The 111,005-nt window shown below is 68.0% G+C and carries 112 protein-coding genes, 1 tRNA gene and 1 pseudogene (2 of these 114 only partly in view); 57 read left to right on the top strand and 57 right to left on the bottom strand.

Going from position 1 to position 111,005, the window contains the following annotated elements; genetic code table 11:
• A protein-coding gene (locus NDI65_RS04915) for a DoxX family protein (RefSeq protein ID WP_089778989.1) crosses the window boundary here: on the bottom strand, nt 1-284 show its 5' portion. It extends 205 nt beyond the left edge of the window; only the first 284 of its 489 coding nucleotides appear in the window; the start codon lies at nt 282-284; its stop codon lies off the left edge, out of view.
• 430 nt (nt 285-714) lie between these two features.
• Here NDI65_RS04915 and NDI65_RS04910 point away from each other — a divergent pair, with 430 nt between their 5' ends.
• Both NDI65_RS04910 and NDI65_RS04905 read left to right on the top strand, forming a co-directional pair.
• Nucleotides 715-1,497 (top strand): luciferase, encoded by a 783-nt coding sequence (locus NDI65_RS04910; protein ID WP_310893435.1) that lies wholly within the window; start codon nt 715-717, stop codon nt 1,495-1,497.
• A 261-nt stretch (nt 1,498-1,758) separates the two neighbouring features.
• The gene (locus tag NDI65_RS04905) at nt 1,759-2,925 is read left to right on the top strand and encodes an FAD-binding oxidoreductase (RefSeq protein ID WP_089778987.1); all 1,167 of its coding nucleotides are present in this window, start codon (nt 1,759-1,761) and stop codon (nt 2,923-2,925) included.
• A gap of 45 nt (nt 2,926-2,970) precedes the next feature.
• Here the strand turns inward: NDI65_RS04905 and NDI65_RS04900 are convergent, their stop codons facing one another.
• Together NDI65_RS04900 and NDI65_RS04895 are read right to left on the bottom strand one after the other, a co-directional pair.
• Nucleotides 2,971-3,456: an Hsp20 family protein gene (locus NDI65_RS04900; RefSeq protein ID WP_089778986.1), complete on the bottom strand. Its 486-nt coding sequence runs from the start codon at nt 3,454-3,456 to the stop codon at nt 2,971-2,973.
• Nucleotides 3,453-3,611: a hypothetical protein gene (locus NDI65_RS04895; protein ID WP_167344130.1), complete on the bottom strand. Its 159-nt coding sequence runs from the start codon at nt 3,609-3,611 to the stop codon at nt 3,453-3,455. Before NDI65_RS04895 ends, NDI65_RS04900 begins: the two co-directional genes overlap by 4 nt.
• A 120-nt stretch (nt 3,612-3,731) precedes the next feature.
• On the opposite strand from NDI65_RS04895, the gene NDI65_RS04890 reads away from it, so the two are divergent.
• Complete coding sequence (locus NDI65_RS04890; protein ID WP_089778984.1) at nt 3,732-5,429, top strand: radical SAM protein; 1,698 nt, start codon at nt 3,732-3,734, stop codon at nt 5,427-5,429.
• A 176-nt stretch (nt 5,430-5,605) separates the two neighbouring features.
• On the opposite strand, the gene NDI65_RS04885 is transcribed toward NDI65_RS04890, so the two are convergent.
• From NDI65_RS04885 to NDI65_RS04865, 5 genes are all read right to left on the bottom strand, one after another.
• Complete coding sequence (locus NDI65_RS04885) at nt 5,606-6,010, bottom strand: TRAM domain-containing protein (RefSeq protein ID WP_089778982.1); 405 nt, start codon at nt 6,008-6,010, stop codon at nt 5,606-5,608.
• A 64-nt stretch (nt 6,011-6,074) separates the two neighbouring features.
• Entirely contained in the window at nt 6,075-6,770 is a 696-nt protein-coding gene (locus tag NDI65_RS04880; RefSeq protein ID WP_089778980.1) for a YkgJ family cysteine cluster protein, read from the bottom strand.
• 96 nt (nt 6,771-6,866) lie between these two features.
• Nucleotides 6,867-7,649: an MBL fold metallo-hydrolase gene (locus NDI65_RS04875; RefSeq protein ID WP_089778978.1), complete on the bottom strand. Its 783-nt coding sequence runs from the start codon at nt 7,647-7,649 to the stop codon at nt 6,867-6,869.
• Nucleotides 7,650-7,761: 112 nt separating this feature from the next.
• Nucleotides 7,762-8,034: a winged helix-turn-helix domain-containing protein gene (locus NDI65_RS04870; protein WP_004971253.1), complete on the bottom strand. Its 273-nt coding sequence runs from the start codon at nt 8,032-8,034 to the stop codon at nt 7,762-7,764.
• A 121-nt stretch (nt 8,035-8,155) separates the two neighbouring features.
• Nucleotides 8,156-8,317, bottom strand: coding sequence for a hypothetical protein (locus tag NDI65_RS04865; protein WP_167344129.1), 162 nt, complete (start codon nt 8,315-8,317; stop codon nt 8,156-8,158).
• Between the two features lie 114 nt (nt 8,318-8,431).
• Here NDI65_RS04865 and NDI65_RS04860 point away from each other — a divergent pair, with 114 nt between their 5' ends.
• Both NDI65_RS04860 and NDI65_RS04855 read left to right on the top strand, forming a co-directional pair.
• Nucleotides 8,432-9,187: a class I SAM-dependent methyltransferase gene (locus NDI65_RS04860; RefSeq protein ID WP_167344128.1), complete on the top strand. Its 756-nt coding sequence runs from the start codon at nt 8,432-8,434 to the stop codon at nt 9,185-9,187.
• A 70-nt stretch (nt 9,188-9,257) separates the two neighbouring features.
• Nucleotides 9,258-10,160, top strand: coding sequence for a glycosyltransferase (locus NDI65_RS04855; RefSeq protein WP_089778974.1), 903 nt, complete (start codon nt 9,258-9,260; stop codon nt 10,158-10,160).
• A 6-nt stretch (nt 10,161-10,166) separates the two neighbouring features.
• Here NDI65_RS04855 and NDI65_RS04850 read toward each other — a convergent pair whose 3' ends face one another.
• On the bottom strand, nt 10,167-10,991 hold the full coding sequence (locus NDI65_RS04850; RefSeq protein WP_148413043.1) for an amidohydrolase family protein: 825 nt from the start codon (nt 10,989-10,991) through the stop codon (nt 10,167-10,169).
• A 174-nt stretch (nt 10,992-11,165) separates the two neighbouring features.
• Here NDI65_RS04850 and NDI65_RS04845 point away from each other — a divergent pair, with 174 nt between their 5' ends.
• The 4 genes from NDI65_RS04845 (at nt 11,166) to NDI65_RS04830 (ending at nt 15,380) form a co-directional block, all read left to right on the top strand.
• Complete coding sequence (locus NDI65_RS04845) at nt 11,166-11,816, top strand: helix-turn-helix domain-containing protein (protein WP_089778970.1); 651 nt, start codon at nt 11,166-11,168, stop codon at nt 11,814-11,816.
• A 54-nt stretch (nt 11,817-11,870) separates the two neighbouring features.
• The gene (locus NDI65_RS04840) at nt 11,871-12,152 is read left to right on the top strand and encodes a HalOD1 output domain-containing protein (protein WP_089778968.1); all 282 of its coding nucleotides are present in this window, start codon (nt 11,871-11,873) and stop codon (nt 12,150-12,152) included.
• A gap of 174 nt (nt 12,153-12,326) precedes the next feature.
• Complete coding sequence (gene thsA / locus NDI65_RS04835) at nt 12,327-13,889, top strand: thermosome subunit alpha (protein WP_089778966.1); 1,563 nt, start codon at nt 12,327-12,329, stop codon at nt 13,887-13,889.
• Nucleotides 13,890-14,060: 171 nt separating this feature from the next.
• Nucleotides 14,061-15,380 (top strand): APC family permease, encoded by a 1,320-nt coding sequence (locus NDI65_RS04830; protein ID WP_089778964.1) that lies wholly within the window; start codon nt 14,061-14,063, stop codon nt 15,378-15,380.
• 34 nt (nt 15,381-15,414) lie between these two features.
• Here NDI65_RS04830 and NDI65_RS04825 read toward each other — a convergent pair whose 3' ends face one another.
• The 3 genes from NDI65_RS04825 to NDI65_RS04815 are packed head-to-tail and all read right to left on the bottom strand — an operon-like array spanning nt 15,415 to nt 17,430.
• Nucleotides 15,415-16,089 (bottom strand): trimeric intracellular cation channel family protein, encoded by a 675-nt coding sequence (locus NDI65_RS04825; protein WP_193310936.1) that lies wholly within the window; start codon nt 16,087-16,089, stop codon nt 15,415-15,417.
• Entirely contained in the window at nt 16,089-16,877 is a 789-nt protein-coding gene (locus NDI65_RS04820) for an SAM-dependent chlorinase/fluorinase (RefSeq protein ID WP_089778962.1), read from the bottom strand. Before NDI65_RS04820 ends, NDI65_RS04825 begins: the two co-directional genes overlap by 1 nt.
• A gap of 1 nt (nt 16,878) precedes the next feature.
• Nucleotides 16,879-17,430, bottom strand: coding sequence for a nicotinamide-nucleotide adenylyltransferase (locus NDI65_RS04815; protein ID WP_148413050.1), 552 nt, complete (start codon nt 17,428-17,430; stop codon nt 16,879-16,881).
• A gap of 169 nt (nt 17,431-17,599) precedes the next feature.
• Between NDI65_RS04815 and lonB the strand changes: the two genes are divergently transcribed.
• The 3 genes from lonB (at nt 17,600) to NDI65_RS04800 (ending at nt 21,154) form a co-directional block, all read left to right on the top strand.
• Nucleotides 17,600-19,684, top strand: coding sequence for an ATP-dependent protease LonB (gene lonB, locus NDI65_RS04810; protein ID WP_148413051.1), 2,085 nt, complete (start codon nt 17,600-17,602; stop codon nt 19,682-19,684).
• A gap of 6 nt (nt 19,685-19,690) precedes the next feature.
• Nucleotides 19,691-20,713, top strand: coding sequence for a CPBP family glutamic-type intramembrane protease (locus NDI65_RS04805; RefSeq protein WP_310893434.1), 1,023 nt, complete (start codon nt 19,691-19,693; stop codon nt 20,711-20,713).
• A 102-nt stretch (nt 20,714-20,815) separates the two neighbouring features.
• Nucleotides 20,816-21,154, top strand: a complete 339-nt coding sequence (locus tag NDI65_RS04800; RefSeq protein ID WP_310893433.1) for a hypothetical protein — start codon at nt 20,816-20,818, stop codon at nt 21,152-21,154.
• Between the two features lie 15 nt (nt 21,155-21,169).
• Here NDI65_RS04800 and NDI65_RS04795 read toward each other — a convergent pair whose 3' ends face one another.
• Nucleotides 21,170-21,625: an MGMT family protein gene (locus NDI65_RS04795; RefSeq protein ID WP_089778954.1), complete on the bottom strand. Its 456-nt coding sequence runs from the start codon at nt 21,623-21,625 to the stop codon at nt 21,170-21,172.
• Between the two features lie 157 nt (nt 21,626-21,782).
• Between NDI65_RS04795 and trpC the strand changes: the two genes are divergently transcribed.
• From trpC to NDI65_RS04765, 6 genes and pseudogenes are all read left to right on the top strand, one after another.
• Entirely contained in the window at nt 21,783-22,538 is a 756-nt protein-coding gene (gene trpC / locus NDI65_RS04790) for an indole-3-glycerol phosphate synthase (protein WP_089778952.1), read from the top strand.
• A complete protein-coding gene (trpB, locus tag NDI65_RS04785) occupies nt 22,535-23,803 on the top strand; it encodes a tryptophan synthase subunit beta (RefSeq protein WP_089778950.1) in 1,269 nt (422 codons plus the stop codon). Before trpC ends, trpB begins: the two co-directional genes overlap by 4 nt.
• Nucleotides 23,803-24,636, top strand: a complete 834-nt coding sequence (gene trpA, locus NDI65_RS04780) for a tryptophan synthase subunit alpha (protein ID WP_089778948.1) — start codon at nt 23,803-23,805, stop codon at nt 24,634-24,636. Before trpB ends, trpA begins: the two co-directional genes overlap by 1 nt.
• Nucleotides 24,637-24,660: 24 nt before the next feature.
• Entirely contained in the window at nt 24,661-25,461 is an 801-nt protein-coding gene (locus NDI65_RS04775) for a 2-amino-3,7-dideoxy-D-threo-hept-6-ulosonate synthase (RefSeq protein ID WP_089778946.1), read from the top strand.
• 80 nt (nt 25,462-25,541) lie between these two features.
• Nucleotides 25,542-25,951, top strand: a pseudogene (locus NDI65_RS04770) (methylated-DNA--[protein]-cysteine S-methyltransferase).
• Between the two features lie 733 nt (nt 25,952-26,684).
• Nucleotides 26,685-27,863, top strand: coding sequence for a 3-dehydroquinate synthase II (locus NDI65_RS04765; protein WP_089778944.1), 1,179 nt, complete (start codon nt 26,685-26,687; stop codon nt 27,861-27,863).
• A gap of 65 nt (nt 27,864-27,928) precedes the next feature.
• Here the strand turns inward: NDI65_RS04765 and NDI65_RS04760 are convergent, their stop codons facing one another.
• The 3 genes from NDI65_RS04760 to NDI65_RS04750 form a co-directional block, all read right to left on the bottom strand.
• Complete coding sequence (locus NDI65_RS04760) at nt 27,929-28,324, bottom strand: hypothetical protein (protein ID WP_089778942.1); 396 nt, start codon at nt 28,322-28,324, stop codon at nt 27,929-27,931.
• Nucleotides 28,325-28,440: 116 nt separating this feature from the next.
• Nucleotides 28,441-29,535: a site-specific DNA-methyltransferase gene (locus NDI65_RS04755; protein WP_089778940.1), complete on the bottom strand. Its 1,095-nt coding sequence runs from the start codon at nt 29,533-29,535 to the stop codon at nt 28,441-28,443.
• A 194-nt stretch (nt 29,536-29,729) separates the two neighbouring features.
• Nucleotides 29,730-30,734 carry a transcription initiation factor IIB gene (locus NDI65_RS04750; RefSeq protein ID WP_187367311.1) on the bottom strand — a complete coding sequence of 335 codons (1,005 nt, stop codon included), beginning with the start codon at nt 30,732-30,734 and terminating at the stop codon, nt 29,730-29,732.
• A 264-nt stretch (nt 30,735-30,998) separates the two neighbouring features.
• Between NDI65_RS04750 and NDI65_RS04745 the strand changes: the two genes are divergently transcribed.
• Together NDI65_RS04745 and yjjX are read left to right on the top strand one after the other, a co-directional pair.
• Complete coding sequence (locus NDI65_RS04745) at nt 30,999-31,784, top strand: helical backbone metal receptor (protein ID WP_310893432.1); 786 nt, start codon at nt 30,999-31,001, stop codon at nt 31,782-31,784.
• Between the two features lie 20 nt (nt 31,785-31,804).
• Nucleotides 31,805-32,326 (top strand): inosine/xanthosine triphosphatase, encoded by a 522-nt coding sequence (yjjX, locus tag NDI65_RS04740; RefSeq protein ID WP_089778939.1) that lies wholly within the window; start codon nt 31,805-31,807, stop codon nt 32,324-32,326.
• Nucleotides 32,327-32,332: 6 nt separating this feature from the next.
• Here the strand turns inward: yjjX and aglD are convergent, their stop codons facing one another.
• Nucleotides 32,333-34,207, bottom strand: coding sequence for a flippase domain-containing glycosyltransferase AglD (aglD, locus tag NDI65_RS04735; protein ID WP_089778937.1), 1,875 nt, complete (start codon nt 34,205-34,207; stop codon nt 32,333-32,335).
• A gap of 312 nt (nt 34,208-34,519) precedes the next feature.
• Here aglD and NDI65_RS04730 point away from each other — a divergent pair, with 312 nt between their 5' ends.
• The gene (locus NDI65_RS04730) at nt 34,520-34,789 is read left to right on the top strand and encodes a hypothetical protein (protein WP_004972643.1); all 270 of its coding nucleotides are present in this window, start codon (nt 34,520-34,522) and stop codon (nt 34,787-34,789) included.
• Nucleotides 34,790-35,035: 246 nt separating this feature from the next.
• Here NDI65_RS04730 and NDI65_RS04725 read toward each other — a convergent pair whose 3' ends face one another.
• From NDI65_RS04725 to NDI65_RS04665, 13 genes are all read right to left on the bottom strand, one after another.
• Nucleotides 35,036-35,659: a MarR family transcriptional regulator gene (locus NDI65_RS04725; protein WP_089778935.1), complete on the bottom strand. Its 624-nt coding sequence runs from the start codon at nt 35,657-35,659 to the stop codon at nt 35,036-35,038.
• Nucleotides 35,660-35,741: 82 nt separating this feature from the next.
• Entirely contained in the window at nt 35,742-37,022 is a 1,281-nt protein-coding gene (locus NDI65_RS04720; RefSeq protein WP_089778933.1) for an SPFH domain-containing protein, read from the bottom strand.
• A 137-nt stretch (nt 37,023-37,159) separates the two neighbouring features.
• Nucleotides 37,160-37,762, bottom strand: a complete 603-nt coding sequence (locus tag NDI65_RS04715) for an NfeD family protein (RefSeq protein ID WP_089778931.1) — start codon at nt 37,760-37,762, stop codon at nt 37,160-37,162.
• 79 nt (nt 37,763-37,841) lie between these two features.
• On the bottom strand, nt 37,842-39,080 hold the full coding sequence (locus NDI65_RS04710) for a restriction endonuclease (protein ID WP_089778929.1): 1,239 nt from the start codon (nt 39,078-39,080) through the stop codon (nt 37,842-37,844).
• Between the two features lie 395 nt (nt 39,081-39,475).
• Entirely contained in the window at nt 39,476-39,712 is a 237-nt protein-coding gene (locus NDI65_RS04705; RefSeq protein WP_089778925.1) for a hypothetical protein, read from the bottom strand.
• 44 nt (nt 39,713-39,756) lie between these two features.
• Nucleotides 39,757-41,514: a pyruvate kinase gene (gene pyk / locus NDI65_RS04700; RefSeq protein ID WP_089778923.1), complete on the bottom strand. Its 1,758-nt coding sequence runs from the start codon at nt 41,512-41,514 to the stop codon at nt 39,757-39,759.
• A 114-nt stretch (nt 41,515-41,628) separates the two neighbouring features.
• Nucleotides 41,629-41,916 carry a hypothetical protein gene (locus NDI65_RS04695; RefSeq protein ID WP_007275122.1) on the bottom strand — a complete coding sequence of 96 codons (288 nt, stop codon included), beginning with the start codon at nt 41,914-41,916 and terminating at the stop codon, nt 41,629-41,631.
• Between the two features lie 71 nt (nt 41,917-41,987).
• Nucleotides 41,988-42,293, bottom strand: coding sequence for a hypothetical protein (locus tag NDI65_RS04690; protein WP_089778921.1), 306 nt, complete (start codon nt 42,291-42,293; stop codon nt 41,988-41,990).
• A gap of 104 nt (nt 42,294-42,397) precedes the next feature.
• Nucleotides 42,398-44,539, bottom strand: coding sequence for a methionine--tRNA ligase (metG, locus tag NDI65_RS04685; RefSeq protein WP_089778919.1), 2,142 nt, complete (start codon nt 44,537-44,539; stop codon nt 42,398-42,400).
• Between the two features lie 343 nt (nt 44,540-44,882).
• The gene (locus NDI65_RS04680) at nt 44,883-45,449 is read right to left on the bottom strand and encodes a VTT domain-containing protein (protein ID WP_089778917.1); all 567 of its coding nucleotides are present in this window, start codon (nt 45,447-45,449) and stop codon (nt 44,883-44,885) included.
• Between the two features lie 49 nt (nt 45,450-45,498).
• A complete protein-coding gene (gene mfnA / locus NDI65_RS04675; protein WP_089778915.1) occupies nt 45,499-46,572 on the bottom strand; it encodes a tyrosine decarboxylase MfnA in 1,074 nt (357 codons plus the stop codon).
• A gap of 128 nt (nt 46,573-46,700) precedes the next feature.
• Nucleotides 46,701-48,980, bottom strand: coding sequence for a phosphoenolpyruvate synthase (gene ppsA, locus NDI65_RS04670; protein ID WP_089778913.1), 2,280 nt, complete (start codon nt 48,978-48,980; stop codon nt 46,701-46,703).
• Between the two features lie 117 nt (nt 48,981-49,097).
• Nucleotides 49,098-49,346 (bottom strand): hypothetical protein, encoded by a 249-nt coding sequence (locus NDI65_RS04665; RefSeq protein WP_089778911.1) that lies wholly within the window; start codon nt 49,344-49,346, stop codon nt 49,098-49,100.
• A gap of 77 nt (nt 49,347-49,423) precedes the next feature.
• Here NDI65_RS04665 and NDI65_RS04660 point away from each other — a divergent pair, with 77 nt between their 5' ends.
• Entirely contained in the window at nt 49,424-50,023 is a 600-nt protein-coding gene (locus NDI65_RS04660; protein WP_089778908.1) for a J domain-containing protein, read from the top strand.
• 39 nt (nt 50,024-50,062) lie between these two features.
• On the opposite strand, the gene NDI65_RS04655 is transcribed toward NDI65_RS04660, so the two are convergent.
• Nucleotides 50,063-50,842 (bottom strand): MarR family transcriptional regulator, encoded by a 780-nt coding sequence (locus tag NDI65_RS04655; protein ID WP_310893431.1) that lies wholly within the window; start codon nt 50,840-50,842, stop codon nt 50,063-50,065.
• A gap of 130 nt (nt 50,843-50,972) precedes the next feature.
• Here NDI65_RS04655 and NDI65_RS04650 point away from each other — a divergent pair, with 130 nt between their 5' ends.
• Nucleotides 50,973-51,665: a metallophosphoesterase gene (locus NDI65_RS04650; protein ID WP_089778904.1), complete on the top strand. Its 693-nt coding sequence runs from the start codon at nt 50,973-50,975 to the stop codon at nt 51,663-51,665.
• 47 nt (nt 51,666-51,712) lie between these two features.
• On the opposite strand, the gene NDI65_RS04645 is transcribed toward NDI65_RS04650, so the two are convergent.
• On the bottom strand, nt 51,713-52,990 hold the full coding sequence (locus NDI65_RS04645; RefSeq protein ID WP_089778902.1) for an NAD(P)/FAD-dependent oxidoreductase: 1,278 nt from the start codon (nt 52,988-52,990) through the stop codon (nt 51,713-51,715).
• Between the two features lie 94 nt (nt 52,991-53,084).
• On the opposite strand from NDI65_RS04645, the gene NDI65_RS04640 reads away from it, so the two are divergent.
• The 4 genes from NDI65_RS04640 (at nt 53,085) to NDI65_RS04625 (ending at nt 56,494) form a co-directional block, all read left to right on the top strand.
• Nucleotides 53,085-54,254: a threonine synthase gene (locus tag NDI65_RS04640; protein ID WP_310893430.1), complete on the top strand. Its 1,170-nt coding sequence runs from the start codon at nt 53,085-53,087 to the stop codon at nt 54,252-54,254.
• 84 nt (nt 54,255-54,338) lie between these two features.
• Nucleotides 54,339-55,034, top strand: a complete 696-nt coding sequence (locus NDI65_RS04635) for a metal-dependent transcriptional regulator (protein ID WP_089778898.1) — start codon at nt 54,339-54,341, stop codon at nt 55,032-55,034.
• Nucleotides 55,031-55,732 (top strand): TMEM165/GDT1 family protein, encoded by a 702-nt coding sequence (locus NDI65_RS04630; protein WP_089778896.1) that lies wholly within the window; start codon nt 55,031-55,033, stop codon nt 55,730-55,732. Before NDI65_RS04635 ends, NDI65_RS04630 begins: the two co-directional genes overlap by 4 nt.
• A 114-nt stretch (nt 55,733-55,846) precedes the next feature.
• Nucleotides 55,847-56,494, top strand: coding sequence for a LysE family transporter (locus NDI65_RS04625; protein WP_089779918.1), 648 nt, complete (start codon nt 55,847-55,849; stop codon nt 56,492-56,494).
• A 27-nt stretch (nt 56,495-56,521) separates the two neighbouring features.
• Here NDI65_RS04625 and NDI65_RS04620 read toward each other — a convergent pair whose 3' ends face one another.
• The gene (locus NDI65_RS04620; RefSeq protein ID WP_089778894.1) at nt 56,522-57,394 is read right to left on the bottom strand and encodes an alpha/beta hydrolase; all 873 of its coding nucleotides are present in this window, start codon (nt 57,392-57,394) and stop codon (nt 56,522-56,524) included.
• A 200-nt stretch (nt 57,395-57,594) separates the two neighbouring features.
• Between NDI65_RS04620 and NDI65_RS04615 the strand changes: the two genes are divergently transcribed.
• The 3 genes from NDI65_RS04615 (at nt 57,595) to NDI65_RS04605 (ending at nt 60,538) form a co-directional block, all read left to right on the top strand.
• Nucleotides 57,595-58,641: an NAD(P)-dependent glycerol-1-phosphate dehydrogenase gene (locus NDI65_RS04615; RefSeq protein ID WP_089778891.1), complete on the top strand. Its 1,047-nt coding sequence runs from the start codon at nt 57,595-57,597 to the stop codon at nt 58,639-58,641.
• Between the two features lie 91 nt (nt 58,642-58,732).
• Complete coding sequence (locus tag NDI65_RS04610) at nt 58,733-59,374, top strand: DUF420 domain-containing protein (RefSeq protein ID WP_089778889.1); 642 nt, start codon at nt 58,733-58,735, stop codon at nt 59,372-59,374.
• Nucleotides 59,375-59,479: 105 nt separating this feature from the next.
• Entirely contained in the window at nt 59,480-60,538 is a 1,059-nt protein-coding gene (locus tag NDI65_RS04605) for a glycosyltransferase family 4 protein (protein WP_089778887.1), read from the top strand.
• Nucleotides 60,539-60,634: 96 nt separating this feature from the next.
• Here the strand turns inward: NDI65_RS04605 and NDI65_RS04600 are convergent, their stop codons facing one another.
• Nucleotides 60,635-61,258 carry a halocyanin domain-containing protein gene (locus tag NDI65_RS04600; RefSeq protein ID WP_089778884.1) on the bottom strand — a complete coding sequence of 208 codons (624 nt, stop codon included), beginning with the start codon at nt 61,256-61,258 and terminating at the stop codon, nt 60,635-60,637.
• A gap of 156 nt (nt 61,259-61,414) precedes the next feature.
• Nucleotides 61,415-62,461, bottom strand: a complete 1,047-nt coding sequence (locus NDI65_RS04595; RefSeq protein ID WP_310893429.1) for a M42 family metallopeptidase — start codon at nt 62,459-62,461, stop codon at nt 61,415-61,417.
• Between the two features lie 152 nt (nt 62,462-62,613).
• Between NDI65_RS04595 and NDI65_RS04590 the strand changes: the two genes are divergently transcribed.
• The 7 genes from NDI65_RS04590 to NDI65_RS04560 all read left to right on the top strand — a co-directional run bounded on the left by NDI65_RS04590 (nt 62,614) and on the right by NDI65_RS04560 (nt 68,312).
• Nucleotides 62,614-62,871, top strand: coding sequence for an MTH865 family protein (locus tag NDI65_RS04590; protein ID WP_004971185.1), 258 nt, complete (start codon nt 62,614-62,616; stop codon nt 62,869-62,871).
• A gap of 13 nt (nt 62,872-62,884) precedes the next feature.
• Nucleotides 62,885-63,607: a hypothetical protein gene (locus NDI65_RS04585; protein WP_089778880.1), complete on the top strand. Its 723-nt coding sequence runs from the start codon at nt 62,885-62,887 to the stop codon at nt 63,605-63,607.
• Nucleotides 63,608-63,646: 39 nt separating this feature from the next.
• Entirely contained in the window at nt 63,647-65,473 is a 1,827-nt protein-coding gene (locus NDI65_RS04580) for a S9 family peptidase (protein ID WP_089778879.1), read from the top strand.
• A gap of 57 nt (nt 65,474-65,530) precedes the next feature.
• Entirely contained in the window at nt 65,531-65,950 is a 420-nt protein-coding gene (locus NDI65_RS04575; protein WP_089778877.1) for a cobalamin B12-binding domain-containing protein, read from the top strand.
• A gap of 2 nt (nt 65,951-65,952) precedes the next feature.
• Complete coding sequence (meaB, locus tag NDI65_RS04570; protein WP_089778875.1) at nt 65,953-67,071, top strand: methylmalonyl Co-A mutase-associated GTPase MeaB; 1,119 nt, start codon at nt 65,953-65,955, stop codon at nt 67,069-67,071.
• A gap of 92 nt (nt 67,072-67,163) precedes the next feature.
• A complete protein-coding gene (locus NDI65_RS04565) occupies nt 67,164-68,090 on the top strand; it encodes an alpha/beta hydrolase (protein ID WP_089778873.1) in 927 nt (308 codons plus the stop codon).
• A 78-nt stretch (nt 68,091-68,168) separates the two neighbouring features.
• Nucleotides 68,169-68,312, top strand: a complete 144-nt coding sequence (locus NDI65_RS04560) for a hypothetical protein (protein ID WP_167344126.1) — start codon at nt 68,169-68,171, stop codon at nt 68,310-68,312.
• A gap of 19 nt (nt 68,313-68,331) precedes the next feature.
• Here the strand turns inward: NDI65_RS04560 and NDI65_RS04555 are convergent, their stop codons facing one another.
• Complete coding sequence (locus NDI65_RS04555; RefSeq protein ID WP_089778872.1) at nt 68,332-68,712, bottom strand: OB-fold domain-containing protein; 381 nt, start codon at nt 68,710-68,712, stop codon at nt 68,332-68,334.
• Entirely contained in the window at nt 68,709-69,875 is a 1,167-nt protein-coding gene (locus NDI65_RS04550; RefSeq protein ID WP_089778870.1) for a thiolase domain-containing protein, read from the bottom strand. Before NDI65_RS04550 ends, NDI65_RS04555 begins: the two co-directional genes overlap by 4 nt.
• Before the next feature lie 201 nt (nt 69,876-70,076).
• Here NDI65_RS04550 and NDI65_RS04545 point away from each other — a divergent pair, with 201 nt between their 5' ends.
• Together NDI65_RS04545 and NDI65_RS04540 are read left to right on the top strand one after the other, a co-directional pair.
• Complete coding sequence (locus tag NDI65_RS04545; protein ID WP_089778868.1) at nt 70,077-71,384, top strand: M28 family peptidase; 1,308 nt, start codon at nt 70,077-70,079, stop codon at nt 71,382-71,384.
• A gap of 126 nt (nt 71,385-71,510) precedes the next feature.
• On the top strand, nt 71,511-72,236 hold the full coding sequence (locus NDI65_RS04540) for an NAD(+)/NADH kinase (protein ID WP_089778866.1): 726 nt from the start codon (nt 71,511-71,513) through the stop codon (nt 72,234-72,236).
• Between the two features lie 111 nt (nt 72,237-72,347).
• Here NDI65_RS04540 and NDI65_RS04535 read toward each other — a convergent pair whose 3' ends face one another.
• The 8 genes from NDI65_RS04535 to NDI65_RS04500 all read right to left on the bottom strand — a co-directional run bounded on the left by NDI65_RS04535 (nt 72,348) and on the right by NDI65_RS04500 (nt 77,141).
• The gene (locus NDI65_RS04535; protein ID WP_089778864.1) at nt 72,348-72,791 is read right to left on the bottom strand and encodes a hypothetical protein; all 444 of its coding nucleotides are present in this window, start codon (nt 72,789-72,791) and stop codon (nt 72,348-72,350) included.
• Between the two features lie 139 nt (nt 72,792-72,930).
• The gene (locus tag NDI65_RS04530; protein ID WP_004971174.1) at nt 72,931-73,212 is read right to left on the bottom strand and encodes a hypothetical protein; all 282 of its coding nucleotides are present in this window, start codon (nt 73,210-73,212) and stop codon (nt 72,931-72,933) included.
• Nucleotides 73,205-73,585 carry a hypothetical protein gene (locus tag NDI65_RS04525; RefSeq protein ID WP_089778862.1) on the bottom strand — a complete coding sequence of 127 codons (381 nt, stop codon included), beginning with the start codon at nt 73,583-73,585 and terminating at the stop codon, nt 73,205-73,207. The genes NDI65_RS04530 and NDI65_RS04525 overlap by 8 nt, the downstream gene beginning before the upstream one ends.
• A gap of 39 nt (nt 73,586-73,624) precedes the next feature.
• On the bottom strand, nt 73,625-74,389 hold the full coding sequence (locus tag NDI65_RS04520; RefSeq protein ID WP_089778860.1) for a cytochrome bc complex cytochrome b subunit: 765 nt from the start codon (nt 74,387-74,389) through the stop codon (nt 73,625-73,627).
• Nucleotides 74,390-74,399: 10 nt separating this feature from the next.
• Complete coding sequence (locus NDI65_RS04515; protein ID WP_089778858.1) at nt 74,400-75,194, bottom strand: cytochrome bc complex cytochrome b subunit; 795 nt, start codon at nt 75,192-75,194, stop codon at nt 74,400-74,402.
• 3 nt (nt 75,195-75,197) lie between these two features.
• Nucleotides 75,198-75,587: a hypothetical protein gene (locus NDI65_RS04510; protein WP_089778856.1), complete on the bottom strand. Its 390-nt coding sequence runs from the start codon at nt 75,585-75,587 to the stop codon at nt 75,198-75,200.
• Nucleotides 75,587-76,225: a halocyanin domain-containing protein gene (locus tag NDI65_RS04505; protein WP_310893428.1), complete on the bottom strand. Its 639-nt coding sequence runs from the start codon at nt 76,223-76,225 to the stop codon at nt 75,587-75,589. The genes NDI65_RS04510 and NDI65_RS04505 overlap by 1 nt, the downstream gene beginning before the upstream one ends.
• A gap of 85 nt (nt 76,226-76,310) precedes the next feature.
• Entirely contained in the window at nt 76,311-77,141 is an 831-nt protein-coding gene (locus tag NDI65_RS04500) for a hypothetical protein (protein ID WP_089778852.1), read from the bottom strand.
• Between the two features lie 243 nt (nt 77,142-77,384).
• Between NDI65_RS04500 and NDI65_RS04495 the strand changes: the two genes are divergently transcribed.
• The gene (locus NDI65_RS04495; RefSeq protein ID WP_089778850.1) at nt 77,385-77,867 is read left to right on the top strand and encodes a hypothetical protein; all 483 of its coding nucleotides are present in this window, start codon (nt 77,385-77,387) and stop codon (nt 77,865-77,867) included.
• A 4-nt stretch (nt 77,868-77,871) separates the two neighbouring features.
• Here the strand turns inward: NDI65_RS04495 and nth are convergent, their stop codons facing one another.
• Nucleotides 77,872-78,555, bottom strand: a complete 684-nt coding sequence (gene nth / locus NDI65_RS04490; RefSeq protein WP_089778848.1) for an endonuclease III — start codon at nt 78,553-78,555, stop codon at nt 77,872-77,874.
• Nucleotides 78,556-78,656: 101 nt separating this feature from the next.
• Here nth and NDI65_RS04485 point away from each other — a divergent pair, with 101 nt between their 5' ends.
• The gene (locus NDI65_RS04485; RefSeq protein WP_256364947.1) at nt 78,657-78,791 is read left to right on the top strand and encodes a hypothetical protein; all 135 of its coding nucleotides are present in this window, start codon (nt 78,657-78,659) and stop codon (nt 78,789-78,791) included.
• A gap of 89 nt (nt 78,792-78,880) precedes the next feature.
• Here NDI65_RS04485 and NDI65_RS04480 read toward each other — a convergent pair whose 3' ends face one another.
• A complete protein-coding gene (locus NDI65_RS04480; protein WP_089779916.1) occupies nt 78,881-80,098 on the bottom strand; it encodes a proteasome-activating nucleotidase in 1,218 nt (405 codons plus the stop codon).
• A gap of 171 nt (nt 80,099-80,269) precedes the next feature.
• Between NDI65_RS04480 and NDI65_RS04475 the strand changes: the two genes are divergently transcribed.
• From NDI65_RS04475 to rad50, 4 genes are read left to right on the top strand one after another with little or no spacing between them, the layout of a single operon-like run.
• On the top strand, nt 80,270-80,539 hold the full coding sequence (locus tag NDI65_RS04475; RefSeq protein ID WP_089778846.1) for a helix-turn-helix domain-containing protein: 270 nt from the start codon (nt 80,270-80,272) through the stop codon (nt 80,537-80,539).
• Between the two features lie 26 nt (nt 80,540-80,565).
• A complete protein-coding gene (locus NDI65_RS04470; protein WP_167344125.1) occupies nt 80,566-80,973 on the top strand; it encodes a hypothetical protein in 408 nt (135 codons plus the stop codon).
• On the top strand, nt 80,970-82,331 hold the full coding sequence (gene mre11, locus NDI65_RS04465; protein WP_089778842.1) for a DNA double-strand break repair protein Mre11: 1,362 nt from the start codon (nt 80,970-80,972) through the stop codon (nt 82,329-82,331). Before NDI65_RS04470 ends, mre11 begins: the two co-directional genes overlap by 4 nt.
• Nucleotides 82,328-85,012 carry a DNA double-strand break repair ATPase Rad50 gene (gene rad50, locus NDI65_RS04460; protein ID WP_310893427.1) on the top strand — a complete coding sequence of 895 codons (2,685 nt, stop codon included), beginning with the start codon at nt 82,328-82,330 and terminating at the stop codon, nt 85,010-85,012. The genes mre11 and rad50 overlap by 4 nt, the downstream gene beginning before the upstream one ends.
• Nucleotides 85,013-85,036: 24 nt before the next feature.
• On the opposite strand, the gene NDI65_RS04455 is transcribed toward rad50, so the two are convergent.
• Genes NDI65_RS04455 through NDI65_RS04445 form a run of 3 tightly spaced genes read right to left on the bottom strand, consistent with a single transcriptional unit; the run spans nt 85,037 to nt 86,296 of the window.
• The gene (locus NDI65_RS04455; RefSeq protein WP_089778837.1) at nt 85,037-85,429 is read right to left on the bottom strand and encodes a hypothetical protein; all 393 of its coding nucleotides are present in this window, start codon (nt 85,427-85,429) and stop codon (nt 85,037-85,039) included.
• A gap of 27 nt (nt 85,430-85,456) precedes the next feature.
• Nucleotides 85,457-86,062: a hypothetical protein gene (locus NDI65_RS04450; RefSeq protein WP_089778835.1), complete on the bottom strand. Its 606-nt coding sequence runs from the start codon at nt 86,060-86,062 to the stop codon at nt 85,457-85,459.
• 48 nt (nt 86,063-86,110) lie between these two features.
• Nucleotides 86,111-86,296 (bottom strand): hypothetical protein, encoded by a 186-nt coding sequence (locus NDI65_RS04445; RefSeq protein WP_089778833.1) that lies wholly within the window; start codon nt 86,294-86,296, stop codon nt 86,111-86,113.
• 105 nt (nt 86,297-86,401) lie between these two features.
• Between NDI65_RS04445 and NDI65_RS04440 the strand changes: the two genes are divergently transcribed.
• The 9 genes from NDI65_RS04440 to NDI65_RS04400 all read left to right on the top strand — a co-directional run bounded on the left by NDI65_RS04440 (nt 86,402) and on the right by NDI65_RS04400 (nt 97,610).
• Nucleotides 86,402-90,409: a DNA polymerase domain-containing protein gene (locus NDI65_RS04440; protein WP_310893426.1), complete on the top strand. Its 4,008-nt coding sequence runs from the start codon at nt 86,402-86,404 to the stop codon at nt 90,407-90,409.
• 218 nt (nt 90,410-90,627) lie between these two features.
• Complete coding sequence (locus tag NDI65_RS04435) at nt 90,628-91,533, top strand: ABC transporter ATP-binding protein (protein WP_089778830.1); 906 nt, start codon at nt 90,628-90,630, stop codon at nt 91,531-91,533.
• Nucleotides 91,534-91,545: 12 nt separating this feature from the next.
• Complete coding sequence (gene sufB, locus NDI65_RS04430; RefSeq protein ID WP_007275079.1) at nt 91,546-92,976, top strand: Fe-S cluster assembly protein SufB; 1,431 nt, start codon at nt 91,546-91,548, stop codon at nt 92,974-92,976.
• Between the two features lie 3 nt (nt 92,977-92,979).
• Nucleotides 92,980-94,188 carry a Fe-S cluster assembly protein SufD gene (sufD, locus tag NDI65_RS04425; protein ID WP_089778828.1) on the top strand — a complete coding sequence of 403 codons (1,209 nt, stop codon included), beginning with the start codon at nt 92,980-92,982 and terminating at the stop codon, nt 94,186-94,188.
• 211 nt (nt 94,189-94,399) lie between these two features.
• Complete coding sequence (locus tag NDI65_RS04420; RefSeq protein ID WP_082256368.1) at nt 94,400-95,551, top strand: succinylglutamate desuccinylase/aspartoacylase family protein; 1,152 nt, start codon at nt 94,400-94,402, stop codon at nt 95,549-95,551.
• Between the two features lie 66 nt (nt 95,552-95,617).
• Nucleotides 95,618-96,109 carry a rubrerythrin gene (locus NDI65_RS04415; protein WP_042663528.1) on the top strand — a complete coding sequence of 164 codons (492 nt, stop codon included), beginning with the start codon at nt 95,618-95,620 and terminating at the stop codon, nt 96,107-96,109.
• Between the two features lie 4 nt (nt 96,110-96,113).
• Complete coding sequence (locus tag NDI65_RS04410; RefSeq protein WP_089778826.1) at nt 96,114-96,566, top strand: metal-dependent transcriptional regulator; 453 nt, start codon at nt 96,114-96,116, stop codon at nt 96,564-96,566.
• 75 nt (nt 96,567-96,641) lie between these two features.
• A tRNA-Gln gene (locus tag NDI65_RS04405) sits at nt 96,642-96,745 on the top strand.
• A 106-nt stretch (nt 96,746-96,851) separates the two neighbouring features.
• On the top strand, nt 96,852-97,610 hold the full coding sequence (locus tag NDI65_RS04400) for an FkbM family methyltransferase (RefSeq protein ID WP_310893457.1): 759 nt from the start codon (nt 96,852-96,854) through the stop codon (nt 97,608-97,610).
• A 25-nt stretch (nt 97,611-97,635) separates the two neighbouring features.
• Here NDI65_RS04400 and NDI65_RS04395 read toward each other — a convergent pair whose 3' ends face one another.
• The gene (locus NDI65_RS04395) at nt 97,636-98,370 is read right to left on the bottom strand and encodes an alanyl-tRNA editing protein (protein WP_089778824.1); all 735 of its coding nucleotides are present in this window, start codon (nt 98,368-98,370) and stop codon (nt 97,636-97,638) included.
• 194 nt (nt 98,371-98,564) lie between these two features.
• Between NDI65_RS04395 and NDI65_RS04390 the strand changes: the two genes are divergently transcribed.
• Nucleotides 98,565-99,257 (top strand): HD domain-containing protein, encoded by a 693-nt coding sequence (locus NDI65_RS04390; RefSeq protein WP_089778822.1) that lies wholly within the window; start codon nt 98,565-98,567, stop codon nt 99,255-99,257.
• 54 nt (nt 99,258-99,311) lie between these two features.
• On the opposite strand, the gene NDI65_RS04385 is transcribed toward NDI65_RS04390, so the two are convergent.
• The 5 genes from NDI65_RS04385 to proS form a co-directional block, all read right to left on the bottom strand.
• Nucleotides 99,312-100,301 (bottom strand): NAD-dependent epimerase/dehydratase family protein, encoded by a 990-nt coding sequence (locus tag NDI65_RS04385; RefSeq protein WP_089778820.1) that lies wholly within the window; start codon nt 100,299-100,301, stop codon nt 99,312-99,314.
• A gap of 81 nt (nt 100,302-100,382) precedes the next feature.
• Nucleotides 100,383-100,694 carry a nucleoside triphosphate pyrophosphohydrolase gene (locus tag NDI65_RS04380; protein WP_089778818.1) on the bottom strand — a complete coding sequence of 104 codons (312 nt, stop codon included), beginning with the start codon at nt 100,692-100,694 and terminating at the stop codon, nt 100,383-100,385.
• Between the two features lie 63 nt (nt 100,695-100,757).
• A complete protein-coding gene (locus tag NDI65_RS04375) occupies nt 100,758-102,512 on the bottom strand; it encodes a PQQ-binding-like beta-propeller repeat protein (RefSeq protein ID WP_089778816.1) in 1,755 nt (584 codons plus the stop codon).
• A gap of 139 nt (nt 102,513-102,651) precedes the next feature.
• Complete coding sequence (gene gltB / locus NDI65_RS04370; protein WP_089778814.1) at nt 102,652-107,187, bottom strand: glutamate synthase large subunit; 4,536 nt, start codon at nt 107,185-107,187, stop codon at nt 102,652-102,654.
• 160 nt (nt 107,188-107,347) lie between these two features.
• Entirely contained in the window at nt 107,348-108,814 is a 1,467-nt protein-coding gene (proS, locus tag NDI65_RS04365) for a proline--tRNA ligase (RefSeq protein WP_089778812.1), read from the bottom strand.
• A 163-nt stretch (nt 108,815-108,977) separates the two neighbouring features.
• Here proS and NDI65_RS04360 point away from each other — a divergent pair, with 163 nt between their 5' ends.
• Nucleotides 108,978-109,469, top strand: a complete 492-nt coding sequence (locus NDI65_RS04360; protein WP_089778810.1) for an HTH domain-containing protein — start codon at nt 108,978-108,980, stop codon at nt 109,467-109,469.
• A 40-nt stretch (nt 109,470-109,509) separates the two neighbouring features.
• Here the strand turns inward: NDI65_RS04360 and NDI65_RS04355 are convergent, their stop codons facing one another.
• On the bottom strand, nt 109,510-109,989 hold the full coding sequence (locus tag NDI65_RS04355; protein ID WP_310893425.1) for a hypothetical protein: 480 nt from the start codon (nt 109,987-109,989) through the stop codon (nt 109,510-109,512).
• A 248-nt stretch (nt 109,990-110,237) separates the two neighbouring features.
• On the opposite strand from NDI65_RS04355, the gene NDI65_RS04350 reads away from it, so the two are divergent.
• Nucleotides 110,238-111,005: the beginning of a beta-CASP ribonuclease aCPSF1 gene (locus NDI65_RS04350; RefSeq protein WP_089778806.1), read on the top strand. It continues 1,155 nt past the right edge of the window; only the first 768 of its 1,923 coding nucleotides appear in the window; its start codon is at nt 110,238-110,240; the stop codon falls past the right edge of the window.

The raw sequence follows: 111,005 nt of genomic DNA, 5'->3' as shown, positions 1-111,005 counted from the left end.
GCGGCGAGCCGAACGAGCGCGCCCACGATGAGCCCGAGACCGATGAGGAACTCGCCCCACGGAACCATGAAGTTCGTGAGGTCGAGGAGCCACGGGGTCGCGGCGGCCCACGCGAAGAAGCCCTGCAGCGGCGAGGCTGCGGGGGCGTTCGCGAGGTAGCCCGCGGCGCTGAACGGCTCACCGGTCAGCTTCCCCCACCCGGCGTGGAGGAACCAGTAGCCGGTGATGATGCGGGTCAACACGAGCACGTAGCCCGTGACGCCCCGCGAGTAGTCGAAGTCCATTCTGTTCCCCAGCATCTCGATTTGTGCGTTAGCGGGCATCTCGGTTCACCTTACATCTGAATCGTCGGCCGCGAACCCCATATAACGGCGACGCGATTTCCGAATCCATAGAACTGGGAATGACCGAAAACGGGCGTTTGAGACTGTCACGATTCGTTTTCGAATACTAATCGGGGTTCAGAATTGCGTCCAGAATACAATCGTGTCGGTGCGCGGGTGAACACGGCGGTCTCTCGCGGTGAGACCGACTGGCACGCGATTCGGAGCCGGTCGCGGCCGGGCCGATAGACGGTATATAAACGCCGCCGCGACGAGCCAGCATCGCCGTCATCGACAGGGTTTTGGCCTCCTCCGCGCTACTCGTTCTCACATGGTCGCACAGACGATGGATCGCGTTCCGCGACGGTACTGAAATTTCTGTGGTGATAGCATGCTGACCGCCGAGCGCGCGGTCTCGAAAGCCGGTCTGGACGCAGTCGCCCTCAAGCCCGCCGAGTGCGACGTGCGCGAGGCGCTGTCGGTCCCGCTCGACGTCGTCGCCATCGACTACGAGGGCCGCGAGCGACTCCCCGACGAGGACGTGCTGCGCGAACTCGCGGCCGAAAAAGAGGTTCGCCTGACCACGCCGGTCCGCGCCGACGGCTTCGACCCGCTCGGCGACGACTCGCTGTACGAGTGGCTCCCCGACGGGATTCGGCAGGTGCTCGTGGCCGGTCACGGCGCGTATCTGACCGACGACGAGGCGGGCCGCGCGGTCGCCCCCCGGCTCCGCGCCGCGAGAGAGCGCGCGCCCGACGCGTGGGTCGGCACCGAGGGCATCGAGCGAATCGCCCTCGCCGCCGGCGGCACGCAGTACGAACTCCTCTCGCGGTCGACCCGCCGGGACGTTCGGGCGCTCCGAGCGGCCGGCTTCGACGGCGAGGTCGCGGTTTACGCCCCGACCGCCCTCACCGACGACGACGACGAGATTCTCGACGCCGTCGGCGCGTACGTCTCCCGCCGGCGGCCCGTCGCTCGCGCGCTCCCCGACGACGCCGCGACCGACGCCTCGGCCGAGGGCCGCGCCCGCGAGGTGCTCCTGAAAGCCTCGCGCGACTACGCGCTCATCGGCTCCGCGGCCGACGTGCGCCGACGTGTCGACGACCTCCGCGACGCCGGCATCGACCTCGTGGTCGGCTACCCCGCCCGCGGCGTCGACGAGTTCGCCGAGTAAGTCGGGCGCGCCGCCCGGGATTCTCCGCGTCTCCGAACTGACCGCCGAGCACCGGAGGCCTTTTAGGCGGTCGGCGGAGAGGACAGGTGACGGCACGGTCGGGTGGCTCCTTTCGGACCCACGTGGTTTCCACGCGGGCCACGGCCGGCCGACCTACCCCGTCTCTCAACACATCCAGAGCGACCGCGCCGCGAAGTTCTCGGCCACTCCCACGACCGGCGAGCAACTGCCATTCAAGTCGGTCGCCGACCCAGACGGGGTATGAACGAATCAGCGCGCGTCGCGGTCGTCGGCGCGGGCGCGGTCGGCCTGACGACCGCCTTCGACCTCGCCGAGCGCGGGGCGCGGGTCACGCTGTTCGAGCGCGACGCGCCCGGCGGCGGGGCGACGGGCCGCGCCGCCGGCATCTGTTACGACGCCTACGCGGAGGACATCGACGTGGCCGTCGCCGACCGCGCGATGGCCCGGTTTCGGAGCCTCTCGGGCGACGGCGGGTTCGCCTTCCACGAGACGCCCTACGTCTTCCTCGCGCGCGAGGGCGACGACGCGGCGGCCGCGGCGCTCGAAGGGGCGGTCGAGCGAATGCGCGTCCACGACCGCGCGGTGTCGCTCGTCGCGCCCGACGAACTGGCCGGCCGGTTCCCGGTTCGGACCGACGACGTGCTCCTCGCGGGCGTCGCCGAGAACGCCGGCTGGACCGACCCCGCGGCCTACGTGGACCTGTTCGTCGAGAAGTGCGAGTCCGCGGGCGTCGAGTTCCGGGTCGGCGACGCGGTGTCACTCCGGGCGGACCCGCCGGGCGTCGCCGTCGACGACGTAGTGACCGCCCGCTTCGACGCCGTCGTCGTCGCGGCCGGCGTCCACTCGCGCCGCCTGCTCGCCGACGCGGGCCACCCCATCGCGCTCAGACCCTACCGGGCGCAGGCGCTCGTCGCCGACTGCGACTACCGCGGGCCGACCGTCTACGACGCGACAGAGGAGTCGTACCTCCGGCCGCACCCCGCGGGCGTCCTCGCGGGCGACGGCGTCGAACCGGTCGAACCCGACCCCGACGACTGGGACCCGACCGCGGACGACTGGTTCGTCGCCGACGCCCTCGACGCGGTTCGACACCGGACGGCGGTCGGCGATATGGGCGAGTCGGAGGCAGACGGGTCGACCGAACCCGAACTCGACCGCGCGTGGGCCGGCCTCTGCGGGGCGACCCCGGACCGGAACCCGCTCGTCGGCGCGGTCGCCGAGGGCGTCTTCGTCGCCGCCGGCTGGCACGGCCACGGCTTCATGTGGGCACCGGCAATCGGCGAGCGACTCGCGGAGGCGGTGCTCGGCGACGGTCAGGAATCGATTCCCGGCGCGTTCGACCCCCGCCGCTTCGACGGCGACGAGGAGTTCGCGGTGGTCGAGGGGATGACGCTCGACGGCGACTAACGAGAAAACGAGGAACGGCGGGCGCGTCGCGCCCAAGACTGCACGTCAGGCGTCTTGGTCGTCCACGTCGCCGAAGTCGACTTCGTCGTCGTCGGACTCGGCGTCGGCGTCCGACTCGTCGTCCTCCTCGGTCACGGCGATGTCGCTCGCGCGCTCGTCCTTGGGAATCCGAATCTGGAGCGTGCCGTTCTTGCCGACCGTGGCGGTCCCCTCGGCGGCCTCGACCGAGGCGTCGGAGGGGATGGTCGCCTTCCCCGAGAGCGTGAGACCGCGGCCGGGGAAGCGCATCTCGTAGCCCTCGTGGAAGTCGCGGAAGCGGTCGATGCGAATCTCGACCTCGCCGTCGAGGAAGCGGACCTGCACGTCCTCGGCGCGAGCGCCGGGCGCGTCGAAGACGACGAGGTAGGCGTCCTCGGATTCGAGCAGGTCGTGGGCCAGCGGCTTGCGCTCCTGCATCTGGCTGACGCCGCGGCCGACCCGTTCGAGGACGGCGTTCGCCGCCGACTCGCCGAACTTCCGCAGGTCGCTCATAGCTGAATCTCCTCCAGCGCGCGGGACTCGCCGCAGTACGGACAGGAGAAGTCCGCCACCGTCACGTCGTCGGGCATATCGTAGGTGTAGTGCATCTCGAACATATCGAGTTCGCAGTCCTCGTTGGCGCACTTGACTTCGAGGGTCGCGGGCATGGCCGTCAGTTACGCTCCCACGCTCATAAACGCGCGGGAGGCGGAAGCGCCCCACGACGCGGCGCGGGGCCGCGAGCGCCGACCGGTTGCGTTTTCCGCGTCGAACCCGAACCGCGACCGATGACCGACCCCGCCGACCTCACCGTGACTATCGTCGACGGGTACGTCGACGAGCCGGCGCACTTCGGCGTGCCGCCGTACATCTCGACGTATCCGAGGTTCACCGCGGGTGCGGTGGTCGACGCGGGCGTCCCCGAGTCCAACGTCGTCTACCACACCATCGACGAACTCCGCGACGACAGACAGAAGTGGCGCGACGTGGCCGACGCCGACCTCATGATTTACATCGGCGGCATGACCGTCCCCGGCAAGTACGTCGGCGGGACGCCCGCCGAGCCAGACGAGGTGCGCGAACTCGCGTGGGTCGCCGAGGGCACCGCCCTGATGGGCGGGCCGATTCGCTTCGGCGTCGGCGACGAGAACGCCGGCGGCCAAGACATGGAGCGCAAGAACCTCGACTACGACTTCGTCGCCAAAGGCGACATCGAGGCGGCCGCCTACGACCTCGTCGACTCCGGCCTCGAAGGCTTCGGCAACCGCATGCGCGACAACGAGGAACTCGACCGCTGGGCCGCCACGGGCGCGTTCGTGGTCGAACAGCACCCGAACCACCCCGACCACCTCATCTGCGAGATGGAGACCTCGCGGGGCTGTGCCTACCGCTGTTCGTTCTGCACCGAACCGCTGTACGGCAACCCCGCGTTCCGCACCGCCGACTCCGTCGTCAAGGAGGTCGAGAACCTCTACGACCGCGGCGCGCGGCACTTCCGACTCGGCCGGCAGGCCGACATCCTCGCGTTCGGCGGCGACGGCGAAGCTCCGAACCCCGACGCGCTCCGCCGGCTCTACGGCGGCATCCGCGAGGTCGCGCCGGACCTCGGCACGCTCCACCTCGACAACGTCAACCCCATCACCATCGTCGGCTGGCCCGAGAAGTCCCGCGAGGCGCTCCGCGTCATCGCCGAGCACAACACGGCGGGCGACACCGCGGCGTTCGGCCTCGAATCCGCCGACCCCGTGGTCCAAGAGGAGAACAACCTCAACGTCTCCGCCGACGAGTGCTTCGAGGCGGTCAAAATCGTCAACGAGGTCGCCGGCTGGCGGCCCGGCGACGACCCCGCGGACGCGCCGACCCACGGTTCCGACGCCGCGAACCGCCTGCCGAAGCTCCTCCCCGGCATCAACCTCCTCCACGGGCTGAAAGGCGAGCGCGAGGAGACGTTCGAGCACAACAAGCGGTTCCTCCACCGCGTCTACGACGAGGGCCTCATGGTCCGCCGCATCAACATCCGGCAGGTGATGGCGTTCGACGGCACCGACATGTCCGACACGGGCGCCGACATCGCCCGCGACCACAAACAGCTGTTCAAGACGTACAAAAAAGAAGTCCGCGAGGAGATCGACCGCCCGATGCTCCGCCGGGTCGCCCCCGCGGGCACGGTCCTCCCGAACGTCCACCTCGAATACCATCAGGACGGCCGGACGTTCGGCCGCCAGCTCGGGACCTACCCGCTTTTGGTCGGGATTCCGGGCGAGCGCGAACTCGGAAAGACAATCGACGTGGCCGTCGTCGACCACGGCTACCGCTCCGTCACCGGCGTTCCCTACCCGCTCGACTTCAACGAGGCGTCGATGGACGAACTCACCGCCATCCCCGGCATCGGCCGGTCGACCGCCGGCGACATCGTGGTGAATCGCCCCTACGCCGACGCGGCCGACGTGGGCGTCGATGCCGACGTGACGAAGTACGTTCAGTAGGCGTCTCGAAACTCGAAACCTGATTCTTCACGTGCAACTACGCTCTCCCTGCGCTCCCGACTCGACCGGCGCGTTCACTCGCAAGCGTGGTGCGTCGTTCACTTGCAGTCGTGGTCTGTCGACCGCGGGAGAACTGTCGGTGAGGCGGACGGCGTCGAACCGAGAAAACAGCGCCGTCAGAAGTCGTCTTCGACGACTTCGCCGACGGCGAAGTTAGACTTGACTTCGGTGATTTCGACTTTCACGCGCTCGCCGACTTCGGTGCCGGGTACGATGATGACGTAGCCGCGCTCGACGCGGGCGATGCCGTCGCCCTGCTTGCCGATGTCCTCGATTTCGACGTAGCGGAGTTCGCCGGCTTCGACGGGCGGTTGCGGTTCGTTCGTGGGCGTCGGCCCGGCGTTCGATTCGGACTCGGCGGGTTCGTTCGACTCGCGGGAGATGAGCGCGACGCGGTAGGTCTCGCCGGGTTCGACGGTCCCGGTCTCGACTTCGCGGCGCGGAATTTCGACGACGTAACGGTCGTCCTCGGTGCGAACGTCAGCATTGAACAGACACAGGAGTTTATCTGAGATTTCCACCGTAAGACCTCCAATATGTGGTCAGGCCGGAGTGTTAAAGATGTACCGCAGTCAGCGGATTCGACTACTGAACCCGCGTCCCGTCGGGCCGTTTCGCGCCCTCCGAGTCGTGAACGACGACCTCGCCCGGGCCGGTCTCGACCGGTTCGTAGGCCTCGGTGACGCCCCGCGCCTCGCGTAGCTCTCGAATCGCCCGCTCTTTCAGCGCCCGCGCCAGTTCCTCCGCGTCCTCCCGGGAGATGTCCCGCCCGAGGCCCTCGCACTCGTGTGCGCGGACGACGCCCTCCTCGTCGACGGCCTCGCCCATCGGCTGGCTCGTCCCGCCGAGGGCGACGCTGAACGGGTAGGTCTCGCAGATGAGCGGGCGGTCCTCGTGGACCTGACAGGCACCCTGTCCCGACCCGTCTTCCTCGTAGAACCGGCAGTCGCCGCAGGCGGTCGTCTGGAGCGCCCACTCGAACGTCTCGCCCTCGGGGCCGTCGTCGCCCTCGACGAGGCCGTAGGGCATCGGGCGGGCCACGTCGCGCCACTCCGTCGGGGGTCCCGACTCGCCGTCCGAGTCGCCTCCGGCGGCGTCCTGCAGGGCGCGCACCTCGTCCGGAAAGACGGTCGCGGTGTGCGGCTCGGGGCCGTCGTCGGCCTCGTAGCCCTTGCAACAGGCCCCGCATCGCGTGCACTCGAAGCCGATGGACTCGATGGCGTCGGCGAGTTCCGACACGTCGAGGTCGCGGGCGCGGGCCAGTTCGGCGTCGAGGTCCATACCCGCGATGCGGGCGCGAGCCCAAAGAGGGGCGCGGTTTTTCGCGGGAGCGCGGCCCCCGACCACCCGCGAATCCGGACGCCGGCGACGCGCGCCCTATCGCGGTTCGACCCGCTCGGCCTCGGGGTCCCACCGGACCCGCCGCTCGGCGGCGAGTTTCTCGATGTGCGCGACGACCGTCGCGCGGGCGAGGTCGCGCACGGCGGAGACGTCCTTGTCGTAGGCGGCGTCGGTCACGGCGTCCGGGGTCGCGTTCCCGGCCAGCACCGCGTCGAGGACGGCCCGCTCGCGGTCGTTTCGGTGCGCGACGAGTCGCGCGAGCGTCGCCCGCGTGTCGGTAATTTCGGGGCCGTGACCGGGAAGCAGTCGCTCGGGACCGCGCGCGTGGAGTCGCCTGAGAGCGACGAGGTAGGCGCGCACGTCGCCCTCGGGCGCGCCCACGACGACGCTCCCCTCAGCCACCGCGAGGTCGCCGCAGAGCACGTCGTCGCCGGCGACGAAGCTCACGTGGTCGCGGGCGTGCCCCGGCGTGTCGAGCACGTTGACGCCCGCACCGACGGGGACGGTCGACCCCTCGGCGAACGTCCGATCGGGTTCGACCCCTGCCGCCGCCGCGAAGGCGCGCTCGCGGCCGCGGCGACACCAGACCGTCGCGTCGGTCTCGCGGGCGTAGGCGGCGACCGCGCCGACGTGGTCCGCGTGGGTGTGGGTGACCGCGAGGTGGTCGACGCCCTCGCGCGCGACGAGATCGTCGAGGTCGTCGGTGCGGGCCGCGGGGTCGACGAGCAGGCTGTCGCCGTCGTCGGCGACGAGGTAGGCGTTCGTCGCGCCGGTCGGCGCGCGGGTGGCGACGGGAACGGAGACGCGCGTGACGTGCATGGCGGCGGCTACGCTCGCCGATTAGTTAGGTAGTTCGAGAGAAGTGGTGGCTTGGTCTGCGGGAGTGCGCCCCCGCGGGCGTGTTCTGTCGCGCTATCGCGGGACCGCGCGCTTACGTGTTGAGGAAGTAGACCTGCTTTCGCGCGTCCTTGAAGGAGTAACGCGAGCCGACGAGGTCAGACTCTTCGAGACGGTTGAGCGCGTAGCGGACGGTGCGGTCCGGCAGCAGCGATTCCTCGGCGAGTTGGCCCTGCGAGAGGGGCGCGTCGCTTTCGAGGACTTTCGCGACGAGCTTCGCGCTCGGGGGAAGCTCGCGGAGGCGCTCTCGGAACTCGGCTTCCGAGAGCAGGTCTTCAGTATCTGGCTCTGCAGAGGTGGTGCTCATACCCGTCACAGTCGGTTGCTCCGTGTTAAGAGTTAGCTACAAGTGTGTGAAAAGAATCCAGACACATAATACACATATTAATATTCCGCGTTTGTTCGAAAATCGGCCGCGGGTAGCCGGCTCACTCCGCGTTTCGTCTCGTATCGACCGCGGGAGTGCCGAGTCGATAGCTTCCCAGCGGCGCGTGACAGTCCGGACAGTGGACGACGAGCCACCCCTCGCTGACGTGCCGTGTTAACGCGTCGGCCTCGCAGGTCGCGCCGCAGTTTTTACATGTTGGCATATGACATGATACGCGCTCAGCGGACGAAAAGCTCACTCCCACCGGTCGCCGGACCCCGCTACCGCACCGCGTATCCAGTACCGTTTTAGGGTCCCCCCCGCGAGTATGCGTAGCGTGAAAGGAAAGGAGTGGTACCAGGCCGACGAGGTCGCCCAGGAGTACGACTCGAAGCGGTTCTCCAAGGGCGGTCGCCTCATCGACCGGCGAGAGAAGGAGGCGGTCCTCGCGGCGCTCGGCCCCGTCGAGGACAAGAACATCCTCGAAATCGCCTGCGGGACCGGCCGGTTCACCGTGATGCTCGCCCAGGAGGGGGCGAACGTCGTCGGACTGGACATCTCGCGGGCGATGATGGTACAGGGGCGGGAGAAGGCCCGCAGGGCGGGCGTCGCCGACCGCATCGAGTTCCTCCGCGGCGACGCGGCGCGGCTGCCGTTCCCGGACGACCACTTCGACGCGGTGTTCGCGATGCGCTTTTTCCACCTCGCGGACACCCCGGCGAAGTTCCTCGCCGAGATGGCCCGCGTCTCGAAACGGCAGGTGTTCTTCGACACCTTCAACGACGGGAGCCTCCGGGTGGCCTACAACTGGCTGCTCCCGATGGGGTCGCGGCTCTACTCGGAAGGCGACGTGCGGCGACTGCTCGGCGACGCGGGACTCGACCTCGCGGGCGCGAACCACGACTTCGTCATCCCGTTCGGCTTCTACCGGAAGGTCCCCAACGGAATCGCACAGCCGTTCCGTTCGCTCGACCTCGCCGTCGGCGACTCGCCGCTCGGCGACGACCTCGCATCGGTGTCGTACTGGGACGCGCGGGTCGAGTCCGCCGACGAGCCGTCCCGACCGGCGACGCGGGCGAGCGACGCCGAGTGAGGCGTTCTCACGGCAGATTTTAACACGGCTCTCGATTCACATTTAAGTACGTCCACCGCAACTGTCGGGTATGGACCTCTCGGTTGTGCTCCCGACGCTCAACGGTCGGGACCGGCTCGCCACCAGCCTCGACGCGCTGGCCGAGCACGCCCCCGACGCGGAAGTCGTCGTCGTCAACGGTCCCTCCGCCGACGGCACGACCGGGATGGTGAGAGAGCGCGACGACGTGGACGTGCTGGTCGAAATCTCCGACCGCAACCTCAACGTCGCCCGCAACGCCGGCCTCGAAGTCGCCGACGGCGACGTGGTCGCACTCCTTCGATACGACCTCTCCGTCGAGTCGTCGTGGCTGTCGGCGCTCGAAGCCGGCATCGCCGACGCCGACGTGGTCACCGGGCCGATGCACCAGACGCTCCGCAACGGCATGACGACCGAGTCCCCCGAACGAAGCGCTATCAGCGGCCGCACGGTGACGTACTTCAACGGCGGGAACGTCGCGTTCCGCCGCGGGGCCATCGACGCCCTCGACGGCTTCGACGAGTACCTCCAGACGGGCGGCGCGCGCGACGCGGCCCACCGCCTCGCCGGCTTCGACCGCTCCGTCGCGTGGGCGCCCGAGATGTGCGTCCGCCGCGAGTTCGAGGCCGACGGCGGCGTCTCCGAGCGCGACTGGGGCTGGAAGTACCGCTCTCTGACCTATCGACTCGTGAAGAACTACGGCGTCAGACCGGGGACCGTCACGCGGACGGCGAAACACGCGATTTCGGACGGCGTCGACGCCGCCCTCGGCGTCGCGAAAGGAGAGGTGACGCCCTCGGGGTGGGCCGGAACCGGCCGCGACGTGGTCGGCGGCATCGCCACGGGCGTCTCCGACGGGTTGGTCGCCCGCGCCCGAGACCGGACCCGCACGCGGAACCCCCACGGTCGGTCGAAGCGCGCCGACCGCGCCGTCGCCCGCTACGACTGGCGCTGACTCGCGTTACTGTTCTCCGGGGCCGAGCGCCTCGATGACCCGCGCCGCGTTCTTCGAGAACGCCTTCGCCAGCGCGTCTTCCGACACGTCGAGCGTCAGAATCTCCATGACGCCCACGTTCGGATGGGTCTCGGGCGCGCCGCTGCCGAACAGCACGCGGTCCGGGTGTTCGAGCAGCGCGCGTTCGAGCACGCTCCGGTAGCGGACGAAACTCGTGTCGAGATAGAGGTCGTCGTGGTCGTCGAGGAGGTCGATGGCCTCGTCCATCAGCCCGCGGTCGAGCGGGAAGCCGCCGAAACTCGACAGGATGACCGGGAACCGACCGAGCAGCGACTCGGCGACGGCGCTCGGTTTGAAGACCCGTCCGCCCTCGACGAAGACGGGAAGCCCCACGTCTTCCAGCATCGCGAGCGTCTCGTCGTCGGGGAGTCCGTCGACCGCCGGCGCGAGCGAAAAGCCGTGGAAGCGGTCGTCGTAGGCGTACTGCTCGATGTCGTCGGGGTCGGCGTGGTGGTCCGCCCGCGACGACCTGAAGTTCCGGAGTCGCGCCGAGGCCCGGCCGCTCGGGTCGCGCGGGCCGTTGATGCGAGCGAACGCCAGAAACGGGCGGTCGACGCTCATCCGCGCGACCGCGTTGTTCGGGCGGAGGTAGCTCCCCTCGACCCGCTGTGCGCCCGGCGAGACGACGGCGCGGACGACGCCCGCCTGATGCAGTTCGCGCTCCAGTCGCTCGGGGCTTATCTCCCGCCCGCGCGTCGCGACCGATCGCTCGTCTGGGTCGAGACGGGCGTTCACGTCCACGACCCTGAACCCGTGTTCCAACTCCAGCATTGTGGTGTCACTCTCCGGTGGCCGCCAAATAGGTTGTAGAATCCGCCGCGGTCGTTTCACCGAGCTCACAGTACCGGGTCGTTCGTTCGCCGACGCGTGACGTTCATTCTTTCACGACAGTGCTGAGAGTGCCTGAAACGCAACTTTTTGACCTGCTATTGCCATCGTTCACGCGTGTGCCTCATCGCCGAGGTCGTCGCGCCGCTGTCCGCGCTCCCGTTCGGTTCCGCGGTCGAGGACCACGACGTGGAGCTCGAACTGGAACGCTCCGTCCCGCCCGCCTCGCGGGCGATGTCGTTCGTCTGGGTTCGCGGTCCCGACGCGGCGTCGTTCGGGGAGGCGGTGCGGTCGCTCCCGGGCGTCGACGACCTCACGCTCGTCGGTTCCGTCTCGGACCGGTCGCTCTACGGCGTCACGTGGGACGTCTCTCAGATTCCGGTCTTCGACGCGTTAGTCGAGCGCGACGCGGTTCTCTTGGAGTGTCTCTCGACCGCCGACTCGTGGTGGCTCAAGCTCCGGGTCTCGTCACACCGCGTGCTGACCGACCTCAGGCGCGAGTGGGCGGCGCACGGCATCGACACCGAGTTCGACCGCATCAGCTCGGTCGCGGCCGAGGAAGAGCCGATGAGCGGGCGGCTGACCGACACGCAGCTCGAAGCCCTGCTTCTCGCGCTCGACCGCGGCTACTTCGACGAGCGTCGGGACACCTCGCTGGACGAACTCGGCGCGGAGCTCGGCATCTCTCGGCAGGCGGTCGCCGCCCGCCTCAAACGCGCCTACCGGACGCTCGCAGAGCGGATTCGAGACGAGCGATCGCCGCGATAGCGGGTTACATAGTCAACCCACACCAATAGGTAGCCGACTACCCATTCGGACTGTATGGACGACCCGCTCGAAGATGGAGCAGGGTCCGTGGTGGTCACCTCGGTCGACCGGTACGACGAGGTGGCGGTCGCCATCGCCTCGGCGGTCGCGACAGCCACGGAACTCAATCCACTCGAACTCCCGCCCCTCTCGGATATCGGCGTCGACCCCGAAGCGCTCGACGTTCTCTTTCGCCTTTCTCACGACCCGTCCCGTCGGTTCTCGTTCAAGTACGCGGGCTATCTCGTCTCGCTGTTCGGCGACGGGACGCTCACCGTCGACACCCTCGACGAGTAGCGACGCGCCCGTCTCGGCGGTGCCTCGCTCGACCGCCGATTCGGGTCGTGGCCGCCTCCTCCGGATTCGAAAAACCGTCGCCCTGTCGTGCGATTTCGTAGCTCACTCCGGGCGAAACGTATTTATAGAACTGCAATCGTTGATAGCGGTTGAGGTTTCAACATGGCTTCACGAATGCAGCAACCGTTATACATTCTCGCAGAGGGGACGAACCGAACGCACGGCCGCTCCGCGCAGGACTCCAACATCCGCGCCGGGAAGGCGGTCGCCGAAGCCGTACGGACCACGCTCGGCCCGCGCGGCATGGACAAGATGCTCGTCGACTCCTCGGGCGAGGTCGTCATCACGAACGACGGCGCGACCATCCTCCAAAAGATGGACATCGAGCACCCCGCCGCGCAGATGATCGTCGAGGTCTCCCAGACCCAAGAGGAGGAAGTCGGCGACGGCACGACCACCGCGGCCGTCCTCACCGGCGAACTCCTCGCGCACGCCGAAGACCTCCTCGACGACGACCTCCACCCGACGGTCATCGTCGAGGGCTACACCGAGGCCGCCCGCATCGCGCAGGACGCCATCGACGAGATGGTCCTCGACGTGGCCCTCGACGACGACCTGCTCCGGAAGGTCGCCGAGTCGTCGATGACCGGCAAAGGCACCGGCGACGTGACCGCCGACGTGCTCGCCAAACACGTCGTCAAGGCGGTCCAGATGGTCCACGGCGACGGCGACGGAACCTTCCACCGCGACGACGTCCGCGTGCTCACCCGCACGGGCGCGTCCTCCTCGGCGACCGAACTCGTCGAGGGCGTCGTCCTCGACAAGGAGCCCGTCAACGAGAACATGCCCCGGTCCGTCGCCGACGCGACCGTCGCGGTCCTCGACATGAAACTCGACGTGCGCAAGAGCGAGGTCGACACCGAGTACAACATCACGTCCGTCGACCAGCTCACCGCGGCCATCGACGCCGAGGACAGCGAACTCCGCGGCTACGCGAAGGCCCTCTCGGACGCCGGCGTCGACGTGGTGTTCTGCACCAAGTCCATCGACGACCGCGTCGCGGGCTTCCTCGCCGACGCGGGCATCCTCGCGTTCAAGAGCGTCAAGAAGTCCGACGCTCGCGCCCTCGCCCGCGCGACCGGCGCGAAGCGCCTCGGCTCGCTTTCCGACCTCGACGAGTCCGACCTCGGCCGCGTCGACTCCGTGAGCATCCGCAGCTTCGGCGACGACGACCTCGCGTTCGTCGAGGGCGGCGCGGCGGCCAAGGCCGTCACGCTGTTCCTCCGCGGCGGCACCGAACACGTCGTCGACGAACTCGAACGAGCCATCGAAGACGCCGTCGACGTGGTCGTCGCCGCGATCGACAAGGGCGGCGTCGTCCCCGGCGCGGGCGCGACCGAAATCGCCATCGCCGACCGCATCCGCTCGGAGGCCGCCGGCATCGAGGGCCGCAAGCAACTGGCCGTCGAGGCGTACGCCGACGCCGTCGAGGCGCTCCCGCGCACCCTCGCCGAGAACACCGGCATGGACCCCATCGACGCGCTCGTCGACCTCCGCGCCCGCTACGAGAACGAGGGCATCGCCGGCATCATCTCCTCGGGCCGCACCGGCGAAATCGGCGACCCCGTCGAACTCGGCGTCATCGACCCCGTCGCGGTCAAGCGCGAAGCCATCGAGTCCGCGACCGAGGCCGCGACGATGATCGTCCGCATCGACGACGTCATCGCCGCCAAGTAACCGAGCCGCCCGCAGAACACACTCCCCACCGGCGGTGCGTCCCGCCGCCGGGCCACTTCGTGTCGCTTTTCGCGGTTTTGTTCTCGTAGTCGCTCCAGAGCCGCGCCGCCGAGGGATTCCTATCACGCGGGCCGCTACGTTCTTCCGTGGCGAGCGCCGAACTATCACCCAATGTCCGACGAAGTCGGGCTTCCGGAAGCCGTGTCGATGGCGATTGGAGGGATGGTCGGCGGCGGTATCTTCGCCGTGCTCGGCGTCGTCGCCGGCGCGGCCGGGACGCTCGCGTGGGCGGCGTTCGTCGTCGCCGGCGTCCTCGCGGCCTGCGCCGGCTACTCGCTGCTCCGACTGAACGGGCTGTGCGAGTCGCCGCGGTCGCCCGTCGGCTACGTCGAGCGGTTCACCGACGACAACACCACGCTCGCGGGCGTCGTGGGTTGGACGTTCGTCTTCGGCTACGTCGGGACGATGGCGATGTACGCCTACGCCTTCGGCGGTTACTTCGTCGAACTCACCGGCGTCTCGACGGTCGCCTCGGTCTCGATACAGCCGTTCGTCTCCGCGCTCACCGTCGCCGCGTTCGTGAGCCTCAACGTCTTCGGGGCGCACGCCTCGGGGCGGGCCGAAGACCTGCTTGTCGGCCTCAAGGTCGCCATCCTGCTCGTGTTCGGCGTCGGCGGCGTCGCCTACGGCGTGACCCACGGCGGCCTCGGCTTCGGCCTGTCGAACCTCGGCATCGGCCCGCTCGTCGCCGCCGCCGTCTCCTTCGTCGCCTTCGAGGGCTGGGAGCTTCTGCTGTTCGACCAGGAGAACATCGCCGACCCCCGCGAGACCGTCAGAAAAGCGGTTTACATCTCCATCGCGGGCGCGACCGGCCTGTACATCCTCGTCGCGCTCGTCACGACCAACCTCGCCGGCATCGACGCCATCCAGCAACACGCAGAGACCGCGCTCGCGGTCGCGGCCCGGCCGTTTCTCGGGCAGGCCGGGTTCGTCCTCATCTCGGTCGCGGCGCTGTTCTCGACCGGGAGCGCCATCAACGCCACGCTGTTCAGCTCCGCGCGGCTCTCGAAGCGCCTCGTCGCCGACGACCTGCTCCCGAGTCGCCTCCGCGACGAGTCCGCCGACGAGCCGATTCGCCCGCTCGTGACGCTCGGCGCGCTCGCGGCCGGGTTCGCCTTCCTCGGGAGCCTCGACGCCATCAGTTCGTTCGCGTCGCTCGCGTTCATCTGCATCTTCGGCGGCCTCTCGTTCCTCGCGTTCCGAGAGCGCGAGGACCTCGAAACCGCCGTGATTCCCGCCGTCGGGACCGTCGGCGGAATTAGCTCGGCGGCCGCGCTCCTGTGGCACCTGTTCGACGCCGAGCGCGGGACGTTCTGGACGGTCCTCGCGCTCGCGGTGGTCGTCGTCGGCGTCGAGGTGCTCTACTTCGAGCGCGAGGCCATCGCGGACGAGGTCCGCTCGGCCGAGCGGCGCGTCGAAAACGAGCTGTAGGGGTTCCGCTCTCGGCGCTCTCCCCGCCTCGGCCTCAGACTCGCGGGAGCCGCCAGTCGTAGCGGAGCGCGAGCACCCGCACCGAGAAGACGACCGCGGCGCACAGCCCCGAGGGGACGCCGGTCGGCGCGCCGACCGCGCGGGCGGCGAGGAAGGCGAGACCGCCGACGACCGCGGGCGTCGCGTAGAAGTCGTCGCGGAGGACGACCGGCACGCGCCCGATGAGGATGTCGGCGATTGAGCCGCCGCCGACGGCCGTGATGGTGGCGAGGATGACGACGCCGAACGACGTGACGCCGGCGTCGACGCCGACGAGCGCGCCGGTCGCCGCGAACGCCGACAGCCCGACCGCGTCAGTCGTCAGGAACGCCGGGTGGTCGCGCACGCGGCCCTCTATCGAGTGGATGAGGACGATGGCGACGCCGACGCCGACGAGCGCGACGCTCATGTCTCCCGTCCCCGCCAGCGACGCGGGCAGTCGGTCCACGAGCACGTCGCGGGTCGTCCCGCCGCCGAGGGCGGTCACGATGCCGAGCACCGAGACGCCGAACACGTCGAGGCCGGCCTCGGCGGCCTTGAGCGCGCCGGCGACCGCGAACGCGAGGAGGCCGACGACGTTCATCACCGCGAAGGGGTCGATGTCGGGGACGGCGACGGCGGCGGGAGCGGCGGCGAAGGCGAAAACGGGGGCGGAGACGAGGACGCCCATCAGTCGACCCGGAGTTCGACGCGGTCGCCGGGCGCGAGGCCGAACGCCTCGTCGCCGCGGCCGCGGTTCACGTCGCACTCGACGTTGCCGTGACTGCCGACGGTGAGCAGTTTCGCGCCGCGGGGGACGGCCTCGAAGGTGCGACCGACCGGCACCGACTCGCCGTTCACGGTCGCGCGGTCGCCGGCCGCCTCGCGGACGAACGCGCCCGGTACGTTGGTGATGCAGTTGCCGAAGTCGTCGACGACGAGCACCTCGCCGGTCGCCTCGCGGCCGTCGGCCGAGACGGTCGCCTCGGGGAAGCGGCGCTCGGCGAGCGAGTCGACGGGAACCGGCTCGAAGCGGTCGACCGACTCCAGCGCCGACGCGCCCGCGACGTGGGCGTCGGCGGCCGCGGGCGCGAACACGTCCCGACCGTGGAAGGTCGTCGACGCGGGGTTCGGAACGTCGATTTCGTAGGCTTCGACGGGCGCGTCGTCGGCGAGTTCGGAGGCGACGCGTCGCGCCGGCGGGCGGAGGACGCCGTTGTCGGGGCCGACGAAGACGTGGTCACCGACCCGGAGGACGACCGCGCGGCGGTCGGTGCCGACGCCGGGGTCGACCACGACGAGGTGGACCGCCGGCGGGAAGTACGGAAGCGTCTCGCGGAGCCAGAAGGCGGCCGCGCGAACGTCCTGTCGCGGGAGGTCGTGGGCCACGTCCACGAGTCGCGCGTCGGTCCGCGAGAGGACGACGCCCTTCATCGCGGCCGGGTACGCGAGCCCGAAGTCGGACGCGAGGGTAATCATCTCAACAGGGGTTGGGGTCGCGGTCCTCTCCGTCGGCGACGCGCTCTGCCCCGTCGGTGGCCGTGACGCGCTGGAGGCGCTCGATACCGTCGATTTCGCGGACCACGTCGGCCACCTCGTCGGGGACGAGCGACTCCCAGTCGCGGTCCTCTATCATGCGCTGGCGGACCTCCGTGCCCTCCAGCACCTCGCGGTTGAACATGGGCGATTGGTGGACCTCGACGCCCGCCTCCTTGAACAGTTGGATGACGAGCGGGTTGTTGGAGTACGCCACCTCGAACGCGGGGGACATCGACTGGACGTGGCTGACCCACACCGAGTTGCGGTCGAGGTCCTCGATGGGGACGGCGTAGGTCGTGATGTCGAAGTCGGTGACGGCCTTGTTGACCATCATGATTCGCTCGCCCGCGGTGAAAGGGTTCCGCGGCGAGTGCGAGTCGCCCGCGGACCCGATACCGAGGACGAGTTCGTCGACCTCGGCGGCAATCTCTTCGACCATTCGATGGTGGCCGTTGTGGTACGGCTGGAAGCGACCGATGTAGAACCCCCGCATGCGTCGGGCGTTGGTCCGGATCACTTATAAATACGCCGAGTTACGAAAATTCCGGTATTCCAGTGGTAGGGCGGTCGAAACGCGAGGTTACGGCAAGGTACGCCGGACGCATCCGGGGAGAAAGTATATCAGTCGCAGGGCCCACGTTAGAAGTAGCGACGACAGTTCTATGAGCAACGATACGAACACCGACGACAGCCTCCACGAGCGGGAGGATTCACCCGACGACGCGCCCTCCGACGAGGGCGTCGACGACGGGGGGACGCTCCAGCACGACGAGGCCGAAGAGGTCGACAAGAGGACGATCGACGACCTCGGGAGCGATGTCGAAATCGACGCCGACGTGGCCGAGAACGTGGACGAAGACGACCTCCTCGGTGGTCTCCAGATAGAGACGACCGACGAGATTCCCGTCCCGGACCGCCTCGTCGACCAAGTTATCGGGCAGGAGCACGCCCGCGACGTCATCATGAAGGCGGCCAAACAGCGCCGCCACGTCATGATGATCGGCTCCCCGGGGACGGGGAAGTCGATGCTCGCCAAGGCGATGTCCGAGCTTCTCCCCCGCGAGGAGCTCCAGGACGTGCTCGTCTACCACAACCCCGACGACGGCAATCGCCCCAAGGTCCGCACGGTCCCCGCGGGCAAAGGTGACCAGATCGTCGAGGCGCACAAAGAAGAGGCACGCAAGCGCAACCAGATGCGCTCGTTCCTCATGTGGATCATCATCGCGGTCGTGCTGGGCTACTCGCTCATCATCGCCCGGCAGGTGCTGCTCGGCATCCTCGCCGCGGGTATCATCTATCTCGCGTTCCGCTACGGCTCGCGCGGCGGCGACGCGATGATTCCGAACCTCATCGTGAACAACGCCGACCAGAAGTCCGCGCCGTTCCAGGACGCGACGGGCGCCCACGCGGGTGCGCTCCTCGGCGACGTCCGCCACGACCCGTTCCAGTCCGGCGGCATGGAGACGCCCAGCCACGACCGCGTCGAACCCGGCGCGATTCACAAGTCGAACAAGGGCGTCCTGTTCATCGACGAGATAAACACCCTCGACGTGCGCAGCCAGCAGCACCTGATGACGGCCATTCAGGAGGGCGAGTTCTCCATCACGGGCCAGTCCGAGCGCTCCTCGGGCGCGATGGTCCAGACCGAACCCGTCCCGACGGACTTCATCATGATCGCCGCGGGTAACCTCGACGCGATGGAGAACATGCACCCCGCGCTCCGCTCCCGTATCAAGGGATACGGGTACGAGGTGTACATGGACGACACCATCCAGGACACGCCCGAGATGCGCCGCAAGTACGCGCGCTTCGTGGCCCAGGAGGTCACCAACGACGGGCGGCTCCCGCACTTCACCGAGCAGGCGGTCGAGGAGATCATCCTCGAAGCCCGTCGCCGCGCCGGCCGCAAGGGCCACCTCACCCTCGAATTCCGTAACCTCGGCGGCCTCGTCCGCGTCGCGGGCGACATCGCTCGCGGCGAGAACGCCGAGCTGACCACCCGCGACCACGTGCTGCAGGCCAAGCGCCGCGCGCGCTCCATCGAGCAGCAGATCGCGGACCAGTACATCGAGCGCCGCAAGGACTACGAGCTGTCGGTCAACGACGGCTTCGTCACCGGCCGCGTCAACGGCCTCGCCGTCATGGGCGAGGACTCGGGCATCATGCTCCCCGTGATGGCCGAAGTCACGCCCTCGCAGGGCCCCGGTCAGGTCATCGCGACCGGCCAGCTCAAGGAGATGGCCGAAGAGTCCGTCCAGAACGTCTCGGCCATCATCAAGAAGTTCTCCAACCAGGACCTCTCGGAGATGGACGTGCACGTGCAGTTCGTCCAGACCGGCCAGCAGGGCGTCGACGGCGACTCCGCGTCCATCACGGTCGCCACCGCCGTCATCTCCGCGCTGGAGGACATCCCCATCGACCAGTCGGTCGCCATGACCGGCTCGCTGTCGGTGCGCGGCGACGTGCTCCCGGTCGGCGGCGTCACCCACAAGATCGAAGCCGCCGCCAAGGCCGGCTGTTCGACGGTCATCATCCCCGCCGCCAACGAGCAGGACGTGATGATCGAAGACGAGTACAAGGAGATGGTCGACATCATCCCCGTCTCGCACATCAGCGAAGTCCTCGACGTCGCCCTCGAAGGCGAACCCGAGAAGGACTCGCTCGTGGACCGCCTCAAGAGCATCACCGGCTCCGCCCTCAACAAGGGCCAGGGCGTCAAAGGGCCCTCCAGCCCCAGCCCGCAGTAACACCGGATGACCGACTGGGCGGCGTTCGCGGGCTTCACCGGCCTCGTCCTCGCCGTCTTACTCTCTCTCGCACACTTTTCTCGCGGCGTCCCGCACGCTGAGGGGACCGGCTCCGACTCCGATTCCGACGCGCCCGGCGCTCCCGATACTGACGCCGAGTCCGACGCCGATTTCGACTCCCGAGCGACTGCCGTGGCCGCCCCCGAATCGCCCCCCGCCGAACCGGCCGAGGCCGACGGGTCAGCCGACCCCGACACCGTCTCGCTGGCCTCCTTCTCGGGCGATTCGACCGACGCGTCCCCGCGGCCCGAGTCGCCGACGCTCGCGGATGGAGACGTTGGGGACGACGCTCACGCTGACGTCACCACCGCTTCCGAGTCCGACCGGACACCCCCCGGCGTCACCGCGGCCCCCGTCTCGGCCGTCTCGGAGCGCTCCGCGTCCGCCGGGGACCTCCCGCCGCACCTCCTGCTCGCCAACGTCGCGCTCTCGCAGGCGTTCCTCGGCGGCTTCCTCGGTCTCGGCGCGTGGTACGCCGGCGTGCCGGCCGCGGCGCTCGGCCTCTCCGTCACCGCCCTCCCGACGAAACTCGCCGTCGGCGTCGGACTCGGTATCGCGCTCTACGGGGCCAACCGAGTCGGCTCGTCGGTCAGCGAGCGGTTCGGCATCGCGCCCGACGAGGCGGTCCGCGAGTCGCTGACGCCGCGGACCCCCGCGGGCTGGGTGTTCCTGTTCGCGGTCGCGCTTCCCCTCATCGCCGGCTTCGAGGAACTGCTGTTTCGCGGTGCGCTCGTGGGAGCGGTCGCCGCCGGCTTCGACGTGTCGCCGTGGCTCATGGCGGCCGTGTCGTCGGCCGCCTTCGGCGCGGGCCACGGCGCGCAGGGTCGGCTCGGCATCGTCGTCACCGGCCTCCTCGGGTTCGTCCTCGCGGCGGCGTTCGTCCTCACGGGGAGCCTGCTGGTCGTGGTCGTCGCCCACTACCTCGTGAACGCGCTGGAGTTCGCGGGCCACGAGCTGTTCGGCTGGTAGCGGCGTCTCGCCGCGTCGGCGTCGGCGACGACCGCCGAATCGCTCGCCGTCGCGGCCCCGTGTCGGGGATGCGTTCAAGTGTCCGCATCACGCGTAGCCGGTATGGACATCGACACGCGGCAGTTGACGCAGGCGGGGCTCATCGGCTATCTGGCGCTCGTCGTCGCGGCGTTCGCCACGGGGAACCCGACGCTCCGACTCGCGGCCGACGCCGCATTCGGGCTGACGGCGGTGCTCCTCGGCGTCGTTACGCTCCGAATTCCCATCGAGAGCCGGCTCAAATACGTCGCCGGCGGCGGCTTCGTCCTCGCGGGCCTCTCGCAGTTCGCCGAGCTCGCGACCGGCGTCCAGTCGGTCGGACTCGCCAGCACGCTGTTCCTCCTGGGCGGCCTGCTCGGCTATCTCGCGCTCCGCCGCGAAACCAACGCGACGCCGTTCTGAGGGAGTCCGCAGAAATTAGATTCCTTCCGACTTTCGGAGCGCCTCGACCACGTCGTCGGGGGCGGCGCTCGGGCCGTCTTTCACCCGGTGGTCGGGGACGACGACCGGGACCGGGTTCGCCGCGAGCGCCTCGCGGACGACGCGCTCGGAGTCGTCGTCCTCGGGGTCGAGGCCGGCCATGCGGACGAGCAGGGCCACGTCGACCGTGTCGCCCCGCGGGACGTTCCGCAGGGACTCCAGCACGCTCCGCTGGTCGGTCGGGACGGTCAGGCCGATTGGGACCGACGAGAGGTCCGTCTCGCCCCGGTCGATGGCGGCCAACACGGCGTCGAGGTGTTCGTGGTCCGACTCGGCGTCCGCCGGCAGCGACTCCGGAAACGAGACGTTGATGACCTTTCCGCTGACCACGCCGACCTGCACCGGGCGGCCGAGCGTCGACGATTCGCGCGCGTAGATTCCCGAGACGGGCATACGTTCGGCTCCCGTCGCCGGAGGCTTGACCCTTCCGGCGACGGCGTGGGGGCTCGCACCCTTCGACGACTCGCGCTCGCCCGCGAGCGTGCGGGAGACGGTGAGTGTCCCCGCCGACGCAAGTCTTATGTACAGATACGTGCGTTAGTGTACATTAATGAACGCCAGTGGAGACGAATTAGCTCCCGACGTGCGCGCCATCCTGGAGGCCGCGCGGGAGCGACCCGGCGGGGAGACGCGCGTGTCGGTCGACGCGCGGTCGTTCCCGGAGGCCGTGGCCGAAACTGAGGCCGCGGGGCGGGTTCCCGTCATCGCCGAGGTGAAGCCCACGAGTCCGACGACCGAGGGCGTCCGCGAGGACGACCCGGTCGAACTGGCCCGCGAGATGGTCGCCGGCGGCGCGACGGCGCTGTCGGTCCTCACCGAACCCGAGCACTTCGGCGGCTCCGCCGAGTCGCTTCGGCGCACCCGCGAGGCCGTCGACGTGCCCGTCCTCCGCAAGGACTTCATCATGCACGAGGCCCAACTGGACGTCGTCGAGTCCGACCTCGTGCTCCTCATCGCGCGGTTCGTCGGTGACGACCTTCCGGACCTCGTCGAGGCGGCCCGCGACCGCGGCTTCCAGCCGCTCGTGGAGGTCCACACGCGCGAGGAACTCACGGCGGCGCTCGCGGCCGGAGCCGACATCGTCGGCATCAACAACCGCGACCTCGGGCAACTCGAAGTCGACCTCGGCACGTTCGAGGGACTCGCGCCGGAAGCGCCCGAGGACGTGCTCCTCGTGGCCGAAAGCGGCGTGAAGACGGTCGAAGACGCGCGGCGGATGCGCGAGGCCGGTGCCGACGCCCTCCTCGTCGGGACGGCCATCATGGACGGCGACGTGCGACAGAACACGGAGACACTCACACAATGAGCGCAGACGGCAAATTCGGCGACTACGGCGGACAGTACGTTCCCGAGGCCCTCATGCCGGCAATCGAGGAACTGACCGACGCGTACGAGCGGTACGTCCTCGACAACGAAGACGGCTTCATGGACGACTTCCGCGCGCGACTGCGGGACTTCGGCGGGCGGCCGACGCCCCTCCAGCGCGCGGACCGGCTCTCCGAGCGCTACGACCGCGAGGTGTACCTCAAGCGCGAGGACCTCGTCCACGGCGGCGCGCACAAACTCAACAACGCGCTCGGGCAGGTCCTACTGGCGAAGTACATGGGCAAAGAGCGCATCATCGCCGAGACCGGCGCGGGCCAGCACGGCACCGCCACGGCGATGGCCTGCGCGCACCTCGATATGCCCTGCGAGATTTACATGGGCGAGCGCGACATCAACCGCCAGCGCCCCAACGTCTTCCGGATGAAGCTCAACGGCTCCGAGGTGAACCCCGTCACCGTCGGCCGCGGCACGCTCAAGGAGGCCATCTCCGAGACGATGCGCGACTGGGCGACCAACGTCGAAGACACCCACTACGTCATCGGCTCCGTCGTCGGCCCACATCCCTTCCCGAGCATGGTCCGGGACTTCCAGTCGGTCATCTCCGAGGAGGCCCGCACGCAGGCCAGAGAGAAACTGGGTCGGCTCCCCGACGCCGTCGTCGCCTGCGCGGGCGGCGGCTCGAACACGATGGGCGCGTTCGCCGAGTTCGTCGACGACGAGGAGACCGCGCTCTACGCCGTCGAGGCCGGCGGCTCGACGCTCGAAGTCGACGAGGAAGCCGGCGTCGCGCCCAACTCGGCGTCGCTCACGACCGGCACGGAGGGCATCCTTCACGGCGCTCGCACCCGGCTCCTACAGGACCGCGACGGCCAGATTATGGAGTCGCACTCGGTGTCGTCCGGCCTCGACTACGCCGGCGTCGGCCCCGAGCTCGCGTACCTCGTCGACACCGGTCGCGTCACCGCCGTCAACGTCGACGACGACGAGGCGCTGACCGCGTTCCACCGGCTCTCCCAGATGGAGGGCATCATCCCCGCGCTGGAGTCGGCCCACGCGTTCGGCTACCTCGAATCGGTCGTCGGTCCCGACGCGCCCGACCCCGAGGAAGCGGACGACCTCGGCGAGTACGTCGTGGTCAACGTCTCCGGTCGCGGCGACAAGGACCTCGAATCGGCCATCGAGGAGACCTACGAGCGCGACATCGACATCGCGCCGAACATGGACGAGTTCACGGGGGGCCTGTGATGTCGCTCGAAGACGCCTTCGCCGACGGCCCGGCGTTCGTCCCCTACCTCGCCGCCGGCGACCCGGACTACGAGTCCTCGCTTCAGTACGTCGAGGCGCTCGAACGCGGCGGCGCGGACGTCATCGAACTCGGCCTTCCGTTCTCGGAACCCATCGCCGAGGGGCCGACCATCCAGAACGCGGTGGTCCGGTCGCTCGAAGGCGGCATGACGCCGACTCGGTTCTTCGAGTTCGTCGAGGACCTCGACGTGTCGGTGCCGCTGGTCTGTATGACCTACTACAACCTCATCTACCGCTACGGCGATGAACCCGGTCCGCGGCCGTTCGTCGAGAAGGCGGCCGAGGTCGGCATCGAGGGCTTCGTCGTCCCCGACCTGCCGGCAGAAGAGGCCGACCCACTGCGCGAGGCCTGCGACGAGTTCGGCCTCGACCTCGTCTTCATCGTCGCGCCGACGACCCGCGGCGACCGCCTCGACCGCATCATGGAACGGGTCTCGGGCTACGTCTACGTGCAGGCGCGCCTCGGCACGACGGGCGCGCAGTCGAGCGTCTCCGACCAGACCGGCTCGTCGCTCGAACGACTCGCCGACTACGACGTGCCCAAGGCGGTCGGCTTCGGCATCAGTAGCGGCGACCACGCCGAGCGCATCGTCGCCAGCGGCGCTGACGGTATCATCGTCGGCAGCGCGCTCGTGGACATCGTGGCCGAGGGCCACGAGAACGGCGACGACGCCGAAACGGTCGCCGACCGCCTCGAAACGCTCGCCCGCGAGCTGAAAGACGGCGCGGTCGCAGGCGCGTCGCAACGCCCACCGCATCCGGAACGCACATAACTGCTCTGCCACCCTTTCTCATACATGAACACAGACATCGGACTCTCCGCACGACTCGACCGCATCTCCACAGACGGGCGATACCTCATCGTCCCGATGGACCACGGCATCACCCTCGGCCCGGTCACGGGCCTCGTCGACATCGAATCCACCATCGACGGCATCACGCGCGGCGGCGCCGACGCCGTCCTCACGCACAAGGGCACCGCGCCGCGCGTCCACCCGAACAAGAACGGCAAAGGCTACATCGTCCACGTAAACGGCTCGACGGTCATCGGCCCGGACGAAAACGACAAGCGACTCACCGGCACCGTCGAAGACGCCCTCCGCGTCGGTGCCGACGCCGTCTCCTTCCACATCAACGTCGGCTCGGACTACGAGCCCGACCAGATGACGCAACTCGCCGACCTCTGTTCCCGCGCCGCCGACTTCGGCGTGCCCGTCCTCGCGATGTCCTACGCCCGCGGCCCCGGCATCGACGAACAGGACCCCGAGGCGCTCGCCCACGCCGTCCGCCTCGCCGAGGAAGTCGGTGCCGACGTGGTGAAGACCGCCTACAGCGGCGACGCCGACTCCTTCGGTCGCGTCGTCGAGGCCACGCGCCTGCCGGTCGTCATCGCCGGCGGCAGTCGCGGCACCGACCGCGAGACGGTCGAGATGGTCCGCGGCACGATGGACGCCGGCGCGGCCGGCGTCTCCATGGGTCGCTCCATCTTCCAGCACGAGAACCCCGAGGCCATCACCCGCGCCGTCAGCGCCGTCATCCACGACGACGCAGACGTGGACACCGCGCTCGAACGCGCCGGGCTCGGCATCGAGGCGTAACGCGGCCGCGGCGTTCCGACGCTTTTCGGCTTTTTCGACCCGGCCTACAGATAGATACCCGCCGAGCGCGAACTCCGAGCATGCGCGTCACGATGTGGGGGTTCGCGGTCGATATCGACGACCGACTCGTCGGCTGTTCTGCCGACTCGCTCCGAAACCAACTCGCCGAGTACGAAGACGGCGAGCGCCGCGAGTTCGACGTAGACGTTCGGTTTCCCGACTCCTTCACGGCGAGGTGATGCGCGTCATGGCGTCGATTCCGCACGGCGAGACGCGCACCTACGGCGAGGTCGCGGCCGAACTCGACAGCCACGCGGTCGCCGTCGGCCAGGCCTGCGGGCGGAATCCGGTCCCGCTCGTCGTCCCGTGTCACCGCGTCGTCGGCGCGGACTCCCTCGGCGGCTTCTCCGCGGCCGGCGGCGTCGACCTGAAGCGCGCGCTCCTCGACCACGAGCGCGGCGCGGTCCAGACGGGGCTGGACGCGTTCTGACCGATTTCATATCGCCGTAATTGATTTATTCTGCGGTCGAAGGAGTCGAGCGACGCCACGCGCACTGGAGAGGTGCTTCCACCGATTCGATTGAATTCGCACTCTCCGTCCTCCTCGGTTCGAATTCGGTTGCGGACTCGAACGATGGGGTCGTCGCGACTGAGTGCCCCCCGACCTTGCCGCGTGCACGACTCGAACACCTCCCGCTTCGATGCCGAGGTGCGTCGTTCCGGCCTCGACCCCGGGGTTTTTGTTCGGCATATCGGGTCGCGTGCGCTCCGAACCCGTGGGGTGCAACCGCGGCCAGTCGGCCCGAATCCCGGTCGACCCGCTTCCAACTATTCCAACGTCGGCAGTCGACCGACCTCGAATCGGTGTCCGTTGGCTGGCTTCCGGAACCGAGTGGTGATATCTCGACTCGACCGCGAGAGACTGAACGTCGATTCGTGGTGTCGGCCAGCCAACGCGCTGGTCGTTCTCGATTTACACGCCCACCCTCGTGTTCGGCACAGTCTGCCGTCGCGTCCTGATACGCTCGCTTACCGAACTTCGACTCGCATCACTGCGCCGAGTGGTGCTGAATCGTCGTTGTTCACCCACCATCTCACCCCATATATACCACATAATGCGATACAGAATTCCCAAAGCGCGTCCGCATCGTCTCGACGCGACCCGTTCGCCGTCCGTTGATTCATTCGCCACGTTCAAGCCCGCCCACCGAGTGAAGTCGATAATGACACGAAGCGTCTGGCTCAAGGCCGACGACGCAGTCGGCGACTGGGAGACGCGGAAGCGACGCATCACGGCCGGACTGGAAGCCGGCGTCGACTGGGTTCTCGTCGACGAGGGCGACGTCGAACGGGTGCGCGAACTCGGCGACGTCAACGTCGCCGCGTTCCGAACCGACGCGGACGTCCACGTGATGGAAGCAGAGGAAGACGACACCGAGCCCGAGGCGCTCGCCGACGCCTACATCGTCGGCAAGGGCGGCGAGGGCGACGCGACCGTCGAACTCCCCTCGGACTTCTCCGGGTCTGCCGACCTGACGACGCTCCGCCGCGGCGACGACCTCGCAAACGGGTCGTACGTCCGCATCCTGAGCAAGGACTACGAGGCGTTCGCCGAGGAGGCCGCCCGCGACGGCGACTACACCATCGTCATCGGCGAGGACTGGACCATCATCCCGCTCGAAAACCTCATCGCCCGCATCGGCGAGGAGACCGACCTCATCGCGGGCGTCACGACCGCCGAAGAGGCCAAGACGGCCTTCGAGACGCTCGAACTCGGCTCCGACGGCGTCCTCCTCGACAGCGACGACCCCGACGAGATACGCAAGACCGTCGAGGTCCGCGACGAGGCCGAACGCGAGTCGCTCGACCTCGTCTGGGCCGAGGTCACGGAGGTCGAACGCACGGGGATGGCCGACCGCGTCTGCGTCGACACCGGCACCATCATGGACCACGACGAGGGGATGCTCGTCGGCTCGATGGCCCGCGGCCTGTTCTTTGTCCACGCCGAGACGGCGGAGTCCCCGTACGTCGCGTCTCGGCCGTTCAGAGTCAACGCCGGCGCGGTCCACGCCTACGCGCGGACTCCCGACGGCGGCACGGTCTACCTCTCCGAACTCGAAAGCGGTGACGAGGTTCAGCTCATCGACACGAACGGACGCACCCGCGAGGCCATCGTCGGGCGCGTGAAGATAGAAAAGCGACCGATGTTCCGCATCTCCGCCGACTACGAGGGCGACCGCGTCACCACGCTCCTCCAGAACGCCGAGACCATCAAGGTCGAGACCCGCGAGGGGCGGACGGCCGTCACCGACCTCGAACCCGGCGACGAGATGCTCATCTACTACGAGGACACGGCTCGCCACTTCGGCGAGGCCGTCGAAGAGAGCATCATCGAGAAGTAGTTCCGGAGGGCCGTTTTTTCGAAGCCGAGGGCGAGGACGGCGGTCGGTGTCCGTCGTCCGTCTCTCTATCCCTCGACCGTGTACCATTCGAGTTCCGTCGCACACCACGGACAGAAGTCGAGGTTCCGGTCGAGTTCGCCGCCGCAGACCGGGCAGGTCGGCTCGCCGTTCGCGTTGCGACCGCGCGGTCGACGCCCGACGCGGTAGGCGTCGAGCGCGCTCAGAAACAGCAGTCCGAGGACGGGGAACAGCACCTCTCTGGGGAGCGAGTCCACCGTCACGGTCGCCGGGTCGGCGAACGTCGAGAGCAACACCAGCGCCGCGCCGAAGACGAAGGTGAACCACGCGATCGCGCGTCGCCACTCGCGGAGGTAGACGTGGCCGGCCCCGGCGATTCCGAGCGAGGCACCAACCACGCCGACGAGGGCGGCGACGACCGCGCGACGACGAGCATCGGGCATTGTTCGTTGGCGTCGTCGTCCGCGCTCTTAAACGTCTGGATTGTCGGACAGTCGACCAACCAGTACCGAAGCACGCCGATGAGTGCCTGATACCCGCGAATTCGAGCCTTCCGAACTCAGTCGGTCGTCGTCGCGTCTTCCGAGAGTTCGGGCCGCTCCGACGCCTCGGCCGCCTCTGCCCCGTCGAACGGCTCGTGTTCGACGACGAACTCGCGGTCCGCCCCGTCGGCCGACGCCTCGACCGACGACGCGCGGTACAGTCGGATGCGACGCTCCTGTTTCGTCACGACCGGGAAGTCGTAGTGTTCGGCGTCGTGACCCGGGCGGTCGTCGCGGTCGGCGACGAACTCTCTGTGTGCGTCCAGTCGGCGTTCGACCTCCGCGCGCGAGCGTTCTGGGAGGTCGTCGAGTCGGCGTTCGAACCCCGAGACGAGGTCGGCGTCGAGGTCGTAGCCGACGGAGTCCCGGCCGGCGAACATGGCCGCGAGCGTCGTGGTCCCGGTGCCGACGAAGGGGTCGAAGACGGTGTCGCCGTAGACGGAGTACATCCGAATCAGGCGCAGCGGCAGTTCGACGGGGAACGCCGCCGAGCGCTCTCTGGTCCCCGAATCGAGGCGCTGGTCGGTCCCGCCGAACTCCCAGAGGTCGGAGAACCAGCGGTTGCGCTCCTCCCAGAAGAAGGCGCTCTCGTAGCGCCGCTCGTCGCCCGGCGGGAACGACCGCGGGGCACCCTTGCGGACCACGAGGACGTACTCGTGTTCGAGCGTGACGTAGGCGTTCGGCGGGAGCGTCCCCGACCCCATGAACTTCGTCAGACTGTTGGTCGGTTTGCGCCAGATGGCGTCCGGGAGCGGCGTCAGCCCGCGTTCGGCGAGCGCGGTGAGCACGCGGGCGTGGTTGGCGTACTGGCGGAACGACCCGTCGAGGCTCCGCGTCGCGTCGCCGACGTTCACGCAGGCCATCCCGCCGGGCGCGAGCACGCGGGCCACCTCGTCCCAGACGGCGTCGAGCTGTTCGTGCATCGCCTCGAAGGCGGCGTCCCCGTCGCCCGCGTCGAGCGCCGCGTCGACGGCGTCGTCGCGCGCCGAAAAGAGGTCGTCCCACATCTCTATCATGGGGTAGGGCGGCGACGTGACGACGAGGTTCACGCTCTCGTCGGCGAGTCCGGTGTCGGCGGCGTCGCCCACCGCGAGGGCGTGCGTCGTGCGCATCGTCCGGACGTGTTCGCCCCGAAACAAAACCCTTCGCCTCGGCGCGGGGGCGGTCGGCGCCGCGACGGGCGACCGCGACCCGCGACTCGCCGGTGGCGCGTCGCGTCGAGCGCCGCCGCTGGCGGGCGAATAACCGAAAATCGAGTCGTTTCGTCCGGTCGAACCGTCGCTCGGCGCGGGCGTCTGGCGCGCGCTCAGACGAGACCGAGGTTCTCCTCGGCTTCGAGGAGTTCGTGGTAGCGGTTGCGGATGGTGACCTCGGAGATGTCGGCCACGTCGCTGACGGCGGCCTGCGTCGTCTTCTCGTTGGTGAGGAGGGCGGCGGCGTAGACGGCGGCGGCGGCGAGGCCGACCGGCGACTTGCCGGAGTGGACGCCCTTCTCCTTGGCGTTCTTCAGGAGCTGGCGCGCGCGCATCTTCGACTCGTCGGAGAGGCCGAGTTCGCTGGCGAACCGCGGGACGTACTGCTCGGGGTCCGCGGGCTTGACCTCAAGCGAGAGTTCGCGCGCGATGTAGCGGTAGGTGCGGGCGACCTCGCTCTTCTCGACGCGCGAGACCTCCGCGATTTCGTCGAGCGAGCGGGGGACGCCGGCCATGCGGGCGGCGGCGTAGGTACACGACGTGGCGACGCCCTCGATGGAACGACCCGGCAGGAGGTCGTCGTCGAGCGCGCGGCGGTAGATGACCGATGCCGTCTCGCGGACGTTCTCGGGGAGGCCGAGCGCGGAGGCCATGCGGTCGATTTCGCCGAGCGCCTGCTTGAGGTTGCGCTCCTTGGAGTCGCGGGTGCGGAACCGCTCGTTCCACTTGCGGAGCCGCTGCATCTTCTGGCGCTGCCGCGCGCCGAGGGAGTTGCCGTACGCGTCGCGGTCGCGCCAGTCGATGTTGGTCGACAGCCCCTTGTCGTGCATCGTGTTGGTCGTCGGCGCGCCGACGCGGGACTTCTCGTCTTTCTCGCGGGCGTCGAACGCGCGCCACTCGGGGCCGCGGTCGACGGAGTCCGCGGTCACGACGAGGCCGCAGTCGTTACAGACGGTCTCGCCGTGTTCGTCGTCGGTGACGACGTGACCGCCGCACTCGGGACACTGCAGCGTGTCGCCCTTCGTCTCTTCCTGTTCCTCGGCCTCCTGTCGGCCGTTCTGCGTGTTTCGTTCCTGCTCCTGTGCGCCGGGGTTTCGGGTCCAGATTCGTTCACTCATGGATACGACGGCGGGTGCTCCGGGAATGGGTGGTTAGAGGCGGATAGAACCCGGATGCTGTCCGTAACACCAGCAACCGCAGACGACCGCATAAATGGTTTGGTATCGCTTTCGGCGAGCGGCGGCGTTTACCTGTGTGAGGCCGTCGCACGGGTAATTGAGGTTCGTGATGGATTCGGGGACGCATCGGCATTCATCGACGATTCGCCGGCGACCGCCGACGCGACACATACTTTTTCCGAAGGGTCGTTGCCACGACTACCCATGGCCGCGAATCCCCGCGTCGTCTCGCTCGCGCCGAGCGCGACAGCGATTCTCACCGCCGCCGGTCTCGACGCCCACGTCGTCGGGGCGACCGTCCACTCGCCGACCGACAAGCCGGTCGTCGGCGGCTGGTTGAACCCCGATTTCGACCGGGTCGCCGAACTCGCCGCCGACGCCGTCTGCACCTGCGACGACCTCCAGTCGGACGTCGCGGCGGCGGCCCGCGACCGCGGCTACGACGTGGTCCACGTCGCGCCCGCGACGCTCGACGAGGTGTTCGATTCGTTCCCCGTCGTCTGCGACGCCGCGGGCGACGCCGGCGCGGGGGCGACGCTCGCCGAGGACTGCCGCGACCACCTCGCCCGCGTCGCCGACGCGGTCGCCGGCCGCGACCGCCCGACCGTCTACTGCGAGGAGTGGGCCGACCCGCCGATGGCCGCCGGCAACTGGGTCCCCGACCTCGTCCGCACCGCCGGCGGCTCCGCCCCGCTCGTCGCGCCGGGCGAGCGGTCCGCCGAGGTCGACTCCGAGGCCGTCGCGGCCGTCGCCCCCGACCACGTGATTCTCCACCCCTGCGGGAAAGGCGAGCGCGGCGACCCCGAGGCGTTCGCGGCCCGCGGGTGGAACGTCGACGCCGCGGTCCACGCCGTCGACGACTCGCTTCTCAATCAGCCGAGTCCGGCCGTCGTTTCCGGCGTCGACCGACTCGCGCGACTGTTGCACCCCGACGCCGACCTCCCCGAGCCGTGGGTTCCCTCGGCGACCGAATCCGACGAAGGGAAATAACCGGGCGACGCGCTTCCGACATGGACATCGCGGTCGGAAGCGGCAACCCGGTGAAGCGGCGCGCGGTCGAACGAACCTGTCCCGACGCCTCCGTGGCGGCGGTCGCCGTCGACTCCGGCGTCTCCGAACAGCCGACGGGCCACGACGAGACCATCGCGGGCGCTGTCACCCGCGCGGAGCGGGCGCTCGACGCGGGCGACTACGACCTCGGCGTCGGCATCGAGGGCGGCGTGGCGACCTTCTCGGCCGGCGACGGCACAGACGAGACCGACCTGTACCTCGTGATGTGGGCGGCCGTGACCGACGGCGAGCGCGTCGGCCGCGCGGCGGGGCCGAGCCTCCCGCTTCCCGCCCGCATCGCGGACCGAATCGACGCGGGCGAAGAACTCGGGCCGGTGATGGACGACGTGCTCGGCACCGACGACATCGCGAAAAACGAGGGCGCGGCGGGCGTGTTCACCGGCGGTCGACTCACCCGAACCGACGCGCTCGAATCGGCCGTGACGGGCGCGTTCGCGCCGTTCCGTTGCGAGCTGTACTGACTCCCGTTACTCCGACTCGGCGAGTTCGCGCTCGTGGTCGCGCACGTCCGCGCTCTCTTCGACCGCGGTCGTCAGCGAGACGTTGAGCGACAGCATCGAGGCGACGCCGCCGACGACGGTGACGGCGTTTTTGACGGCGTGGTCGAGGACCGCCGCGGCGAGCGCGGCGGCGGGCGTGACCGGCGCGAGCGCGGCCATGAACACCGTGAAGGCGATTTCGTAGAGGCCGACGCCGCCGGGCGAGAGGGGAAGCACCTTCGCGAGGTTGCCGACGCTCACGGCGAAAAACGAGACGCCGACGAGGACGACGGGGTCGATATCGACGCCGAGCGCGAGCAGGACGACGACCGCGGTCACCACGTCGACGGTCCAGATGGCGAGGCTCGTCAGGCCGACGCGGGTGAAGGCGGCGCGGTTGCCGGCGACCGCCTGCAGGTCGGAGACGAACTGCTCGATGACGCCCGCGACGAGGTCGACGTAGGAGTCCGATGAGAACCGGCCGACGAACGCCCGGACGACGTTCCGGTCCGCGCGGGCCGACAGCGCGATGCCGAGGACGCCGAGGATGGCGACGACGCCGACGCCCGTGGCGACGTAGGCGACGGTGCGCACGTCGTCGGCGGACACGTCGACCGAGCCGCCGCTCACGCCGGTCGCCAGCACCGTGGCGATGTCGTCGAGGCCGCCGGTCGCCGCGAGGCCGACGAGGACGACGCCCGCGAGCCCCGCGATGGTGAGCAGGTCGAAGACGCGCTCGACCGCGAGCGACGCGAAGCCCGAGGGGTACGGGATGTTCCGGCGCGCCTTCACGACGTAGGCGCGCACGGCGTCGCCCGCGCGGGCGGGAAACACGAGGTTCCCGGTCTGACTGATGAATATCGCCCCCGTGAGGAAGCTCGCCTTCTCGCGGTAGCCGAGCTCGCCGAGGATGTCGCGGTAGCGAATCCCCCGGAGCGGCCACGAGACGACGTAGATAACCGCGGCGGCGGCGACGAGCGCGGGGTCGGCGTCGCCGAGCACCGAGATGACCTCCGAGGGGTCGATGTACAGCGTCATCAGCGCGAGCGCGAAGACGGTCAAAAGCAGACCGGCGACGATTGTCACCCGGCGGGTGATGCGCGGCCGGACCGACAGTTGCCACCACGTCCGGAGAATCTGGCTCCCCATCCCGAGGACGTCGCGGACGAGGTCGACTTTCGTGTCGCCTTTCGGCTCCCAGTCGACGGGGAACTCGGCGACCCGCAAGCCCGCGCGCTGGGCGCGGACGAGCATCTCCGTGTCCCAAAACCAGTGGTTGTCCTCCACGTCGTCGCGGAGCACCTCGAACGTCTCGCGGCTGAACGCCTTGAAGCCGCACTGGTGGTCGCGGAGGTCAGACCGGAGGAACAGCCGGACCAGCCCGTTGTAGACGCGGCTCGGCACGCCGCGTTTCCGCGGTCGGTCGGCGACGCGGTCGGGCATCCAGCGCGACCCGGTCGCGGCGTCGTACTCGCCGGAGCGGACGCGCTCGACCAGTTCTTCGAGGTGGCGCATGTCCGTGGCGAGGTCCGTGTCGAAGTAGACGAGCGTGTCGCCGTCGGCGGCCTCGAAGGCGCGTTCGAGCGCGCCGCCGCGGCCGAGGCGCTCGTCGCTGTGGTAGTGGCGAATCCGGTCGTCCTCGGCGGCCAACCGGTCGGCTATCTCCGGCGTCTCGTCGTCGCAGCCGTCTTCGGCCACGATGACTTCGAAGGCGTCGGCGGGGAGGAACGATTCGAGCGTCTCGACGGTGACGCGGACCGTGTTTTCGATGGTCCGCGCCTCGTTGTAGGCGGGGAGGACGACGCTCACTTCGACGCCGGCCGCGGTCGCGGCGGTCGGGCGTCGTTCTGTCGGGCGACCCATTGTCGTCGTATGGCCGCTATCCGCGTATGAATTTTCTGTCTTGGGACAGGTACGGTCCGTGAGACGGACAGTTCGGAACGTTCGGGTGTTCGGCGACCGCTTCGATGCGCCCCGGCGCGGCCCGACGCGCTCCGATGCGTCCGGCCTGTTCCCTCGTTGGTGTGTCCGCGTCGCGTGGGTGTTAGGCGACTGTACCTGCGACGGCTCGGTGGAGCCCTCCCGGCGGCTCGTTTTCGGTAAAAATCGCAAGACAGCGCCGTGTTAAGTTCCCGTACCAAACCCCTGATAGGCGTCTCGTCTCTCTGTGTAGGTATGAGCACGACCGCCTCCGCGACCGCAGTCGAGGGCGAGGTCCTCGACGCCAACCGCAGTCTCTCGGAGAAACAGCGCCGCATCCTCGACTACCTCCGCTCCAACGCCGGGGCGAAGACGTACTTCAAGTCCCGCCTCATCGCCGACGACCTCGACCTCTCGGCGAAGGAGGTCGGCGCGAACATGCGCCCCATCCTCGACGGCGACTTCGACGTGAGCGTCGAGAAGTGGGGCTACTCCTCGGGCACCACGTGGAAGGTGACCGTCTGAGCCCCCGCTGACGTTTCACTCAGGCCCCGCCGCACGCCGTCCTCGGCGTGCACCCCGGCGCGTCCTCCCTCGCGCCGCTCCCACCCGGAACGCCGTCGTCTCCCACCCACGCGTCGTTCCATCCCCGTTTTTCGGGTTTTCTCGCGTCCCAGCCCCGCCGCTGGGAGTCGGTATGGACACGGAACCGTCACACGGTACAGCGTCAGTCGCCCGTCTCGACCGCCGGCCTCGACTCGTCCGACCTCGTCAGGGGTCGAACCGGATGAGTTCGGCCGCGTCGTCGGCGAACGCCGCGGCGTCGGAGCCGAAGGAGTCGGCGTAGCGAATCAGGAGCGTGATGACCGTCTCGGGGTTGCGGACCGCGTAGCCGTCCTCGCGCGAGAGGAGGCCCACGGCGTCGAGTTTCTTCGCGTACGTGCTCACCGTCGCCCGCGAGACGCCGAGGCGGTCGGCGAGTTCGCTTCCCGTCGCGTCGGGGTCGCGAAGCAGGTGGACGAGCATCCCGCGCGGCGTGTCGCGGCGGAGATAGCCGAGCGCGACCTGCTCGAACTCGGAGAACCGACTCGCGGGGAAAAACCGCTTGTAGTCGCCGTCGCGGCGCACTTCGAGCGTGTCGTCGTCGACGAGGTTCCGGAGGTGGTACTGCGTCTCGCCGGTTCCCAACTGGAGGTCGTCGCGGACCTTCGAGAAGTGCGCGCCGGGCGTCGACGCGACGTAGCCGACGATGGCGTCCCGCGCGTCGCTCGACCCGGACGAGTCGTCGTCGCCGTCGTCGCCGCCCCCGAGGCCCACGAGCGGCGTCGCGGCCCCGAGCGCGGCGAACCGACGGAGGGTCGCGCGCTTGTCTTCGTCTACCCGGCGGTTCGACATCTACACCCACATACGAGACGGCGCGAAGAAAAGGGCTTCGGCATTCACACCCGTCCGAACCCGGGACGGTCGGTCGATGCGACTATTCGAGGTCCTTCTCGAAGGACATCTCGCTTTCGTCGTCGCCGTCGTCCTCGTCGCCGGCGTCTGTGGCCGGTTGGCCGTTGCCCGCGGAGTTCGCGTCCGCCGACTCGTCGGCCGCGGCGTCCGCGCCCTCGCTTTCCGCGACGACCTCGTCGGACGACTTGATGGGGGTCTCGTTCTCGTCGGCCTCGGCGATGACCTCGTCGGGCGACTTGATGTCGTTGACCTCCGCGCCGGCCTTGATGGCCTCCGCCTCCTGTTCGAGCTGTTCGACGTTCATCTCCGCGGCCTCGTCTATCTGTCCGAGAATCTCCTCGATGTCGTCGAGGCCGATGAGCTCGCGGGTCTCCTCGTCGAACTGCTTGCTGGAGAGGCCCTCCGTGTCCTGTACGTCGGAGCCGGTGAGCTGTTTGCCGTAGCGACCCACGAGCGACGTGAGCTCCTGCGGGAGGACGAACGTCGTCGACTCGCCCTGTCCGATGCGTTCGAGCGTCTCCATCCCCTTGTCGATGATGGCGCGTTCGCCCATCGACTCGGCGGACTTCGCGCGGAGAACCGTCGAGATGGCGTCGCCCTGCGCTTCGAGAATCTGCGACTGCTTTTCGCCCTGCGCGCGGATGATGTTCGACTGCTTTTCACCCTCGGCCTGTTCGACGGCGGAGCGGCGCTCACCCTGCGCTTCGAGAATCATGGCGCGGCGGCGGCGCTCGGCGGAGGTCTGCTGTTCCATCGCCTGCTGGACGTCGGCGCTGGGGTTGACCTCGCGGACCTCGACGGACTCCACGCGGACGCCCCACTCGTCGGTCGGCTCGTCGAGTTCCTTGCGGATGCGGGCGTTGATTTCCTGGCGCTTGTTGAGCGTGTCGTCGAGCTCCATGTCGCCGAGGACGGCCCGGAGCGTCGTCTGGGCGAGGTTGGAGACGGCGCGCTTGTAGTCGTCGACTTCGAGGAACGCTTTCTTCGCGTCCATCACCTTGATGTAGACGACCGCGTCGGCCGTGACCGGCGAGTTGTCGCGCGTGATGGCTTCCTGCCGGGGCACGTCGAGCGTCTGGGTCCGCATATCGAACGCGTAGGTCCGAGAGACGAACGGCGGGATGAAGTTGATACCCGGTTCGAGGAGCCGGCGGAACTCCCCGAACACCGTGAGCGCCTTCTTCTCGTAGGCGTCCACGATTTCGACCATCTGATACACCGTCACGATGGCGAGGACGAGCACGAGGAGGCCGGCGACGACGCCTCCGATACCCAGCCCCGCCTGGAGGGCAAGTAGGTCCATAAGCCCGCCTTGGGTTGGCAGAATGATAAGTATTCGTGTGGTTCGGCCGTCACGTCGGACGGTTTCGGGGTGACGGGGCGGCCAACGGCGGTTCGGGTCGATGCGGTTCGGGCCGACCGCGGCGTCGCGGACGCCGGTCAGACGCCTTCCGTACCCTCGCGTTCGAGTTCTTCGTCTCGCTCCGCGGACTCCTCGCGCCGTCGTCGCGCCCGCTCGCGGGCGAGTTCGCGGTCGATTTCGTCCTCGCCGGGGCCGACTGCCTCGACGGTCACGACGTTGCCGCCGCCGGGGTCGACGACGATGACCTCGGTTCCGACTTCCAACTCGCCGTGGACCGACCGGGCGGCGTAGTAAGGGTTGAACCCGCCCTCGTCGAGTTTGACCTCGCCGCTGGTCGGCGTGACGCGCTCCGTGACGCGCCCCATCTTCCCCGTCAGCGCGTCCGAGTCGCTCGTCTTCCCCTCTCCCTTGCCGCCGTAGATGTCGAGCTCTCGGTAGCCGTAGAGCGCGAGCGCGCCGAAGACCAACACGAGCAGGCCGAGGGCTATCGGGCCTGCGAGCGGCGCGATAAAGAGGCCGACCAGCCCCGCCGCGAGGAGGGCGACGCCGAGGACGACGAAGTGCGCGCCGGGGGCGATGGCCTCCGCGAGCGACAGGCCGAGCCCCGCGAGCACGAGCAAAAGCGGGAGCGTCTCGGGACTGACGAGACCGGTCTGTAACGGGAGCGGCGGGTGTGCCATACCGGGTCTAGGGCCGTCGCCCGATTAAGGATTGAGGGTCGAACGCGGCGCGGGTTCAGCGGGGGCGGCCGCTCCCCGCTCAGTCCTCGTCGTTCGGGTCGGTCGAGACCGACCGGTCGTGGACGAACGCCACGGAGTCCTCGTTCGTCGGCCGGACGAAGACGGTCCCGGTGGTCGCGTTCGTCGGCACGGAGAAGACGGTCCAGACGTGCGCGCGCTCGTCGGGGGCGAACAGCCCGCCGTTGCGGAAGCCGGTCGCGTTCGACAGCGGTTGGTAGCCGTAGCTGACGCCGTCGGACTCGAACACGAGCGCCGACTGTGGGAGCGACCCCGGCGCGTCGCCTCCGGCCGTGGCGTTGAGTCCGACGACGACGAACCGCTCTCCCTCCGGCGCGGCGTACGTTCGGTTGCCCACCCGAAGCGTGTCGGCGGTCCGGGCGTTCCACCGGGCGACTACGTCGGCGGAGTCGGCGCTCGCACCCGAGAGGGCGGAGACGGAGACGCCGCCTTCGTCTCCGCCGCCGTCGCCGGTCGGTCCGCCGAGTCCGTCAACCATCGGGCCGAGCACGGCGACGAAGCCGAGCGCGAGCACGAGCAACAGGACGGCGACGACGACGACGCGGACGCTCGGCGGCGACCCCGATTTCAGGTCGCCGACCGACGACGGGAGTCCGTCGCGGAGGGTGTTCCCAACGGATTTCCAGCCGCCGCTTCCGCCGTCACCGTCACCGCTACTTCCGCCTCCGCTTCCGTCTCCGCCGTCACCTCCGCCGTCGCCGTCACCGTCACCACCGCCGACGCCGATGCCGCTGGCGAGTCCGGCGAGTCGTTCGCGCGCGGCGGCTATCGGGAGCGACGCGAGCGCCTCTTCCAACGGTTCGGGCAGGTCGAACGGCAGGCCGAACTCGACTTCCGCCGTCTCGAACACCTCGCCGTCGGTGTACTGCTTGACGGTCTGTTCGAGGCCCTCGTCGGCGACGGTCCGGCCGAGTTCGTCGCGGTCGAACAGCGTCACGTCGTGGCTCGTGGCGAACCCGCGGACCGCGTCGGCGAACTCGCCCTGCGTGGCGACGACGACGGTGTCGATATCGCGCTTTTTCGCGTGCGCGACGAAGCCCTTGACGTGCTGTTTCTCGACCGTCGTCTCGACGGCCGGGAGCGCGAGCATGAGTCCCTTCGTGCCGTCGCCGCGCTGGCCCTGTACGAGGTATCTCCCCTCGCCGCGGGGCTGGACGTTCGTCTGCCAGTTCCGCTGGGTCCAGAGGTCCGCGAGGAACCGGACGAACTTCGCCGGGTCGAGTTCGACGAGTCTCGTCACTGTTCGCGTCCCTCCGGCTCGGTTGGGGCGGGTCGTCGGTCGTGTCCGCGTCGTCGGTCGTGTGTCATCTTGTCGTCTCGGTGTTCGTCCCGGCGGCGGCCGGCTCCGGCGGCCGCGAGACGACTGGGAGGGGGGTCGTCGCCGCGGCCGCGTCCGTCCCGGTTCGGGACCGTCGGCGTCGGAGCGCGGAGCGCCGCGGGGAGAATCGACGCGGCGACCGACGCGGAGGGTGCGCTTTGTCGGTCATTCCGTCCGTCCCGGTCGGGTGGTTGGCGGTGGTTTCCCTCGGGGTCACATAAATCAACAGTCCCGATTATCAAAACGGAAAGTCGGAGGCGAGACGGCGGCCGAACTCGGCGCTCGAAACAGGTCGCGGTCGGCGTCCGGCGGGTCGCTCAGAACGCGCCCGGGAACACGGTGACGACGATGAGTCCGACCGCGAGGAGGACGCCGAGCAGGACGAACGCGACGTTTTCGGCCCGCGGCGACTCCGGCTCGATGGGGAGCTGTTCGACCTCGGGTTCGTCGTCGATGATGCCGTCGGGACCGACGTCGTCGACGCCGAAGCGCCACTCGCCGTCGCCGTCAGCGTCGCGGTCGTCGTCGGCCTCGGGAGAGGGTGCGCGGGACATCGATTCGTGCGTAGGCGTCGCGTCGGGAAAGGGCTACCGCACTCCTACCGGCTGTCGCGGTCGTGGTTGATGACGTCGCCCTCGTAGACGATGCCGCGCTCGGCGTGGAGCGTGACGGTCGCGCCCTGCGCGATGGTTTTCGGAAGCGGCGCGCCCGACACCATCGGGATGTCGAGTTCGCGCGCGACGAGCGCCGGGTAGCCGGTCATGCCCGCGCGGGCGTCGACGATGCCGGCGAGCTTGTCGGCGTCGCCGTTGAACTCGCCGTCGAACTCGGCCGACAGCGCGAGAATCGCGCCCTCGGGGACGTCCGTGAGGTCGCCGTCCTCGGTGCGGTAGAGTGGGCCGGCGACGCGGCCGCCGACGATTTTCCGGCCCGTGGCGACGGGTTCGGCGGCGACGTGGACCTTGAGCATGTTCGTCGTGTTCGTCCCTTCGAGCTCCGTCATCATGCCGGAGAGGACGACGATGGTGTCGCCTGACTCCGCGACGCCGGCGTCGAGCGCGGCGGTGACCGCGTCGTCCATGACGCCCTCGACGCTCGGGCTGTAGTCGGCGTACTGCGCCGAGACGCCCCACGAGACGGCGAGTTGGCGGCGCGTCCGGTCGTTCGGCGTGACGGCGACGACGGGGACGCCGGGGCGGAACTTCGCGGTCTTCCGGGCGGTGTAGCCGGACTCGGAGACGGCGACGACGGCCGCGGCGTTCACGTCGCGGGCGAGGTAGCGCGCCGAGCGGGCCAGCGCCTCCGTGCGGGACCCCTCGTCGGCGGTCGGGACGCGCTGTTCTTGGCTCTCGTCGTACTCGGGGCTGGCTTCGACCTCCTCGACGATGCGGGACATCGTCTCGACGACGCGGACGGGGTGGTCGCCGACGGCGGTCTCACCCGAGAGCATCACGGCGTCGGTGCCGTCGAGGACGGCGTTGGCGACGTCAGACGCCTCCGCGCGGGTCGGGCGGCGCGAGCGGACCATCGAGTCGAGCATCTCGGTCGCGGTGATGACCGGCGCGCCCGCGGCCTGCGCTTTGCGGATGGTGCGCTTCTGGATGATGGGAACTTCTTCGAGGGGGCACTCGACGCCGAGGTCGCCGCGGGCGACCATCACGCCGTGGGCCGCCTGGATGATTTCGTCGAGGTTCTCGACCGCGCCGGCGCGCTCGATTTTGGCGATGATGGGAATCTCCGCGCCGAGGGTTTCGAGGGTGTCGCTGATGGTGTAGACGTCCTCCGCGTCGCGGATGAACGAGGCGGCGACGTAGTCGACTTCCTTCTCCGCGGCGAGCTTCAGGTTCTCGTAGTCGGAGTCGGTGATGAGGTCGATGTCGAGGTCGACGCCGGGGACGTTCACGCCCTTGCGCGAACTGAGCTTCCCGCCGGAGACGATGGTCGCGTGGACCGAGTCGTCCTCGACGTACTCGACGGTGGCCTCGATGCGGCCGTCGTCGAGGAGGATGGTGTCGCCGGCCTCGGCGGCGGTGATGGAGTACGACAGGCCGACGGCCTCGGGGGTGGCGTCGTCGCCCTCGTAGAAGCGGACCTCGCTTCCGGTTTCGAGGTAGATGTCCTCGTCGATTTCGGCGGTTCGCACTTCGGGGCCCTGCAGGTCGAGCATGGCCGCGAGCGGTTCGTCGGTCGCGTCGTCGACGGCGCGGATGCTGTCGATGACGTCGGACCGGTGTTCGACGTTGCCGTGGCTCGCGTTCATCCGGGCGACGCTCATGCCGGCGTCGGCGAGCCCGCGAATCGTCTCCCGGTCGAAGGACGCGGGACCGAGGGTGCAGACGATTTTTGCGTTTCTCATGGCATCGCCTACGAGTGACTGATAAAAAAGCCCGATGATGAACTCGGTGCCGAGTAACGGGTTCGCATACGTACTCTCTATAGTTCGCCCACCGAACTGACCGCTCGGTCGACCTCACGCAACTATAATGGTCGTTTGGTAAATTTCTCCGTCGTATCTGACGTAGCCGGGGTCGCGGAACTCGTTTCTGTCCGTTCCCTTCCGGAGCGTCACGGTCTCGCCCCCGAGCGCCTGCCGGAACGCCGACTGTTGGTCGGGCGCGAGGTTCTGATACGAGACGGCTCCCTCGCCCTGCGGGAGGTCGTCGACTCGGGTGACGCTCAGCCTCGCCGTCCCGCTTCCGCCGCCGAGACAGCCCGTCGAGAGGACGAGCGCCGCGGCGAGCAACACGCTGATTCGCATAGCCGGCGCTCCAGCGTCATCGCTCAAATCGGCTCCGGTCTCGGCGCGGGATTCGAGCGCCGAACGCCTGCTCAGGAGGAGACGGTCGTCCGGTAGACACCGCCGTCGTACCGGACGTAGCCGGGGTCGACGAACTCGTTTCGCGCCGCCTCGTTCGGTAGCGCCGCCGGTTCGCCGGTCGAGACCGCCTCCTCGAACGCCTCGCGCTGGTCGGGGTCGAGGTTGCCGAAGGCGACCGCGCCCTGTCCCTGCGGGAGTTCGTCCACGCGCTCGACGGTCAGCGTGCCCGCGCCGCCGCCCGTGACCGCGGCGACGACGCCCGCGAACACCGCGAGCGCGACGACGATTCCGACCGCTTCCCGTCTTCCGATTCGCATGGGCGACGCTCGGGAGTCGGCGCAGTTAGGCGCTGTGGTCCGCGTCTGGAACGGGGCGGCGTCGGAAAAAACGGCGCGTCGAAACGTCGCTCGCGGGCGGTCGCTTACTGGACTTTCGTGCCGGGGACGGCGTCGCCGTGGGTCGTCAGGAGGTCGGCCTCGTCGCCCGCGGCCAACAGCATCCCGTTGGACTCGACGCCGAACAGTTCGGCCTGTTCGAGGTTGGCGACGATGATGACCTTCGACCCGGAAAGCGAGTCGAGGTCGTGGAGCTGTTTGATGCCGGCGACGATTTGGCGCTCTTCGACGCCGATGTCGACGGTGAGCTTGGCGAGTTTGTCCGCGCCGTCGATGCCCTCGGCGGCGACGATTTCGCCCACGCGCAGGTCGAGGTCTTGGAACTCCTCGAAGGAGATGCGGTCGTCCGCGATGGGTTCGAAGTCGATGTCGGCGTCGGAGTCGGTGTCAGCGTCCATGTTCTCCTCCGCGTCCTCGTCGGACTCGTCGCTTTCGGATTCCGTCTCGGCCACGCGCGCTTCGAGCTTCTCGTTGAGCTCCTCGACGCGCTCGGCTTCGATTTTCTCGAACAGCGCCTCGGGCTCGCCGAAGGTCGCCGGCGGGGCCTCGAAGGCGTCGTCGACGCCGGTGTCGGTCACGGAGCCGTCCTCGCCGAGCTGTTCCCAGAGCGCCTGCATCTTGCCCGGCGCGACGGGGAAGAACAGCACGGCGATGGCCTTCGCGATCTGGACGCAGTCGCGGATGACCTGCGCCGCGGCCTCGGGGTCCTCGTCGGTGAGCTTCCACGGCTCGTTGCGCTGGATGTACTCGTTGCCGAACTGCGCGAGGCGGACGGCGGCGTTGCCGGACTTCCGGACCGAGTAGTCGTTGATGCCGGCTTCGAACTCGTCGATGGCCTCCTCGATGCGGGTTTCGACTTCCTCGGACACCTCCGCGTCCGGCGTCCCCTCGAAGTTGCGGTACGCGAAGAGCATCGACCGGTAGAGGAAGTTGCCGACCGTGCCGACGAGTTCGCTGTTCACGCGGTCTCTGAACTTCGACCACGAGAAGTCAACGTCCTGCTGGAACCCGCCGTTGGTGGCGAGGTAGTACCGCAGCAGGTCGGGGTGGAAGCCCTCGTCGAGGTACTCGTCGGCCCAGACGGCGCGGTTGCGCGAGGTGGAAAAGCCCTTGCCGTTGAGCGTGATGAAGCCGGAGGCCATGACCGCGCGCGGCTCGACGTAGCCCGCGCCGCGGAGCATCGCCGGCCAGAAGACGGTGTGGTGCTGGATGATGTCGCGGCCGATGATGTGGACGATGTCACCGCCGGACTCCGTCCGGCGAGCCTCCGAACCCGCGTCGGATTCGGAGACGCCCGCGTCCTTCCACGCGGCCTCCCAGTCGAACGTGTCGGCACCGACGCGTTCGGTGTACTGCTTGGTCGAGGAGACGTACTCGATTGGCGCGTCGACCCAGACGTACAGCACGAGGTCGTCGCCCTCCTCCCCGGGGTAGTCGATGCCCCAGTCCATGTCGCGGGTGATACACCAGTCCTGCAGTTCGCCCTCGATCCACTCGCGGGGCTGGTTCCGGGCGTTCGAGGTGCCTTCGAGGCGGTCGATGAACTCCTGGAGGTAGTCTTGGAGGTCGGAGACCGCGAAGAACTTGTGTTTGCGCTCGCGGTACTCCGCGGGGTTGCCGGTGAGCGTCGAGGTCGGGTCTTCGATTTCGCCGGGTTCGAGGTGGCGGCCGCAGCCCTCGTCGCACTCGTCGCCGCGGGCGTGCGCGCCGCAGTAGGGACAGGCCCCCTCGACGAAGCGGTCGGGGAGCCACTGGTCCGCGTCGGGGTCGTAGGCGACCGGAATCTCCTTCTCGTAGACGTAGCCCTCGTCTTCGAGCGTCCGAACGATTTCCTGGGTCAGTTCGGTGTTCGTCTCGTCGTGGGTGTGGCCGTAGTTGTCGAACTCGATGTTGAAGCGGGGGAACGTCGCCTCGTACTTCTCGTGGTGGCGGAGCGCGAACTCCTCGGGCGTGACGCCCTCCTTCTCGGCGTTGACGGCGACGGGCGTGCCGTGCATGTCAGACCCGCTGACGAAGGCCGTCTTTTGGCCGAGTGTTCGCAGCGAGCGACTGTAGATGTCGCCGCCGACGTACGTTCTGAGGTGGCCGATGTGGAGGTCGCCGTTCGCGTACGGCAGTCCACACGTCACCACTGCTGGCTTCTCCGTGGGGAAGTCCTCGTGACTCATATGTGTCGTGTATCTCGGAAGCGGGCCTAAAGCCCGCCGCTTCGGATGCGTCCGGCTGGCGGTGCGATTCCGCCCCGAGGTTCGCCGGGTCCGACCGTCGACTCACGTTACCGAGGCGACGGCCGGAGGCGGGTCCACCCGCGGCTAAAAGGAAGCGCGCATACGCATGTTGTCGGGGAGACCCGTCGCGGTCACACCGGTACTGAAGCCGAGCGCGCGTATAAATCATCGGGACCGCCGCAGTCGACCGACCGCGACGGGCTTCGAAGCAAGTGGCTGACAGCGGTACTGACGGCGACGCGACAACGACGGCGGGGTGAGTCGACCCGCGCGTTCGCCCCGCTCAGAGGAACGCCAGCGCGGCCTCGATACCGATGACCGTCACGACGAGGCGGCCGCAGGAGCCGACGAACGTCGCGGCGGCGAACCTGAGGTAGTCGTCTTCGAGGACCGAAAACGCGTAAATCGACAGCGTGTCGGGGAACCCCGGCACGCAGAGCGCGGCCGCGAGCCCGGCGAAGCCCCAGTTCTGTGCGATTTGGACGGCCGTGCGCTCGGTCCAGCCCATCACGTCGACCGGGAGCCGTTCGAGCGCCCGCTCGACGTAGCCCGACTCCGTCGTCTGGCGGCCGATATAGAACGCGAAGACGCTCCCGGCGGCCTTGCCCGCGCCGCTGACGAGGATGATGACCGCGAGTTTCGCGCTGTAGGGGAGCCCGAGGTCGAGCGGCGCGGCGAGAACGATTTCGCTCACGCCGGGGAGGGCGAAGGCGATGAGAAACGAGTACGCGAAGATGATGACTAACCCGACCCAGCCGGTGGCCGTCTCGACGAGCGACGAGAGCCACGAGAAGTCGGGGTACAGCCCGAGCGTCAGGTCTGCGAGCGATGCGAACGCGGTGAGGGACACACGAGAGGGTCGAAGCCAGTCGGTTGTAAGTTTTCAGGTTCGGACCGGCTCAGTTGCGCGCCGGTCCCGACCGGAGGTCGTCGAGGTCCGAGAGGAACGCCCGGAGCGACTCGCGGGAGACGTGCGGCATGCAGACGATGCGGAGCTCGCCGCTCGCGGTCCGCGAGATGCGCCAGCCGAGGTCGCGGAGCGACTCGAACTGCCCGTCGGGGACGCTCGCGGCGACCAGCGGGAGTTCGGGCTCGACGGCGTCGTAGCCGCGGGCGCGGAGTTCGTCGTAGAGCCAGTCGGCGTTGGCCTGCTGGCGCTCGTAGACGTCGCGGTAGCCGTCGGGCCAGAGTTCGCGCATCGCGGCGGCCGCGGAGGCGACGCCCGCGCCGCTTCGCGTTCCGGTGAGGCTCGCCTGCGACGCGGATTCGAGGTACGGCGTGTCGACCGCCAGCGAGTCGACGACCGACTTGTCGCGGAACAGCAGGCCGCCGGCGGGGACGACCGCCTGCCCGTACTTGTGGGGGTCGATGGTCATCGAGTCGACCGGGGCGTGGGCGAACGACCACTCGTGGTCGGTGAAGGGGAGGACGAAGCCGCCCCACGCGGCGTCGACGTGCATCAGCGCGCCGGCGTCGTGGGCGACCGCAGTCAACTCGGGAATCGGGTCGACGCGGCCGAACTCGGTCGTGCCGGCGACGCCGGCGACGAGGACGGTGCGCTCGTCGACGGCCTCGCGGACGGCCGCGACGTTCGCGCGGTAGTCGTCGTCCACGGGCACGATTCGGAGTTCCACGTCGAGCACGTCGGCGGCCTTCTGGAAGCTGAAGTGGATGCTCTCGGGGGCGACGACGTTCGGGTCGTCGTCGCGGGCGTGGTTTCGCGCGGCGCGAATGGCCTGGATGTTGGCCTCGGTCCCGCCGCTCGTCACGTAGCCGTGGGGGGCCGAGAGGCCGGTGATATCGCCGAGGTACGAGAGTGCGTCTTCTTCGAGGGCGGCGACGGCCTGATAGGTCGCCGGGTCGCCGGGGTTTGTGGCAAAGAACCGCTCTGCGGCCTTCCGGGCGGCCGGGTGCGGTCGGGTGCACATCGAAGAGAGGACGCGGTCGAACTCCTGCGGTGCCGCGCGCTGCATGCATCCCATTATAACCACACCCAGTATATCGGTTCCGCTCCGTTGCGCCGCGTCGCCCAGCCGACAGCCGCCGCTACGCGGACGTGAAACGGCGGAAACGCGGGGGGTCGGCGGGCTCTCGTCGGGCCTCAGCGGACCGAGTCGAGGAGGAGCCGCTGTTCGACGCGCTTGACCTCGTGTTGCACGTCGCGGACGGCGTCGATGTTGGCCGAGATGGAGCTGACGCCCTTGTCGACGAGGAACTGGACCATCTTGGGCTTCGAGCCGGCCTGCCCGCAGATGCTCGTCTTCACGCCCACCTCGCGGCACGTCTCGATGGTGTCGCCGATGAGCTTGAGCACCGCCGGGTGCAGCTCGTCGTAGATGTCGGCGACGTGCTCGTTGTTGCGGTCCACCGCGAGGGTGTACTGCGTCAGGTCGTTCGTGCCGAACGAGGCGAAGTCGATGCCGGCGTCGGCGAGCTCCTCGATGCAGAGCGCCGCCGCGGGCGTCTCTATCATGACGCCCCACTCGCGCTTTTCGGGGTCGATGCCGGCCTCGCGCATGTGCTCTTTCGCCCGGAGCACGTCCTCGGCGTCGTTGACGAGCGGGAACATGACTTCGAGGTTGTCGTAGCCCATGTCGAACAGGCGGCGGAACGCCTGCAGTTCGAGCCGGAAGACGCTCGGGTTGTCGAGGCCGCGGCGGATGCCGCGGTAGCCGAGCATCGGGTTGTGCTCGCGCGGCTCGTTCTCGCCGCCCTCCAGCTGTCGGAACTCGTCGGTCGGCGCGTCGAGGGTGCGGACGCGCACCGGCCGCGGGTAGAACTCCTCTGCGACCTCGCGGACGCCCGAGACGATTTCGTCGACGTAGGCGCGCTCGCCGTTCTGCTCGATGAACCGCTCGGGCGTCTTGCCGAGCGTCAGGACCATGTGCTCGATGCGGAGCAGGCCGACGCCGTCCGCGCCCGTGGCGGCGGCGCGCTCGCCGGCCTCGGGGATGGAGACGTTGACCTTGACCTCGGTCGCGGTCATCGGCTTGACGGGCGTCTTGGGGCGGGCCTCCTCGACGGGCTGGCGCTGTTTCTCCTCGGGTTCCTCGCCCTCGCGGATGGTCCCCTTGTCGCCGTCGATGGTGATGATCTCGCCGTCTTCGAGCGTCTTCGTCCCGTCGCCGGTGCCGACGACCGCGGGCACGCCGAGTTCGCGCGAGACGATGGCCGCGTGGGAGGTCATGCCGCCCTCGTCGGTGACGATGCCGGCGGCGCGCTTCATCGCGGGGACCATGTCCGGCATGGTCATCTCGGTGACGATGATGTCGCCCTCGGCCACCTGGTCGAGGTGGTCGAGCTTGGTGACGATGCGGGCGCGGCCGGAGGCGATGCCGGGGCTCGCGCCGAGGCCGCGGATGAGCACGTCGTCGCCGGTCGCGGTCGCCCGCGAACTCCCGCCGCTGTCGCTTTCGCCTTCCTCGCCGTCGTCGCCCTCGGCGATGGTCGTAATCGGGCGCGACTGGAGCATGTACACCTCGCCGTCGTAGACGGCCCACTCCACGTCCTGCGGCGTCTCGTAGTGGTCTTCGACCAGTTCGCCGAGTTCGAGGAGGCGGGACACCTCGTCGTCGGTGAGGACGCGCTCGTGGCGTCGGTCGTTCGGCACGTCGCGCATGACGGTCTCGCCGCTTTCCTCGTCGCGGACGCACATCGTCTTCTTGTCCGCGATGGTCGCGGTCTCGACCTCGCCGGTCTCGCGGCTGACGACGTAGTTGTCGGGCGAGACGGTGCCGGAGACGACGGCTTCGCCCAGACCCCACGCCGCCTCGATGATAATCTCCTTCTTGCCGGTCGAGGGGTGGCGGGTGAACATCACGCCGGACTTCTCGGCGTCGACCATCTGCTGGACGACCACCGCGATGTCGACCTTGTCGTGGGGGAAGCCCTTGCGGTTGCGGTAGTAGATGGCGCGCTCGGAGAACAGCGAGGCCCAACACTCCTTGACGCGGTCGAGGAGGTCCTCCTCGGTGACGTTGAGGAACGTCTCCTGTTGGCCCGCGAAGGAGGCGTCAGGCAGGTCCTCGGCCGTCGCGGACGACCGGACGGCGACGAAGGCGTCGCCCTCGCCGACGCTCCGGTAGGCGTCGAGAATCTCCTCCCGCACGTCGTCCGGCATCGGCGTCTCCATGATGAGGTCGTGCGCCGTCTCGTGGGCCGCCTGCAGCGCCGCGGAGTCCTCGTGGTCGACCTCGACCGCGGCGAACAGCTCGTCGTCGATGCCCGCGTCCTCGATGAACGCGCGGTACGTGCTCGCCGTCACGACGAATCCCGGCGGGACGGGAAGCCCCGCACCGGTTAGTTCGCCCAGCGACGCGCCTTTCCCGCCGACCAGGTCGAGGTCGTCGGCCCGTACGTCGTCCAGCCAGACTACAGCCATGTGATGTTCGTATGGTCCCGCACCCCGATAAAGAAGTTTGCGAACGAAACAAGTATGAATGAAAACTCACTCGAAGGCGAGTATGAAATTGCGGCGTCAGCGGGGAGACGGCCGCTCTCAGCCCTCTCGGCGTTTCCGGCCGTGTTCCTCGCACAGGACGTCGCCGGCGTCGGGGTCGAGGTAGAACGGCGACCCGGCTTCGACCGGCCTCCCGCAGACCGCACAGCCGTCGTCGTGCCGCAGGAAGTACTTCCCCTCCGCGCGGCCCGTCTCCAGCCGTCCGGCGGCGACGGCCGGTCGCGTCAGTCCCTCCCCGATTTGGGTGCGCTCCGCGCTGTCGGCCTCCTCGAAGCGAATCGGTCGCATACCGGCGCTTGGTGCTCCCGCGGCAAATCGCTACGGGCAGCGAGGGGTTCATAATCGCTCGCCACGTGACTTCTAGCGTGCTTCCGGAGTGGGTCTTTCTGCTCCCGCCGTGGCTCGTCGTCGGCCTCGCGGCGGGTGCGGTCGCCTCCGTCGTCGTCGCCGGCGTCTTCGTCGTCGGCAGTCGCGTGTTTCCGGAGCGGCGGGTCTCCCGCGGCCCCCGCGTCGACGGGACGGGTCGCCGCCGCGTCGAAATCCGCGACTACCTCACCGCCATCGGCGAGCGGTTCGTCGAGGACCGCCCGGTCCGCGGCGAGACCGTGGCGTTCTTCCTCCCCGACCGCGGCGTCGCCATCACGTTCGACGCGCAGGCGTTCTTCCGCCTCGAACGCGCCGGCGTCTACGCCGTCCTCTGCGAACACGAGATGCCCGGCGGCCAACTCGGCCGCCGCCTCCCCTTCGACGTGCCGGACATCGAACCCGAACTGGCCGACCTCGACGACCCCGTGTCGGCCGCCTTCGACCGCCTCGACCTCCCCGCGAACGCCTCCTCTGAGGCCGTTCAGGACGCCTACCGAGCGCGGGTGAAAGACGTGCACCCCGACCACGGCGGGGACCGAGAGCGGTTCCGCGAGCTACGGGAGGCGTACACGATGGCGCGGGAACACGCCGAGGGCTGAGTGGCGAGTTCGACTTGAAAAATCGAGACCGGCGCGGAGCTACGGCTCCGTCACTTCGAACAGCACGCCCGCGTCGCGGAGCGCGTCGGTCACGCGCCCGGCGGCGTCCGTGCTGGCGACGACCGCGGCGTCGAGGCCGCGGGCCGCGGCGTCGGCGGCGACCTCGCCCGGCGCGAACCACGTTTTGACCTCGACCTCCGCGTGGCGGCAGGCGACGACGGCCTCGACGCCCGCGGCGACGACGATGTCCGCCTCGTCGCACGCCGCGGCGAGCGCGTCCGAATCGACCGCGTCGTCCTCGGCGACCCGTGCGGGCGGCACCTGCAGGACGCGGACCGAGCCGGGTTCCATCTCGATGACGCCCTCGAAGCCGGTGACGCTGGCCGCGTCGCCCGCCTCGGCGTCGGTGGTGGCGACGCCGATGGCCGGCCCGTCGTCGCCGGGCGTGGCGTGGAGCAGCCCCTCGCGGAGCGATAGCGTCACGGTGTCGCCGGCCGCCACGTCGTCGGTGACGATTGCGGCGTCCTCGTTGACGCTCTCCAGCACGTCGTCGGTGACGTGTTCGGCGAACCGCTGGAGGGCGCGCGCCTCCTGAAACAGCCAGTCGACGCCCTCTTTCGTCACGCGGTAGCGCGACCGGCCCTGCTTGTCGACGAGCCCGTCTTCGACGAGGTCGCGGATGTACTCGGAGACCGCCTGACTCGTCACCCCGACCGCCTCGGCAATCTCGCCCTGACTCACCGCCGGCTGTCGGTCGGCTATCTCGGCGAGGATGCGAAAGCGGGTCGCGGTGCGCTTGTCCTCCAGTGCGCCGCTCATGTGCCGAACGTGGGACGCACCGATTAAAAAGGCCCCTGCTCCACCACGGAGTTCGACCGCCCTCTCGGGAGCCTTCGGTGCGACGCGCGCCTTCGGTGGAGACTTGTCTTCGACGCCCCTCCCCTCGGTCGTGACACGCGTCTCCGTCCGCGAGCGCGCCGTCTTCCTCCCCGACGCCGACGCGCTCGTCCTCGCGGACCTGCACGTCGGCCGAGCGGACGCCTCGGCGGTCGACTTCCCGCTCGGCGAGGGGACCGACCTCGCCGAGCGCCTGCGAGCCTCCTGCGCCGAGTTCGCCCCCCGCGAGGTCGTCTTCGCCGGCGACGTGCTCCACCGGTTCGACCGCGTCTCCGAGCGCCACGTCGCGGCCCTCGAAACCCTCGCGGAGACGTGCGACGACGCCGGTGCCGACCCGGTGTTCGTCGCCGGCAACCACGACACGATGCTCGCCGAGGTCTGGTCGGGCGACGTGCACGACGAGTACCGCCTCGCCGACGGGACGCTCGTCTGCCACGGCCACCGTGAACCGGACGGCGACGCCGACCGCTACGTCGTCGGCCACGACCACCCGACGCTCGCCGTCGAGGGTCGGCGGCGGCCCTGCGTCCTCTACGGTCCCGACGCCTACCGCGGCGGCGACGTGCTGATGCTCCCGGCGTTCACCCGCCTCGCCGCGGGCGTCGAAATCAACGGGATGCGGACGACCGACTTCGACTCGCCGCTGGTCACCGACGCGGGTCGTTTCCGACCGCTCGTCCGCGACGCTGAGGCGGGCGAGACCCTCACGTTCCCGCCGCTGGGGAAGCTTCGACGGTTGCTCTGAGGAGCCGAGGCGGGCGGCGAGTGGAAAAACGTCGGCGAAGCGCGCAGTTACGAGAGGTCGTCGCGGACGGCGTCGGCCGCCTCTTTCCCGCTCCGCATCGCGCCCTGAATCGACGACCACGCGGTGTAGTCGCCGGCGAGGTACGTCCGGCCGGGCGCGTCGCGGGCGTCGGGCAGGGACTCGTGGACGCCCGGCGGTTGCGCGAACTGCGCGAAGGAGATGTAGTCGGTGTGGAGCAGTTCGAGGTCGTCGAAGTAGCGCTCTGGGTACCACGCTTCGAGCGTCCGGCGGGTCTTCTCGAACAGTTCCTCTTCGGACTCGTCCTGTGCGGCCGCGCCGAGGAACGTGGCGTTCAGGAGTTCCGTCCCCGGCGGGGCGTACTCCGGCGCGACGGTCGACAGCGGGACGACCGTGTTGGGGTCGGGGCTCGGCGCGTTGAGCATGATGCGCTTGCCCGCGTCGAGGCCGCTCCCGCTCGGGAGCGTGTAGTACTGGGTGACACAGCCGTGGGCCTCGGTCGGGATGGACCCGACGCCCGTCAGCCGGCGCGCCTCCTTGGGGTCGGTGGCGACGACGACCGCGTCGGCTTCGAGCGATTCGTCGCCGGTGGTGACGACCGCGCCGTCGCCGTCGGACTGGACCGACTCGACGCGCTCGCCGAGGCGGAGGGTCGCGCCCTCGTCGCGGGCGGCGTCGGCGAGTTGCTCGGGGACCGCCCGCATGCCCGCCGCGGGGACCGCGGTGCTCCCCGTCGAGAGCATCTTGAAGGTGTACTCGAACACCCGCTTCGACGACGAGAGCGAGCGGTCGAGCGTGATGCCGCCGTAGAAGGGCGCGACGAAGTGCTCGATGTAGTCCTCCGAAAAGCCCCAGTCGCGGAGGTACGACCGGATGCTCCGGTCCGCCGAGGCGAAGATGTCCGCCTCGCCGCGGGTGCTCACGTCCTGTCTGAGCGCCAGCGTCCGGAGCTTGTCGCTCGTCGTCACCTCGGGGTTGCGGACAGACTCGAACAGGCCGCCGATGTCGCGGAGGGGGTCCGACAGCACCGCCCGTCGGCTCGGCCGGCAGATGGTCGCGCCGGGCGTGAACCGCCGGAGGTCCAGCGCGTCGAGGTCGAGTTCCCGCCGGACGGCGGGGTAGTCGGTGAAGAGGACCTGAAACCCGCGGTCGAGCGTGAAGCCGTCTTTCGTCCGGGTTCGGACCCGCCCGCCGACGCCGTCGCGCCGCTCCACGACGGTCACGTCGGCCCCGTCGGCGGCGAGGTGTCGCGCGGCGACGAGGCCCGCGAGGCCCGCGCCGACGACCGCGATGTGGCTATCGTCCATACCTCGTCTCTCGGACGGGCGACACAAAGCCGCTACGGGTGGCGGCCATCGACCGACGGGAAGGGCTTAGTCCCTCCCCCCGTAACCCCCGGCCATGCAGACGTCCGACAGCTTCTCCGGGCTGGTGTGCACCGAGACCGGCGACGAGTACGACGCGGACGCGACCGGCGCGAGCGACGCCGACGCGCCGCTCGACCCCGCCTACGACCTCGACGCGGTCGAGTGGGACGCCGAGACGCTCGCCGAGCGCCCCTTCGACACGATGTGGCGCTACCGCGAACTGCTCCCCTTCGCGGAGCCGGTGACGGCCAATGAGGGCGCGACGCCGCTCGTCTCGGCCGACGCGCTCGGCGAGGAGGCGGAAGTCGGGTCGCTTCTCATCAAAGACGAGGGTCGCAACCCGACCGGGACGTTCCTCGACCGCGGCTTCTCGCTCGCCGTCACCGCGGCGCGCGAGGCCGACGCCGAGGTCGTCGCGCACGCCTCGCCCGGCAACGGCGCGCAGTCGGCGGCCTCCTACGCGGGCCTCGTGGACGCCCGCTCCTACGGCTTCGTCCCCTCGCGGACGCCGTTCCCGAACAAGGCCATGGTGAACGTCCACGGCGGCCAGATGAAGGTCGTCGGCGGGCGCTACCCCGACGCGCTCTCGGCGCTCCACGAACAGCTCAAAAGCGACTGGTACACGCTCCAGGAGTTCGACAACCCCTACCGCCACGACGGCGCGAAGACCGTCGCCTACGAGGTGGCGGAGCGACTCGACTGGTCGGTCCCCGACTGGGTCGTCGTCCCCGTCTCGACCGGCGAACTCGCCTACGGCGTCTACAAGGGCTTTTCCGACCTCGTCGAACTCGGATTAGTCGAGTCGGTTCCCAAGCTCGTCGCGGCGCAGTCGGTCGGCTGTTCGCCGGTCGCCACCGCGTGGGAGGCCGACAGCGACGCCCACGAGGCGTGGAACCAGCCGGACACCATCGTCGGCGAACTGGAGATTCCCGACCCCGCCGGCGGGTCGCTCGCGCTCCGCGCCGTCCGCGAGTCCGGCGGCGCGGCCGTCGCCGTCAGCGACGACGACGCGCTCGAATCCGCCGTCACCGCCGCCCAGACCGCCGGCGTCGAGGTCGGCCCCGCGGGCGGCGTCGCGCTCGCCGGCGCGTGGGAACTCGCCGACGAGTTCGACGAGGACGACACGGTCGTCGTCGTCAACACCGAGTCCGGGACGAAGAACGCCGACATCCTCCGCAGCCACCTGATGGGACAGGGCGTCTGAGCCCGCGTCGGCCGACTGGTTCCCCGTTCGAACGTCCACGTTACCTCCATCAGACTTTTCCTTTAGACGCATCTAATCCGTGGTATGTTGAGCGACGTGATGGAGGACTATCTGAAGGCAATCTACACGCTCCAGATGGAGCAGGGACCGCCGGTTTCGACCTCCGACATCGCGGAGTATCTCGGAAAGACGCCGCCGACCGTGACGAGCATGGTCGGCAAGCTCGAAGAGCGCGGGCTGGTCGACCGCGAGAAGTACAAGGGCGTCGAGCTGACCACCGAGGGCGAGACCGTCGCGCTCGAAGTGCTCCGACACCACCGCCTCCTTGAGGCGTACCTCACGGAACACCTCGACTACTCGTGGAGCGAGGTCCACGACGAGGCCGACGCGCTCGAACACCACATCAGCGAGGAGTTCGAAAAGCGGGTCGCGGCCGCCCTCGGCGAGCCGGAGGTCGACCCCCACGGCGACCCCATCCCGAGCGCCGACCTCACGCCGCCGGACTCCTCGGAGCTGTCGGCGCTGTCGGACTGCGAGGTGGGCGACCGCCTCGTCGTCGCCCGCGTCAGCGACCGCGACCCCGCGGAGTTGGAGTATCTCTCCGAGGCGGGCGTCACGCCCGGCACGACCATCGAGGTGACCGACGTCGCCCCGTTCGGGATGGTGACCGTGCGCGTCGGCGACGGCGGCCGCGAGCAGAGCCTCCCGGAGTCGGTGGCCCGAACGATTCGCGTCCGACCGCCCGACGAGCCGAGTAACGAGGAGGTGTCGCCCGCGTGACCGGCTGGTGGGAGATTCTCGTCGTCGCCCTCGTCTCCCAACTCGCGGTCCTGCCGGGCGAGAAGGTCCAGTTCATCATCGCGGGCCTGTCGACCCGCTTCGACCCGAAGGTCGTCGTCGCGGCCGCGGGCTCGGCGTTCGCCATCTGGACGGCCCTCGAAATCGTGCTCGGGCAGGCGCTCAAGAGCGCGCTCCCGCCGGCCGCGCTCGACGCCATCACGGCCGTCCTGTTCGCCACGTTCGCGGTGTTGCTCTACCGATCTGCGCCCGACGCGGCCGCGGGGAGCGAGGCCGCGACCACCGACGGCGGCGTCTCCGCGTTCGACGACGCGCCGACCGTGCTCGGCCGCGAACTGTCGACGCAGGGCTTCGGCGGCTTCCTGCCCATCTTCGCCATGATGGCCGTGGGCGAGTTCGGCGACAAGACCCAGCTCGTCACCATCGGGCTGGCCGTGCAGTACGGCGCGACCTCGGCCATCTGGGCGGGCGAGATGCTCGCCATCATCCCGGTGAGCATCGCCAACGCGTACTTCTTCCACCGCTTTTCGGGCCGGTTCGACACGCGAAAAGCGTACCTCGGGGCGGCCGCCCTGTTCGCCTTCTTCGCCGCCGACACCCTCCTCTACATCGCCACCGACTTTTCGGTCTGGGAGACGCTCGTCGGCGCTGTCAGCGACGCGGTCCTCGGGCTGTTCTGACGCGGCCTCTGGGCGGTCTACTCCCCCACGCCGTCGCTTCCGCGCCATTTTTCACGGCATCGCGCCCAAGAGAGAGCCATGTCTACCCTTCTGCCGTCCCTGGGTGCCGGGTTGGTGTTCGGCCTGGCGCTCGCCGCGCCGCCCGGCCCGATGAACGCCGTCATCGCCGAGGAGAGCGTCATCCGCGGGTGGACCGCGGGCGCTCGCGCCGGCCTCGGCGCGATGAGCGCCGACGCGCTCTTCTTCGTCCTCGCGGCGCTCGGCCTCGTCGCGTTCGTCAAGCAGTTCCCGACGGTGCAGGCCGTCATGGTCGGCGCGGGCGGCGTCCTCATGCTCTACTTCGCCTACGGCGCGGCACAGGAGATGGACACCACGTTCCGCGAGGCCGCCGACCCCGACGAGGACAGCGCCGGCTTCACGAAGGCGTTCGTGCTCGCGCTGACGAACCCCTACCAGATTCTGTTCTGGCTCACCATCGGCGTCGGCCTGCTGGAGACCGGGACCGTCGACGTGCTCGCCCACACGCCGTATCTCGGGGCGTCGCTGGCGAACCTCCTCGTCGTGGAGACGGGAAGCCCGGCGCTCATCCTCGGCTTCTTCGGCGGCATCGCGGTCTGGGTGACCGGCTTCCCCGCGGCGCTCGTCGCGGCCGAACAGCGCGTCGACTCCTTCGCGCCGGCCGTCGCCGCCGTCAGCGCCGTCGTCCTCGGGGGCTTCGGCGTCGTCTTCATCTGGGACGCGGTGCGGTCGCTCGTGCTCTGACGCACGAAAAAATGAGTTTCTGAGTCGCTACATGTCGCCGACGATGTCGTCGGCAATCGTGTTCAGGTAGTTGCTGTGGTCGTCGCCGACCTGCCCCTCCACGTCGTGGTCGGTGTAGTTCGCCGGCGGCGTGTCGCCGTCTTCGAGTCCCGTCTCGCCGAGCGCCTGATCGAACTCGATGGCGTTGTACACCCACTGGAGCACGTCGTCGGCCTCGTTGTAGTAGTTGTGAACGCGGCCGGTCCGGTCGCGGATGGCCTCGTAGGTCGCGCGTCCCTCTTCCTCACCGGGGACCTCGTTGTCGGTCGCGGCCCCGAACGAGTGAACGGTGGCCACCTCGTAGCCCGGGTCGGTCCAGTCGCTTCGGCCGTCGAGGCTGCGGAGCGCGCTGAAGACCACCTGCGCGCCGAGCGAGTGGCTGGCGAACCGGAGGGTCGCGTCCGGGCAGGCCGCCTTGAGGTCGACGGCGAACTGCGCGAGCTTGCGGCCGTTCCCTTGGGCGATGTCCTGCGATTCGCCCCAGCCGAAGTCCAGGCCACCGCCCTTGCCGTTGTCCCACGTGTAGCCGACGAGCGTCCCGCCGTAGCCGGCGTCGGCGAGTTCGGCGTCGGCCAACGCTATCTTGTCGAGGGCGGCCGCCTCGGGGTCGTCGCCGTCCTTGTCCCAGCCGTGGACGAACACGGTCAGGTCTGCGGCGCACCCGGCGTCGACACCGGGCACGTCGCCGGAGGTGTCGTAGCCGCGGGCGGCGTGGCCGGACGCGAGCGAGCCGTCGTCGTCGAAGTGGTCGCGCGTCGAGACGTGGGGGACCGACGCGGCGGCCGCGGGGCCGCTTCCGACGACCGCGAGTCCGGAGAGCGCTGCTGCTGTCGTCGCGAGAAACTGCCGTCTGTGTGCCATGGATTTCCTACCCGAACGCCTTCGGGCACCTTTTGTGCGGGCCGGAATGTGATAAATCAAACTACGGTTCGATACGTTGAGATACTGTCTCACTGGGTTCCGAAACCGCCGCACAGCATCCCCGTCGTGGCGGGCGAGACGGTTCAGTTTCGTCCGCCGAGACGAGAAACACTATGAACCGCCGTGGCCGATTTCCGGGTATGTTCGATAAATCGACGTGGATTAAGCTCCCGAGGAACGTGCTTCAGGGCCACGGCGTGCTTGACGACCTCTCGGCCGCGGTCGACGAGCTGTACCTCTCTGGCGACCCGTTTCTCGTCACGAGTCCGTCGCCCGACCGAATCGCCGGCGACCGGGTCCGCGAGCAGTTCGACGGTATCTCCTCGGTCTCCCTCGACCGCGCGAGCTTCGAGTCGGTCGAGCGCGTCGTCGACGCGGCCCGCGAGGCCGACGCGGGCTACCTCATCGCCCTCGGCGGCGGCAAGCCCATCGACGTGGCGAAGATGGCCTCCGACCGCCTCGACTGCGGCTTCATCTCGGTCCCGACGGCGGCGAGCCACGACGGCATCGTCTCCGGGCGGTCGTCGATACCCGAGGGCGACACCCGCCACTCGGTCGCCGCGGACCCGCCGCTCGCGGTCGTCGCCGACACGGAACTGCTCGCGGAGGCCCCGTGGGAGCTCACGACCGCCGGCTGCGCCGACATCATCTCGAACTACACCGCGGTCAAAGACTGGGAGCTCGCCCACCGCCTGAAGAACGTCGAGTACTCCGAGTACGCGGGCGCGCTCTCGCAGATGACCGCCGAGATGCTCGTCGGCAGCGCCGACTCCATCAAACCGGGGCTCGAAGAGTCCGCCTGGATAGTGACGAAGGCGCTCGTCTCCTCGGGGGTCGCCATGTCAATCGCCGGCTCCTCGCGGCCCGCCTCGGGCGCGGAGCATCTCTTTTCGCACCAGCTCGACCGAATCGCCCCCGGCCGCGCCCTCCACGGCCACCAGGTCGGCGTCGGCTCCATCATGACCGAGTACTTCCACAGCGGCGCGCGCGGCGAGTGGACCGACATCCGCGACGCCCTGTCGACGATGGGCGCGCCGACGACCGCCGACGAACTCGGCATCGACGGCGAGACGATTATCGAGGCGCTCACGACCGCCCACGAGATACGCGACCGCTACACCATTCTCGGCAACGGCGTCAGCGAGGAGGCGGCCATCGAGGCCGCGACCATCACGGGCGTCATCTGACTCGGTCGGTCGCTCCGCGAGCGGGGGGTCCGCCCCTCGAAGCCCGTCCGGAACCCGAAGACGGAATACGCCGTCTTCCCAACCCCCGGCCATGGCAACTGCGAGCGCAGACAACCCCCTGAAGGAACACCCCGCGGCCGCGACCGCCGTCCTCTCGGTCGTCGGGTACGCCCTCGTCATCGGGACGTTCCTCGGCGTCGTCCCCGGGAGGGTCTTTCCCGACCTGTCGCTCCCACAGGTGAACCTCCTCTCGGACGCCATCGCCGTCGTGAACACGGTGAACGTCCTCGTCATCGCGGCGGGCTGGCGCTGGATTCGCCGCAACGAGGTCCGCAAGCACGCGGCCGCGATGGTCACGTCGTTCGGCCTCATCCTCGTCTTCCTCGTGATGTACCTCGCGAAAATCGGCGGCGGCGGCACCAAGGAGTTCGTCGGCCCCGCGTTCGCGTACTACCCGTACCTGGCGATGCTGGCGATTCACATCATCCTCTCTATCGTCTCGGTGCCGGTCGTCCTCTACGCGCTCATCCTCGGGATAACCCACTCCGAGCGCGAACTGCGGACCGAGACGCCCCACCGCAAAGTCGGCCGCATCGCGGCGAGCGCGTGGCTCGTGTCCCTCGCGCTCGGCGTCGTGACGTACCTGCTTCTCAACCACGTCTATAGCTGGGAGTACACGGTCACCGCCGTCGAGTCCGCGGGCGCGCTCCTCGCGCCCGTCGTCGGGGTCTGAGGCGCGTCGCAGCGTCTCGCTTCCCCCCCGCGGCGCTCCGGCTCCCGGTCGCGTCGCGTCCTCGAAAACTGTGGATTTTTATTGCGCGGCGTAGTGGCGGCGAATATGCGAGTCGCGCTCGTCTCGATGTACACGACGCACCACGAGGAGACGGGAGCGACCAGACGGCTCCGACGGACGGCCGAACTCCTCGCCGAGCGCGACCACGAGGTCACGGTGCTCTGTGCGAGGTGGTGGGACGGCGAGGTCGTCGAGTTCAAGCAGGACGGGGTGACCTATCACCGCGTGACCGACGCGCCCTCCGTCGGCGGCTTCGCCTCCCGCGTCCCCTTCGCCCTCCGCGAAGTCTCCCCCGACGTGATTCAGGTCGCGAGCTACCCGCCGTCGCACGTCACGGCGGTCAGGACCGCGGCGCGGTTCCTCCGGACGCCGGTCGTCGCCGACTGGTGGGCCCGCGACGACCGCGGCGGCTCGCGGGCCTACCGGCGGGCGGCGAAGGCCCCGAACGCCGTCTTGGTCCCCTCGGAGATGGTCCGCACGGAGGTCCGCGAACTCGGCGCGGCGGTCGACTCCACCCACCTCGTCCCCGAACCCATCAGCATGGACCTCGTCCGGAGCGCCGACGCCGAGGAGCGCGCGGACGTGGTGTACGCCCGCGACCTCGACGAGCACGCGAACGTCGAGAGCTTCCTCCTCGCGCTCGCGGAGCTCCGCGACAAGGACTGGTCCGCCGTCGTCATCGGCGACGGTCCCGAGCGCTCGACGGCCGAACAGACCGCCCGCGACCTCCGCATCGACGACCGCGTCGAGTTCCTCGGCGAACTCCCCGCGGACGAGGCGGTGCCCATCATGAAGGGCGCGCACGTCTTCGCGCAGACCGCGACGGTCGAGCCGTTCGCGACGAACCTGCTGTGGGCGCTCGCCTGCGGCTGTGTCTCCATCGTCGAGTATCAGGCCCGGTCGTCGGCCCACGAACTCGTCGAGGGGCGCGAGCGCGGGTCGCTCGTCACGAGCCCCCAAGAGCTGGCGGACGAAATCGTCGCCGCCCGCAGGTACGACCACGAGACGGTCGACGACGACTTCGCCGCCTACGACTTCCGGCGGGTCATCGAGCAGTACGTGTCGGTCTACGAGACCGAGCGCGACGACTACGGCTTCTTCTGAGTCGGCCATCGCGCCGGCGGCTGTCGCGGCGGCGACCGAACTCGGGCGAGCGCGGCCGCTCGCAACTGGTGAAAATCGAGAGGCGCGACGGCCGCGTCAGTCCTGGACGTCGTAGTCGCCGCCGTACTTCATGAAGAAGTACGCGAGGCCGAGCGTCGCGACCATCGCGAACGTCGTGGCCACGCCGAGGGACTTCGCGCTGTCGGGGACCTGCGGGAGGCTCGACCCGCCGCCGCCGCCGGTGCTGACGGTCGGCACGTCGCTGCCGACGGCGACCGCGCCGAGCATGCCGAGCGCCTCGTGGGGCACGCAGTGGTACTTCGTGATGCCCGCGTCGCCCTCTTCGAAGGTGTATTCGTAAGTGCTCCCGGCCTCGGAGACGGCCGCGCCGGAGTCGAGCGACGCGCCCTCGCTCGCGACGACGTTGTGGCCGCCGCCCTCGCCGGTCCACTCCCACGTCACGGTCGTTCCGGTGTCTATCCAGACGCCGGCGGGGGAGAACGCGAGGTTCCCGCCGTTACCTTCCGCGCCCACTTCGATGGTGACCTCGCTTTGGCCGCGGAGGTCTTCGTAGCCTCCGTCGATACCGTCGATGTGGCCGCCGAAATCTGGTTCTTCCGTCTGCGCCGCGGCCGTTCCGGAAGTGGCGGCGACCGCCGCGCCGCCAGCGGCCGCCCCGAGGAACGCCCGCCGAGACATATCCACGTTGCCGTCGGTCATGTCCGCCGCTTGGTGTGGGCCTGTAGTGAATACTTTGGTTCTCGTCCGACGGTCGGGGGTGCCGCGCCTCGATATAGGGGGATATCTCCCCGATGTCGGCCGCGCCGCCGTCGGCGTCGTTCGCGTCTGCGCCGGGAGGTCGCCGACAGGGACCGCCTACAGCGTGTAGTCGAACTCGCCCGTCTCGCTCTCCAAGAACGCCGTCAGGAGGTCGATGTAGGCGACCACGTCGTCCTCGTGGACGCTCTCGGTGACGGTGTGGAGATAGCGCGTCGGCATCGAAATCGCGCCGACGGGCTTCGCGCCGTAGGTGTTCTGGAAGCCGCCGGTGTCGGTGCCGCCCGCGGGGAGCAGTTCCATCTGGTAGGCGATGTCGTTGTCCTCGGCCACGCGCCGGAGGCGGCGGTGGACCTTCGGGTTGGCGATGGCGCTTGAGTCCTTGAGCTTGATGCCCGCGCCCTCGCCGAGTTTCGTGACGTGGTCGGCGGGGTCGAAGCCGGGCACGTCGTTGGCGACGGTGGTGTCGAGGCCGAGCGCGAGGTCGGGGTCGAGGTCGACGCCGAGCGCCTGCGCGCCGCGGAGGCCGACTTCCTCCTGGACCGTCGCGGCGAAGTGAATCGTCACCTCGGGGTTCTCGACCCGCCGGGCGGCCTCCAGCATGGCGAACAGGCAGACGCGGTCGTCGATGGCCTTGCCCGTCACGTGGTTGCTCATGCGGACGGTCGTCTGTTCCATCGTCACGAGGTCGCCGACGGAGACGGTCTCCTCGACGGTCTCGGCGGGCAGGCCGAGGTCGACGTACACGTCCTCGACTTTCGGCTCCTTCTTTTTCTGTTCTTCAGTCAGCGTGTGCGGGGGGACCGAGCCGATGACGCCGGTGAGGTCCTCGTCTTCGGCGTGGACGGTCACGCGCTGGGCCTTCAGGACGCGGGGGTCCCAGCCGCCGAGGGCGTCGAGCTGCAGGAAGCCCTCGTCGTTGACGTGGCGGACCATGAAGCCGATTTCGTCCATGTGGGCGGCGACGGCGACCTCGTAGTCTCCCTCGCCCTCGATGGTGCCGACGACGTTACCCATCGCGTCGACCCGGACGGAGTCGGTCGTCGATTCGAGGTCCTCGCGGACGAGCGCGCGGATTCGGTCCTCGTAGCCCGGGACGCCGCTGGTCTCGGTGAGCTGTTTCAGGCGGTCGAAGTCGAAGTCCATGCGAGTGCATGAATTGCCGGTGTAGATAAGTCCACCAGTCCCGGGCGGTCGTGCCGACACCGCGACCGCCCGCCGCGCCGTCTCGTAAGAACTATAAATATGATCTTTGTTTTTCCGGAACCCTTTTCCACTTCTCTCCGAAGGTACACAGTATGTCCGACACCGAATCTCAGCTCCGCGAGCAGTTCATGGACGCGTTCGAAAACGCCGATTTCCCCGTGAAGAACCAGATGTCGCTCGTCCCCGCGCTCCCGAACGGTCCGGGCACGAAGTTCAAGACGGACGAGGTGACCGTCACGGCGATGGAGCTGGCCGCGAAGCTCGGCAAGCATCAGGACTTCCCGTACGAGGACGCCGAGAGCCTCGTCGACGACATCATCGCCGGCCTCAAGGCCGAAGGCGTCATCTGAGTTCGGCCGTCGCGTGACCGAGACCAAACGCGCGCTCTGGGACCGCTTCGTCGACCGCTTCGTCGACGCCGCGGACCCGATTTCACTTTTCGAGACGACCGCCGACGGGACCGTCGAGACCATCGCGTACGGTCGCTCCGGCCGGCGGACGCTCCGCCGCGGCGAACGCATGGAGCGCCGGCTCCGCGAGGCCGGCGGCCGCGTCGTCGCCGACTACGACCGCCGCGAGGGTCGCTACGAGGGCCTCGTCTACATGATGTACACCCTCGACGGCGACGAGGTCGTCCCCCGGTACCTCGGCAAGTGCGGGAAGTTCGGCGCGTCCGGCACCGACCTCAACAGCAACCTGAAGAACGTCGACACCAACGACGGCAAGCTCGCGCGCTGGGGCTACGGGAACTACTACCACTTCGGCGATCTCTCGTCGGCCGCCTTCCGCGACGACGGGTCGGGGAAGTACGACCGCTGGCTGGACGCGCTGTTCGCTTCGACCGACCCGCCGCGGCTCCGCGAGCCGGTGTACTTCTGGGTCGAACCGTGGGCGGTCGGCACCGAGGGGCCGTACCCCGACACGCGGCCGTACCTCGAAGAACTGGAGTACCAGCTCATCGGCATCGCCTTCGAACTGTACCCCGAGCGCCTGCTCAACACCGAGGGCGTGCCGACGAACCCCGAGGCCTACGCGAAGATGCGCGGCTGGACCGACCGCGAGGACGCGCGGCTTTCGGACTTCTGACACCCAAACCGATTTCTCGTCGCCGGGGCAATTCGAGGTATGCGAACGTACGACATCGAGCGCTACCTGAACATCAGGAGCGCCTACGGCGCGTCCTTCTCGGCCGACGGCGAGCGCCTGTCGTTCCTCATGGACACGACGGGCGTCCCGCAGGTCTGGACGGTCGATTCGCCCGGCGCGTGGCCCGAACAGCGGACGTTCTACGAGGAGCGCGTCACCTTCGCCTCGTGGTCGCCCGAGCGCCCCGAAGTCGCCTTCGGCATGGACAACGGCGGCAACGAGCGCGCGCAGCTGTTCCGACTCGAACCCGACACCGGCGTCATCGAGAACCTGACCGAACACCCCGACGCCAAGCACCTCTGGGGCGGCTGGAGCCGCGACGGCGAGCGGTTCGCGTTCACCTCGAACCGCCGCGACAACGCCGTCTTCGACGTGTACGTGCAGGCTCGGGACGGGACCGGCACCGACGCCGAACTCGTCCACGAGGGCGACGGCTGGCTCACCGTCGGCGGCTTCTCGCCCGACGACTCGAAGCTCATCGTCCAGGAGGCGTACTCGAACTTCGACCAGGACGTGTCCGTTCTCGACCTCGCGACGGGCGAGCTGACCCACCTCACGCCGCATCAGGGGACGGTTCGCTTCCAGAGCCCCGAGTGGGGCCCCGACGGCGAGAACGTCTACATGGTGACCGACCGCGGGAGCGACACGCTCGAACTCGTCCGCTACGAGCTCGCCTCCGGCGAGTTCACGACCGTCGAGACCGGCGGCGACCACGAACTGGAGGGAATCAGCATCGACCACGATTCGCGTCGACTCGTCTACTCGCGGAACGTCGAGGGCTACACGGAACTCACCTTCGGCGAACTCACCGCCCCCGACCGCATCGACGCGCTCCCCCAGCCCGACCTGCCGAACGGCGTCGCCGGCGGCGTCTCGTTCTCGCCGGACGGCGAGCGCGCCGCGGTCACCGTCACCGCCAGCGCCGACACCGCCAACGTCTACGTGGTCGAGTTGGCCACGGGCGACGCCGAGCGGTGGACGCTCGCGGCGACGGCGGGCATCCCCCGCGACACGTTCGTCCCGCCCGAACTCGTCCGCTACCCGACGTTCGACGGCCGCGACATCCCGGCGTTCTTCACGCTCCCCGAGGAGTCGCCGGAGGGCGAGACGCCCGTCATCGTGGACATCCACGGCGGCCCCGAGTCCCAGCGCCGGCCGTCGTTCTCGTCGGTCAAGCAGTACTTCCTCTCGCGGGGCTACGCCTACTTCGAGCCGAACGTCCGCGGGTCGGCGGGCTACGGGAAGGCCTACGGCCACCTCGACGACGTGGAAAAGCGGATGGACTCCGTCGCGGACATCGAGGCCGCCGTCGAGTGGCTCCACGACCACCCGGCGGTCGACCCGGACGAAATCGTCGCCATGGGCGGTTCGTACGGCGGGTTCATGGTGCTCGCGGCGCTGACCGAGTACCCCGACCTCTGGGCCGCCGGCGTCGACATCGTCGGCATCGCCAACTTCGTGACGTTCCTCGAAAACACGGGCGACTGGCGGCGCGAACTCCGCGAGGCCGAGTACGGCTCGCTCGAAGACGACCGCGAGTTCCTCGAATCCATCTCGCCGCTCAACAACGTCGAGAAGATTCGCGCGCCGCTTTTCGTTCTCCACGGCGAGAACGACCCGCGGGTGCCGGTCAGCGAGGCCCACCAACTCGTCGAGGAGGCGAGAGAACACGCCCACGTCCGCGAACTCATCTTCGACGACGAGGGCCACGGCTTTACCAAACTGGAGAACCGCATCGAGGCGTACTCTCAGATAGCCGATTTCCTCGACGAGTACGTCCGGAGCGCGCCCGCCGCGGACGACTGAGCCGGACCTGCCTTATTTTCCGTTAGAGTCAAAGCGCGGGACGCCGAACCCCCGTCTATGAGCGCGGACTCCGAACAGCGAACGATCCGGTGTCTCATCGCCAAGGTGGGACTGGACGGCCACGACCGCGGTGCACACGTCATCTCTCGCGCCTTCCGCGACGCGGGATTCGAAGTCATCTACTCGGGGCTGCACCGCGCCCCGGACGAGATTATCCAGGCGACGGTCCAAGAGGACGTCGACGTGCTCGGCATCTCCATCCTCTCCGGCGCGCACAACACGCTCGTCCCGAAGGTGATGGCGGGTCTCGAAGAGTACGGCGCGCTCGACGACACGCTCGTCATCGTCGGCGGCATCATCCCCGAAGAAGACCGACCGGGACTCCTCGACGAGGGCGTCGACGCCATCTTCGGCCCCGGCACGCCGATGCAGGAGACCATCGACTTCGTGAAGGAACACGCGCCCGAGCGAGCGTGACGATGAGTCGGGCGGTCGAATCCGACCTCGTCGAGCGCCTCCTCGACGGCGAGCACCGGGCGCTCGCGCGGGCCATCACGAAAATCGAGTCGCAGTCGCCCGGCTACCGGGACATCGTCTCGGAACTCCACGCGCACACGGGCGGGGCGTCCGTCGTCGGCATCACGGGCAGTCCGGGAGCCGGCAAATCGACCCTCGTCGACAAGCTGGCGAAGCACTACCGCGACCAGGGCGAGACGGTCGGCGTCATCGCGGTCGACCCCTCCTCGCCGTACACCGGCGGGGCCGTCCTCGGCGACCGCATCCGCATGGCCTCGAACGTCGGCGACATGGACGTGTTCTTCCGGTCGATGAGCGCCCGCGGCCAGCTCGGCGGCCTCTCGACCGCCACCGCGGACGCCGTGAAGGCGCTCGACGCCTTCGGGAAAGACCGCATCATCATCGAGACGGTCGGCGCGGGGCAAAACGAGGTGGACGTGGTGAAGACCGCGGACACGGTCGTCGTCCTCGTCCAACCCGGCAGCGGCGACGACGTGCAGATGCTCAAGGCGGGCATCCTCGAAATCGGCGACCTGTTCGTCGTCAACAAGGCCGACATGGAGGGCGCGTCGCGCACCGTCGCCGAGCTACAGGAGATGATTCACCTCCGCGACGACCCGCGGGCGAACCTCGATACGGGCCACCACGGGGCCGAGGCGTTCGACGACGCCGGGCACGGGGGCGGCCACGGCGGGCACGCAGATACGGGCGATACCGGCGATACCGAGACCGACGACGCCCTTGACGAACCGCTCGTCTGGACGCCGCAGGTCCTCGAAACCGTCGCCACGACCGGCGAGGGAATCGACGAGTTGGTCGAGACGCTGGACGACCACCGCGACTACCTCGACGCCTCCGGCGAGTTGGCAGAGAAGGCCCGCAAGCGCGCCGGCGAGGAGATTCGACAGCTCCTCCGAAGCGACGTGAACCGGCTCCTCGAAGCCGAACTCGACCGTCGCGGCGGGGTCGAGGAGTTCGCCGACGCGGTCGTCGAAAAGGAGACCGACCCCTACGCGGTCGCAGAAGACGTGCTCGAACCGTTCCGGGAGTGTCTGGACGACCGGGACGACCGGGACGACTGACGCCGAGACGACCCGGGTGCGGGCGGGACGCCCCCGCCCGCCACCCCACCACGGGCGGGCGAATTAAGGCCACCGCGCGCCATCTACGTGACATGAAACTCCGACGAGCCATCGGACTGGCCGCCGCGGGCGTCGGTCTCACCGCCGCGACCAACGCGGCCCTCTCGAAACGCGTTGGACCCCTCGAACCGCCGCTCTCCGGAAATCACGGGACGTACCGCTGGCGCGGTATGGACGTGTCGTACGTCGAAGCCGGAAACGAGGACGACCCGACGCTCGTCCTCCTCCACGGTATCAACGCCGCGGGCTCGGCCGGCGAGTTCCGCGAGGTGTTCTCGGACCTCGCCGAGGACTACCACGTCGTCGCGCCGGACCTGCCCGGCTTCGGCCTGTCGGACCGCCCGGCTTTGTACTACTCGCCCGCGCTCTACGAGGACTTCGTCGGCGACTTCCTCGCCGAGTACGACGACCCCGCGGTCCTCGCCTCGTCGCTCACCGCGGCCTACGCCGTCGCCGCCGCGGCGCGGGACGACGTGTCGGTCTCGCGGTTCGTCCTCGTCTGTCCCACGTCGCGCGGCGGCCCCGACCCCAAGGAGTGGCTCCGCGAACTCGTCCGCGCGCCGGTCGTCGGCGAGGCGCTTTTCAACGTCGTCGCCTCCCGGCCGTCGATTCGCTACTTCAACGCCGACCACGGCTACTACGACCCCGAGAAGGCGGGCGAGGAGTGGCAGGAGTACGAGTGGCGCACCGCCCATCAGGAGGGCGCGCGCTTCGCGCCGGCGTCGTTCATCTCCGGCTACCTCAACACCGACATCGACCTCGCGGAGGCGCTGTCGTCCCTCGACGTGCCGACGACGCTCGTCTGGGGCCGCGAGAGCGACATCACGCCGCTGAAGCGGGGTCGGGACCTCGCGGACGCCGCGGACTGCAGGCTCGTCGTCTTCGACGACGCGATGTTGCTCCCGCACGTCGAGTTCCCGAACGCCTTCGTCGACACCGTCCGCAACGCCCTCGACTGAGCGGGACCGAAGCCGCGGCCGCGGCCACGAGCCGGCCTGACCCGACCCCAACCCGAACCAACCACCCGAACTGAACCGATGCTCGACTCCCTCTCGCTGTTCTCGCTGTTCCTGTACGGAGCCATCGCGCTCCTCGCGGCCGGCTTCTGGGCGTGGCTCCTCGGCTCGTACGTCTTCGGCTGGCGCTCGCCGCTGGAGGCGGTCGAGGCGCGCGAGGAATAACCCCGCGACGAGTGTGGGGCTACTCGCTCGCGGGCCGGAACACGAGCAACTGCTCGCCGGTGGTCGCGTTCGTGCCCGCGCCGACCGAGACGGCCGTGCCGAGGTCGACCCCGTCGGCGGGCAGGTCGCGGACGACGCCCGTGAGTTTGACCGGGCCGAACGACGCGATGGCCGTCACGTAGGGCGCGTCGTCGGCGAACTCCGGCGCGGGGACGTGCACCTCGGTGAAGGTGAGTATCTCGCCCGTCCCGGGGAGCGGTTCCTCGGTCAACTCGGCCGCGCCGCAGTGCGGGCAGGAGCGCCGCGGCGGGAGCGAGCCGTGACCGTCGGGACACGCGAGGTAGTAGCCCTCGCCGTCCGCGACTGCGGCCAGCCACTCGTCGTAGCCGGTGTCGGTCATCGGTCCACCTCCAAGACGTGGACGACCGCGCTGGCGACGGTCCCGCCCGCGTTGTGGGTGACGCCGACCCGAGCGTCCGGGACGGCGTCGCTGTTGCCGTGGTCGCCGCGGAGGAGTTTCGTCATCTCGACGACTTGGGCGGTTCCCGTCGCGCCGACCGGGTGACCCTTCGCCTTGAGGCCGCCCGAGAGGTTCACCGGGAGGTCGCCGTCGCGGGTCGTCTCGCCGCGGGCGGCCGCGCCGACTCCCTCGCCGTGGTCGTAGAGTCCGAGCGATTCGAGCGCGAGCACCTCGGCGATGGTGAAGCAGTCGTGGACCTCGGCCACGTCAACGTCCTCGGGGCCGATGCCGGCGTCGGCGTAGGCGGCGTCGGCGGCTTTCGTCGCGGCGGGCGTCCGCGCGAGGTGGGGTCTGTCCTGAAGTGCGGCCTTGTCGCCGCCCTGTCCCGACCCGGTGACGGAGACGGGCGCGTCGAGGTCGTGTCGCTCGGCGTAGTCGCCGCTGACGAGGACGACCGCGCTCGCGCCGTCGGTGATGGGACAGGCGTCGTAGAGCGAAAGCGGGTCGGCGACGACCGGGCTTTCGAGCGCGTCGTCGACCGTGATTTCGCGGTGGAACTGCGCGTAGTCGTTCTGCATCGCGTTGGCGTGGTTCTTCACCGCGACGTGCGCGAGGTCCTCGCTGTCGCCGCCGAAGGCGTCGAAGTACGCGCGGGCCATGAGCGCGTACGCGCCGGGGAACGTGACTCCCGCGCGGACCTCGAACAGCTCGTCCGCGGCGATGGCGAGCGACTGGGTCACCTCGGCGGTGCCGAGGTTGTTCATGCGCTCCATGCCGCCGGCGAGGACCACGTCGGCCGCGCCGCTCCGAATCGTCGCGACCGCCTGCCGGAAGGCGACGCCCGCGGAGGCGCAGGCCTGCTCGTAGCGGGTCGCGGGGCAGTCGAGGCCGGCGGCCTCGGCCATAATCGGCCCCTGATGGCCCTGCTTTTCGGCGAGTTCTCCCATGAAGTTGCCGTAGAAGAGTTCCTCGTAGTCGTCGCGGGAGACGCCGGCGTCCTCGCGGGCGGCGAGGGCGGCCTCCGCGAACAGGTCGCGGCCGGTTCGCTCGGGGTGACTGCCGAACTTCGTCAGTCCGACCCCGGCGATTCGCACGTCAGTCATGAATGAACGTACGTGATAGATGGTCCTTGAACCTGCCGCTCGCCCTCGGTCCGCCCCGCGCCTCGTCCCTCTCTTTCCCGCGCTCGCGGCCGCGACGCGGCGGGCCGCGGTCCCCATCGACGTCGGTCGATTTTCGCCCTCGATTGACGCTCGTTTTCGACCCATCGCAACGGTTACCACGGCCCCGCGAGACGGTCCACTATGAGTGACTGGATAGGCGACACGTTCACGAGCGAGGTCGGCTGGAACCACTTGGAGCGACTCGTCGACATCGGCAACCGGATGGCCGGCTCGCCCGGCGAGCGAGAGGCGATGGAGGCGACCCGAGACGCCCTCGACCGCGTCGGCGCGCGGAACGTCCGCATCGACCCCTTCGAGATTCAGGGCTGGGAGCGCGGCGACAGCGCAGTCTACGCCGCCGACACCACGCAGGACTGCATCGCGCTCCCGCGCAGTCCCGCGGGCACCGCGAGCGGCGAACTGGTCGACCTCGGCTACGGCCTGCCCGAGGACTTCGACCGCGACCTCTCGGGGAAGGTCGTCGTCGTCTCCACGACGGTCCCCGACCACTACGACCGCTTCATCCACCGCCGCGAGAAGTACTACTACGCCGTCGAGGCCGGCGCGGCCGCGTTCGTCTTCGCCAACCACGTCCCCGGCCAACTCCCGCCCACGGGGAGCGTCGGCACCGCAGAGGCTCCCATCGGTGACATCCCCGCGGTCGGCGTCAGCAAGGAGGTCGGCGCGCGCCTCCGCCGTCGGTTCGACGGCGACGAGGTGACCGTCGACGTGACCTGCGAGACGCCCGCGGCCGAAAGCGGGAACGTCCACGCCGAACTCGGCCCCGACACCGACGATGAGGTGCTCGTCACGAGCCACCTCGACGCTCACGACATCGCCGAGGGGGCGATGGACAACGGCGCGGGCACCGCGATGGTGGTCGAAGTCGCCCGCGCGCTCGCCGCCCGCGAGGACGAACTCGACACGCGCGTCCGCTTCGTCTGCTTCGGGGCGGAGGAAGTCGGCCTCGTCGGCTCCGAGTACGAGGCCGACCGCCTCGGCGACGCTCGGAGCGACGTGAAGGCCATCGTCAACAACGACGGCGTCGTCGCCGGGCGGACGCTCAAGCTCACCACCCACGGCTTCGACGAGCTCGAAGCCGCTGCCGACGCCGTCGCCGAGCGGTTCGACCACGACGTCTCGACGCTCCCCGAACAGCTCCCCCACAGCGACCACTGGCCGTTCGTCGCCCGCGGCGTCCCGGCGTACATGGTCGGCAGTGAAAAGGAGGGCCGCGGCCGCGGCTGGGGCCACACCCACGCCGACACCATCGAGAAACTGGAGTCGCGGACGCTCCGCGAGCAGGCGATTCTCCTCACGGAACTGACCGTCGAACTCGCCGACGCCGACCGCGAGATTCCCCACGCCGACCCCGCGGACATCGCGGCGGCGCTCGAAGCCGAAGACCAGGCCGAGGGCATGAAAGTCACCGGCGACTGGCCGTTCTGAGGCGTCGGCGACGCGGACGGTCCGCGGAATCTCTCTTTCCCACCGCCGGACCGAACCACGAGGGCTTTTATTCGCGGCGGCGTAGCACGGGACGATGCTACGGGGGCTCGCCGCGGGTGGACGACGATGAGATTCGGTATCGTCGGTGACGACTCGGTCGCCACCGCCGTCAGAGCGGCCGGTGCGTCGGTCGAGCCGGAGCCCGCCGACGCGGACGCCGTCGTCGCGGTCGGCGAGTCGGCGCTCTCGGCGGTCGCGCTCGGTGCCGAGTGGTCGTGTCCGGTCGTCCCCGTCGACTGCGCCGCGCCGTGGTCGCCAAAGCGGCACGAACTGGAGTCGCGGCTGTCCGCGTTCGTCGCCGGCGGCGGCCGCGTCGTCGACCACCCGACGCTCTCGGTCGGCGAGGACTCGTCGGCGCGCGCGCTCTTCGACGCGATGCTCGTCACGAGCGAGCCGGCGCACATCTCCGAGTACGGCGTCGCCCACGCGGAGACGGCGGTCCCCTTCTCGACGGACCCGACCGACGAGTCGCGCGCGGCGGCGCGCTGGACGCCGGTCGACGAGTTCCGCGCCGACGGCGTCGTCGTCGCCACCCCGCTCGGGAGCTCCGGCTACGCGCGCGCCGCGGGCGGCGCGGTCGTCGGTCCCGCCGCCGGGCTGGCCGTCGTTCCCGTCTCGCCCTACGCGACCCAGACGAACTCGTGGGTCCTCCAACCCCCGGTTAGACTGTCGGTCGAACGCGACGACGCGCCCGTCTCGCTCGTCGCCGACGACGAAGTCGTCCGGGAGATACGCCCGTTCGAGTCGGTGGTCATCGACCGCGACGGGAGCGTCCCGGTTCTCGTCGAGTGAGCGCGGGGCGGTTCGCCGCCGCCGCCGAGCGGCGACGCTCGACGCGGCGAAAATACGTGTTCCTCGTGAGCGATGCGAGCGCGGCGACGCGGAGAAGACTGCGTCGCGTGCTTAGACGATGAGATTCCAGTAGTCCGAGACGACGAAAAAGAGGCTCTGGAACGCGGCGTACAACAGCACGAGCGTGGCGGCGACGAGCGAGCCGTTCGGGCGTTCGAGCGGCTTGTCCGTCCGAGCCTCGACTTTGCGCGCTTCGAACTCGAAGAAGTCGGTGACGAACATCCCGACGACCAGCACGGTCAGCACCATGCCGCCGTGCGGTTCGACGAGCAGATAGAGGAACGAGGCCAACACGACCGCGCCCGACGTGATCGAGTGCGGGAGGTACCGAGAGACGGCCTCCTCGCCACCCTCCTCGGCCTGCCGGACGTGCGACCGGTGGGCGAGAAAGCGCGTCGCGAAGTTAGCGAGCACGAGCGCGAGCGCCAGGTGCGGGACGATCGGCTCGACCGCCGTCAACTGATCGAGCGGGACGAGGAACTGTAGTGGGTGCATACAGGACCGTCGGGGCGAGACTCATTAGAGTTTTTCCAATCCGACGCGGTAGGTCGACCGGAGCGCGACCGCTATCGTGAGGGGGTTCTTCCGCGACTCGAATCGAGATGAGAGGAGAACTGACTGCGCCTCGGCCGGCTTACTGCGCGTTGCGGCGCTCTTCGAGCGCGGACATGATCTGGTGGCCCGCGGGGATGAGCACCCAGAAGGTGAGCGCGCCGAGGAGCGCGAACCAGAGGAACACGTCCATCAGCGTGACGCCGATGATGTTGAACAGTCCCTCGGTCGCGCCGGACGACAGCGGCTCGATGAGCTGTTTGCTGCTCTCGAAACTGCTCGTCCGGTACCACGACGCGAGCACCAACCACGCGAGTCCGGACCCGGTCAGGATACCCAGTCCCTTGATGAATTCGTCAGCCATTGTTCGAGTCTTCGCCGGAGTCCTCTTGAGACTTTCCCATTCCTCGGGCGCGGAATCGGGTCCCGAGCGTGTAGACGACCGCGCCGAACGCGATGACGCTCAGCCCGACGACCGCGAGCGCCGTGCTGAGGAGGCCGTCGGCGACGCCGATGCCGAGCGCGCCGAGCGCGGCGGCGACAACCGCGCGGAGGGCGCTCACTTGGAGCGTCGCGGCGTCGAGGAAGACGAATCCGAGGACCACGCTGACGACCGCGATGAGCGTCGAAAAGACGGTGATCGTCTTGTAGAGCCGCATGGGAACGACGATATCGCGGCGGCCGCGCCGCGTCTCGTCGCTCTCGTGGAGTCGGTCGGTCGCGTCGCTGTCTGTCATTGGTGGCGCTAAGAGGGGACAGGTGGTAGTGGTTCCGCTCTATTTCGGCGGACGAAGCCGGTAGTAGCGGCGGTTGAGGTTGTACATGTACCCCTCGCGCATCGTCTTCAGCACCGCGTAGGTGATGGTCCCGAAGACGAACGGAAGCAGGAACGTCAGGTCGAACAGCAGGTCGACGTTCATGGGCATGAGGTTCTTGATGGCCAGAAGCGAGATGGTCAGCGCGAACACCACGCCGAAGACGCCGACCGCCGACCAGAACGGCTGCTCGACGGGGCGTCGGGCCGAGCCCTTGTTCAGGAAGGGCACGATGGCGATGAAGCCCACGACGACGACGTTCGCCAGCACGCCGTACGTGCGGTCGGCCATCAGCATCTGATCGCCCAGAATGGCGATCTCGGGGTTGAGGGGGCCGAGTTTGAGCAGGCCGAACGACCAGTAGAGATACCAGTCGGGCAGGATGACCGCCGGCGTGCTCGACGGGTTCGCCGGGGCCCCGATGTGCGGCGGCATCGTCGCCGAGAGGAACAGGATCATCCCGACGAAGAACGACGCGATAGAGAGGTTGCGGACGGTCTCGTGGGGCCACGTGGGGAACGCGAGCACGTCGCGTTCGACGTAGTCGGACTCCGTGCGGAGGTCCTGGTCTTCGCGGCGTGCGCGCTCGAAGTACTCGTAGGTAAGCCGAGAGAGGCCGGTCTTGCGAGCCTTGCGCTCGCTCCACGTCGGCGTCTCGTCGTCCGGGGCCACGATGCCCGCGCCGTCGGATCGAATCTCCTCGTTTTCGGGTTCGTTGTCGCTCATAGTTGTCACCTCAGTGCGGCTCCGCGATGCCCTGCACCCACACGATACCGATGTGAATCGCGATGAGCGTCGTCACGACGAACGGGAGCAGGAACACGTGAATGATGTACATGCGCTGTAGCGTCGACTGGCCCAGCGAGAAGCCGCCGAACAGGAGCTGTGCGACCCACTCGCCGGCGAGCGGAACCGACAGCGCCATCTCGACGCCGATCTGACCGGCCCAGAACGCGAGCTGGTCCCACGGCAGGAGGTATCCGGTGTACCCGAACACCATCGTCAGGCTGATCAGGACGATGCCGAGGAGCCAGTTCAGCTCGCGGGGTTCCTTGTACGACCCCGTGAAGTAGACACGGAGCATGTGTAGGAACACGGCCGCGACCATGACCTGCGCCGACCAGCGGTGGACGGAGCGGAGCATGAAGCCGAACTGCAGGTCGCGCATGATGAACTCGATACTGTTGTAGGCCGTGGTCGGGTCGCCGGTCGTCGCGGGCGAGTAGTAGAACCCGAGAAGGGCCCCGCTAATCGCCGCGACGACGTACGCGAGCGTCGAGAACAACCCGAGCGTGTACAGCGGATACCAGTACCAGAACTTGTTGTCGAGGTTGTACTGCTCGGTGTGGCTCTTCGGCATCTGGAGGTTGACTCGGTAGTAGAGCGTCTCCAGAAGTTCCAGATAATCGACGATGCGGAGTCGCTTATCCAGCCAGATGAGCGTGGTGAGGAAGGTGGCCTCGACCGGGGTGAGGTCCTTCTTTTTCATCCAGGCCTTGTGGTCGTAGTCGTCTTTGCGTTCGAGACTCATTGTTTATCGCTTGTAGTAGGGGTACACCGCGCGCTTGACCTGTTCCCACGCGTCGTCGCTGCTGAGGGCGACACCGTCGACGTCCTCCTCGCGGACGTAGAGGTCTTCCCACTTGCGACGCCGCTTTTTGACGATCATCACGTCGGGGAGGAACTCCTTGCGGTACAGCGCGAGGATGAACGCGAGGTCCACGAAGACGACGGCGAGGATGCCGCCGAGGAACATGTTCCCCGTGTCCGTCAGTCCCCAACCGGAGACGAAGCCGTAGGTAAAGAGGAACACGAACACGACCTCGATAATCGTCAGGAGGACGATAGCGATGGCCGCCGCGGTGCTCTCTCGCGCCGGTTCGTACCGGTGGATGTCGCCGTACGTGCTGCCGGTCGAAGACATTACTCGCCACCTCCGGTGTTACCCGTATTTGGGGACTCGCCGTACTTCAAGATGAAGAACGTGTAGATGATGGTGACGATGATGCCGAGAATCGTCGCCGAGCCGACCCAGTGTGCCTGAATCGGGACGCCGAGTTCGTATAGTTCCTTCCGGCCGCCACCGCCGGTGCTCACAGTCGCCACGTCGTCGCCGACGGCGACCGCGCCGAGCATGCCGAGCGCCTCGTGGGGCACGCAGTGGTACTTCGTGATACCACCGCTCTCGAAGGTGAACTCGTAGGTACTTCCGGCCTCGGAGACGGCCGCGCCGGAGTCGAGCGACGCGCCCTCGCTCGCGACGACGTTGTGGCCGCCGCCCTCGCCGGTCCACTCCCACGTCACGGTCGTACCGGTGTCGATCCAGATGCCAGCCGGTGCGAACGCAAGGTTCCCGCCGTTGCCGGACGCGCCGACTTCGATGGTGACCTCGCTTTGGCCGCGGAGGTCTTCGTAGCCTCCGTCGACGCCGTCGAGGTGGCCATCGAAGTCGGGTTGAACCTGCGCTCCACCGCCGCCTTCCTGCGCAGCAGCGGTCCCGGCGGCAGCGGTCGCGGCGGCTGTCGCACCGCCAGCCGTTCGGAGAAACTCCCGCCTTTTCATACGGTCGTTCGTCAGGATGGGATGCGCTTAAACCCACCGACTATGCCGTCACGGAGGGTGTTTGCGAGGCGGGTTCGCGTCGGCCTCAGCCCTCAGAACTGAGGGCGTCTCTCTCGGGACCCTCGACCAAGGGCGAGGCGGTTTCGTCCCCGTCGAACGCGGGCACGAACTCGGGCCGCGAGTCGCCTTCGAGGCCTATGACGCGGAGCCTGTCCCGGTACTCCTCGGCGCGGAAGCGGTCGGACAAGCGAGCGTTTGCGACGACGACGAAGAGGAAGATGCCGACGAGTAGGAAGCCGAAGCCAGCAATCGGCGCGGCGATTGTCTTCGGGCTTGGAAGCCACGGCCACGACGCGATGAGTGCGAGTCCGCCGATTACCTGGCCGAACGCGACGATTTGGAGCATCCGATTCCCGAAGTCGCCGGTCCCCTGTGCGACCTCGTCGGGTTCGGGGAGCCTGACGGTCTCCGGCGCGTCGTTCACCTCGAAGTCCTCCATCGAGCAGAGCGCGACGGTCGGTTTCACGTCGCGGAGGACGGTCCCCTCGCCCTCGACGCTCCCGTCGGGGTAGACGACGGCGTAGCCCTCGTCGGAGTACGCGAGAATCCGCGGTTCGCCGTCTTCGGTCACGCGTTCGAGGACGGCGAACACCTCGCGAATCGCGACGCGGTAGCGGAGCTCCTGTTCGACGCGGTCGAGCAGCTCCTCGCCGACAATCCACGAGTCGGGGTCGAACGCGGCGTCCCACTCCTCGGGGGTCATCTTCGCCATGTCGGCCGGGCCGAAGTTCTCGAAGTCGTACTTGGCTTCGACCTCCTCGCGGAGGGCCGCGAGCTCCGCGTCGGACATCGCGGCGTCGGCGTCCGCGTCCGGCGACGTGCCGTCGTCGGCCGGGGCGGAAGACGAGTCTGACATCGCCCCGGAGTAGGGTCCACGCCGGTAAACGTGTTCCGACCCCGAACAGCGCCTCGTCGCGTGTGGCTCGCCGTGCGACGCTCCGAAACGTGGCGTCCAGTTGGTCCGGCGCTCGAAAGACGTGGGTCGAAACTCGAACCCGGGGCGTCGGCCCCGGCGCTCGGAGTTCGCCGAGTGGTCTAGCGCTCGAACGGAGCGCCGCGCATCGGTCCCTTTAGGCCGACCGGGTCCGAACGCCGTGCGATGGCAGACGAGACGACCCTCGCCACGCTCGCCGCGATCACCGTCACGGCCAGCTTTCCGTTTTACATCTACGGCGCGTGGATAATGATCGACGCCGAGACGGTCTCGTGGGACGTGCTCGTCTACCACCTCAAAATCATCTTCCCCGGGCTCGTGTTGAACACGGTTCCGGTCGTCGCGTGGATGCTCCCGCGGCTCTTTCAGCAGCTCAACGGGCTCAGCGCCCTCCACGCGATTCTCGGCCTACAAGCGTACGCGATGCTCGTCTTCGCGCTCACGGGAATCGTCCGTATCTTCCAGGCCAAGTGGGAGGCCGACCTCTACCGCGACCCGGACCCGGACGTGTCGCTCGACGACCTCCACGAGAACATGGGGGCGTGGCGCGGCCGCCTCCGCGTCGGCGTCTTCGGTTACGTCATCTTCTGGATTCTCGCGTGGCTGCTCGGCATCTACCGCTACCTGAGCGGCTACGTGTTGGGCTGAGCGCTCACCACGCCTCGCCGCTGGCGAGGTCGACGTCGTGGTCGCGCTTCGAGGAGGGACAGATGCCTTCGAGCACGCACGCGTCGCAGTCGGGGTTGCGCGCGTCGCAGACGGCTCGCCCGTGGCTGATGAACAGGTGGGTGAACTGCTGCCAGTCGCGCTCGGGGACGACCGGCATCAGGTCCTCCTCGATTCGCTCGGGGTACTCCTCTTCGGTCAGCCCGAGGCGGCGCGAGAGCCGCTGGACGTGGGTGTCGACGACGATTCCCTCGACGATGTCGTGGCCGTGCTGGAGGACGACGTTCGCGGTCTTCCGGCCGACGCCGGCGAGGTCGGTCAGCGCGGACATGGTGTCCGGGACCTCGCCGTCGTGCTTTTCGATGATGTCCGCGCACGCGGAGCGGATGTACTTCGCCTTGTTGTTGTAGTAGGTGATGGAGCTGATGTCGTCGGCCAGCTCTTCTTGGTCGGCGGCGGCGTAGTCCGCCGCGTCGTCGTACTTCTCGAACAGCTCCGCGGTGACCTTGTTGACGCGCTCGTCGGTACACTGCGCCGAGAGCATGACGGCGATGAGCAGTTCGAGGCGGTTCGAGTAGGAAAGCGAGATGGTGGTGTCGGGGTACTCCTCGTACAGTCGGTCGAGGACCTCCTCGGCCTGCGCCTCGCGGCTTTCGAGTGGCGTGCCCATACCCGTGGGTTCGACCCGGTCGGTTTCAGTCGTTCGGGTTGGGCCGGTCGCCGGTGCCGAAATACCGACGATTTATGATTCACGACCGCGACCGACCGGGTATGTCCGCGCTCGAACTCCCCGGCCGACGCGAATCGTGGCTGACCGCGGCCGCGACGCTCGGCGGCTACGGTCTCATCCTCACTGCGATGTTCCTCGCGCTGTTCGTCCTCCCGTACTTCGCGTTCGCCGCGTAGCCACTCGGCGGTCGGCGTCGCGCGAAAAGTGAATCCGAACGGAGTCGAAACCCGAACTCGGGCGGAACGAAACGTGGCTCGCGCGTCGGTTACGCGAACGCGCGCGAGACTTCCGCCTCGTCCGAGGATTCCTGCTGAATCTTCTCCCAGGCGTCGAGGAAGTCCTGCATGTATATCTCCGTGCGGTCGTCGCGGATGGCGAACATGCCGGCTTCCGTACAGACGGCCTTGATGTCGGCACCGGAGGCGTTGTCGGCCATCTCGGCGAGTTCGACGAAGTCCACGTCGTCGGAGACGTTCATCTTCCGGGTGTGAATCTGGAAGATTATCTCGCGGCCGTCCTCGTTCGGCTTGGGCACCTCGATGAGGCGGTCGAACCGACCGGGGCGGAGAATCGCGGGGTCGAGCATGTCGAAGCGGTTGGTCGCCGCGATGATGCGGATGTTGCCGCGCTCGTCGAAGCCGTCCATCTCGGCGAGGAGTTGCATCATCGTGCGCTGGACCTCGGCGTCGCCGGAGGTCTTCGAGTCCGTGCGCTTCGAGGCGATGGCGTCGATCTCGTCGATGAAGATGACGGCGGGCTCGTTCTCGCGGGCGACCTCGAACAGGTCGCGGACGAGCTTCGCGCCCTCGCCGATGAACTTGTGCACCAGTTCGGAGCCGGCCATCTTGATGAACGAGGCGTTCGTCTGGTTGGCGACGGCCTTGGCGAGCATCGTCTTCCCGGTGCCCGGCGGGCCGTACAGGAGCACGCCGGACGGCGGGTCGATGCCCACCTTCTCGAACATCTCGGGGCGGTCGAGCGGCATCTCGACCGTCTCGCGGACCTCCTGCATCTGCTCTTCGAGTCCGCCGATGTCCTCGTAGGTCACGTCGGGGCTGTGTTCGACCTGCATCACGCGCGCCCGGACGTCCGTCTCCTTGTCGAGCCGCTTGACGATGGAGAGAGAGTTGTTCACGGCGACGCGCGCGTCGGGTTCGAGCTCCTCGCGCATCTCGTCTGTCACTTCGGTGAGGGCCTCTTGGTTGTTACCGTGCTGCTTGATGATGACCCCCTCGTCGGTGATTTCCTGAACCGTCGCAACGAAGAGCGGCGACTGCTTGAGCTTCTTGTTCTCGTGGGTGAGTCGCTCAAGCTTCTGTTGATACTTGTTGTTCTCGGCGTTCGTGTCGAGGAGCTTGTCGCGCATCTCCTCGTTCTGCGTTTCGAGAACTTCGAGCCGCTCTTGAAGGGCGGTGATCTTCTCCTGCTGCGACGCCGAGTCCTTATCGTAGGGAAGGTCGACGTCGTCCACAGTATCGGTCATCATCCGGCATAGGGTGCAGGTTCATAAGAGGCTTCGGGTGTGTGAGGGATTCGCCGCCTAGGGCGCGTCTCCCGCCCGGATGACGAGTCTGACGTGCGTCACATAAATTCCTAGCGGTAATAATTCTGGATAGCAAATATTATCTAATAGCATCGCTTGGTGTCTCGTACGATGAGCACTACGGAAGCAGCCGAACGCGAGTCCGAACCCGACGCAGACGACCGCTGGGCGTCGGTTCGGGACATGCCCCCGAGCGCGAAGTTGGTGGCGAAGATTCTCGACTACGAGGACACGCTCACCCAGAGTCAGATCGCCGAGGAATCGCTTCTACCACCGCGCACCGTCCGCTACGCGCTCTCCCGGCTGGAAGACGAGGGCGCGGTCGACTCCCGGTTTTCCTTTTCCGACGCGCGCAAGCGGCTCTACACGCTCAACATTTAAGTCCGAACGCGCGGCCACGTCGTCGCATGTCTTCGCCCGCTCCCGACGACGTCGGCCGCGCGCTCTCCGCGCTCGCCGACGCCGACGCCGATATCGACGACCGGCCCGGCGCCCGTCCGCCCGCCGAGGTCGTCGCCGACGCGCGTGACGCCTTCCAATCGCTTTCTTCCGCCGCCCGCTTTCTCTCCGACGGCGGCGAACTGACGCTCCGCCGAGCGGTCGGCGAGGCCGCCCGACGCGGGAACCACGACTGCGCGCGTTCCGGGCGGGCGCTCCTCGCCGACCTCGACCGGCTCCACGTCGCGCTCGCCGACGCGGCCGACGGGTCGAATCGGGACTCCCGTGCCGCTGAGGGACGACCGCGGGACCCCGACCACTTCCGCTCCGGTCGCACAACCGTTTTCAGCGGCGGTGTCGAACCGAGTGATAGATGACACGGGTGATACACACCGGCGACACCCACATCGGGTATCAGCAGTACCACTCGCCGGAGCGCCGACAGGACTTCCTCGACGCCTTCGAGCGGGTCGTCGCGGACGCGCTCGACGGGGACGTGGACGCCGTCGTCCACGCGGGCGACCTCTACCACGACCGCCGTCCCGAACTCCCCGACCTCCTCGGGACGCTCGCCGCGCTCCGTCGCCTCGACGACGCCGGGATTCCCTTCCTCGCCATCGTCGGCAACCACGAGTCGACCCGCGGGGGCCAGTGGCTCGACCTCTTCGAGCGCCTCGGACTGGCGACGAGACTGGGGCGCGACCCCCACGTCGTCGGCGACGTTGCGTTCTACGGCCTCGACCACGTGCCGCGCTCCCGCCGAGACGAACTCGACTACCGGTTCGAACCCGCCGACGCCGGCCGCGCGGTGCTCGTCGCCCACGGCCTCTTTACGCCCTTCGCGCACGCCGACTGGGAGACGGAAACCGTCCTCGACGAGTCGAACGTCGACTTCGACGCGGTCCTCCTCGGCGACAACCACGTCCCCGACACGGCCGACCTCGACGGGACGTGGGTGACCTACTGCGGGTCCACCGAGCGCGCGAGCGCGAGCGAGCGCGACCCCCGCGGGTACAACCTCGTCGAGTTCACGCCCGACGCGGTCGACATCCGCCGGCGGACCCTCGAAACGCGCCCGTTCGCGTTCGTCGAGGTCGACCTCGCCGGCGACGAGGGCATCGAGCGCGTCCGCCAGCGCGTCCGCGAGTTCGACGTCGAAGACGCGGTCGTCATCGTCGAACTGCGGGGCGAGGGCGACGCCGTCACGCCCGCGGCGGTCGAATCGTTCGCCGTCGAGGAGGGCGCGCTCGTCGCCCGCGTCAACGACAAACGCGACATCGACGACGACGCCGAACTGGCGGCGGACGTGACGTTCGCCGACCCCGACGACGCGGTGCGCGAGCGGGTCCGCGAGATGGGGCTGTCGAGCGCCGCCCTCGACGTGGACGAGACGGTCCGCGCGAGCAAGGTCGCCGACTCGAACGTCCGCGACGAGGTGCGCGAGCGCGTCGAATCGCTCCTCTCGGAGGACCCCGACGCCTTCGTCGCCGCCGAGAGCGAGGGCGAAGGCGAGAGCGGGGACTCGGCGGATACGGCGGTCGCTGAAGACGTTGAAGCCGCCGAAGACGCGGCTGAGACCGAACCCGAGCCGGAGGCGACGACCGACACCGACTCGGAACTGGCTGACGCCGACGCGACGACCGACACCGACTCGGAAACGACCGCCGAACCCGATTCGGAGTCCGCCGCGGACCCGGTGGCGAGCCGCGACAGCTCGCTGGGTGATTTCGCGTGAGGTTCACCCACATCGCCATCCGGAACTTCAAGCCCTACGAGGACGCCGAACTCGACCTCCGAGACGGCGTCACGGTCATCCACGGCGTCAACGGCAGCGGCAAGTCGTCGCTCCTCGAAGCGTGTTTCTTCGCGCTCTACGGCTCGAAGGCGCTCGCGGGGACGCTCGAAGACGTGGTGACGACGGGCGCGGACGACGCCGAAATCGCGCTCGAATTCGTCCACGACGGCGGCGAGTACCGCATCGACCGCCGGATTCGCGTCTCCGGCGACCGCGCGACCACCGCGAAGTGCGTCCTCGACGGCCCCGGTGGGACCGTCGAGGGTGCGCGCGACGTTCGCCGGCACGTCGCGTCGCTCCTGCGGATGGACGCCGAGGCGTTCGTGAACTGCGCGTACGTCCAGCAAGGCGAGGTCAACAAGCTCATCAACGCGACGCCGAGCCAGCGGCAGGACATGATAGACGACCTCCTCCAGCTCGGGAAGCTCGAAGCCTACCGCGAGCGCGCCGGCAACGCCCGGCTCGGGGTCGAGGACGTGCTGACGAAAAAGCGGAGCATCCTCGAAGACGTCGAGTCGCAAATCGAAGCCAAGGAGGACGCGGACCTCCACGCGACGCTCAACGCGCTCGAATCCGAACTCGACTCCCTCGACGAGGAGATTTCGAACTACGAGGCCCAGCGCGACAAGGCGAAGTCGGCGCTCGACGCCGCCGAGGCGACGCTCGACGAACACGCCGAAAAGCGGGAGCGACTGGACGAAATCGAGTCGGCCATCGAGGACCTGACCGCGAAAATCTCCGCGGACGAGACGAAGCGCGACGACCTCTCGGAGCGAATCCGCGACCTCGACGCCGCCGCCGACGACCTCGAATCGGACATCGACGACGCCCTCGCTCGGGCCGACCTCGACGACGCGAGCGACGGGGCGATAGCCGACGCGCGAGAGGCGCTTTCGGAGCGCGAGGCGGAGCTTCGCGACGACCTCTCGGATGCGCGGACGCGGGCGCAGGCGTTCGAGACGCAGGCCGAGCGGCTCGCGGAGCGCGCCGACGACCTCGAATCGCGCGCCGCGGAGAAACGCGAGGCCGCCGAGGCCGACGCGGAGACCGCCGCCGAGGCCGAGCGGGAACTCGAATCGTTCCGCGAGACGCGCGCCGAGCTTCGGTCGGCGCTCGACGACGCCGAAGCGCGGTTCGAAGACGCCCCCGTCGAACTCGGCGAGGCCGCGGACCTCCTCGAAGAACGACGCGAGGCGCGCTCCGAGGCCCGCGAGTCGCTCGCGGAGACGGAGACCGAACTGAAGAACGCGCGCGAGCGGCTCGCCGAGGCCGAGCACCTCCGCGACGCGGGCAAGTGCCCCGAGTGCGGACAGCCGGTCGAGGGGTCGCCCCACGTCGACGCCATCAGCGAGCGCGAGGCCGCGGTCGAGTCGCTGGAGGGCGACCGCGAATCGCTCGAATCGGCGGTCGAGTCGCGCTCGGCGGCCGTCGAAGCGGCCGAGGCGCTGGTCGAAGTCGAGACCCGCGCGAGTTCCCAGCGCGACAAACTCGACCTCGTGGAGGAACGCATCGCGGACCGCGAGGAGACGGTCGAGAGCCGCCGCGAGGCCGCCGAGGAGAAACGCGAGGCGGCCGCGGAACTCGAAGCCGAGTCCGAGGAGAAACGAGAGGCGGCGACGACGCAGGCCGAGCGGGCCGAGGAGGTCGCGGAGACGGTCGACTCGCTCGAATCAGACCTCGACGCGCTCGACGAGCGGCGCGACCGCCTCGACCGCGTCGAATCGCTGGTCGACGCGCGGGCCGAGAAAACCGACGCGCGGGACCGACTCCGCGAGAAGCGCGAGACGCTCGCCGAGGTGAACCGCGAGCGCCGCGAACACCTCCGAGAGCGCCGCGAGCGCCGCGACGAACTCCGCGAGACGGTCGACGAGGAGGCCGTCGAGGGGGCGAAACAGCGCAAAAAGAACGCCGCGGAGTACCTCGAACGGGTCGAAGACGAGGTGTTGCCGGAGTTGCGCGACGACCGCGACGAACTCCAGAGCCGGGTCGGCGGCGTCGAGGCCGAACTCGAACAGTTGGACGCCCTCCGGGAGCGCCGCGACCACCTCGCCGAGCGCGTAGACGCCCTCGAATCGGTCCACGAGGAGGTCTCGACGCTCGAATCGACCTACGGCGACCTCCGGGCGGAGCTTCGCCAGCGCAACGTCGAGGTGCTCGAACGGATGCTCAACGAGACGTTCGACCTCGTCTACGCCAACGACGCCTACTCGCGCATCCGACTCGACGGCGAGTACGGGCTGACGGTGTTCCAGAAAGACGGCACCACGCTCGAACCCGAACAGCTCTCGGGCGGCGAGCGCGCCCTGTTCAACCTCAGCCTCCGCTGTGCAATCTACCGGCTCCTCGCCGAGGGAATCGACGGCGCGGCCCCGCTTCCGCCGCTCATCCTCGACGAGCCGACGGTCTTCCTCGACGACGGCCACGTCTCGCGGTTGGTCGACCTCGTCGAGGACATGCAGAGCCGCGGCGTCAAGCAGATTCTCATCGTCAGCCACGACGACGAACTGGTCGGCGCGGCCGACGACCTCGTCCGGGTAGAGAAGAACCCGACGACGAACCGCTCGACGGTCGAGCGGACCGACGCGCCGACGCTCTCGGCGAGCGCCCTCGGGGACGACTGAGCCGTTCGATTCCGCCGCGCTAGCCTACTCGCGGCCGCCGTTCGCCCGCAGCAGTTCGACACCCTCTCTCGCGGCGTCGGTCGCCTCGTAGCCGCGCTCCCCGTAGACCGTGGTCTCGGCGACGAGGCCGGCGACCCGGAACTCGGTCAGGAGGCCGTGGAGGTCGCTCTCGCAGAGGTCGTAGGCCCCGAGGAGGTCGACCACGGGGAGCGGCCCGCGGTCGACGAGGTCGACGAGCAGGCCGAGGCCGCGCTCGGTCGGGACCGCGACGAGGATTCGCCGGACCGATTCGGGGACGGCGCGCGCGGCGGTTTCGAGCGGGGACTCGCCGGTCTCCGGGTCGCGGACGCGACTGGCGTCGCTCGACTGCTTGACGAGGAGGTACGTCCGTCCGTCAGGTCCGCGGACGGTTCGCATATGTGTCGGCGAAGGGCGCGACGACTGTTAGCGATTGCGCTCGGCGGCGTCTCCGGCGGGTTCGCGTGCCTCGTCTTCTCCCTCGGCGAGTCCGTCGTCGTTCGTTCCGTCGTCGTTCGTTCCGTCGTCGCTCGGGTCTTCGTCGCTTTCGTCCCCGTCGCTCTCGTCGTCCTTCCACGTCCCCCGCTTGAACTCCCGGTAGATGGAGTAGACGCGGACGAGCGCGACCGCGCCGAACAGAAAGATGCCGCCGCCGAGGAGCGTTTCGCCGCGGAAGTAGACGAGCATCGGGCCGATAGTGATGCCCGCGAGGCCCACGTTCGCGAGCACGACGCTCGCCCAGAACAGGCGTGCGACGGCGGGGTTCACGTCGGCCGAGAACTCCGGTGCGTCGTCGAAGCCGTCGCCAGTGCTGGCGTCTTCGCCGGGGATGCGGACGCGGGGTATCGTCGGGAGGTCCCGTTCTGGATCGCCCCAGCGAGATTCCGGGTCGGCCCAGTGGGCCCTGCGGTCGCCCCGCCGTTTTTTCGGGTCGAACGTCGAGGCCGTGTCCTCCGACGGACGCTCCGCGTCGTCGTCACCGTCGGCCGCGTCGGTGGGGGGCGTCCCCTCGCGTCGCTCGTCGTCCGTCACGCTCGCGTCGAGACGCCGTGCCGAGAAAAAGTGTCCGTTTCGGCCGGGTCAGGCGCAGTCGTCGAGGCGCATCGAGCGCGTGGCCTCGACCCACGCGAGTGGGTTCTCCGCGTCGTAGAACACCACGCCACCGTCGATATCGTAGGATTCGACCGTCTCGGCTCCCGTCGGACCAGCCGGTCCGTCGCCGTCGATCGTGCCATCCCACCGCTCCGGAGTTGCGTGGTCGGTCATATCGTGTGACAAGGAATGTCATACATGGGTAAATGTCTTTCCGTGATTCTCGGTGCGGTTCGCGGAAACGCCGGGGTTTTTAGCCGCGCCGCCGAAGCGACTGGCATGACGCAGACGGGTCTGACCGACTTCGGGGGGAACGACGCCGACGGCGCGGGCGACGCGCGGCCTGACGAGGAGGCCGCCATCGTCGCCGGCGACGCCGGCCAGCACGTCTCCGACGTCGTCGACACGGACGAGGTGCGGTTTCCCGACCCGGACGGGACGGTCGAACTGGCCGTCACGCAGGTCGACTACACCATCGAGGGCGCGGGCCGGGACGAGTACCCGGTGATTCACATCTTCGGTCGGACGGCGGACGACGAGACCGAACACGTCCGCGTGCTCGGGTTCCGGCCGTACTTCTACGCGCCCACGGACAGCCTCGACGACGACGCCCTCGACAAAGACGTAATCACCGGTACCGAGGACGGTTTCGAGAGTATTCGCGGCGAGGAACTGACGAAGATATTCGGTCGCACCCCCCGCGACGTCGGCCAGATTCGCGACGAGTTCGACCACTACGAGGCGGACATCCTCTTCCCGAACCGCCTGCTCATCGACAAGGACATCAAAAGCGGCGTCCGCGTCCCGGAGCGCCGCCTCGAAGACGGGACGATTCAGATTCCCCACCAGGAAGTCGCGCCCGCGGACGTCGACGCGAACCTCCGGGTGAACACCTTCGACATCGAGGTCAACGACCGGAACGGCTTCCCCGAGGAGGGAGAAGAGCCGATTATCTGTCTGACCAGCCACGACTCCTACCGCGACGAGTACGTCGTCTGGCACGCCGTCGCCGAAGACGGCCTCGGCAAGCGCCCCGATTCGTTGCCGAACTACGACTTTCTCGGGGAGGACGCGGACGTGGAGGTCAGGACGTTCGACGAGGAGGCCGAGATGCTCGACGCCTTCCTTACCTACATCGAGGAGACCGACCCGGACATCCTCACCGGGTGGAACTTCGAGGACTTCGACGCGCCGTACTTCCTCGACCGGTTGGAGGAGGTCGACCCGACGACCGACCTGAACCTCGACTACAACCGCATGTCGCGGCTCGGCGAGGTCTGGCGCGGCGGCTGGGGCGGCCCGGACATCAAGGGCCGCGTCGTCTTCGACCTGCTGTACGCCTACAAGCGCACCCAGTTCACCGAACTCGAATCCTACCGCCTCGACGCGGTCGGCGAACTCGAACTCGACGCGGGCAAGGAGCGCTACTCGGGCGACATCGGCGACCTCTGGGAGGAAGACCCCGAGCGCCTGCTCGAATACAACCTCCGCGACGTGGAGCTGTGCGTCGAAATCGACCGGAAACAGGACATCATCGCCTTCTGGGACGAGGTGCGGACGTTCGTCGGCTGTAAGCTCGAAGACGCGCCGACGCCCGGCGACACCGTCGACATCTACGTGCTCCACAAGGTCCACGGCGAGTTCGCGCTCCCCTCGAAGGGCAAACAGGAGTCGGAGGACTACGAGGGCGGAGCCGTCTTCGACCCCATCACCGGCGTCAAGGAGAACGTCACGGTGCTCGACCTGAAGTCGCTGTACCCGATGTGCATGGTGACCATCAACGCGTCGCCGGAGACGAAGGTCGACCCCGAGAGCTACGACGGGGAGATGTTCCGAGCGCCCAACGGGACGCATTTCCAGCAGGAACCGGACGGCATGATTCGGGAGATGGTCGACGAACTCCTCACCGAGCGGGAGGACAAGAAGTCGCTGCGGAACTCCCACGACCCCGGCTCGTCGGAGTACGAGCAGTTCGACCGCCAGCAGGCCGCGGTGAAGGTCATCATGAACTCGCTGTACGGCGTGCTGGGCTGGGACCGCTTCCGCCTCTACGACAAGGAGATGGGCGCGGCGGTGACGGCGACCGGCCGGAAGGTCATCGAGTTCACGGAGCAGGCCGCGAACCAAATCGGCTACGACGTGGCCTACGGCGACAGCGTGACGGGAGATCGCCCGGTCGTCGCCAGAGACCCCGGTGGGACTGTTCGAATCCTTCCTATCGAGGACTTGTTTGCCCGCGGAACGACTGAATCTGAGGTGCTCATCGCTGCCGACGGGGACGTCGTCGCAAGTGCCACTCCCGGGAAGACTCGCCGAGCGCTCGACGGGTGGGACGCCCTCTCTGTGAACGAAGATGGAGAGGCGGAGTGGCAACCGATTGCGCAGGCGATTCGCCATAAAACGGACAAACCGGTGGTGAACCTCCAACACAAGTTCGGTGAGTCGACGACGACGAGAGACCACTCGTACGTCGTCCCCGGTGAAGACGGCCTCACAACTGTCTCTCCGGACGACGTGGCGGAGCCGTATCGCGTCTCCGGGGTGCCCGACGTCGAGCCTGTCGAGCGGGTCGACGTCTACGAGGTCCTTCGTGGGTACGAACGCGAGTACGAGGACGGACGGAGCGTCGGGAGCGATAATTCGATAACGAAGCGGAAACAAATCCACGCGGACGACGAGTATGTCTGGTTCGGCCACGAGCACCACCGAGACGTCGACTCGACCGTCAAAGTCAAACGATTCGTCGATATCGACAGTGAAGATGGTGCAGCACTCATTCGGCTCCTCGGTGCGTACGTCCCTGAAGGAAGCGCATCCACTGGCGAGACGGCGACGTCGAAATTCGGGGCAAGTATCGCTGAATCCGACCGTGAGTGGCTAGCCCAACTCCAGCGAGATTACTCTCGACTGTTCGAGAACACGACCGCCGGTATCATTACGAGCGACCGACGAGCGGAGCGAACCGCCGAGTATCAAACGGACACAGGCGGTGCGTCGGTCACGTACAATGACGAGACGCTGAAACTGCAGATGATGAACGAACTCGCTGCTGTGTTCTTCCGCGAGTTCGCAGGGCAGACGTCGCGTGGTAAACGGATTCCTTCATTCGTCTTCCACCTTCCTGAGGAGAAGCAAGACCTGTTCCTGACGTTGCTCGTCGAAGGCGACGGGTCCCGCGAATTCCCACGATACACCGAAGCGTACGCACAGCGGAACTTCGACTTCGAGACGACGAGCCGAGAACTTGCTGCCGGTCTCTCGATGTTGCTCACGCAACGGGGGCAAAAACACTCGCTCAAGTATCGCAACAGCAAAGACTCGTACACTATTCGGACGTGTGGCACCTACCGGAAAGGCCGAGACCCCGTGCTGACCGAAGTCGACCACGACGGCTATGTGTACGACCTGAGCGTCGAAGAAAACGAAAACTTCGTCGACGGTGTTGGAGGTATTGTCCTTCACAACACCGACAGCGTCATGCTCGAACTCGGCCCCGACGTGTCGAAACAGGAGGCCATCGAGCAGTCGTTCGACATCGAGGAGCACATCAACGCCGCCTACGACGACTTCGCGCGCGACGAACTGGGCGCGGACGACCACCGCTTCCAAATCGAGTTCGAGAAGCTCTACCGGCGGTTCTTCCAGGCGGGGAAAAAGAAGCGCTACGCCGGTCACATCGTCTGGAAGGAGGGCAAGGACGTCGACGACATCGATATCACGGGCTTCGAGTACAAGCGCTCGGACATCGCGCAGATAACCAAGGAGGTCCAGAAGAACGTCATCGACATGATCGTCCACGGCGAGGACACCGAGGTCATCAAGGACTACCTCCACGACATCATCACCGACTTCGAGTCGGGGAACCTGCCGCTCGAACAGGTCGGCATCCCCGGCGGCATCGGCAAGCGCCTCTCGGCGTACGAGACGCCAACCGCGCACGTCCGCGGGGCGCAGTACGCGAACGCCTTCCTCGGCACGAACTTCGGCCGCGGGTCGAAGCCGAAGCGGGTCTACCTCAAGAAGGTCCACCCGTCGTGGTTCCGCGAGATGGAGTCCGGCGGGTTCGACCCGCAGGTCGACGACCGCTACCGCGAGTTCAAGCGCGACCCCGACGTCATCTGCTTCGAGTACGCAGACCAGATTCCGGAAGAGTTCGAAGTCGACTGGGAGACGATGCTCACCAAGACGCTCGAAGGGCCCATCTCCCGCGTCATCGAGGCGCTCGGCATGTCGTGGGACGAGGTGAAAAGCGGGCAGGAACAGACCGGCCTCGGAAGTTTCATGTGAGCGGTCGCATCGGCGACTAATGAAACTATATTTGGTTACATAGGTGGACGGCTCGTAACGTTGTTCGGCTGTCCGAAACCCGGACGCCCGTCGCGAATCGGCGCAATTCTTTTTGGATTTGAAAACAAATTTTCTTTCTACAAAAGGTGGCGGGGGTGAATGCGCAAGCATTATGGGCGATACTCCCCACCGTTCGAGTACGAGGCAACGAACCAACGATGGCAACTCTCGAGATCAAGAACCTCCACGCACGAGTCGCGGAGGAAGACGGTGAGCAGATTCTGCGAGGTGTCGACCTGGAAGTCAAATCCGGCGAGATCCACGCGCTGATGGGTCCCAACGGGTCCGGCAAGTCTACGACTTCTAAAATCATCGCCGGGCACCCCGCCTACGAAGTAACCGACGGCGAAATCCTCCTTCACCTGGAGGACGACGACTTCGGCGACCTCGAAATCCCGGACGACGCCCGCACGTGGAACCTTCTGGAACTGGAGCCGAACGAGCGCGCCGCGCTCGGCATCTTCCTCGGCTTCCAGTACCCCGCGGAAATCGAGGGCGTCACCATGACGAACTTCCTCCGCACCGCGCTCAACGCGAAGATCGACGAGCGCGAGGAGCTCCTGTTCGGCGAGGACGACGACGAGGAAGAAGAGGAAGCCGGCTACGACACCTCCCCGATGGAGGGTAACGTCGATGACGGCGAAGTCGGCGTCGCCGAGTTCCAGAAGCTCCTCAAAGAGAAGATGGAGCTTCTCGACATGGACGAGAAGTTCATGCAACGCTACCTCAACGCCGGCTTCTCCGGCGGCGAGAAGAAACAAAACGAGGTCCTTCAGGCCGCGATTCTCGAACCGTCGATTGCGGTTCTCGACGAGATCGACTCCGGTCTCGACATCGACCGCCTGCAGGACGTCTCGAAGGGTATCAACGCGCTGCGCGACGAGCAGGGCACGGGTATCCTCCAGATCACTCACTACCAGCGTATCCTCGAATACGTCGAGCCGGACCACGTCCACATCATGCTGGACGGCAAGGTCGTCAAGAGCGGCGACGCCTCGCTCGCGTCCGAACTCGAAGACAAGGGCTACGACTGGGTCCGTGAGGAAGTGTACGAAGCCGCGTAATCCCCCAACATCATGAGTTCCGACCAAGACCACCTCAAAGAGACAGATACGGAAGCTCGCTTCGAGTTCAAGAAGGAGCAGAAGGCCGCGTTCGTGGCCGAGAAGGGTCTCACCGAAGAGACCATCCGCGTCATCTCGGAGGACAAAGACGAGCCCGAATGGATGCTTGAGCGCCGCCTTCGCGCGCTCAAGCAGTACCAGAAGATGCCGATGCCGACCGACTGGCCCGGCCAGCCGGACCTCTCCGAGGTCAACGTGGACGAAATCGTCCCGTACATCCGCCCGGACGTGGAAGTCCGCGGCGGCGTCGACGACTGGCGCGACCTGCCGGACGACATCAAGGACACCTTCGACAAGCTGGGCATCCCGGAAGCCGAGAAGAACGCCCTCTCGGGCGTCGGCGCCCAGTACGAGTCCGAAGTCGTCTACCAGAACATGCAGGAGCGCTGGGAGGAGAAAGGCGTCGTCTTCATGAACATGGACCAGGCGGTCCAGGAGCACGAAGACATCGTCAAGGAGTACTTCATGACGAAGTGCGTCCCCCCGAGCGACAACAAGTTCGCCGCGCTTCACGGCGCAATCTGGTCCGGCGGCTCGTTCGTCTACGTCCCCGAGGACGTGACGGTCGAGATGCCGGTGCAGGCGTACTTCCGCATGAACTCCGAGGGCATGGGCCAGTTCGAGCACACGCTCATCGTCGCGGAGAAGGGCTCCGAAGTCCACTACATCGAGGGCTGTTCGGCCCCGAAGTACTCCGCGTTCAACCTCCACTCCGGCGGCGTCGAAGTGTTCGTCGGCGAGGACGCCCACGTCCAGTACTCGACCGTCCAGAACTGGTCGAAGAACACCTACAACCTCAACACCAAGCGCGCCATCGTCGAGAAGGGCGGCCGCATGGAGTGGATTTCGGGCTCGATGGGCTCGAAGGCAACCATGCTCTACCCGGCCTCGATTCTGAAGGGCCGCGGCGCTTCCGACAACCACATCACCATCGCCTTCGCGGGCGAGGGTCAGAACATCGACACCGGCGCGAAGGTGTACCACAACGCCCCCGAGACGAAGTCGACCATCGAGTCGAAGTCCATCTCGAAGGACGGCGGCCGCACGAACTACCGCGGTCTCGTCCACATCGCCAACGGCGCGAAGAACTCCTCGACCGCGGTCGAGTGTGACGCGCTCATGTTCGACAACGAGTCCACCTCGGACACGATGCCGTACATGGAGATTAACGAGTCGCAGGTCGACGTCGCCCACGAGGCGACCGTCGGCAAGATCGGCGACGAGGACATCTTCTACCTCCAGTCGCGCGGTCTCGACGACGACGACGCGAAGCAGATGATCGTCTCCGGGTTCATCGAACCCATCACGGAGGAACTGCCCATCGAGTACGCGGTCGAACTCAACCGACTCGTCGAACTCGAAATGGAGGGTAGCCTCGGATAACCAATGAGCGCGCAACTTCCCGCAAACCTGTCCGCAGAGACGGTACGAGAGATTTCGGACGCACGGGACGAGCCGGAGTGGCTCCTTGAGGCCCGCCTCGAAGCGCTCGAAGCACTCGACGAGCTCGAACTGCCGGACGTCATCCAGACGCCCGGTCGCCGCTGGACGAACCTCGAAGCCCTCGACTTCGAGTCGCTCGTCGACCCGCTGAATCAGGCCGACGAGACGACCCGCGAGTCGCCCGAGGGCGTCGTCGTCCTCCCCTTCACGGAGGCGCTCGACGAGTACGGCGACCTCATCGAGGAGCGCTTCGGCTCGGTCGTCGACCCCGAGACGAACTACCTCACCGCCCTCTCGGCGGCGCTGTTCACGACGGGCACGTTCATCTACGCCCCCGAGGGCGTCGACGCCGAGGACGTGAAGATTCGCGCCGAGATGAACTCTCGGTCGCTGTTCAGCCACACGCTCGTCGTCACCGAGCAGTCCTCGTCGGTCACCATCCTGGAGGCCATCGAGTCCGGCGACAGCATCGACGACGCGCGGTACTTCTCGAACCTCGTCGAAATCGACGCGGGCGAGAACTCGTACGTCCAGTACGGCTCCCTGCAGAACCTCGACGAGGAGACGTACACGTACTCGCTCAAGCGCGCCGACGCCGACACCTACTCGACGGTCAACTGGATCGAGGGGAACCTCGGCTCGCGGCTCACCCGCAGCGACGTCGAGACCGAACTCAACGGCGAGGCGTCGGAGACGAAAATCGTCGGCGCGTTCTTCGGTCACGACGACCAGCACCTCGACGTCAACGCCCGCGTCTGGCACAAAGCCGAGAACACGACGGCCGACCTCGTGACCCGCGGCGTCCTCGACGACGAGGCGCGCTCGGTGTACGAGGGCGTTCAGGACGTCGGCCGCGACGCGTGGAGCACGAACTCCTACCAGCGCGAGAACACGCTGATGCTCTCGGACCAGTCCGAGGCCGACGCGTCGCCGAAGCTCATCATCAACAACCACGACACCGAGGCGTCCCACGCCGCCTCCGTCGGGCAGGTCGACGCCGAGGACCTCTTCTATATGGTCTCTCGGTCCGTTCCCGAAGAACAGGCCCGTAACATGCTCGTGGAGGGCTTCTTCGTGCCCGTCCTCGAAGAGATTGCAGTCGACGAGTTCCGCGACGACCTCGAAGAGCTCATCGCCGCGCGGCTGCGCTGAGACGCGCCCGATAGCTCGCTGCTTTATTCTCAGATTTTATATATCCTGTCTTCCGCAGGAGCGGCAGATAGTCGGAAAACAGTCGTTTCGGCGTGATACTCCCGGATGGCGGTCCGTCACGAAAATGTCTATCTACCAATGTTTTTGCTTGCGCTCGACGTATTCTCTCCCGTCCGGGGTGGAGTACAACCGTCCAACCGGAGGGAGTACAATGTCAAGCAACAACGACGGAGAGTCATTCCGATACGACGCCGAGGTTCGCCCCGGTGAGAAACGACACATCATGTACGAGGTGGGAGAGTCCTTCCTCGGTGACCCGATAGAGATTCCGGTCACAATCATCAACGGTGTGAACAAGGGACCGCGGGTGTTCGTGAGTGCGGCGATGCACGGTGACGAGGTCAACGGCGTAAAAGTCGTCCAGGAGGTGGCAGACCGCTACGATCCACAGGAACTGTCCGGAACTATCGTCTGCCTGCACGTCCTCAACGTGCCGGGCTACCGCGCGCACCTGCGGTACCTGCCCATCTACGACCGCGACCTGAACCGGTCGTTCCCCGGGTCCGAGAACGGAAACGAAGGAAAACGCATCGCCAAGGTCATCTACGACCGATTCGTCTCCAACTGCGACATCGGTGTGGACTTCCACACGTCGACGCGGAACAAAGTGACCATCTTCCACACGCGCGCGGACATGAGCGACCCCGCAGTGGCCGAGGTTGCGAACGCCTTCCTCTCGACTATCGTCCTCGACGGGGCCGGTGCCGAGGGGATGATGCGGCGTGTCGCGTCGGAAGACGGGATTCCAACCATCACCGTCGAGATGGGCGAGGCCCACCGGTATCAACCGGCGATGGTCGACCTCGCGCTCGAAAACTTGCACAACCTCTTTGCCTACTTCGGCCTGATAGACGAGGAGTTCGAGACCGAACCGGCGTGGCAACGCATCGTCGGGCCGAAAGAGAAGAAGTGGATTCGGTCGACTGCGGGCGGGTGGGTAGATATGGACTGGGGGCCGTACCCGATCGTCGAGGAGGGGAACTCCGTCTGTACCATCTCTGACCACTTCAAACGCGAAGAACACGTCGTCGAAGCACCCTTCACGGGACTCGTCATCGGGATGGCCGCGAACCCGATAACCGTCCCCGGGCAGATTATCGCGCACGTCGTCTCTATCGACGACGACGACCGGAAGGTCATCGAGCAAATCGTCGACGAACAAGGATACAGCAGAATTGGCACCTACCACTGGATGGGTCGCCGCACGACGCCGAACGAGGACGTAGAACGGGCCCGAAGAGGCTCGACGACTCCCGAGGAGTCCGAGACGGACGAGTCGGAACCCGAAAGGGGAACCGCTTAAGTTCGTAACAGACTCACCTCTGAGTATGACTCAGCTGGTATCGCACGCAAACGGAGGACGCCGCCGATGAGCGTCGGGTATCAGGTCACGTCGGACCACCAACTCGCTCGGCTGCTCCAAATCGGAATCGTCCTCGAAGAAGTCGTGGAGGCGCGCGCCTACCACCACTACGAAGAGCTCGACGACGAGGAACTCGACGAAGAGATTCGTGACCTCCTGTCGCACGCCGCCGAAGAGTCGGCCGACCACCGAAACCGACTCGAAGCGGTCATCGAGCGTTTAGACGTCGACAGCGTCCCCTTCGAGGAGATCGAGGCGCTGGTCGAGGCCCAGTACGGCCAGACGAAACCCGAGGACTTCGACGGCGTTCTCTACGACCAGCTCTGTAACGAGGAGACCGCCTATAAGTTCTACGACGACGTCATCGAGGCCATCGAGGCGAGCGAGGTACAGTTCTCTATCGACCGCGAGGAACTCGTCGCGACGCTGTCGTCGATTCGCGAGGAGGAGGCCGAGGGCGTAGAAGAAGTGACGCGAATCATGGAAGACCGCGAGTGAAACGATGAACACGGCAGACCAATACGTCAAGGCGATTTACCTGTTGCAGGAGATGGAGAACGGCCCGGCAGCCACGGGCGCGCTCGCGGACATGATGGAGGTGAGTCCGGCGAGTGCGAACGAGATGATCGGCAAGCTCGAATCCCGTGGCCTCGCCGAACACGAGAAGTACAAGGGCGTCACGCTCACGGACGACGGCATCGTCCGCGCCCGCGACGCGCTCCAGACCTACTGCATCATCGAGCGCTTCCTCTCGAACGTCCTCGACGTCGAGGAGTTCCGCGCGGAGGCCCGCGAGCTCGAACCCGTCATCGACGGGATGATCGCGGAGCGACTCGACACCATCATCGACCGCAACTCCGACTGTCCCGACTGTTTCGACCCCGAGACCGACGCCTGCGAGTATCTCGACGTGTGCGGCGCGGAACCCGAGACGGAGACGGAAGCCGCCGATTAGTCGCTGACGCGACCGACCGGAACCGAAGCGTTTTCATTTACCAGCGGACAACCGACGAGTGGACGACATCACCGAAGTCCCGTGGTGTAGTGGCCAATCATAGCGGCCTTTGGATTGGTACGGTTCAATGCGTGCCGAGAAGACAGCCGCTGACGGCGGTTCGAATCCGCCCGGGACTACTCGACACTTCTCCGACGACCTACCGCGAAGAGCGTGGCGCTTCGCCGCCGAGCGATTTTTATCGGCACACAATGACAGTACACCAACGTGTCTCTCCTGCACCCGGTGTCGGCCGCTCGCCACCTCGCGTACTCCCTCCACTACGCGCTCGTCCGGGCGAACTACGAGCGACGGCTCGTCGCCACGAAGAAACACGTCGGGCGGACGAGTTTCAGGAGCTACGAACTGTACAACCGCCACGGCAACGACGTGCTCTTACAGGCGCTGTTGCTCGGTCTCGACGACGGCGACGTGGTCGTCGACGTGGGCGCGAACACGGGCACCTACACCCTCGCGGTCGCGGCCAGCGAGCCCTCGGCGCGGGTGGTCGCCGTCGAGCCGCATCCCGAGGTCGTCGACCAGTTGCGGGCGAACGTCGAGGTCAACGACTTCGACGACCGGGTGGACCTGCTCGACTGCGGCCTCGGTGAAGCCGACGAATCGCGGGCGTTCCACCTGTCGAGCTACGACGAACTGGGGTCGTTCTCGCGGGACCACGCGAGCGCGTGGGCGGCGCGGGTCGTCGACACGGCGTCGGTGTCGATGCGGCGGCTCGACTCGCTCGTCGATTCTGGGACGGTCCCGCCGCCGGACCACCTGAAAGTCGACGTCGAAGGGTTCGGGCTGAACGTGCTCCGAGGGGCGGAAGCGGTCCTCGGTGAGCACCGGCCGACGGTGTATTTCGAACTGCACGACGCCCGCGGGAGCCACGACGAGGCGGCGGCGAAGGCCCTGCTCCGCGAGGCGGGCTACGAACTGGTCCCGGTCCGCGAGGGCTGGGTCTGCGAGCCGCGGGCGCGGACAGACGCGACCCAGTCGGGGTAGTCGGTGGGGGGTCGGGCCGAATCGGTTATTCGAGGACGAAGTTCACGCGCTCGTGCGCCGAGCCTTGGGTCGTCCGGCCGGTGACGGAGACCGGGCCGACGTCGCCCGTCGACGCGGCGTGGGTCCCGGCGCAGGCGGTTCGGTCGAAGGGGTCGTCCGCGTCGCCGATTTCGACGATTCGGACCTCGCGAATCGAGTCCGGAAGCAGGTGCAGGCGGGTTCGCTCGGGGTCGAGCGTCGCCTCGGCCTCCTCGCGGTCGAGGCTGTACCACCGGACGGGGAGATCGGACGCGACGAGGTCGTTCAGGCGCGTCTCGATGGTCCGGAGGTCGTCGTCGTCGAAGCGGTCGTAGGCGCAGTCGAGGTGCGCGTGGTCGGCGTACAGTTGGTTGCCGGTCGTCTCGGCGTCGAACTCGTCGAGGAGGACCGCAGAGAGGAGATGCTGGGCCGTGTGGTAGCGGCTGTGTGCCCGCCGCCGCGCCGCGTCGACGCGTCCGAAGACGGCCGTTCCCGGCTCGGGGGCGTCGCCCGCGACGACGTGTTCGATTCGGTCGCGTTTCCGTACGTCCGTCACGTCCCACGTCTCGCCGTCGCCGCTCTCGCCGTCTCTCGATAGGGTGCCCGTGTCGTTCGGTTGGCCGCCGCCGGTCGGGTAGAAATAGGTCCGGTCGAGGACGACGCGGTCGCTTCCGCGGACCGTCTCGACGGTCGCCTCGAACTCGTGTGTTTCCGCGTCGTCGAGGTATCGTGCGTCGGTCACGGCGGAGACGATGCGGCCGGGTGAGTTAACTCTCGCCGATGTGCCACGGGTTCACACCACCGGCCACGAGACCCGGTCTGTTCGCCCGAGAGCACGGTTCCCGCGACTCAGGGTGTCGTAACGCCTAAGAGTGGAACGACCCTCATTCCGTGTAATGAGAATACGCACGTGCCAACACCGACGGAGGTTCTGCCGTGGGCGTTGAAATCAAAGAGTCGGCGGTCTCCGACGCCGAGTTCGAGGACATGAAGCGCTTCGTCTCGGACTATCTCTCTGCGAGCGTCGAAAACGAAGACGACGGCGGGCGGATGCGCTGGTACCCGTGGCACTCCGCGGAGTACCGGTTCAACCACATCCTCAACGTCGTCGACCTCGCGACGCGCATCGCCGACCGCGAGGGCGCGGACGTGAACGTCGTCCGCGTGGCCGCCCTCTTTCACGACATCTCGAAGCTCGAAGCCGACCAGGACGTCCACGCCGAGGAGGGGGCTCGCGTCGCCCGCGAGTTCCTCAGCAGCCACGGCGACTACCCCGAGTCGTTCGTCGACCAGGTGTGTCAGGTCGTCTCCGACCACTCGTATCAGGGGTCGCTGACGGACGTGTCGCTGGAGACGCGCTGTCTCATCGAGGCGGATATCCTCGACAAAATCGGCGCGAACGGCACCGCGTTGATGCTCCTTCGGATGGGCTACGAGGCGCGGACCCACATGGACGCCGCCGAGATGGTCGAGCGCGTCTTCGAACGCGGCCGCGACGCCTCCGCGCGACTCGAAACCGACACGGCCCAGAGCTTCGCACACCAGCGGCTCAAGCGCGTCAAGTGGTTCCGCGAGTGGCTCGAAGAGGAGGTCCCCGAGATGGACCACGACGGACAGTTCAGCGGCTGAGTTCGTCTGGTTCGCCGCCTCGCCGCCTCGGTTCTTCGAGCGAGTCTCCCCGCCTCAGAGCGTGTCGAGAATCGAAAGCACGCGTTCTTCGGCGTCGCGACCGGGGTCGTGTTCGGAGCCGTCGCGGTCGCTCTCGCGGTGGTCGGCGACCGACCGGCGCATCGCCTCCTCGACGGGAGTGGACCCCCAGCCGAGGCTGGCGAGTTTGTCCGTCGAGAGGACGTGCGGGTAGTCGCGGTAGAGGATGAAGTCGTCCATCGAGAGGTCGGCCGCGGCGAGTTCGCGCTCGCCCGCGTGGACGACCTCGACGTCGGTGCCCGCGGCGTCGGCGATGACCTCGACCATCTCTTCGAGCGTGACGAGTCGTCTGTCGCCGACGTTGTAGGCCTCGCCCGCCTCGCCCTCCTCGGCGACGATTCGCATCGCGCTCGCCACGTCCTCGACGTAGGCGCGGTGCCAGACGTTCGTCCCGTCGCCGGGGACGACGACCCGGTCGTAGTTCAGCACGCGGTCGATCCAGTAGTCGAGGCGCTCAGTGTAGTCCTCGGGTCCGTAGACGATACACGGGCGGACGGACATCGCGTTGATGCCCCGCGAGGCCGCCTCGAAGACGACGCGGTCGCCCTCGGCCTTCCGCGGGCCGTAGCTCGCGCCCGAGTCGTCTGCCGCCTGCTCGTCGGTGCAGTCGCAAAGCGGCGTCTCGTTTTCGCGCTTCGGGATGACCTCGCTTCCGTAGGCCGCGCCGCTTGAGATGTAGACGTACGCGTCCACGTCGGCGAAGATATCGACCGCCGAAGCGACCTCGGCGGGCTTGTACGCCACGCAGTCGAACACCGCGTCTGGTTCGACGGTCAGTTTCGCGGTTCGGAGCGCCTCGTCGTCCGTTCGGTCGCCCTGGACGTGCTGGACGCGCGGGTCGTCCTCGAAGGGGTTGTCGTGGTTCCCGCGGTTGAAGATGGTCACCGCGTAGCCGCTGTCGAGGAGTTCCGAGACGAGGTGGCGGCCGATGAACCGCGTGCCGCCGATGACGAGTGCGTTGTCCATGTCCCGGTCGAGGGTGCGCGCGGTGAAAAACGTGCGAGAATCGGTGGCGGGTGCCGGGAACCCGCTTCGACCGCGTGGGTTTCACTCCACCCGTTCGAGTACCACGCCGTCTTCGAAGCCGCCGCGCTCTGCGGCCTTCTCTCGTGCCGCCGTCTCGACAGTCTCCCAGTCCTCGTCGCGTCGGGCGAGTATCGCGTCGACGACGGCGAACACGTCTGCGAGTTCTTCGACGGTCCCGGATTCGGCGAACTCCTCGGCCTCTTCGACCAGTTTCTCGCGCAGTCGCCGGTCGAACTCCTCGTCGTCGGCGACGTGGACGACCGGCGTCTCACCCGACTCGCGGATGATTCGAGGGACGTCGTCGCGGACGAGTTTGTCGTACTCGCGGGTCATACTGTCGAGTTCGGGCGCTCGGTGAAAAAAGGGGCGTCGGGGAGGGGTCGAAGGCTGGGTCCGCTATCCGTCGGTAGAGAGACTGACGGTGTCGGTGCTCTGGTTCCCGTCCGGCCCGGTGACGCGGAGCGTCACGTCGAGCGTCCCACAGAAGTCGAGCGTAATCTCGGTCGTCGAACCGCGCTCTCGGAACGACGCGCCCTCGCCGAACTGCCACTCGTAGGTCTCGACTTCGCCCGTCGAGGCAGTCCCGTCGAGGCCGACGGTGGTTCCGGAGTCGAGGTCCGCGGTCTCGGCGTCTTCGGGGTCGGTGACGATGCGGGCAACGGGTGCGTCCGAGGAGCGCGGGAGGTTCCTCGAATCGGGTGCCTCCGGACTCCCTTCGAGGGCGAACACCCCGGCTTGCTCGGTGGACTCCTCTTCCAGATAGCCCGTGAGGACTCGCCCGCCCGCGAGCGCCGGCGTCGATGCCTTTCGGGACGGTGCGCCCTGCTCGTGTCGAACCAGATAGGCCCACTGCTGGGACCCGTCTTCGGTCGAGAGCGCGTGTACCGTGGGGTGTCGTCGTTCGCGTTCGAGGTCACCGATAGCCTTGGGGATGGCGCTCCCGCCGAGGTAGACGGTGTCGCCGGCGACGCTCGGGTCGCCGTGGAGTTCCGTCGAGGTGTCGTGCGTCCACAGCATGTCTCCGGTGTCGGCGTCGAGCGCGTAGACCGTCGAGAGGACGCCCTCTTCGGCCACCGAGTCCACGTCGAGCGCGGTGGTGACGTAGACGGTGCCGTCGGCGACGGCCGGCGCGCTGATGAACCGCGCCGACTCCTCGCCTTCGGGCGTGAGTCTCGTCTCCCACTCGACGCTCCCGTCCTCGTCGCTGTGTGCGACGACTCGGTTTATCTCGTCCGTTCGGAACCGGTTCCCGGAGGAACGGTAGATACGACCGTTTTTGTGGGCCGAGTCGACGAAGCTCACACCGTCTTCCACCACCGCCGTCCACCGTCTGCTCCCGTCGTTCGCGTTCCACGCGACGAGTTCGTTCTTCTCGTCGGTGTACGTCGCCATCCCGTAGAGGGTCTCGTCGTCGCCGATGTAGGGGTAGGACCGGTACGACGCGTCGGAGCGCCACACGACTTCGCCGCTCTCGGGGTCGAGTTCCGCGATGACCGACTCCTGCTGGTCCGGGTCTGCGCTGGCGTTTGTCAGGTGTTGGACGTAGAGGGAGCCGTCGGCGACGAGCGGCGTCCCGAGCCACTTGGCGTCCGGACTCGCGTAGTCAGTTGGTGTCTTCTGCCAATTAATTTCGCCGGTATCCAGGTCGAGCGCGTGGAGTCCACCGTACTTGACGTCCGAATCGGTGTACCCTGCCTCGCTCGTCACGAAGAGCGTCCCTTCTGCCACGGCTGGCGTGTCGGTCACACGGCCGATTCCGGGTTCTGATGCCCCGTACTCCGGGGCGATGTATCTCCAACGCTCTTCGCCCGTGTCGGCCTCGTAGGCGACGACGCCCCCGCGGAACGTGCTGTCGTTGGTGTAGAACGTCTGGAAGACGGCCCCGTCGTCGACGAGTACCTCGTTCGCGCTGGTCTTATGCCACGTTCCGTCGAGCCACGACAGGTCTGCGTACTCGTCGTCGGGTGCAGATTCGGGAGCGACTGCGCCGGTTCGCCCCGGTTCGGCACGAGACTGCGACCAATCCTCGGTCGTGACCGTGTCCGATTCTGCCGTCGAGTGACTGTCCGCGAGCGACGTGCCGGCGACGCCGGATGCCGCGAGGGCACCGAGCGTGGCGAGGAGCGTCCGCCGCGAGTGGTCTCCGAACATATCCACGCCGACATGGCCCCGGACGGCACATCATTATCTGTTCGGTAAGTGATACGAAACAGTCCGGGAAAACACGCCGAACAGCAGGAAAACGCGGGGTGGCGACCGAACCGTCAGTCGCTGACGGTCGAGTCGGCCCTCAGTCGTCGCTGGTCGTCGCCGCGCCGACCTTGTCGGCACCGGCGTCGACGATTGCGCCCGCCTTCGCGGGGAGTTCGTTGCGGACGTCCTCGCGGCCGTCCTCGGCGATGACCTCGGCGTACGCGTCGGGCATCACCTTCACGAAGTCGCCGAGGACCGACTGCCAGTCGTCGAGCAGTTCGGCCGCGCGGTCGGAGTCGGTGTACGTGAGGTGGTTCTCGACGAGTCGGGTGAGCATCGCCTCGTCCTTGTCGTCGAGGTGGTCTTCGAGCGTCACCATCTCGGTGTTGGCCTTCGCTGCGAACTCCTCGTCGGGGTCGTAGACGTAGGCCACGCCGCCGGACATCCCCGCGGCGAAGTTGCGGCCCGTCTCGCCGAGGACGGCGACGACGCCGCCGGTCATGTACTCGCAGCCGTGGTCGCCGACGCCCTCGACGACCGCCTTCACGCCGGAGTTACGGACGCCGAAGCGCTCGCCGGCGAGGCCGTTGACGTAGCACTCGCCCTGCGTCGCGCCGTAGAGGGCGACGTTGCCGATGAGGATGTTTTCGGCGGCCTCGTAGTTGGCCTCGGCGGGCGTGTCGACGATGACGCGACCGCCGGACAGCCCCTTGCCGACGTAGTCGTTCGCGGCCCCGGTGAGCCGCATCGTGACGCCGCGGGCGAGGAAGCCGCCGAACGTCTGTCCGGCGATGCCGTCGAACTCACAGCGGATGGTGTCGTCCGGCAGTCCCTCGCCGCCGTGGGCGTTCGAGATGCGGTTCGAGAGCATCGCGCCGACCGCGCGGTCGACGTTCGAGAGGTCGCGGCGGATGACGACCGGCTCGCGGTTCTCGATGGCGTCTTCGGCCTCGTCGATGAGCTTGTGGTCGACGTGCGTCTCGATGTCCGCGTGGACCTGGTCTTCGGTCTTGCGGCGCGCGCCCGTCTCGGGCTCGGCCAGCACCGACGAGAGGTCGAGGTGCTTCGCCTTCTCGTGGTCCGTCTCGACCTGCCGGAGGAGCGAGGGACGGCCGATCATCTCGTCGAGCGAGGTGAAGCCGAGGTCGGCCATGATCTCGCGGAGTTCCTGCGCGATGAACGTCATGTAGTTGATGACGTGGTCGGGCTCGCCGGGGAAGCGGCGGCGCAGGTTCTCGTCCTGCGTGGCGACGCCGACCGGACAGGTGTTCTCGTGGCACTGACGGGCCATCACGCAGCCCGAGGTGACGAGCGACGCGGTCCCGAAGACGTACTCCTCGCCGCCGAGGAGGGCGGCGACGGCCACGTCGCGGCCGGTCTTCATCCCGCCGTCGACGGAGACGCGGATGCGGGAGCGAAGCCCCGTCGCGCGGAGCATCTGGTTGGCCTCGGCGAGGCCGAGCTCCCACGGGAGCCCCGCGTTCTTGATGGAGGTCTTCGGCGACGCGCCGGTGCCGCCGTCGTAGCCCGAGATGTGGACCACGTCGGCTTTCGCCTTCGAGACGCCGGCGGCGATGGTGCCGATGCCGGCCTCGGAGACGAGCTTGACGTTGATGTCGGCGTCGGGGTTGGCCGACTTCAGGTCGAAGATGAGCTGCTTGAGGTCCTCGATGGAGTAGATGTCGTGCAGCGGCGGCGGCGAGATGAGGCCGACGCCCGGCGTCGCGTAGCGGACGTGGGCGATCATCTCGTTTACCTTCTTGCCGGGGAGGTGGCCGCCCTCGCCGGGCTTCGAGCCCTGCGCCATCTTGATCTGAATCTCGTCGGCCGACGAGAGGTACTCCGAGGTGACGCCGAAGCGGCCGGAGGCGACCTGCTTGACGTTACACTCCTTTTCGGTGCCGAAGCGCTCCGGCGGCTCGCCGCCCTCGCCGGAGTTGGACTTGCCGCCGATGCGGTTCATCGCGATGGAGTTGTTCTCGTGGGCCTCCGGCGAGAGGCTGCCGAGCGACATCGCGGCCGTCGAGAAGCGCTTGACGATGTCCTCGACGGGTTCGACCTCGTCGATGTCCACGGGCTCGCGGTCGGAGTCGAATTCGAGCAGACCGCGGAGCGCCTTCAGCTGTTTCGACTGGTCGTTGACCAGTTCGGCGAACTCCTCGTACTTCTCGTAGTCGCCGGTGCGGACGGACTGCTGGAGCGTGCCGACGGTCTGGGGGTTCCAGCCGTGGTGGATGCCGGCCGAGCGGTTCTCGTACTCGCCCTGCCGTTCGAGCTTCGGGTCCGCCCCGAAGGCGGCGGCGTGGCGGGTCAGCAGGTCCTCCTCGATGACGTCGAGGCCGATACCCTCGGTGCGGATTTCGGTGCCCTCGAAGTACTCGGCGACGAAGTCGGAGTCGAGGCCGACGGCTTCGAAAATCTGCGCGCCGCGGTAGCTCTCGACCGTCGAGATACCCATCTTGGCCATCGTCTTGAGCAGGCCGTCTTCGAGCGCGTGGACGTACGCGTCGATGGCCTCGCCCTCGTCGGCCCCGTCGGGGCCGGCGACGATGTCCTCGATGGTCTGGTAGGCGAGGTAGGGGTTCACCGCGCCCGCGCCGTAGCCGACGAGCGTGGCGAGGTGGTGGACCTCGCGGGGGTCGCCGGACTCGACGACGAGGCCGGCGTGGTTCCGGAGGCCGTTGCGGACGAGGCTGTGGTGGACCGCGCCCGTCGCGAGCAGGCTCGGGATGGCGACGCGGTCGGGGCCGACCGCGCGGTCGGAGAGGACGACGATGTCCGCGCCGTCTTCGATGACTTCCTTGGCCTCCTCGCGGACGGCCTCGATGGCCTCCCGGATGTCGCCGCCTTTCTCGTAGGTGGTGTCGACGACGGCGCTGCGCATGTCGTCGTCGAGGTCCTTGATGGCCGCCGTCTCGGCGTCCGTGAGGACCGGGGAGTCGAGGACGAGCTGGCGCGCGTGGTCGGCCGACTCGTCGAGCAGGTTCCGCTGGAAGCCGAGCCGCGACTCCAGGCTCGTCACGAGCTTCTCGCGGATGTAGTCGATAGGCGGGTTCGACACCTGCGCGAACAGCTGCTTGAAGTACGTGAACAGCGGGCGGTTGAGGTCCGACAGCACCGAAAGCGGCGTGTCGTCGCCCATCGAGCCGACGGGGTCCTTGCCGTCGCGGGCCATCGGCTCTATCATGTGGTTGAGCTGGTCGTGCGTGTAGCCGAACGCGGCCTGCGTCGCGCGGAGCGACTCGACCTGTCCGCGCGAGGTGGAATCCACCTCGCCGGCGATGTCGTCGAGGTGGCGCTGTTGTTCGTCGACCCACTCGCCGTACTTCTCGTCGGTGAGGGAGTCGAACACCTCGGCGTCGGGGATGACGCGACCCTCCTCGGGGTCGGCCATGAAAATCTCGCCGGGCTGGAGGCGACCGCGGGACTCGATTTCCGCGGGGTCGGTGTCGAGCGCGCCGACCTCGCTGGCGACGATGAGGCGGCCGTCGGTCGTCACCTCGTAGCGGCACGGCCGAAGGCCGTTGCGGTCGAGGACGGCGGCGATGCGGTCGCCGTCAGTCGCCGCGACGAGCGCGGGGCCGTCCCACGGCTCGACCAACGAGGCGTGGAAGTCGTACCAGTCGCGGCGCGCCTGGTCCATCGCGTCGTCGTTGCGGTACGCCTCGGGGATGAGCATCCGCAGGACGTGCGGGAGTTCGCGGCCGCCCTTGAGGAGCAGTTCGACCGCGTTGTCGACGCTCGCGGTGTCGGACTGGTCGGCCTTCGTGATGGGCCTGAGCGTCTCGATGTCGTCGCCGAACGCCTCGTGTTGGAGGTCCGTCTCGCGGGCCCGCATCCAGTTGACGTTGCCGCGGATGGTGTTTATCTCGCCGTTGTGGATGACCTGGCGGTACGGGTGGGCGAGGTGCCACGCGCCCAGCGTGTTGGTGGAAAAGCGCGCGTGAACGAGCGCGAGTTCGGTCACCATTCGCTCGTCGCCGAGGTCGGGGTAGTAGTTCGGGAGCTGTTCGGCCGTGAGCAGTCCCTTGTAGACGATGGTCTTCCGGTCGAGCGAGCAGACGTAGAATCGTCCCGCGCCCTCGATGGCGAGGTCGTCGACCGCTTTCTCGGCGGCTCGACGCCCGAGGTACAGCGCCCGGTCGAACTCGTCTTCGGTCAGCTCGTCGGTCGGCTCGACGAACAGTTGCCAGACGTCCGGTTCCGATTCGAGCGCGGTCGCGCCGAGCTCTGCGTTGTCGGTCGGCACGTCGCGCCAGTCGAACACGGACAGCCCGTGGTCGGCCAGCGACTCCTCGACAACCGCCGAAACGCGCTCGCGGACCTCGTCGTCGGTCGGCATGAACACCGAACCGGCCGCGTAGAGGTCCGGAAGCTCCCCGTCGAGGACGGATTCGAAGAACTCGTCCGGTCGCTGGAACAGGATGCCCGCCCCGTCCCCGGTGTTCTCTTCAGCGCCCGTGGTGCCGCGGTGCTCAAGGTTCTCCAGGAGTTCGAGGCTGTCTGCGACGACTCGGTGCGAGGCGCCGTTTTCGAGGTCTACGACGGCCCCAACGCCGCAGTTCGACCGCTCGTCGGTCGGGTCGGCTAACCCGTCCTGAGCGAAGGGTGCGTCTATGTGTGGCTTGGTCATACGCCAATGGTACAGCTACCCCCATAAGCAACTTTTCCTGAAACCATAAGGGTGTTACAATGTCATATAAGGATGTATCCATACATAGTATGTCGACTAATGATGATTCGACGGACGACGAAAGATATGAATAACCGTGTAGGTCGCTTCGGGAGCCGGTTCAGTAGGACTTCGCGAAGTACGCGGTCTCCTCGGCGTCGTCGCCGCAGACCGCACAGTCCTCGCCGTCGTGAATCTCCGCGTCCTCGTCGTTCAGGGGCACCATGACGATTTCGGCGGCGATCTGGTCCTTAATCTCGTCCTCGCAGTCCTCGTCACCGCACCACGGCGCTTTCACGTAGCCGCCGTGCTGGCCGATGGTGCCGAGAATCTCGTTGCGGGCGGACGCCTCGCGGACGTTCGCTTCGAGGTTCTCTTCGGCGGCGGCGTAGAGCTTCGCGTACACCTCGTCGAACTGTTCTTCGACGGCCTCGGCGATGTTCTCGCGGTCGAGTTCGACCGACTCGCCGTCGGGGCGGTGGACGGCGGTGACGACGTCGTCGTCGACCTCGTTGGGGCCGATTTCGAAGCGGACGGGGACGCCCTTGAGCTCCCACTCGTTGAACTTGAAGCCGGGGTTGCGCTCGTCGCGGGCGTCGAGTTCGACGCGGACGCCGGCGGCTTCGAGCTCGTCGGCGATGTCCTCGGCGTAGTCGAGGACCTTCTCCTGCGTGTCGGCCTGCCAGATGGGGACGATGACGACCTGCTCGGGCGCGATGGTCGGCGGCAGGACGAGGCCCTGGTCGTCGGAGTGGGTCATGATGAGCGCGCCGAGCGAGCGCCACGACAGCCCCCACGAGGTCGTGTGGGCGGGCTCTTCGTCCTCGTCTTCGGTCGTGTAGGTGAGGTCGAACGCCTCGGCGAAGGAGGTTCCGAGGTAGTGGGAGGTGCCGGCCTGCACGGACTTGCCGTCGGGCATGAGCGCCTCGACGGTCGTCGTCGTGTCCGCGCCGGGGAACTTGTCGTGTTCCGGCTTCGCGCCGCGGAGCACGGGGATGGCGAGCACGTCCTCGTAGAGCGACTGGTACTGCGAGAGGCGAGTCATCGTCTCGTCCCACGCGCCGTCGCGGGTCTCGTGGGCCGTGTGGCCCTCCTGCCAGAGGAACTCCTTGGTGCGGAAGAACGGCTTCGTCTCCGTGGCCTCCCAGCGCACGACGGAGGCCCACTGGTTCACGCGGAGGGGGAGGTCGCGGTGGCTACGGACCCACCGGGCCATGTAGGGCGCGATGATGGACTCGGACGTCGGGCGGACGGCGAGGCGTTCTTCGAGTTCCTCGTGGCCGCCGTGGGTGACCCACGCGACCTCGGGGTCGAAGCCCTCGACGATATCCTTCTCGCGTTCGAGGTAGCTCTCGGGGATAAACAGCGGGAAGTACGCGTTCTGGACACCAGTCTTCTTGAACTCGGCGTCGAGGTAGTTCTGGATGGACTCCCACAGCGCGTAGCCGCGCGGGCGAGTCACGATGAAGCCGCTCATGCCCTCCGGGCCGTAGTTCGCGAGGCCCGCCTTCTGGACGACCTCGGCGTACCACTCGCCGGTGTTGTACTGCTTCGACTCGGTGATACCGAGTTCCTGCTCGTCGCTCATTGCCCATCGGTAGCCGTAGCGAACCCTTAAACGCCCCGAAGGTGCCGGCGCGCCGCTCCGCCGCGCGGACCATCTCTCGCGGGCGACGTTCGGCGGTTCCGGCGGACGCATAGATACATATCGCCGGCTGCCCTACCAGCACGTGGTGGTTGGCGTGCTAACAATGGACACAATTGTGAGCGACGAGCGGCCGACTCCTCGGGAGGGGACGGTTCGAATCGAGCTGTGGGTTCCGAGCGGCCAGCGCGCGGAGTTCACTCCGGTCATCGAGCGACTGGACGACGCCGTCGAGCGCGGCCTCGTCTCGGAGTACACGGTCGAGACGTGGGACCGGTTCGTGGACCTCGGTGGGGAGTTGAGCCCGCGCGAGCGCCGCGCCCGCGACCGGCTCGCGTCGTACGCGCGCTGGGCGGCGACGCGCGGCGAGCGGCTGACGGGGTTAGGCGACCTCACGGTGCGCGGCGTCGGCAGAATGGGACCGGAGCGGCCGACGCGGCGGACGCCGCGGGCGATCATGGCGGAGTACGAAGACGGCGTGCTCGCGCACGTGACAGCGTGCGAGGAGTGCGTCGGCGCGTTCCGCGGACGGCTCCGCGACCTCGACTCGACGGCCGAACGCGAGCGGCCGTCTGACCCGGTCCGAATCGAGTGGTAGCTGCCCCGAAATCCGCTTTTCCGACGATACCATTCCGCCGTCAGCGCCGGCTGTCGAACGGCGAGTCCCCCTCGCGCCACGACCAGCCCGGCAGGCGCGTCTGAAAGCCCGCGGCGAGCGCGGCGTCGAGGTCGTCGCGCCCGGCGGGGCCGTCGGTGTGGACTGCCACGTCCGCGAAGTGGAACGTCGCCTGCGCGAGGAGTCGGAGCGGCTCGCCGCCGGCGATGGTCGCGGCGAGTTCGCGGCCGAGCACCTCGTCGACGACGAAGCCCGGGTAGTCGTCCTGTACGTCCAACTCCTTGAGGATGCGGACGTAGGCCGCGACGTTGACGCCGACCTCGCCGTCGGCGAACACCGCGTCGACCGCGTCGCGGTAGGCCGCGTCGTCGACCTCGCCGACGCGGGTGTCGAACTGCTCGCCGAGTCGCCGCCGCGTCTCGTTGATGAGCGGAACGACCACGTCGGCGCGCTCTCGGACCCAGTCGTGCTCCGCCGAGACGGCCGCCGGTGTGAGGTTCATGGTCGTCGAACGCCCCCGAGACGCTTCGGCTTTGCGAAGGGTTTTATACTGGCGACATGGTACTGTCGGGTAAGCGGGTTTTCCCTACCTCTTCCCGCAGTCGAGATACAACCGTATTCAGTTCACTATGCTCTCTCCGCAGTCGGCCGAGACTGGCACTCGTACACGTGAACCGGCTCGCGTCGACGCTCCTGAGGTAGGGGTTCCCGAGACCTGCCGGCGCAGGACCGGACGGGTCGCTCGTAACTATGAGCTCCGTAGATAAACAACTCGAGAATCTGAAGGCAGAGATTACGAACGAACTCCCCCGCGACATCTCGGTTTCCGACGTCAAGTACGAGGGTCCCGAACTCGTCGTCTACACGCGCGACCCGAAGAAGTTCGCTCAGAACGGCGACCTCATCCGGAAACTCGCGAGTAAGCTCCGAAAGCGGATCACGGTTCGCCCGGACCCGGACGTGCTGTCGGACCCCCGCGAGGCCGAACCCAAGATTCTGAGCGTCATCCCCGAGGAGGCCGGCGTCACCGACCTCGACTTCCACATCGACACCGGCGAAGTCGTCATCGAGGCCGAGAAGCCGGGGATGGTCATCGGTCGCCACGGCTCGACGCTCCGCGAAATCACGCAGAAAGTCGGCTGGACGCCCGAAGTCGTCCGCACGCCGCCCATCGAGTCCTCGACGGTCTCGAACGTCCGCAACTTCCTGAAGCAGGAACGCGAGGACCGCCGCCGCGTCCTCGAACGGACCGGCCGGCAGATTCACCGCGAACAGCTCTCGGACGACGAGTGGGTCCGCATCACGACGCTCGGCTGCTGCCGCGAGGTCGGCCGCGCCTCCTTTATCGTCTCGACGCCAGAGACCCGCATCCTCGTCGACTGCGGCGACAAGCCCGGCTCCGACGACGTGCCGTATCTGCAGGTCCCCGAGGCGCTCGGGTCGGGCGCGAACTCTCTCGACGCGGTCGTTCTCACCCACGCCCACCTCGACCACTCGGCGCTCATCCCGCTTCTGTTC

This window comes from Haloferax sp. S2CR25, assembly GCF_031624535.1.
GTDB classification, from domain to species: Archaea; Halobacteriota; Halobacteria; order Halobacteriales; family Haloferacaceae; genus Haloferax; species Haloferax massiliensis.
The sequence above is the reverse complement of the archived record's forward strand: the minus strand, read 5'-3'. Positions and strand labels throughout refer to the sequence as shown.

Coding starts and splice junctions, on each gene's coding strand:
- NDI65_RS04910 (WP_310893435.1), top strand. CDS start 715: ATGCTGACCGCCGAGCGCGCGGTCTCGAAAGCCGGTCTGGACGCAGTC.
- NDI65_RS04905 (WP_089778987.1), top strand. CDS start 1,759: ATGAACGAATCAGCGCGCGTCGCGGTCGTCGGCGCGGGCGCGGTCGGC.
- NDI65_RS04900 (WP_089778986.1), bottom strand. CDS start 3,456: ATGAGCGACCTGCGGAAGTTCGGCGAGTCGGCGGCGAACGCCGTCCTC.
- NDI65_RS04895 (WP_167344130.1), bottom strand. CDS start 3,611: ATGCCCGCGACCCTCGAAGTCAAGTGCGCCAACGAGGACTGCGAACTC.
- NDI65_RS04890 (WP_089778984.1), top strand. CDS start 3,732: ATGACCGACCCCGCCGACCTCACCGTGACTATCGTCGACGGGTACGTC.
- NDI65_RS04880 (WP_089778980.1), bottom strand. CDS start 6,770: ATGGACCTCGACGCCGAACTGGCCCGCGCCCGCGACCTCGACGTGTCG.
- NDI65_RS04875 (WP_089778978.1), bottom strand. CDS start 7,649: ATGCACGTCACGCGCGTCTCCGTTCCCGTCGCCACCCGCGCGCCGACC.
- NDI65_RS04870 (WP_004971253.1), bottom strand. CDS start 8,034: ATGAGCACCACCTCTGCAGAGCCAGATACTGAAGACCTGCTCTCGGAA.
- NDI65_RS04865 (WP_167344129.1), bottom strand. CDS start 8,317: ATGCCAACATGTAAAAACTGCGGCGCGACCTGCGAGGCCGACGCGTTA.
- NDI65_RS04855 (WP_089778974.1), top strand. CDS start 9,258: ATGGACCTCTCGGTTGTGCTCCCGACGCTCAACGGTCGGGACCGGCTC.
- NDI65_RS04850 (WP_148413043.1), bottom strand. CDS start 10,991: ATGCTGGAGTTGGAACACGGGTTCAGGGTCGTGGACGTGAACGCCCGT.
- NDI65_RS04840 (WP_089778968.1), top strand. CDS start 11,871: ATGGACGACCCGCTCGAAGATGGAGCAGGGTCCGTGGTGGTCACCTCG.
- thsA (WP_089778966.1), top strand. CDS start 12,327: ATGCAGCAACCGTTATACATTCTCGCAGAGGGGACGAACCGAACGCAC.
- NDI65_RS04830 (WP_089778964.1), top strand. CDS start 14,061: ATGTCCGACGAAGTCGGGCTTCCGGAAGCCGTGTCGATGGCGATTGGA.
- NDI65_RS04825 (WP_193310936.1), bottom strand. CDS start 16,089: ATGGGCGTCCTCGTCTCCGCCCCCGTTTTCGCCTTCGCCGCCGCTCCC.
- NDI65_RS04820 (WP_089778962.1), bottom strand. CDS start 16,877: ATGATTACCCTCGCGTCCGACTTCGGGCTCGCGTACCCGGCCGCGATG.
- NDI65_RS04815 (WP_148413050.1), bottom strand. CDS start 17,430: ATGCGGGGGTTCTACATCGGTCGCTTCCAGCCGTACCACAACGGCCAC.
- lonB (WP_148413051.1), top strand. CDS start 17,600: ATGAGCAACGATACGAACACCGACGACAGCCTCCACGAGCGGGAGGAT.
- NDI65_RS04805 (WP_310893434.1), top strand. CDS start 19,691: ATGACCGACTGGGCGGCGTTCGCGGGCTTCACCGGCCTCGTCCTCGCC.
- NDI65_RS04800 (WP_310893433.1), top strand. CDS start 20,816: ATGGACATCGACACGCGGCAGTTGACGCAGGCGGGGCTCATCGGCTAT.
- NDI65_RS04795 (WP_089778954.1), bottom strand. CDS start 21,625: ATGCCCGTCTCGGGAATCTACGCGCGCGAATCGTCGACGCTCGGCCGC.
- trpC (WP_089778952.1), top strand. CDS start 21,783: ATGAACGCCAGTGGAGACGAATTAGCTCCCGACGTGCGCGCCATCCTG.
- trpB (WP_089778950.1), top strand. CDS start 22,535: ATGAGCGCAGACGGCAAATTCGGCGACTACGGCGGACAGTACGTTCCC.
- trpA (WP_089778948.1), top strand. CDS start 23,803: ATGTCGCTCGAAGACGCCTTCGCCGACGGCCCGGCGTTCGTCCCCTAC.
- NDI65_RS04775 (WP_089778946.1), top strand. CDS start 24,661: ATGAACACAGACATCGGACTCTCCGCACGACTCGACCGCATCTCCACA.
- NDI65_RS04765 (WP_089778944.1), top strand. CDS start 26,685: ATGACACGAAGCGTCTGGCTCAAGGCCGACGACGCAGTCGGCGACTGG.
- NDI65_RS04760 (WP_089778942.1), bottom strand. CDS start 28,324: ATGCCCGATGCTCGTCGTCGCGCGGTCGTCGCCGCCCTCGTCGGCGTG.
- NDI65_RS04755 (WP_089778940.1), bottom strand. CDS start 29,535: ATGCGCACGACGCACGCCCTCGCGGTGGGCGACGCCGCCGACACCGGA.
- NDI65_RS04750 (WP_187367311.1), bottom strand. CDS start 30,734: ATGAGTGAACGAATCTGGACCCGAAACCCCGGCGCACAGGAGCAGGAA.
- NDI65_RS04745 (WP_310893432.1), top strand. CDS start 30,999: ATGGCCGCGAATCCCCGCGTCGTCTCGCTCGCGCCGAGCGCGACAGCG.
- yjjX (WP_089778939.1), top strand. CDS start 31,805: ATGGACATCGCGGTCGGAAGCGGCAACCCGGTGAAGCGGCGCGCGGTC.
- aglD (WP_089778937.1), bottom strand. CDS start 34,207: ATGGGTCGCCCGACAGAACGACGCCCGACCGCCGCGACCGCGGCCGGC.
- NDI65_RS04730 (WP_004972643.1), top strand. CDS start 34,520: ATGAGCACGACCGCCTCCGCGACCGCAGTCGAGGGCGAGGTCCTCGAC.
- NDI65_RS04725 (WP_089778935.1), bottom strand. CDS start 35,659: ATGTCGAACCGCCGGGTAGACGAAGACAAGCGCGCGACCCTCCGTCGG.
- NDI65_RS04720 (WP_089778933.1), bottom strand. CDS start 37,022: ATGGACCTACTTGCCCTCCAGGCGGGGCTGGGTATCGGAGGCGTCGTC.
- NDI65_RS04715 (WP_089778931.1), bottom strand. CDS start 37,762: ATGGCACACCCGCCGCTCCCGTTACAGACCGGTCTCGTCAGTCCCGAG.
- NDI65_RS04705 (WP_089778925.1), bottom strand. CDS start 39,712: ATGTCCCGCGCACCCTCTCCCGAGGCCGACGACGACCGCGACGCTGAC.
- pyk (WP_089778923.1), bottom strand. CDS start 41,514: ATGAGAAACGCAAAAATCGTCTGCACCCTCGGTCCCGCGTCCTTCGAC.
- NDI65_RS04695 (WP_007275122.1), bottom strand. CDS start 41,916: ATGCGAATCAGCGTGTTGCTCGCCGCGGCGCTCGTCCTCTCGACGGGC.
- NDI65_RS04690 (WP_089778921.1), bottom strand. CDS start 42,293: ATGCGAATCGGAAGACGGGAAGCGGTCGGAATCGTCGTCGCGCTCGCG.
- metG (WP_089778919.1), bottom strand. CDS start 44,539: ATGAGTCACGAGGACTTCCCCACGGAGAAGCCAGCAGTGGTGACGTGT.
- mfnA (WP_089778915.1), bottom strand. CDS start 46,572: ATGCAGCGCGCGGCACCGCAGGAGTTCGACCGCGTCCTCTCTTCGATG.
- ppsA (WP_089778913.1), bottom strand. CDS start 48,980: ATGGCTGTAGTCTGGCTGGACGACGTACGGGCCGACGACCTCGACCTG.
- NDI65_RS04665 (WP_089778911.1), bottom strand. CDS start 49,346: ATGCGACCGATTCGCTTCGAGGAGGCCGACAGCGCGGAGCGCACCCAA.
- NDI65_RS04655 (WP_310893431.1), bottom strand. CDS start 50,842: ATGAGCGGCGCACTGGAGGACAAGCGCACCGCGACCCGCTTTCGCATC.
- NDI65_RS04645 (WP_089778902.1), bottom strand. CDS start 52,990: ATGGACGATAGCCACATCGCGGTCGTCGGCGCGGGCCTCGCGGGCCTC.
- NDI65_RS04640 (WP_310893430.1), top strand. CDS start 53,085: ATGCAGACGTCCGACAGCTTCTCCGGGCTGGTGTGCACCGAGACCGGC.
- NDI65_RS04635 (WP_089778898.1), top strand. CDS start 54,339: ATGTTGAGCGACGTGATGGAGGACTATCTGAAGGCAATCTACACGCTC.
- NDI65_RS04620 (WP_089778894.1), bottom strand. CDS start 57,394: ATGGCACACAGACGGCAGTTTCTCGCGACGACAGCAGCAGCGCTCTCC.
- NDI65_RS04615 (WP_089778891.1), top strand. CDS start 57,595: ATGTTCGATAAATCGACGTGGATTAAGCTCCCGAGGAACGTGCTTCAG.
- NDI65_RS04610 (WP_089778889.1), top strand. CDS start 58,733: ATGGCAACTGCGAGCGCAGACAACCCCCTGAAGGAACACCCCGCGGCC.
- NDI65_RS04605 (WP_089778887.1), top strand. CDS start 59,480: ATGCGAGTCGCGCTCGTCTCGATGTACACGACGCACCACGAGGAGACG.
- NDI65_RS04600 (WP_089778884.1), bottom strand. CDS start 61,258: ATGACCGACGGCAACGTGGATATGTCTCGGCGGGCGTTCCTCGGGGCG.
- NDI65_RS04595 (WP_310893429.1), bottom strand. CDS start 62,461: ATGGACTTCGACTTCGACCGCCTGAAACAGCTCACCGAGACCAGCGGC.
- NDI65_RS04590 (WP_004971185.1), top strand. CDS start 62,614: ATGTCCGACACCGAATCTCAGCTCCGCGAGCAGTTCATGGACGCGTTC.
- NDI65_RS04580 (WP_089778879.1), top strand. CDS start 63,647: ATGCGAACGTACGACATCGAGCGCTACCTGAACATCAGGAGCGCCTAC.
- NDI65_RS04575 (WP_089778877.1), top strand. CDS start 65,531: ATGAGCGCGGACTCCGAACAGCGAACGATCCGGTGTCTCATCGCCAAG.
- meaB (WP_089778875.1), top strand. CDS start 65,953: ATGAGTCGGGCGGTCGAATCCGACCTCGTCGAGCGCCTCCTCGACGGC.
- NDI65_RS04565 (WP_089778873.1), top strand. CDS start 67,164: ATGAAACTCCGACGAGCCATCGGACTGGCCGCCGCGGGCGTCGGTCTC.
- NDI65_RS04560 (WP_167344126.1), top strand. CDS start 68,169: ATGCTCGACTCCCTCTCGCTGTTCTCGCTGTTCCTGTACGGAGCCATC.
- NDI65_RS04555 (WP_089778872.1), bottom strand. CDS start 68,712: ATGACCGACACCGGCTACGACGAGTGGCTGGCCGCAGTCGCGGACGGC.
- NDI65_RS04550 (WP_089778870.1), bottom strand. CDS start 69,875: ATGACTGACGTGCGAATCGCCGGGGTCGGACTGACGAAGTTCGGCAGT.
- NDI65_RS04545 (WP_089778868.1), top strand. CDS start 70,077: ATGAGTGACTGGATAGGCGACACGTTCACGAGCGAGGTCGGCTGGAAC.
- NDI65_RS04540 (WP_089778866.1), top strand. CDS start 71,511: ATGAGATTCGGTATCGTCGGTGACGACTCGGTCGCCACCGCCGTCAGA.
- NDI65_RS04535 (WP_089778864.1), bottom strand. CDS start 72,791: ATGCACCCACTACAGTTCCTCGTCCCGCTCGATCAGTTGACGGCGGTC.
- NDI65_RS04530 (WP_004971174.1), bottom strand. CDS start 73,212: ATGGCTGACGAATTCATCAAGGGACTGGGTATCCTGACCGGGTCCGGA.
- NDI65_RS04525 (WP_089778862.1), bottom strand. CDS start 73,585: ATGACAGACAGCGACGCGACCGACCGACTCCACGAGAGCGACGAGACG.
- NDI65_RS04520 (WP_089778860.1), bottom strand. CDS start 74,389: ATGAGCGACAACGAACCCGAAAACGAGGAGATTCGATCCGACGGCGCG.
- NDI65_RS04515 (WP_089778858.1), bottom strand. CDS start 75,194: ATGAGTCTCGAACGCAAAGACGACTACGACCACAAGGCCTGGATGAAA.
- NDI65_RS04510 (WP_089778856.1), bottom strand. CDS start 75,587: ATGTCTTCGACCGGCAGCACGTACGGCGACATCCACCGGTACGAACCG.
- NDI65_RS04505 (WP_310893428.1), bottom strand. CDS start 76,225: ATGAAAAGGCGGGAGTTTCTCCGAACGGCTGGCGGTGCGACAGCCGCC.
- NDI65_RS04500 (WP_089778852.1), bottom strand. CDS start 77,141: ATGTCAGACTCGTCTTCCGCCCCGGCCGACGACGGCACGTCGCCGGAC.
- NDI65_RS04495 (WP_089778850.1), top strand. CDS start 77,385: ATGGCAGACGAGACGACCCTCGCCACGCTCGCCGCGATCACCGTCACG.
- nth (WP_089778848.1), bottom strand. CDS start 78,555: ATGGGCACGCCACTCGAAAGCCGCGAGGCGCAGGCCGAGGAGGTCCTC.
- NDI65_RS04485 (WP_256364947.1), top strand. CDS start 78,657: ATGTCCGCGCTCGAACTCCCCGGCCGACGCGAATCGTGGCTGACCGCG.
- NDI65_RS04480 (WP_089779916.1), bottom strand. CDS start 80,098: ATGACCGATACTGTGGACGACGTCGACCTTCCCTACGATAAGGACTCG.
- NDI65_RS04475 (WP_089778846.1), top strand. CDS start 80,270: ATGAGCACTACGGAAGCAGCCGAACGCGAGTCCGAACCCGACGCAGAC.
- NDI65_RS04470 (WP_167344125.1), top strand. CDS start 80,566: ATGTCTTCGCCCGCTCCCGACGACGTCGGCCGCGCGCTCTCCGCGCTC.
- mre11 (WP_089778842.1), top strand. CDS start 80,970: ATGACACGGGTGATACACACCGGCGACACCCACATCGGGTATCAGCAG.
- NDI65_RS04455 (WP_089778837.1), bottom strand. CDS start 85,429: ATGCGAACCGTCCGCGGACCTGACGGACGGACGTACCTCCTCGTCAAG.
- NDI65_RS04445 (WP_089778833.1), bottom strand. CDS start 86,296: ATGACCGACCACGCAACTCCGGAGCGGTGGGATGGCACGATCGACGGC.
- NDI65_RS04440 (WP_310893426.1), top strand. CDS start 86,402: ATGACGCAGACGGGTCTGACCGACTTCGGGGGGAACGACGCCGACGGC.
- NDI65_RS04435 (WP_089778830.1), top strand. CDS start 90,628: ATGGCAACTCTCGAGATCAAGAACCTCCACGCACGAGTCGCGGAGGAA.
- sufB (WP_007275079.1), top strand. CDS start 91,546: ATGAGTTCCGACCAAGACCACCTCAAAGAGACAGATACGGAAGCTCGC.
- sufD (WP_089778828.1), top strand. CDS start 92,980: ATGAGCGCGCAACTTCCCGCAAACCTGTCCGCAGAGACGGTACGAGAG.
- NDI65_RS04420 (WP_082256368.1), top strand. CDS start 94,400: ATGTCAAGCAACAACGACGGAGAGTCATTCCGATACGACGCCGAGGTT.
- NDI65_RS04415 (WP_042663528.1), top strand. CDS start 95,618: ATGAGCGTCGGGTATCAGGTCACGTCGGACCACCAACTCGCTCGGCTG.
- NDI65_RS04410 (WP_089778826.1), top strand. CDS start 96,114: ATGAACACGGCAGACCAATACGTCAAGGCGATTTACCTGTTGCAGGAG.
- NDI65_RS04385 (WP_089778820.1), bottom strand. CDS start 100,301: ATGGACAACGCACTCGTCATCGGCGGCACGCGGTTCATCGGCCGCCAC.
- NDI65_RS04380 (WP_089778818.1), bottom strand. CDS start 100,694: ATGACCCGCGAGTACGACAAACTCGTCCGCGACGACGTCCCTCGAATC.
- NDI65_RS04375 (WP_089778816.1), bottom strand. CDS start 102,512: ATGTTCGGAGACCACTCGCGGCGGACGCTCCTCGCCACGCTCGGTGCC.
- gltB (WP_089778814.1), bottom strand. CDS start 107,187: ATGACCAAGCCACACATAGACGCACCCTTCGCTCAGGACGGGTTAGCC.
- proS (WP_089778812.1), bottom strand. CDS start 108,814: ATGAGCGACGAGCAGGAACTCGGTATCACCGAGTCGAAGCAGTACAAC.
- NDI65_RS04360 (WP_089778810.1), top strand. CDS start 108,978: ATGGACACAATTGTGAGCGACGAGCGGCCGACTCCTCGGGAGGGGACG.
- NDI65_RS04355 (WP_310893425.1), bottom strand. CDS start 109,989: ATGAACCTCACACCGGCGGCCGTCTCGGCGGAGCACGACTGGGTCCGA.